We start from the raw sequence: 105,256 nt of genomic DNA, 5'->3' as shown, positions 1-105,256 counted from the left end.
GCGTGCAGTTCTCCCGCGGCTGCCCGTTCACCTGCGAGTTCTGCGACATCATCGAACTCTACGGCCGCTCGCCCCGCACCAAGACGACGCCGCAGATGCTGGCCGAACTCGACCGCCTGCTCGAACTGGGCTACCGCGGCCATATCGATTTCGTCGACGACAACCTGATCGGCAACAAGAAGGCGATCAAGCTGTTCCTGCCGCACCTGATCAGGTGGCAGGAGGAGCACGGCTACCCGTTCAAGTTCTCGACCGAGGCCTCTCTGAACCTCGCCGACGACGACGCCCTGCTCGGCATGATGCGGGACGCCAACTTCTTCGCCCTGTTCACCGGCATCGAGACGCCGGACGAGGCGACGCTGATCCAGACGCAGAAGAAGCAGAACACCAAGCGCTCGATCGCCGACAGCGTGCACAAGCTCTACGAGCACGGCATGTTCGTCACCGCCGGCTTCATCGTCGGCTTCGACACCGAGAAGGACAGCATCGCGGGCGCGATGTCGCGCTGCATCGGCGACACCGGCGTGCCGATCGCGATGGTCGGCCTGCTCTACGCGCTGCCCAACACCCAGCTCCAACGAAGGCTGCGCGCCGAAGGGCGGCTCTACGAGACCTTCGCGCAGACCACCGCGACCCAGGGCGACCAGTGCACCCAGGGCCTGAACTTCGTGACGCTGCGCCCGCAGCGCGACGTGCTCGCCGATTACCGCGACGTGCTCGCCGAGGTCTACGATCCGAAGAACTTCTTCGAGCGCGTGCGCGAGGTGTCCCGCCGGCTCAAGCGCCCGACCTTCGCGGCGCGGACGATCCGCTGGGGCGCGGTGGCCCACGACCTGTGGTCGCTGGCCCGCATCATCTGGCGCATGACCGTCCGGCGGCCGGAGATGGCCCGGCACTTCTGGGGGGTGTTCCTGGAGACCGCCCGCCGCAACCCGGCCGCGCTCGAGGCGGTGGTGACGAACATGGTGCTCTACCTGCACGTCTACCCGTTCTCGCGCTACGTCATCCGCGAGATCGAGGGCCGCATCGCCGACCTCGATGCCGGCCGCTGGGTCGAGCCGCCGCGCATGGCGGCCGACAACGATCCCGTGCGCGCGCAGAGGGTTGGCAAGGCGGAGGTGGATCACCTCGCGGCCGTCGCCTGACGAGCGCGGTCCGCCGGCTCGGGCGACCTGTCTCCAAAACGGCGCAATCGCCGGGGAAGGGTCGCGGGCGTCCGCTCGCTGCGGGCGACCGCATTGGCAATCGGCGCGGAACGGCTAGGGTCGCCGCGTCGGGCCGGCCATGCGGGGATCGGATCGATCGAAGGAGACAGCCGTGACGGATCAGGTTCGGACCGCGCCGCGCGTGCTGATGGTGTTCCCGCGTTTCGATGCCAACTCGTTCTGGTGCTTCAAGGAACCTGCCGAGTTGCACGGCGCGAAGTACTCCGCGCCGCCGCTCGGCCTGATCACCCTTGCCGCGATGCTGCCGCCCGCCTGGCAGCTCCGGCTCGTCGACTGCAACACGTCGGACCTGACCGAGGACGACGTGCGCGGCGCCGACCTCGTGCTGACCGGCGGCATGCTGCCCCAGTGGCCGAGCACGACGGCGGTGATCGCCCTGTGCAAACGCCTCGGCGTGCCGGTCTGCGTCGGCGGCCCCTCCCCGACCTCGACGCCGGAGATGTACGCGGCGGCCGACTTCCGCGTGCTCGGCGAGGCCGAGGGCATCATCCACGAATTCGTCGCCGCCTGGGAGCGCGGCGAGCGCGCCGGCGAATTCATCGCGGAGAAGTTCAAGGCCGACGTCACCAAGAGCCCGATCCCGCGCTTCGATCTGCTCGACTTCCGCGACTACATCTACATCGGCGTGCAGTTCTCCCGCGGCTGCCCGTTCACCTGCGAGTTCTGCGACATCATCGAGCTCTACGGCCGGAGCCCGCGCACCAAGACCGTGACGCAGATGCTCGCCGAACTCGACCGGCTGCACGCGCTCGGCTACCGCGGCCACGTCGATTTCGTCGACGACAACCTGATCGGCAACAAGAAGGCCGTGAAGCTGTTCCTGCCGCACCTGATCCGCTGGCAGAAGGAGCGCGGCTACCCGTTCCGCTTCTCCACCGAAGCCTCGCTCAACCTTGCCGACGACGACGCCCTGCTCGCGCTGATGCGGGACGCCAATTTCTTCGTCGTGTTCATCGGCATCGAGACGCCGGACGAGGCGACGCTGGTCCACACCTCGAAGAAGCAGAACACCCGCCGCTCGATCGCCGACAGCGTGCACAAGCTCTACGAGCACGGCATGTTCGTCACCGCCGGCTTCATCGTCGGCTTCGACACCGAGACCGATGCGATGGCCGACGCGATGATCGCCTGCGTGCGCGACACGGCGGTCCCGGCGGCGATGATCGGCCTGCTGACCGCGCTGCCGAGCACGCAGCTCCACCGCCGGCTCGCCCGCGAGGGCCGCCTGCACTCGAACGCGGACTGGGACCGCGAGCTGCCAGGCGACCAGTGCACCGCGGGCCTCAACTTCACGACCAAGCGCCCGCGGCAGCAGGTGCTGGCCGATTACCGGCGCATCCTGGAGACGGTCTACGAACCTCGGGCGTTCTTCAAGCGCGCCACTGGCGTCGGGCTAGCCCTGAAGCGGCCGCGCCTGCGCGAGGAGGCGGTGCAGTGGAAGCGCATCGCGCACGACCTGCGCACCTTCGTGCGCCTGTGCTGGCGCATGAGCGTCGGGCATCGGGAACTCGCCGGGCCGTTCTGGCGCATGGTCCTCACGCTCGCCGTGCGCAATCCCCGGTCGTTCGAGTTCGCGATGGTCAACGTGGTGATGTTCACCCACCTCTATCCGTTCTCGCGCTTCGTCATCGAGACGTTGGGCCGGCAGATCGCGGCGATCGAGAACGGCGACTACGTCGAGCCGACGATGATGCCGGCAGCCATCGGCTCGGCGGAGGTAGAGCCTGCCGTTGCCAAGGCCGCGATCCCCGTGGCGGCGTGAGCGCTACAGCCACCGTTTCCACCGGAAGAACACGTAGGGCAGCACGGCGGCGAACACCATCATCACCACCGCCATCGGGTAGCCGAAGCTCCACTCGAGCTCCGGCATCGCCTTGAAGTTCATGCCGTAGATCGAGGCGATCAGCGTCGGCGGCATGAACACCACCGCCATGACCGAGAACAGCTTGATGATGTTGTTCTGTTCGAGGTTGACCAGCCCGAGCGTCGCGTCGAGCAGGAACTGGATCTTCGAGGACAGGAACGTGGCGTGCTCCTCGAGCGATTGCAGGTCGCGCAGCGTCGAGCGCACGTCCTCGCGCAGCTCCCGCGGCGCCTTGGTGGTGCGGTAGGTCGCCGAGAGCGACAGCAGGATGCGCTCCATCGAGACGAGACTCTCGCGCTGCTTCGAGATCAGGTCGCCGTGGCGGCCGAGCGCCCGCAGCGTGTCCTGAAGTGCGGTGTTGCGGGCGGAGGGGTCGTCCTGCACCTCGAAGATCTTGCCCGAGAGCCGGTCGATGCGCTCGCCCTGGAGCTGAAGCACGTCGGCTGCGCGGTCGATCACCGCCTCGATCAGCCCGGCGAGGATGGTTTCGCCCGAGAGCGCGGCCGCCGGTCCGTTGCCCGTCGTCCGGCCGGCGCGCTGCGCGTACATCCGGAACGCCTGCGGCTCCTCGTAGCGCACGGTGACGAGCTTGCGCCCTTGCAGGATGAAGGTGATGCCGGCGAGCCCCGGGTCGTCGGACCCGCTCACCTTCGAGAGCACGCGGCCGGTCATGTAGCGGGCGCCGTCCTCGACGTAGAGCAGTTCGGACGGCTCGATGTCCTTCATCTCCTCCCGCGTCGGCACCTGGACGCCCATGAAGGCCTCGACCTTCAGGTCCTCCTCCCGGCTCGGCCGGATCAGGTCGAGCCACACCGTGTCGTCGGGGATGGCGTCCTGGAGTTCGAGGGCGCGGCGTTCCAGCAGGATCTGGCCGGTGCCGGTGACCGGCTGGTGGATGAAGATCACGAAGCACTCGGACGTGAGCGCTCAGTCGAGCGCGTGGGGCGGCGGCCGGCTTGCATCCGGCACGAAGAAGTCCGGCGCAAGGGGCACGCCGGGCGTGACCCGGTACTTCGTGAAATCGGTGACGCCGTTCTGCGACAGGAACGTGTCGTCGATCAGGAACTGCCCGGTCACCTCTCGGGCCGGCTTCAGGAACAGGGCGTGCGCGGCATCCGCGATGATCTCGGGCTTCCGGCTCGCGCGCATCAGCGCCTCGCCGCCGAGCAGGTTGTTGATTGCGGCCGTGGCGATGGTGGTGCGCGGCCAGAGCGCGTTGACCGCGATCCCCCTGCCCCGCAGCTCGCCCGCGAGCCCGAGCACGCAGAGCGACATGCCGAACTTGGCCATGGTGTAGGCCAAGTGCGGCGAGAACCACTTCTCCGCCATGTCCAGCGGCGGCGACAGCATCAGGATGTGCGGGTTCGAAGCCCGCTCGAGATGGGGGATCGCGTATTTCGAGACCATGTAGGTGCCGCGCGTGTTGACCTGATGCATCAGGTCGAAGCGCTTCATCTCGGTCTGCGGCGTCGGCGTCAGCGCGATCGCGCTGGCGTTGTTGACCACGATGTCGACGCCTCCGAATTCCCGGACGGCGCGCGCGAAGGCGTCCGCGACCGAGGCTTCGTCGCGCACGTCGACCACGAGCGGGAGCGCCCGGCCGCCGGCCGCCTCGATCGCGGCGGCGGCGGTGTGGATCGTGCCTTCCAGCTTCGGGTGCGGCGCCTCCGTCTTGGCGGCGATCACGACGTTGGCCCCGTCGCGCGCTGCCCTGAGGCCGATGGCCAGACCGATCCCGCGCGAGGCGCCGGTGATGAACAGGGTTTTCTTCGCCAGCGTGCCGCTCATTCCATCCTCCTCACGGCCCGATCCGGAACCGGGCCGGCCGCGTCCCGTCCGCATCCGTGAACCCGTACTCCTCGGCGATGTCGCCTGCGTGGATCACCTGCCCCGCCCGCGCGATCAGCGCCGGATCGGCGGCGAGCGCCGCCAACGCCCGGCCGGCGTAGAGCGGGCTCTCGGTGGCGAGTCCCGCTTGGCCCAGGTCGCACACCCGCTCGGTGCGCACGAAGCCCGGCGAGAGCGCCAGCGCGGTGACGCCGTGCGGGCGCAGCTCCTTGGCCATGGCGAAGGCGAGGCGGTTCGTCGCCGCCTTGGCGAGGTCGTAGTACAGGTCGCCCAGGTAGCCCTCCTCCGTGCCGAAGGAGACCAGCGCGATCAGGCCCGACCGCGCGGCGACCATCGCCGGCGCCACGGCGCGGGCCAGCAGCAGCCCGGGATAGGGACCGACCCGGGAAAACTCCGAGAAGGCTTCGGCCGAGCGGCGCCAGAACGGCGTGCCCCAGGCCGCGCCGTCCGGGTAGCGTTCCCCGTCGTAGCCCTCGTTGCCGCCCCAGACGCTCGACACCGCGACGTCGATGCGGCCGAACCGGCGCAGCGCCCAGTGTACCAGTTCATCGACCGCCCGCTCGCTGGTGTGGTCGCAGAGGTAGTGGTGGCCCCGACCGCCCGCGGCGTCGACCGCGCGGCTGGTGTCCTCGATCGATTCGGAGCGCATCTCGGTGCGCGGCCCGGTCTCGCTCGATCGGGCGGTAACGATCACCGTGGCCCCGGCCTCGCCGAGGGCCCGCGCGATGCCCCGTCCGACGCCGCGCGAGGCGCCGGCCACGAGGCAGACCGTCCGGCTGAGGTCGGGCCCGGTCACGCCTGCGCGCCGGGCTTCGACCGGGCGAGGAACGCCCGGAACGCGGCCTGCGCCTCCTCCGTGCGCAATTGCCGCTCGAAGGCCTCGGCTTCGGCGTCCAGCGCCGCCTCGACCAGGGCCTGATCGCCGCGGATGAGCGTGCGCGATGCGGCGAGCGCACCGCGCGGCAGGGCGGCGAGACGGGCGGCCTGCGCCAGCGCGTGCTCCAGGAGCATGTCGGCGGGCAGCACGCCGTTGACGAGGCCGAGCGCCTCGGCCGCGTCCGCCCCGAGGGCCTCCGAGAGCAGCAGGAGTTCGGTCGCCTTCAGCCGCCCGACCCGGCGCGGCAGCAGGTAGCTGGAGGCCGCTTCCGGCACGAGGCCGAGTTCCACGAACGGCATGCGGAAGCGCGCCGCCGGGCTCGCGTAGACGAGGTCGCAGTGGAGCGTCAGCGTCGTGCCGATGCCGACCGCGATCCCGTCGACCGCGGCCACCATCGGCGTCCGCGTCCGCGCGAGCTGCCGGATGAAGCGCAGCGACGGCGCCTCGGCGAATGCCTCGCCCGTCTGCGCCACGAAGTCGGCGATGTCGTTGCCGGCGCAGAACAGGCCCGGCACCCCGGCAAACACCACCGCGCCGACCGCGTCGATCCCGTCGGCGGTCTCCAACGCCCTGCGCATGGTGTCGTACATGGCGCCGGTGAGCGCGTTCTTCTTCTCCGGGCGGTTCAGCGCGATCAGGCGGACGCCGTCCTCGCCGTCGATGACCGCAACGTGCTCGCTCATGTCCCCCCTCCCCCTGCGACGGGCCCGCGTCAGCCCGCGAGCGCGAGGCCCGCGTCGTCGAGGAACCCGCCGCCGTCGAGCACCACCTGCTCAAGTCCGCCGGCTGCCGGCAGCAGGTTCTCGGCGAAGAACCGCGCTAGGGCGATGCGGGCGGCGTGGGCCGGATCGGTCTCGCCGGCCCTCAGCGCGTGCCCGGAGGCCAGGGCCTCGGCCGCGAGACAGGCCGCCCCTTGCGCCAGCCCGAACAGCCGCAGGTACGGGCCTGCGCCCGCGAGCGCCGCCTCGGGACGGTTGGATCGCAGCGCGGCGAGCTGATGGCTCGTCGCCCGGTCGAGGTGCTCGATCCCGGCGCGTAGGCGCGCGGCCACGCGGCTGAAGGCCGGGTCGGCCGCCTTGAGCAGGCCCTCGCTGACCTTGCGCATCGCGGCGATCTGGGCCCACACCGTTGCGGCGCCGTTCAGCGGCAGCTTACGGGTGGTCAGATCGATCGCCTGGATGCCGTTGGTGCCCTCGTAGATGCCGAGGATGCGGGCGTCGCGCATGAGCTGGGCTGCGCCGGTCTCCTCGACGAAGCCCATGCCGCCGTGCACCTGCACGCCGAGCGACGCGACCTCGTTGGCGATGTCGGTGGAGAAGGCCTTGGCCACCGGCGTCAGTAGCGAGGCGCGGTCCAGCGCCGCCCGGCCCTCCGGCCCGTCGGCGGCGTCGAGGGCTGCGGCGGTGAGGTAGCAGATCCCGCGGGCGGCCGCCGTGTAGGCCTTCATGGTCAGAACCATGCGCTGCACGTCGGGGTGTGCGATGATCGCGCTCGCGGCGTCCGCGGCGCCCGGCGCCCGGCCCTGCCGGCGCTCCCGCGCGTAGGCCAGCGCGCGCTGCGTCGCGGCTTCCGCGACGCCGACGCCCTGGAGGCCGACGTTGAGCCGGGCATTGTTCATCATCGTGAACATGCAGGCGAGCCCGCGGTTCTCCGCGCCGATCAGCCAGCCGGTGGCGCCGCCCCGGTCGCCGAAGGCCATCGAGCAGGTCGGCGAGGCGTGGATGCCGAGCTTGTGCTCCAGCCCCGAGCAGCGCAGATCGTTCTCCGAGCCGTCCGGCAGGATCTTCGGAACCAGGAACAGGGAGATGCCGCGGGTGCCGGCCGGCGCACCGTTGAGCCGGGCGAGGACGAGGTGGACGATGTTGTCCGCCATGTCGTGCGCGCCGTAGGTGATGTAGATCTTCGAGCCGACGATCCGGTAGCTGCCGTCGCCGGCCGGCTCCGCGCGGGTTCGGAGCGCGGCGAGGTCCGAGCCCGCCTGCGGCTCGGTCAGGTTCATCGTCGCCGTCCACTCGCCGGAGACGAGCTTGCCCAGGTAGCGCGCCTTGAGGTCGTCCGAGCCGTGCGCGGCCAGCGCCTCGATCCCGCCCGCCGTCAGCAGCGGGCACAGGCCGAAGGCGAGGTTGGCGCCGTTCCACATCTCGGTGCAGGCGGCGTCGATCACCTGCGGCAATCCCTGGCCGCCGTGGTCGGGATCGGCGGTGAGCCCGTTCCAGCCGCCCGCGACGAAGGTGCGGTAGGCCTGCGCGAAGCCCGGCGCCGTGGTGACGACACCGTCGGACAGGCTGGCGCCGTGGCGGTCGCCGATGCGGTTCAGCGGCGCGATCACGTCCGAGGCGAGCCGCCCCGCCTCGGTGAGGATCGCCTCGGCATCCGCGGGCGTCACCGCGCCTGCGCCGTCGAGCCCCGCGACGTGGCGCAGGGTGAACACCATCTCGGAGACGGGCGCGCGGTAGCTCATCGGATGTCCTCCCGCCGGACACGGTTCGGCCGCCGCGCCCCGGCGTCCGGTTTGACCCGGGATGCGCGGCCACGCTAGGCCGGCGCACCCCGAGAGGGTGGCATACGCCCGAACGCGGTCCGCCGTCACCGCCGGAAAACAGTTTCGATATGAACGATCGTCCGTCAATCCCGACCCGGCGCCTCGCCGCCGACGCGGCGGGCGTGGCGGAGGCCGCCCGCCTGCTGCGGGCGGGCGACCTCGTCGCCTTCCCGACCGAGACGGTCTACGGCCTCGGCGGGGATGCCACGGACCCCGCGGCGGTCGCGAAAATCTTCGCGGCCAAGGCGCGCCCGCGCCTCAACCCGCTGATCGCACACCTGCCCGACCGCGCGGCCGCCCTGGATCGGGGCGCCTTCGACGACCACGCGCAACGCCTCGCCGCGGCGTTCTGGCCCGGTCCGCTCACCCTCGTGGTGCCGGCGACGGTGCGCACGGACGTGTGCGCGCTGGCCCGCGCCGGCCTGTCGAGCGTCGCGCTGCGCGTTCCGGCGAGCGGGCTGGCCCGCGATCTCCTCGCGCAGGTCGGCCGGCCGGTCGCCGGCCCTTCCGCCAACGCGTCCGGCCGCCTCAGCCCCACCAGCGCCGACCACGTGCTGGCCGACCTCGCCGGCCGCATCGCGGCGGTGCTCGATGGCGGCGACGCGCCCGTCGGCGTGGAATCGACGGTCGTCGCCTGTCTCGGGGGAGCGCCGCGCCTGCTTCGGCCGGGCGGAATCACCCGCGCGGCGATCGTCGCGGTCCTGGGATGCGATCTTGCGGGGGACGAGGCGGCGGACCCGGTGCGTCCCGCCGGACCGGGGCTGCTCGCCTCGCACTACGCACCGCGCGCGCGCCTGCGTCTCGATGCGCGGCACGTCGAGCCGGGCGACGCGGTGCTGCTGTTCGGCGCGGATCAGCCCCACGGTCTCGATCGCGCCGGGGCCGTCGTCAACCTGAGTCCGCGCGGCGATCTCGCGGAGGCCGCCGCGCGCCTGTTCGCGGCCCTGCGCGCCCTCGATGCCTCCGGCGCCGCGGTGATCGCGGTCGCAACGATCCCCGCGACGGGCCTGGGTGAGGCCATCATGGACCGTCTCCGCCGCGCCGCCGCGCCGCGCTGAAATTATCTTTGCGGGATCGTGGAACCGAGTGCCCAAGGGCGAGTTTCACATGCACGAAGGCCAGTTCAGCCCCCAATGGCCTTTTTCCTTCCAAGGCTCGGAGAAATCCGAGCCTTTTTTCTTGCCTCGACAGGCGGCGCATGGCCGGCAACGCGCAGCACGCCGCCGGGAGACCTGGTCGAGCGACCCCGCCCCCGGCCGAACGCCAATCGACGCGCGGGACGTCAGCCCGCTCCGATCGCCGCGATCTCGACGTCGTGTCCGTTGACCTCGACCACGTCGCCGACACCCTTGCCGGTGATCGCGCGCGCGAGCGGCGCGACGTAGGCGATCGAGCCCTTGGCCGGGTCGGCCTCGTCCTCGCCGACGATGTGGAAGGTCTGCCGGGTGCCGTCCTCGCGCAGCACCGTGACGGTCGAGCCGAAATGCACGGTGTCGCCGGGCACGCCCGCGACGAGCTGCGCCGTCCCCAGGCGCGTCGTCCAGTAGCGCAGGTCGCGGGTCACGCGCGCCGTGTCGGCCTTGGCATCGGGGTCGAGCTTGGCGGCCTCGGCCTGCAGCCGCGCCACCTCCGACTCGATCTGCTCGAGCCCTGCTGGTGTGACGAAGTTGGTGTGCGGAGACACCGGGCGGTCGGGGAGATCTTCGAAGGCCTCCCCGCCCTCCTTCTCGCGAACGAATGCTATGCTCATGGTAGCGGAATGCCGCAGCTTGGGCCGCGGTTCCGTACCCGCCCCGACTCAGCCGATCTCGACCACGGTCCGGCCTCGGACCTTGCCCGACAGGATGTCCTCGCCGAGCCGGCCGACCTCCGCGAGTCCGACGCGGTTCGTCATCGCGGCGAGCGCGGCAAGGTCGAGTTCCTTCGCGAGCCGCGCCCAGGCCGCGCGGCGCTTGGGCCGCGGCGTCGTCACGCTGTTGATGCCGAGCAGCGAGACGCCGCGCAGGATGAAGGGCGCCACCGAGGTCGGCAGGTCCATCCCCTGCGCGAGCCCGCAGGCGGCCACCGCGCCGTCGGACTTCGTCTGCGCCAGGACGTTGGCGAGCGTCGTCGAGCCGACGGCATCGATGGCCGCCGCCCAGCGCTCCTTGCCGAGCGGCTTGCCCGGCTTGGCCAGGTCCTCGCGGTCGATGATCTCCGAAGCGCCGAGCCCGCGCAGGTAATCGGCTTCCTCCATTCGCCCTGTCGAGGCGATCACGTGCCAGCCGGCCCGCGCCAGCAGGGCGACGGCGACCGAGCCGACGCCGCCCGAAGCGCCGGTCACGAGCGCCGGGCCGTCGGCCGGCGTGAGGCCGTGGGCCTCGATGGCCATCAGGCAGAGCATCGCGGTGTAGCCGGCGGTGCCGACCGCCATCGCCTGCGCCGGCGACAGGCCGTTGGGCAGCGGCACCAGCCAGTCGCCGTTGACCCGCGCCCGCTCGGCATAGGCGCCGAGGTGGGTCTCGCCGACGCCCCAGCCCGTCAGCACTACGGCGTCACCGGGCGTGTAATCGGGATGGTCGGAGGTCTCGACCACGCCGGAGAAGTCGATGCCGGGGATCATCGGGAAGCGGCGCACCACCGGCGACCGGCCGGTCATCGCCAAGCCGTCCTTGTAGTTCAGGCCGGAATGGGTGACCCGCACGGTGACGTCGCCGTCCATCAGGTCAGCCGCGTCGAAATCCGTGAACGACAGGGTCTGGCCAGCCTCGCCCTTCTCGATCACCCACGCCTTGAACCGCACCATTCCTGCCTCCGTGTTCGGATGGGGAGCTGTGGCGAGGCGACGCGGGTTCAAGGCCGCCGAGGGACGGGGCTCGGCGGTCGTCTCGACGAAACGTCAGTATCCGTCGTAGGGGCTGCCCGAGGAGAAGCCGAGGCCGACGCCGATGTCTGCCGAGCTGGCGCCGGTCACGCCGAGGGCGTCCGGGATCGAGCCGATCCGCAGGCCGCCGCCGTAGCCCGCGCTTCGGTACCCCCCGCCGTAGCCGCCCCCGTGATATCCGCCGCCGTACCCGCCTTGATCGCCGCCGTATCCGCCGCCCACCGGCACCCAGCCGGAGCGGGCGGGGGCGACGAGGACGCGGCGGCTGACGCTGGCGTATTCCGGCGGGATCGTCTCGGGGATCGACTGGGCCGGCTGCACGAGGACGCGGCGGTGCTGCGTCGCGTAGTGCGGCGGCGTGGTGACCCAGCAGCCGATCAGCTCGCCGTAGGGACCGCGGCTGGTCGACCAGTGGCGCCCGCCCGGCGACACCAGAACCCGCTCCGACACGGTGTCGTACACCGGAGGCGTGGTGCGGTAGATCGTGCGGGGCGGGCGCACGAGCACGTTCTCGTGCACCGTGTCGAAGACCGGCGGGGTCGAGACGTGGCGGTAGCATTCCGAACCGTAGCAGCCGCCGGCCCGGGCCGGCGCGGCGAGGAGGACGGCACCGGCGAGGGCGGCGAGAAGGGCGGAGTTTCGAGCGACCGGCGCGGTCATGACGGCTTCCTCTGATACGCTGAACGAGCGGGATGGCGCGAAGGTCGCGCACATCTCGACGCCCAAGAGGCCGTCCGGTTGCTGTACAAGCAAGCGGTATTGGGAAGTAAGGTAAAATTAACCCTCGATCTGGACTACGTAGCAACCGTGTGCTTAAGTACATTCATGGTCGCGCGCCGGTAGACGACAAGGGGGCCGCCCGCTCAGGTCTGGCCCCGCTTCAACTCGTAGAAGATGTGGCGGCCGATGACGTCCATCCGGCGCAGGCGGCGCGACCAGCCGGGCTTGACGTAGTCGGCGTGGTAGTGGGTCGCCTCGCCCACCTCGGCAAGGTAGGTCCGGCCCTCGATCACGGACTGGGCGATCCGGGTGGCGGTGGCCCACGCGCCGGCGTCGGCGATGCGCAGCGCCTTGCCCTCGCAGGCGAAGGAGAACTGGCATCCCATGTAGCGTTGGCGGTTCTGGTAGACGACGCCGCAGACGTTGGCCGGGTAGAGCCCGCTCTTGACCCGGTTCAGCACCACCTGCGCCACGGCGGCCTGGCCCGCTTCCGGCTCGCTGCGGGCCTCGAAGTAGACGGCCTCCGCGAGGCAGCGCTGCTCCTTGTCCATCGCCTCGGGCCCGATGAGGTCGGCGTAGCGGTGGCGGGCATCGTCGGGCAGCGATGGAGCGGCGGGCGCCTCGGGGCGGTCGGTGCGCAGCGAGAAGCCCGGCAGCGCGAGGCTCGCGCTCGCGACCTCGACGGGGGTCGCGTCGGCCGGCGCCGGCGTGGTCGAGGACAGCGCGACCGCGCGCGGGACCGCGGGGGTCGAGCCGTCGTGGCGCTCCGGCTCGCCGTCGGTGGTGGCCGCGGGGCCGCCCGTCGATTCGGTGCTGGCCGAACCGGTGCCGAGCCCGAGGTCGGGGACGGGCACGAAGCCGAGCTCGGGTTCGAGGTCCGGGTTCCAGGTGGCCGTCCCCGGCGTCAGCAGTCCGGTGACGTTGCCGGTGAGGTTGGCGAGCAGCAGGGAGGCGCCCGCCTCGCGCAACGCGGTCGCCCTCCGCTCGAAGCTCGGGCCGGGGGCTCGCGCCGGGTCGCCCTTCCCGTCGCGCCGGACCAGCGGGAACACCCGCGCCTCGGCCTTCATGTCGGCGCGCAGCGGCGCGTCGCCGATGCGCTGGCGGCTGCGGGCAGCCTCGGCCCGCTCCGCGGCGAGCATGGCGCCGTCGCGGCGCGGGCTCGCGCCGATCAGGGCGGTGCCGCTGGGCAGGGCGGGGGCGATGCGCCCGTCGCTCTCGGCCATGCGGCTCGATCCGAGCGTCGTCTCGGTGCCGGCGCTCGCCGTGAACGAGACCAGCAGCCCGAGCCCGGCCATCCAGGGGGTGAAGGCGGTGGCGAGCCCGATCAGGCCCGATCCGCGTCGTCCTCGTCTCGCGCCCACGCCGAACCGACCCGCACTCGAAGCCACGCCCGACGATCCTCCCGGCACGTTCCGGTGCGAGGATGGCCGGCACGCGATTTATCGCGCGGTATGGTTGCGGCCGGGTTAAAGCGGCTCGGTCCCGCGGCGCCTCAGGCCGCTCGAACCGCCTCGACCTCGAGAACGGGCCCGCCCGGTCCCATCCGCTCGCGCATGACGATGCGATCGCCGGGCGCCAGGATGCCGAGCGCCACGTCGCGATCGGGCAGAACCACGGTCGTCGCCGTGTTGAGGTGGACGAGCACGTGGCGCCGCATCGGGATCGAGGCCGCCGCCCAGCGCTTGAGCTGACCGTAGTACGGCTCGCGCCTCCAGGCGTTCGCTTGGCCCGGATCGACCTGGACGTTCATGTTGCGGCTCACCGGATCGAGGCTGAGCACCATCTTGGACCGCTCGGGCTTCCACTCCGGCCCGAGCCAAGTCTCCGTCATCCAGAGGCAGTGGAACGCGCGGCAATGATCGGGCCGGGTCTGGTGAATCGCGCAGCCGCGGCCGGCCTGGGTGTGGCGGCACCACTGGCCGGCGACGCTGGCGACCGCGGGCACGTCGTAGACCTTGCAGCACAGGGTGCAGGAGCCGCAGGCGCGGCCGGGCGCAGGCGTGGCGGTGACGGTGGCGGGATCGGGCATCGCAGCGGGCATGGATTGCAGAATGCGCCGGGCGGTGGCCGGCCGCGGGCTGAACGGGGTACCTGAGCGCGCATCGGGTCGGTAATGTGGCGGCGGCCTTCGCATCACAGACCCGGGACCGCCGCATGCTCTCGAACCTCGCCGCCCGCGACGTCGAAACCCTGATCCACCCCTACACCAACCTCGACGCGCACCGCGCGAACGGACCGCTGGTGCTGGAGCGGGGCGAGGGCGTCCACGTCTACGACACGGAGGGACGGCCCTACATCGAGGGGATGTCGGGCCTGTGGTGCACGGCGCTCGGCTACTCGAACGGCGAACTCGTCGAGGCGGCGCGCGCGCAGATGGGCAAGCTCCCCTTCAGCCACCTCTTCTCCGGCCGCAGCCACGACCCGGCGATCGAGCTCGCCGAGGTGCTGAAGGAGCTGATGCCGATCCCGACCTCGAAGATTTTCTTCACGTCCTCCGGGTCCGAGGCCAACGACACGCAGGTGAAGCTGGCTTGGTATCTCAACAATGCGCTGGGCCGTCCGAAAAAGAAGAAGATCATCGGGCGCCAGCGCGGCTACCACGGGGTCACCATCGCCAGCGCCTCGATGACCGGCCTGCCGGCCAACCACAACGACTGGGACCTCCCGCTCCCGGGCTTCCTCCACGTCTCCTGCCCGCACCATTACCGCTTCGCGGAGGCGGGCGAGTCCGAGCTCGATTTCTCGCAGCGGCTCACCGACGAACTGGAGGCGACGATCCTGCGCGAGGGGCCGGAGACGGTGGCGGCCTTCGTCGCCGAGCCGGTGATGGGGGCCGGCGGCGCGATCGTCCCGCCCGACGGCTACTTCGCGAAGATCCAGGCGGTGCTTGCCCGCTACGACGTGCGCTTCATCGCCGACGAGGTGATCTGCGGCTTCGGCCGGCTCGGCACGTGGTTCGGCAGCGAGGCGCTCGGGCTTCGCCCCGACACGCTCTCCTTCGCCAAGGCCGTGACCTCCGGCTACGTGCCGCTCGGCGGCGTCAGCGTCGACGCGCCCCTCTACGAGGCGATGCTCGACCGGAGCCGCGCGCTCGGCACCTTCGGCCACGGCACCACCTATTCCGGGCACCCGGTCGCCTGCGCGGTCGCGCTCAAGACGATCGAGATCTACAAGCGCGAGCGGATCGTCGAGGGGGCGGCGGCCAAGGCGCCGCACTTCCAGGCGCGGCTCTCGGCGCTGTGTGACCATCCCATCGTCGGCGACGCCCGCGGCATCGGCCTGATCGGCGGCCTGGAGATCGTCGCCGACAAGGCGTCCCGGCGCCAGTACGATCCGAAGGCCGGGGTGGCCGCCAAGTGCGTCGCCTTCGCGCAAGGCGAGGGACTGATCGTCCGCTTCCTGATGGGCGACCGGGTCGCGGTCTGCCCGCCGCTGGTGATCAGCCCGGAGGAGATCGACGCCCTGTTCGACCGCCTGACCCGCGCCCTCGACCGCACCGCGGCCTGGATCGCGACCGAGGGCCTGGAGGCGATGCCGACCGCACGATCGTGAACGCGGTCTCCCGGTCGCGTCCGTCGTGAGGCCGCCCGGCAACGCCGCCGAGGTCTGCTTTACGGGCGCTCGGTGAGTTCGTAGCTCCCCGAACCGCTGACGAACACCTGCTCGGTGCCGTTGCCGCGCGGCTGGACGTTGCTGTTGGCGCGCAGCGACACCAGCCGGCACTCCGCCTTGAAGACCTCCTTGAGTGCCGTGCATTCGCGCGCCGCCATCCCGTAGACCGCCTTCCGGGCGGCCTCGGTCTGGCGCACCTGCTCCTCGATGGCGGAGCCTGGGGCCAGGGGGATCTGGACCGACAGCGACGCCTCGATCCGGATCGGCGTGCCGCGCACGCTCGCTCCGGATGGGATCGGGCGCATCGGATCCGGGTCCGCCAGCGCCGCGCCCGAGAGGGAGCAGGCGAGCACGCCCATCCCGAGCAACAGCTTGGATCGCAACACCTGGGATCGCATGACAACCGGTCTCCCTGTCCTCGATCGGAGACTGACACGCATCTCCTTCAGGGGTGCTCGACGGCGCCGTGAAATTGCGTGCGAACCGGCAATGCCTCGTTAACGCTGTGCCCCTCGCTCGCGCCGCATCGGACTTCGACGGCTCGATGCGGACGGATGCCCTGAACTGCTACGTTTCCTTAATCCTGCGTTCAGCCGGGTCGCGTCCTTATCGATCGTCCGCCGGCTCAAGAACTGCGGACGCGCCGTCGCGGCCGCACCCGGCGGCGAGGGCCGAAATCCCACGGCCCGGAACCCGAGAGACGATCGGACAGGAGAGGTCCCATGAACGCCCGAGACGAGACGCACGGTGCGGAGGCGCCCGGCGCGGCGCGAGACTTCGAGCGGCGGCAGATGGAGCAGGCCGAGCCGTGTCACGGCTTCCGTCCGCTGGCCCTGCCCGCCCTCGCCGCAGCGGCTCAACTCCGCAAGGCCGCGGTCAAGCCGGACCTCGCGCCTGCCGAGCGCCGGGGCATCCTCGCCATCGTCCACGAGGATGCGCCGCTGGTCTGAGCCGCCGCGCGCCTGCCTCCCACAGCTCATCCGATTCAGCTTTGCTGAACGGACTTGCGCCAGGGTCTCCCGGCGTGGGACGTGCGCCGTGCTTTGGCCGGACTGTTCCGGCAAGAGCGCGACCGCGCTCGCACCGGTGCGATCACGAGGCCAACCCATGCTGATCCTGCCGAGCCGAAGGCAAGTCCTGACCGGACTCGGCGGCTCGGCCGCCGCTCTCGTCGCGTCCACCGGCGCCTACGCCTTCGGAATCGAGCCGCTCCACCGCCTCGTGGTGACCCGCTACGCACCCTGCCTCCCGCACTGGACGCCCGGATTGTCGCTCAGGATCGCGGTGCTCGCCGACTTCCACGTCTGCGAGCCGTTCATGCCCCTGGACCGCGTCGCCGAGATCGTCGACGCCACGAACGCACTCGCCCCCGACCTCATCCTGATGCTCGGCGACTATCCGGCCGCCGGCCGGATCGCGTGGCGCAAGGTGGCGCTCTCCGACTTCGCCCGCGTCGTCTCCGGCCTGCACGCGCCGCTCGGCGTCCACTCCATCCTGGGCAACCACGACTGGTGGGACGATGCCGCGGCCCAATCCGCCCGCGGCGGGACTCCGGAGGCGCGCCGGGTGCTCGAAGCCGTCGGCATCCCGGTGATGGAGAACGACGCGGTGCGGCTGGCGAAGGATGGGCAGCCCTTCTGGATCGCCGGCCTCGGCGATCAGCAGCCGTTCCTGATACTCGATGACGGCCGCGACGACCTGCCCGGCACGATGGACCGAATCACCGACGACGCGCCCGTGATCCTGATGGCGCACGAGCCCGACATCTTCAGCGACGTGCCCGAGCGGGTCTCGCTGACGCTCGCCGGCCACACCCACGGCGGTCAGATCCGCCTGTTCGGCGTCTCGCCCGCGCTCCTGCATCGCCGCCACGCCTACGGCCACTACGTCGAGGCGGGCCGCCACATGATCGTCTCCGGCGGCTTCGGCGTCAGCCGCGTGCCGGTGCGCCTCGGGGTGCCGCCGGAGATCGTGCTCCTCGACCTCGGGACGCCGGACCGGGACGCGCCCCGCGCCTGAGTCGAGGCGCCTCGATCCGGATGCGGGGCATCTCCGGGCGCGCCGTTCATCCTCCGATAACCGGATCTCCGAAAAAGGCGTGCGTTCCGCGGGGCCTTAGCGATCTGGTCTTGCGGGGACGCTACGTGGTGGGTGAGCCACACGACGGACGCCATGCGCCAGATCACCGGGCGATCCCTGACGATCGCCTACGCCACGGCCCTGATCATCGTCGCCGCGATGTCGCTGGCGTCGCACGTGATGCTGTCCCAGGTGCTGGAGCAGTCCCAGGGCGCGGCCTCGGTCGTGAACGTCAGCGGCCGCCAGCGGATGCTCTCGCAGCGCATCGCCAGCCTGTCCGCGCAGCTCGCCCGCGGCGACCTGAGCGCCCGCGCGGACCTCGACACGGCGATCCGCCAGTTCGAAGCCGCGCACCGCGCCCTGATGGAGGGCAGCCGGGACCTGCACCTGCCCAGCGCCGCGAGCCCCGAGCTTCAGACAATCTACCGTGGCGGTGCGCATCCCCTCGACCCGGCGGTCTCGGCCTTCGTCGCCCGGGCGCGCACCGTCGCGGCCCTCGATCCCGCCGATCCGGGCATGGCGGCGGCGCTCGAACCCGTCTTCGCCGCGTCGCGGGCGCCCCTGCTGGCCGACCTCGACGCCGTCGTGCAGGTGCACGAGCGGACCAGCGAGCGGCAGATGACGATGCTGCGCCGGATGCAGACGGCCTCGCTGATCGTGGTGCTGCTTACCCTCGTCGGAGAGGCGCTGGGCATCTTCCAGCCGATGGTGCGCCGGATCGCCTCCTACAGCCGCGACCTCCTCAACATCGCGAGCGTCGACCCGCTGACGGGCGCCCTGAACCGGCGAAGCTTCACCGAGCGCGCGACGGCGGAGTTGCAGCGGGCGCGCCGCGTCGGCCGGTCTGCCGCGGTGCTGATGCTCGACGCGGACCACTTCAAGGGCGTGAACGACCGCTACGGACATGCGGGCGGGGACGCGGTGCTGTGCGCCCTCGTCCGGACGATCGGCGAGACGTTGCGGCCGACGGATCTGCTGGGCCGGCTCGGCGGAGAGGAGTTCGCCGTTCTGCTGCCCGACGCGGACCTGGAGGGTGCGCGGGCGACGGCCGAGCGCATTCGCCAGCGGGTCGCCGACCTTCGGGTCGCGGACCCGAGCGGTGCGATCGCCTTCACGGTCAGCATCGGGGCGGCGGCCTGCGAGGCGGAGGCGCCGTCCGTGCAGTCCGCCCTCGACCAAGCGGACGCGGCCCTTTACCGAGCCAAGGCGCAGGGTCGCAACCGCGTCGTCACCGCCCCCCCGAAGCCCGATCCGACCGAGGCCGCGCCCTCCGGCCGCGCGGCCGCCGCATGATCAGCGCGTGAGGCGCGACTTGCTCGCGTCGCGCCCTATGTCACCGGGCATGCGCGCGCTCCTGCCGACTCTTGTCCTCATCGCCCTCGCCGGCACCGGCCTCGCGGCAAGGGCCGACGAGTGCGACGCCCTCGTCGATCGGGTGACGGCCGAGACCGCGGCCAAGACCGACGACCGCCGCCGGGACTACGCGAGCTTCACGGCGGGACCGGATACGACGCTGACGCTGGCCTGCGGCGCCCCGGACTTCTCCTCCATCGGTGCGCAGTTCCGCGGGGGTACTCCGCCGGACGCCTATTACGACCTGTTCGGGCGGGCCGGCCACGCGGTCACCGGCATCGACGCGGCGGTGATCACCGAGGCCGCCCACACGGCCCAGGCCGCGGCCGTGCGCCTGCGCCACAGCAACGTCGACCTCGGCGGCGCTCGCGTCACCTGCGCGGCCATGACCTCGCCGGAGCAGGGGCCGCTGACGCTCTGCGCGGTGATCGAGCACAGCGACCGGAGCTGACGTCTGCCCGGCCCACGGTGTCGGGGCAATACCGAACCTGTGCCTCAGACGAAGTGGCGGAACACCGTCTCACCGTCGGGCACCGCCACGCCGTTCGCGAGCAGGTCGGCTGCGCAGCGATAGGCGAGGAGCAGACCGCCGGAGAAGGCGGCGAGCGCCAGGAGCAGCGGGTTCGCCAACGGTGTGACCGCGACGGCGAGCGCCACCACCGGCACGGCGATCCGATGAAGCTGCGTCGCGATCGTCATGTCCGTGGCCTCGCCGCTGTCTGGTCTATCGGGCGCTCACGGTAGGGACCGGAGATTGCGCGACTGTTTCCTGCGCCGGCCGCGCTGGTCTCCTTGTGCTTCAGCGCACATCGCCCGTGATCTGCCCCGAACGTCATGGCTGCGCAACAGCCGATCACCCGTTGCTCAGGCGTGATGCCGGCGGCGGACAACGGGCGGGCGGGCAGGGTCTAATCGTCGTCGTCGGGCTCCCCGCGGTAACGGCGCCGGGGCGCGTCGCCGCCGTCATAGGGCCTGCGGCTCGGCCCGTCGTAGTCCCGGTCGCGTCCGCGATAGCCGGATCTTTCGTCCTCGCCGCGGTAACCGTCACCGCCGCGGCGTCGGCTGTCGACCAAGCGGGGCGCGTACCAGCAGCTCTTCCGCTGTCCCGGCGCGGGATCGCCGAAGGTTTGCGCGTTGCATGGGATCGAGCCGCCCTGCGGGAACGGGCGGCCGTTCGTCTTGCCCGGTACGCCGTAGTAGACGTTCGTCGGATGGGGCATGCGGCAGATGCCCCCGTCCTGGGCGCAGGGGATCGTGTTGACCGTGTCGAGCTGCGCCGCGGCCGGCGAAGCGTCGACCAGGGCCGCACCGAGGCAGACGATTCCGAACACGATCGCCAACGACGCGGCCGTTCCGCAGCGCATGATCTCGATCCCCATCTCGATCCCCCCGGCGTTCCGCAAACCCATCCGTACCACGTCGGATGCCGGTTCGCCTCAGAGCGGGATGTTGTCGTGCTTCTTCCAGGGCTGCTCCATCTCCTTGGTGCGCAGCATGCCGAGTGCCCGCGCGATGCGCTTGCGGGTGGAATGCGGCATGATCACCTCGTCGATGTAGCCGCGCTCGGCGGCGACGAACGGCGACAGGAAGCGGTCCTCGTACTCGCCCGTCCTGGCCGCGATCTTCTCGCTGTCGCCGATCTCGCTCCGAAAGATGATCTCGACCGCACCCTTGGCGCCCATCACCGCGATCTGCGCGGTCGGCCACGCGTAGTTGAGGTCGGCGCCGACATGCTTGGAGGCCATCACGTCGTAGGCGCCGCCGAAGGCTTTTCGCGTGATGATCGTGACCAATGGCACGGTCGCCTGCGAGTAGGCGAACAGGAGCTTCGCCCCGTGCTTGATCAGGCCGCCGTACTCCTGCGCCGTGCCCGGCAGGAAGCCCGGCACGTCCACGAAGGTCACGATCGGGATCGAGAACGCGTCGCAGAACCGCACGAACCGCGCGGCCTTGCGCGACGCGTCGGAATCGAGCACGCCGGCCAGCACCATCGGTTGGTTCGCGACGAACCCGACCGTGCGCCCCTCGATCCGGCCGAAGCCGGTCATGATGTTGCGGGCGTAGGCGGCCTGGATCTCGAAGATGTCGTCCTCGTCGAAGACGCGTCGGATCAACTCGCCCATGTCGTAGGGCGTGTTCGGGTTGTCCGGGATCAGGGTGTCCAGCGACTTGTCCAGCCGCAGCGGGTCGTCGAAGCTCTCGATCTGCGGCACGCCGTCGATGTTGTTGGCCGGCAGGAAGTCGAGGAGCCGCCGGATCTGCAGGATCGCCTCGACGTCGTTCTCGAACGCGCCGTCGGCGATCGACGATTTCGTGGTGTGGACCTTGGCGCCGCCGAGTTCCTCGGCCGTCACCACCTCGTTCGTCACGGTCTTCACCACGTCGGGACCGGTGACGAACATGTAGCTCGTGTCGCGCACCATGAAGATGAAGTCGGTCATCGCCGGCGAGTAGACGTCGCCGCCCGCGCACGGCCCCATGATGACGGAGATCTGCGGGATGACGCCGGACGCCATCACGTTGCGGCGGAACACCTCGCCGTAGCCGCCGAGCGCCGCCACGCCCTCCTGGATGCGGGCGCCGCCGGCGTCGAAGATGCCGATGATCGGCGCGCGCATCTTCAGCGCCATGTCCTGAACTTTGACGATCTTCTGCGCGTGGGCTTCCGACAACGAGCCACCGAACACCGTGAAATCCTTCGAGAACAGGAACACGGTGCGGCCGTTGATCGTGCCCCAGCCGGTGACGACGCCGTCGCCGGGGATCTTCTGCCGCTCCATCCCGAAATCTGTGGAGCGGTGCTGCACGAACATGTCGAACTCCTCGAACGACCCGTGGTCGAGGAGCAGTTCGATGCGCTCGCGCGCCGTGAGCTTGCCGCGCTTGTGCTGGGCCTCGACGCGTGTCTGCCCGCCGCCGAGACGGGCCAGCGCCCGGCGCTCCTCGAGCTTTTCGAGAATGTCCTTCATGTCGTGAGCGGCCCTGCCTGATGCGACGCGTCATCGGTTGCGCGGACCGTCCCGTCGATCAGGCTTGGCCGCTCCGATGTTGCCTCGCCCTTAGCACGCGTCCCGGCGGCGGGAAATCGATCGTACGGCTTCACGGAGCCCGCGACCGGCAATCCTATCCCGCCAGCGCCGCGACCTGCGCCGCCGCCTCGAACTCCCTCCTGCGATGGGCGAGCCGCGCCTCGGCGTCCGCGTCCGCGCCCCAGACCGCGGCCTGATAGGTCTCGTCGACGTGGGCCGCGTCCCAGGCCTCGTCAGCCGTGAGCCGGCCCCGGAGCACGGCGAGCGCGATCAGCAGCGAGCCGGACAGCGTCGTCAGCGTATGGAGCGCGGCGAGGCGAAACGGGTCGTCAATCGCCGACACTGCCCGGCGCAGGGCCGCCACCGTGGCCTCCGGCTGCTCGACGTGGATCACGCCCTCGCTGAGGATCAGCCGGGCACCGAGCGCCTCGCGCGCCCAGTCGAGCACCGGGTCCCAGGCGGCAGCCTGCGCCGCGACGAGCCGTTCGGGCGAGGCGGCGCGGTAGGCGACGAGGTCCGTGCCGGCATAGGGCCACAGATCCTCCGCTACGGCGCCCATCCGCGGCGCCACGCCGTCGACCGCCGTGTTGATCAGTCGCGTCAGCGGCATCGCCGACGGGTCGATGTTCGCCCCCTGCGCCGCCCACTCGGCGGCGAGGCGCTCGGCCAGCACCCGGCTCGGCACCGCGAGCGGGTTGCGGGCCGGCGTGTTGGCCGGGCGCCCGTCGAGCGTCAGGCGGAAGCCGCCCTCCCCTTCGCGAAAGCCCGTCTCCCGGTAGAAGCGCTTCGGCAGCACCGGCTTGCCGTGGTCGCGCACGGCCCGCATCGGGTCCGGCCGCATTGCGTCCGAGGGCTCTCCGAGCCAGTCCTTGGTGATGTCGTCGCTCATGGCCGCTGAGATAGGGGATCGGTTCGCTTGGCGCGAGGTCAGCGCGCGCGTTCAGCCTGCGGCCGGGCCTGGGAACAGGTCGGCGAGCGCGGCGGCCGTCTCGACCACCGTCACCGCGCCCGCGCCGAACAGGGCGCCGGCCGGGTGGTAGCCCCAGGCGACGCCGATCGCGGCGGCGCCCGCGCTCACCGCCATGGCCATGTCGTAGGTGGTGTCGCCGATCATCACGGTGGCCGAGGGCGCGACGTCCGCCTCCGCCATCGCCTGGAGCAGCATGGCCGGATCGGGCTTCGAGGGTGCGTCGTCCGCGCTCTGGGTGGTGGAAAACCAGCCGGCCCATCCGTTGCCGTCGACGATGCGGTCGAGGCCGCGCCGCGACTTGCCGGTGGCGATGCCGAGCCGCACGTCGGGGCGGGCATGGAGCCGCGCCACGAGGTCGCTCATCCCGGCAAACAGCGGCTCCTCGTAGTCGGGATCGAGGCGCAGGGCGTTGAAGGCGCGCTTGTAGCTCTCCGACAGGCCCTCGACCGGCCCGTCGTCGCCGACGAGGCGGCGGAACGCCTGCGGCAGGGACAGGCCGACGACGGACAGGGACTCGGCGCGGCTCGGCACCTTCAGGCCGTGCTCGGCGAACGCCACCCCTTGCGCGGCGACGATCAGGTGCTGGCTGTCGACGAGGGTGCCGTCGACATCGAAGACGATCAGCTTCATCGCGCCCTGCGGAGCGGCCGCCTCACGGCTTGCGCTCCGCCGGTGCCTGCGCCGGCTGGAGGGCCTGCGGGGCGCGCTTGCGCTCGTAGCCGAGCTTGCACCGGATCAGGAAGCGGCGGCGCCTGCCTCCGCTCAGCGATCGCTTGTGCGACTCGCGGTTGCAGAACGCGTAGCTGCCCCGCCGCCGCTCGCCGCGCACGCCCGGCGGCCCCGCGCGGCCCGCCGCAATCCCCGGCGTGCCCGGCGCGACGGTCTGCGCCGCGGCCGTGAGGGCCGCCGGTCCGATCAGGCCGAGGGCGGCGAGGCAGGCCAGCGTCGAGAGCTTCATGGTCCTGGGATCTCAGTCTTGGAGTCTCACCGCGAGGGTCGAGGGCAGCGGGCCTGCGGAGGACGCCGCGATCATCCACCGATCGGTCCGGCGGAGAATATGAGCCTCCCGCGCCGCTTGCCAAGGCGCGCACCAAGGCGCGCACGCGGTCGATCGCGAAGGCCTCGGCCTCAGGCCTCCGGCGCGTCGACGATCGGGTCGTACCGGGCGGCGTCGAAGCCGAGCAGGTTCCAGCTCTGCGCCATGTGCGGCGGCAGCGGCGCGCTCACGTCGATGGGCTTGCCCGTGCGCGGGTGCGGGATGACGATGCGGCGCGCCAGCAGGTGAAGCCGGTTCTGGAGGCCGCCGGGCAGCGCCCAGTTCTCGACCGAGAAGTACTTCGGATCGCCGACGATCGGGTGGCCGATATGCGCCGCGTGCGCCCGCAACTGGTGGGTGCGGCCGGTCACGGGCTTGAACGAGAGCCAGGACAGCTTCTGGGCGGCCTGATCGACCACCGCGTAGTAGGTCAGCGCGTGGCTCGCGCCGTCCTCGCCGTGCTGGGCGATCCGCATGCGGGCATCGGCATCGGTCGGCTCCTCCTTGACGAGGTAGGTCGAGACCCGGCCCTGCGGCACCCGCGGCACGCCGGCCGTCAGCGCCCAGTAGATCTTGCGCGCCGCCCGCGAGCGGAAGCTCTTGGCGAGCGTCGCCGCCGCGAGCCGGGTCTTGGCGACGATGAGGCAGCCGGCGGTGTCCTTGTCGAGGCGGTGGACGAGGCGCGGCCTCTGGCCGTCCGGCCCGGCGAGCGCTTCGAGCAGTCCGTCGACGTGGCGGACGGTGCCGGAGCCGCCCTGCACCGCGAGGCCGAACGGCTTGTTCAGCACCAGCATGTCCGCGTCCTCGTAGAGGATCAGCGACCGGATGAAGTCGGCATCATTCTGGTCGCGCAAAGGGTTGCGCGGACGGTCGGCCGGCTGGTCGAGCTTGAGCGGCGGCACCCGCACCGCCATGCCCGGCTCCAGCCGGTCGTTGGGCTTGGCTCTGCTGCCGTCGACCCGCAATTCGCCCTTGCGGACGATGCTCTGGACGCGGGCGAAGGGAAGCTGGGGGAAGCGCGCGGTGAGGAACCGGTCGATCCGCATCCCGGCCTCGTCCGGCTCCACGGTCAGCGTCTGCACGCCGGAGGCGAGCGTCGCGGAGGCTGCCGCGCGAAGCTGGCGCTTGGTCGGACCCTCGGGCTCGGTCACCCTGCCTGGCTCGGCGTCGGGGCGGCGCACGGCGGGTTTTTGCGTTCCGCGTACCGATGCAGGGCCCGCGCGCGGCGGACGCGCCGCGGACCGGGCGGGGCGAGGCTGAACCGGTTCGGCCTCGCCCCAGGGGCCGCGGGCGGCCCCCTCGTCGCCGCGCATCCGCGCCGCCCGCTGCGCGGCGTCGAGCGCGCTCGTGCGCGGGCCGGTGCCGGCGCGCTCGGGCCGGCCGAAGCGCGGCTTGGCCGGGCCGCCGGCGCGGGGTCCGCGGCCCGCCCCCTTCCCGCCCGAAGGTTTGCCCGCGGGGCCGCGACCCGCGCCCCTGCCGGTCTTGCCGGAACCGCTGCCCGATCCTTTACCGGCCGAGCCGCCGCGGCGTGGTGGAGTGCCTGTCATGCCAGCGCGGTAGCACCCGCCGGCAGCGGCGACAATTCGCCCGCCTCGCGAAGCGGCCGCCCGGCACGCCGACGATCCCGTGATCTCAGGCCGCCTGCCGGGCCGCCTCGATCGTCAGGCCGATCCCGACCGAGCCGAAGGTGTCGCCCTCGACCACGCGGGCGCCGGGCAGGCAGGCGGTGAGGCCCTCGCGGACGTGCGGCAGCCGCGTCGAGCCGCCGGTGAGGAACAGGGCGTCGATCGCGTCCGCGCGCAGCCCGGCCTGGGCGAGGCAGCGCCCGACCCGCTCGGCGATGCGGGCGGCGAGCCTCCCCGTGTGGGCGACGAGGGTGGCGCGGTCGATCGCGGCCGCGAGGCCCGACTCGACCCACTCCAGGTCGACCGTGCCGGCCCCGTCGTCCGAGGCCGCGATCTTGGCGCCCTCCACGGCGAGCGCCAGCGAATGCCCGCGCTCCAGCTCGACCACGGTGGAGAGCCGCGCGATCAGGTCGGGCCGCGCCCCATCGCGAACGATCTCGGCGATCTCGCGCCGCGTCCTCGGGTTGTAGAGCCGGTTGATGCTCGACCACGTGGCGAGGTCGTGGAAGTAGGCGTTGGGCACCGTCAGTCCTTCGCGCCTCATCGGGCTTCCCAGGCCGAGCAGCGGCATCACCGTGCCGAGGCTGAGGACGCGGTCGAAGTCGGTGCCGCCGATGCGCACGCCGTCGTTGGCCAGGATGTCGCCGGCGCGATCCGCGCGGGCGTGGCGCTCCGGCGACAGGCGCACGATCGAGAAGTCCGAGGTGCCGCCGCCGATATCGGCGATCAGCGCGATCTCCTCGCGTCGCACGCTGCGCTCGTGGTCGAGGGCGGCGGCGATCGGCTCGTACTGGAACGCCACGTGGCGGAAGCCGATGCCGTGGGCGATCTCACGGAGGGTATTCTCGGCGCGGCGATCGCCCTCCGCGTCGCCGTCGACGAAGTGGACCGGGCGGCCGTGCACCACCGCGTCGAAGGATTCGCCGGCCGCGTCCTCCGCCCGCGCCTTCACTGCCGCAAGGTAGCGCCCGATCACGTCGCGGAACCGCACGCGCTCGCGCCCGACCGGCGTGGTCTCCTCGATCAGCCCGGAGCCGAGCACCGACTTGAGGCTGCGCATCATCCGGCCCGGCGTGCCCTCGACGTAGGCCTCCGTCGCCGCCCGCCCGATTACCGGCTCGCGGCCGGGCTCGAAGAAGATCGCACTCGGGATCGTGACGTGCCGCTCCTCCAGGGGAACGAGGCGCGGTCCATCGGCGCCCGCGCGCCCGAGGGTCGTGTTCGACGTGCCGAAATCGAGGCCGCAGGCCGCCATCGGGTTCTGTCCGTCGCGATGTTCGTGAGGGCGGCTCCCCTACAGGCCGACGGCTCGGCCGTCCAGCGCGCAGCGCGCGCGAGGTTCGAGGCAGACCGCCGGCACCACCAGGAGCGCGCTGGACATCGCCCGGAAGTCCAGGCCGCCGCGCCGCGCGGATGATCGCCGGCGCGAGACGATCAGTCCTGTCCGCGCCGCTCGCGGCGCAGGCGCTCCCAGTTCGCGAGGCGGTCGCGGTAGCGGCTCTCCAGCCCGCGCTCGCTCGGTTCGTAGAAGCGCTGGCGCCCGAGGCTGTCCGGCCAGTAATCCTGGCCCGAGAACGCGTCCGGCTCGTCGTGGTCGTAGCGGTAGCCCTCGCCGTAGCCGAGCCGCTTCATCAGCTTGGTCGAGCCGTTCAGGATCGTGCGCGGCGGCGGCAGGGAGCCGTGCGCCTTGGCGATCCGGGTTGCGGCCTTGTAGGCTTCGTAGGCCGCGTTCGATTTCGGCGCGCAGGCGAGGTAGATCACCGCCTGCGCGAGCGCCAGCTCGCCCTCGGGGCTGCCGAGGAAGTCGAAGGCGTCCTTGGCCGCGTTGGCGATGACGAGCGCCTGCGGGTCGGCCAGCCCGATGTCCTCCACCGCCATCCGCACGAGGCGGCGGGCGATGAACAGCCGGTCCTCGCCGCCGTCGAGCATCCGGCAGAGATAGTACAGGGCGGCGTCCGGGTCGGACCCGCGCACGGTCTTGTGCAGCGCGCTGATCAGGTTGTAGTGCCCCTCCTGCGCCTTGTCGTAGATCGGCGCGCGCCGCTGGACGATCGTCTGGAGCATCTCGGCGTCGAAGGTCTCGTCGGGCTTGGCCGAGCGCCAGATTTCCTCGACGAGCGTCAGCGCCGCGCGCCCGTCGCCGTCGGCCATGCGCACGAGGACGCCGCGGGCCTCCTCGGTCAGCGGCAGCGTCTGCCCGGTCAGGTCTTCGGCCCGCGCGATCAGCTTGACGACGGCCGGCCCGTCGAGGGACCGGAACAGCAGCACGCGAGCCCGCGACAGCAGCGCCGCGTTCAGCTCGAAGGACGGATTCTCGGTGGTGGCGCCGACGAGCGTCACCGTGCCGTCCTCCATCACGGGGAGGAAGGCGTCGAGTTGCGCCCGGTTGAAGCGGTGGATCTCGTCGACGAAGAGCAGCGTCCCCTGGCCCCCCGCGCGGCGCCTGCGGGCCGCCTCGAACACCTTCCGGAGCTCCGGCACGCCGGAGAAGATCGCCGAGATCTGCTCGAAGTGCAGGTCGGTCTCGTGGGCGAGCAGCCGCGCCACCGTGGTCTTGCCGGTGCCGGGAGGTCCCCAGAACACCAGCGAGCCGAAGCTCTTCCCGCGGAGCAGGCGCGTCAGTGCGCCGTCCGGGCCGGTGAGGTGCTCCTGGCCGACGACCTCGGCCAGCGTGCCCGGCCGCAGGCGGTCGGCCAGGGGGCGCGGCGCGGCCTCGTCGGGACGGCTCTCTGCGGCGAACAGGTCGGACATAGGCGCATCAACCCCCCGCGCCGCCTTCTGCGCAAGGGCGACGGAGCCTCGGCCCACAGCGACCGGCCCCCGGGACGGTTCGTCGGGATGCGAGGCGCGTCGGCCGCACGTCGAGACTCGGCCGGCCTCGTACGTGGGCTCCGCATCGCTCAAGGACGGCACGGAGGCGCACGACCGGTAATCTCCCGCCTCGGTCCGACGCGTGTTCCGCGATGAGGATTGCGGGCACGCCGCAGGGTGGGCGTGCAGTCCTGCGCGATGCCGATCCCTGCCGCGGCGCGTCACCTCACCAGCGGGCGGCGTCCGCTCACCGCTTCTTTCCCAGCTCGGCCGCGATATCCTTGACCATGCGGCCGGCCTTGCGATGCGCGGTGGTGAGCTGGTCCTGCGTCACCCCCCAGCGCTTCATCCAGTACTCGACGGCCTTGCGCTCGGAGAGGTCGAGCCGGTCCTTGTCGATGAAGCCACGCTTGTCCTTCAGCCCTGCCATTCCTTCAGCCCTGCCATGCCCGCTCCTTGCCGAAGCCCAGGATGTCGTCGGCCCGGGCGGACCGGTCAAGCGCCACGCGCAACGCGGCGTTGCACCAAAAGGGCATCAGGCCCCACGTCCGCCGGACGACCGGCAGAGGTCGCCATCACCGCCGTGATGCGGAAGCGCATCCTGCGCGCAAACGCACTTTCCGGAGGCGAGCGCCCATGGCAGCGAAAGCCGGCTTGGGTCAAACGGATACTCCAAGCGGCACGGATGACGGACGATGCGCGGGCCCGCCGATTTCGACGCCCTGGTCGACCTGATCTACGAGGCGGCCGTCGTGCCCGAGGTCTGGTCCGACGTGCTCGACCGTGTCGCGGCGGCCACGGGCTCGGTCGGCGGCGTGATCCTCGCCCAGGGGCGGCACGGGCTCCAGTGGCGGGCCACCGGCGCGATCCTGACGCACATGCCGGAGGCGCTCTCCGGCGGATGGATGGCGCTCAATCCGCGGCCGGCCCGCGCGCTCGCCCTCGACCGGGCCGGCTTCGTCCATGACCACGACCTGTTCACCGAGGCGGAGATGGCGGCCGACCCGGTCTACGGCTTCCTGCGCGCACGCGGCCTCGGCTGGTGCACCGGCGTCGCCATCCCGACGGTCGCCGACGACGCGATCGTGTTCAGTTGGGAGCGCGCCTACGCGGCCGGCCCCTTCTCGACCGAGGCCGTGCGGGCGCTGGACCCCCTGCGCGCCCACCTCGCCCGCGCCGGGCTGATCGCCGCCCGCCTCGGGCTGGCCCGGGCGCGCAGCATCGTCGCGACCCTCGACCTGCTCGGCCTGCCGGCCGCGGTCCTGTCCCCGCGCCACCGCGTGGTCGCGGCCAACGACCTGTTCGCCGGGCTCGTCCCGGCCGTCGCGCAGGACCGGGCCGACCGCATCCACCTCGCCGACCCGCGCGCCGACCGCCTCCTCGTGCGCGCCCTCGACGCGCTCGTCCCCGCATCGCATCCCGAGGCCGTCGCCTCGATCCCGATCGCGGCGCGGGCCGAACGCCGGGCGATGATCGTCCACCTCATGCCCGTTCGCGGCGCGGCCCGCGACGTGTTCGCGGCCGCGGCCTCCATCCTGATCGTCGTCGACGTCAGGCAGGGCCGCGCGCTGTCGGCGGACCTGATCCAGGGGCTGTTCGACCTCACCCCGGCCGAGGCTCGGGTCGCGCGCGGGCTGATGACCGGCGGCACCGTCGGCACGCTCGCGGGCGCCCAAGGCGTCGTCCCCGCGACGATCCGCACGCAGTTGAAGTCGGTCTTCGCCAAGACCGGCACCGCGCGCCAGGCCGACCTCGTCGCGATGCTGACCGGCGCGATGATCGGACCCGAGGCGCTCTGATGGAGAGGCGTGCCATGGGCGCCGCCCGATGGTCTCCGAGGCGCGACCATGCGCTCGGAAGTGCGCGGTCCTCAGGGACGATCCACCAGCCAGAGGCCCGTGAGCGCGAGAGTCGTTACGAAGACGGGACGGCGGTCCGCGTCCCGCACGACCACCGAGAAGGTGTGGCGGTCGCCGTCCGCGCTCTCGAAGCGCGCGATGTCGGGCAGGATGCGCATGGCGGCGTGGCGAACCTCGTCCAGGTCGGCGTACTCGCTTCCTGTGTCGTCGCACCGAAGCTCGCCATCCTCGATGTCGAAAAAGTAGCGCGCCATCCCCGTCGTCCCTGCACGTCGTTCCTGAAGTCCCCGCCGCTCAACCGGCCGACGCGGCGCCCGTTTCCGATCCGATCGAGGTTAGTCGGAGCCGTCCGACGGCTCGAACCGCTCGATGAAGCGCACACCGTCCCAGAGTTCGACGGCATGACCGTCCACGAGCAACCGGGCGCGCCGCATCGCGTCGGCGTCGTCGCTCGCGGGAAGATGCTCCATCCGCAGGACTTGCCCGGCCGCGCTCAGCAGCAGCGCCCGATAGCGGGCCGGCGGCTGCGGCTTGTCCAACCCCTCGAACCCGCCTGCCATCAACGCCGTCCTTCTCCGATCGGGGCGCACGACACACGCCCGCCGATCGCCGCCTCGGGTCACGGACCCCGGCGTGAGGGTAAGGTCCTGCGGCCAAGCTGGCTCTAACCTAAATTACGGCCCGCCCTCGGAAACCTGAAAAGCAGGACCGGTCGGCCCACCTCGCGGGCGGGGCTACGGAGATCGCGCCGGGTCGGCTCTCTCCGAGGCGCTGCGCCGGTCCTCGGTGTCCTTGAAACTCGGCCGCCTCGGTCCGGCGCAGCGCCTCGGATGGTGCAAAACCGCCCTGTCTGTGGCAGACCGGGATCATGAGGATCGACGGTCAACCCTACAGAACCATCTTCGCGGACCCGGACGGCGTCAGCGTCCAGGTGATCGATCAGACCCGGCTGCCCTTCGCCTTCGAGCTTCAGCGGCTGGCCTCCCTCGACGACGCGGCGCGCGCGATCCGCACCATGGTGGTGCGCGGCGCCCCGCTGATCGGCGTCACCGCGGCCTACGGACTGGCGCTCGCCATGCGCGCGGACGCCTCGAACGACGGCCTCGACCGGGCGGTGGCGGTGCTCGCGGCGACGCGCCCGACCGCGATCAACCTGCGCTGGGCGCTGGATCGCGTCGCGGGGAACCTCCGGCAGGTCCAGGCGCCCGAGCGGTTCTCCCGCGCCTTCGCCGAGGCCGGCCGGATCGCCGAGGAGGACGTCGCGAGCTGCCGCGCCATCGGCAACCACGGCAGCCGCCTGATCGCGGATCTCGCCCGCGGCGAGGGCCGGGCGGTGAACGTGCTGACCCACTGCAACGCCGGCTGGCTCGCCACCGTCGACTGGGGCACCGCGCTGGCGCCCGTCTACGTCGCGCACGAGGCCGGCGTGCCGGTCCACGTCTTCGTCGACGAGACCCGGCCGCGCAACCAGGGCGCAGCGCTCACCGCGTTCGAGCTGAACGGCCACGGGGTGCCCCACACGGTCATCAGCGACAACGCCGGCGGCCACCTGATGCAGCACGGAAGGATCGACCTCTGCATCGTCGGCTCGGACCGCACGACGGCGTCGGGCGACGTGTGCAACAAGATCGGCACCTACCTGAAGGCGCTCGCCGCCCACGACAACGGGGTGCCGTTCTACGCCGCCCTCCCCTTCTCGACGATCGACTGGACGCTCCACGACGGCGTCGCCGAGATCCCGATCGAGGAGCGCGACGCCCGCGAGGTCACGCACCTCACCGGCCGCCTGCCCGACGGGGGCTTCGCCACGGTCGAGGTGGTCTCGCCGGGAAGCCCGGTGGCGAACCCCGCCTTCGACGTGACGCCCGCCCGCCTCGTCACCGGCCTGATCACCGAGCGCGGGGTCGCCCGGGCCGATGCGGAAGGGCTGTTCAGTCTCTACCCGGAGCGGCGCAGGGCGGCCTGAGCCCGGCAGCGGCCGCGAGGCCGCGAAGGGTCGCGATCTCCGCCTCGGAGAGCACGCGCTTGGGGATGAACTGGAACAGCGCGTCCGATTGGTAGAGCAGGATCACGCGGCGATCCTCCCGCCAGCGCAGGTAGTGGGACCAGGGCGTCCGGCCTTCGACCGTTGCCGATCGAACCCCGATGCCAAACGCGTCCGCATGCACGCGGATCTCGTCGTGAAGCCCGCGCTGCTGGGCGTAGATCCGCCGCGCCACGACGGGGACGCGCCAGCGAATCATGATCGGGGGTAGCGCGAGACCTCCGAGCAGGCTCGCAAGGAGGATCACCGCCACCGCCATCGGATCGTCGCCGATCAGGATCGCGAGGGCGAGGGCGACGATCGACAGCGTGGCAACGAGCGCAACGAGCGTCTTCCGGCTCCGGAACAGCGCCCAGTGGTGCCGCTGGTAGGCCGCGACGACGTCTTCGACCGTCGCGCTGAAGGTGACGGCGACGTCGCCCGGTTCGGTCGCTGATTCCGGCGCGCGCGAACCCGGGGCATGCTGCGGATCGCTCGGCATGGCCGTACCTGATCCGATGCTCGGGCATCGATCAAGACCCGCGTCCCGGCTTCCCCTCGCATTTCCGTTCGGCTAGAGCCGCTTGCGTGCCGACGTCACCGGCGTCGATCCTGATTCGGCGATCCTGATCCGGATCGCAGCGCGTCGTTCTTCGAAGGGTCTGCGATGTTCCCCAAGCCCCTGCCTTCGCTGACGCCCAACACGTTCGCGTTCGAGGAGCTTCCGCTCGTCAAGCCGACGGGGTTCCGCGAGTACGACGCGCGCTGGCTGTTTCCCGACGAGATCAACCTGATGGGGGTGCAGGCGCTCGGTCTCGGCATCGGGACGCTCGTCCACGAACTCGGGGTGCGCCCCGACATCGTGACGGGCCACGACTTCCGCGCCTACTCGTCCTCGATCAAGCTCGCGCTGATCGCCGGCATGCAGGCGGCGGGCCTGCGGGTGAAGGATGTCGGCCTCGCGCTCTCGCCGATGGCCTATTTCGGCCAGTTCGCCCTCGACTGCCCGTGCGTGGCGATGGTCACCGCCTCGCACAACGACAACGGCTGGACCGGCGTGAAGATGGGCGCGAACCGCCCGATGACCTTCGGGCCCGAGGAGATGGGCCGCCTGAAGGAGATCGTGCTCGGCGGCACCTACCAGTACCGCGACGGCGGCGCCTACGAGTTCGTGGAAGGTTTCTCGCAGGTCTACCTCGACGACCTGAAGAGCCGGGCGAAACCCATAGCGCGGAAACTCAAGGTGGTGGCCGCCTGCGGCAACGGCACCGCCGGCGCCTTCGCCCCGAAGCTCCTGGAGGCGCTCGGCGTCGAGGTGGTGCCGCTGGACGTATCGCCGGACTACACCTTCCCGCGCTACAACCCGAACCCCGAGGACATGGCCATGCTCCACGCCATCGCGCACGCGGTGAAGGAACACGGCGCCGACGTGGGCTTGGGGTTCGACGGCGACGGCGACCGCTGCGGGGTGGTCGACGACGAGGGCGAGGAGATCTTCGCCGACAAGATCGGCGTGATGCTGGCCCGCGATCTCGGCAAGCTCCATCCGGGCGCGACCTTCGTGGTCGACGTGAAGTCGACCGGCCTCTACATGACCGATCCCGAGCTGCAGAAGGTCGCGGTCAAGACGGACTACTGGAAGACCGGCCACAGCTACATCAAGCGCCGGGTCAACGAACTGGGCGCCCTGGCCGGCTTCGAGAAGTCGGGGCACTTCTTCTTCAACGCGCCGATCGGGCGCGGCTACGACGACGGCCTGCTCACCGCCATCGCGGTGATCGAGATGCTCGACCGCAATCCCGACGCGTCGATGGCCGACCTCTACCGGGCCCTGCCCAAGACCTGGGGCTCGCCCACCATGTCGCCCCACTGCCCCGACGAGGCCAAGTACGGCGTGGTCGACACGGTCACCGCGCGCTTCCGCGCGATGAAGGAGGCGGGCGAGACCATCGCCGGCTCGAAGATCGTCGACCTCGTCACCGTCAACGGCGTGCGCATCACCACCGAGGACGGCACCTGGGGCTTGGTGCGCGCCTCCTCCAACAAGCCCGAACTGGTGGTGGTGATCGAGAGCCCGGTCTCCGACGCGCGGCTGCGCGCGATGTTCTCCGCCGTCGACGGCGTGCTGCGCGAGAACACGGCCATCGGCGCCTACAACCAGACGCTCTGAACCGCGGGACCGGCCGGGGCGCCCGCCAAGCGCAGGCCGGCACGAAGCGGGCGCGGAGAACCGCGGCGGCAGGCGCCCCGCGCCTCGTGGGGCTGCAACCCTCTTCGCGTGCGAGGCGGCGATCCCCTCGCCTGGGAAATCCTAACGGCCGGCTGGCGTCGAGCCCGCGGTCGCGAGGTTGCGCCGCGTTTCCGCCTGCCCGCTGACATCGCCGAAGTACTTGCTCGAGTCTCCGAGCTGGACCGAGGGCTGGCAGGTCGGCGTGCAGGAGTAGGAGTTCCGCTCGTCGGGGCCGCGCTGCACCGTGACCACCGACGCCTGCGACGCCTCCACCCGGATCGTGGTCTCGGCGAGCATGGCGCCGCCGGCATCGAGCGCGATGAGGTTGGTCGCGCCGAAGCTCTTGCCGGTGAGCACCAGCACGCCGTTCTTCTGGAGCGTCACGTCGGCGATCATCGGGTTTCCGACGATCACCGTCTGCGTCTTCTCCGGCAGGCGCATCACCTTGGCGTTGTCGACCATCACGGTGACGACGGATGAGCTTACCGCCTGCGCCGCGGCGGCCTGGATCGGGGCGAGCTGGCGCGGGACGACCTGGAGCGTCGCGATCCCGAGGATCAGGGCGAGACCGGCTTGCCGGAACGGGCGGGGAGGCGTGCGGCGCATCGGGCGGAGAACTCGGGGGCGCTGAGATGGATCGTCGTGGGCCCGGCGCGCGGGCCTCGTGCGGCGGCCCTGCGGAGCACGCGGCCCGGTCGCCATCAGGAGACAGCGGATTGGTGAAGGAACCGCTAAGACCAAGAACGCCTCACACGACGCTCGACGCGCCGCAGGCGCCCGAGCGAGGGCGGGCGTTGAAGGGGTGTTCTGCGAGGCGCTCCAAGTCTCACGGGTGACGCCCCGTGAGATCCGGCGAGCGACCGTCCCACGGTCGCGGGTGGCCGAGCCTCCATCCAGTCGGCCTTGTCGCGGCTTGGTCCGAGGCCGGTCCAGGCCCCGCCCGGACCCGCAGCTCATACTTCCTTCACCAAGCGCAGCGTCTGCCCGGAGGATCGTGCTTTCGAGGAGCGATTTAACTGAATGGCAAGACGCGGCAGGCATTCTCCCCCTGCCGCCGATCGAAATAACAGATCTTCGACGGTTACCTGCCAAGTCTTCTGACCAAGGATCAAAACCATGAAGACCATGTTCAAGAATTTCGCTTCTGACGAGTCCGGCGCGACCGCCATCGAGTACGGCATGATCGCTGCCCTCATCGCCGTGGTCATCATCGGCACCCTGAAGCTCCTCGGCCCGAAGCTGAACAACGCCTTCGTCAACGTTTCCAACCAGCTCGGCTGATCGTCCGGCCTCGCGCCACCGTCAACGGCGCAGTCGGCGGCACCGCCCCGGTCTTCGGCCATGCTTCCCACGGAAGCGGTCGCGGGATCGGGGCACGCCGCGCGAACGGCCCGGACATCGGCAGCGCGCCGGATCGTGACGGAACGCATTCAGTTCGGGGGCAAGACGCGGCCGATCCAGCCCCGCAAGCCTCCCTTTGGGCCAAAGCCGATCCCGTCGCCGCGGGACCGGCTTCGCTTCGTTGTCCAACCATCCCGTGCCGGCACCGCGCGGCCGGCCGGGTGCCGGTCCGGGACGGCGGCGGCTCGCGCGTCCGGCTCCTGATTCGCCCTCGGGGGCGGTTGCAGTTTCTTCACGCGAACCGCTGACACTTCGCTTCACACCGGCCCTCGGAGGCGCCCGGAATCATGGCAAGCTTCGGTCTCCTGATCGTCTTCCCGTTCTTCATGGCCTACGCGGCGGCGAGCGACCTGCTGACCATGCTGATCCCGAACCGGATCTCGCTGGCGCTCGCGGCCGGGTTCTGCGCCCTCGCCGCCACCGGCGTGTTCAGCCTGCCCGAGATCGGCCTGCACCTTGCGGCCGGCGCGCTCGTGCTGTGCATCACCTTCACCCTGTTCGCCCTCGGCAAGATCGGCGGGGGCGATGCCAAGCTCGCGGCGGTGACCGCCCTCTGGCTCGGCTTCGACCAGTTGCTCGACTACCTGCTCGTGGCCTCGATCTTCGGCGGTGCCCTGACGCTCGCGATCCTCGCCGCCCGCGCCCAACCCCTGCCCTACGCGGTGGCGCGCCTGCCCTTCGCGCTCCACCTCCACGACGCCAAGACCGGCATCCCCTACGGCATCGCGCTGGCGGCGGCCGCTCTGGTGATCCTGCCCGAGACCCTGCTCTGGACCCGCGCGCTCGGCGGCTGATGCGGGCTCCAATCGACCGGCCCCGTATCGGGACGACCGCGCATGCCCGAGCGAGGACGATGGCCGCATCGCGAGGCGATCGAGCGGCGTTGGCGTGCCTCTGCCGCCTGGAGCCTGCCTCGAATCCGGATCGGTGCGAAGACGGCGGAGTGACGGGTCCTTAACCCTAATTTGAGGAATTCCGGGCCACTCTCACGGAACGGGCGGCATCCCTGCCGTCCCCCTGCCGTGGCCCGACGATGAAACCAGCGCGTCTTGCCGTCCTCGCCATCGCGCTTGCCGCAGGCGGTGGCGCGGCCCTCCTGATGAGCGGCGGCGATCCGCCGTCCGCCCCCGTGGCCAGGGCGGATGCGCCTCCGCCTCCCCCGGTGACCGAGGTGCTCGTCGCGGCCGCCGAACTGCCGATGGGCCAGGTTCTCCAGCCGGCCGATCTCCGCTGGCAGAGATGGCCCGAGGACGCGCTGACGCCAGGCTACGTCACCCGCAAGGACAACCCGAAGGCCCTGGAGGAGAATGCCGGGGCGACGATCCGCTCGGCCTTCCTGCCCGGCGAGCCGATCCGCCCGCAGAAGCTCGTGCGCCCCGACAGCGGCTTCATGGCGGCGATCCTGCCCTCCGGCCTGCGCGCGGTGGCGATCGTCACCGACAGCCGCGGCACGAACTCGGCCGGCGGCTTCATCCTGCCCAACGACCGCGTCGACGTGATCCGCACGTTCCGCGACGAGGACAATTCCAGGGCCACCGGCAGCGACGTGCAGGTCTCCCAGACCATCCTGAACGACGTGCGGGTGCTCGCCGTCGGCCAGTTGATCCAGGAGAAGAACGGCACCAACGTCGTCACCGGCGAGACCGCGACGCTGGCCCTCACCCCGGCCCAGGCCGAGAAGATCACGCTCGCCCAGAAGGTCGGCTCGCTCTCGCTGGCGCTTCGCAGCCTCGCCGATTCCGGCCGCCCGCCCGAATCCGAGCCGCCCCCCCAGGACAAGGCCCTGACGGTGATGCGCTTCGGCGTCGCCCGCCAGCAGACGCGGTGAGCCCCATGCCTGCATATCTCCAAGAGACCAAGGCGATGACGCCCTTCCGCCCCGGCCTTGCCGGCGCACTCACCCTTCTCGCGCTGCACGGCCCGGCGACGGCGCAGGAACGGCCGGTTCTCGGCCCGGCCCCGGTGCTCTCCGTCGGCGCCGCCGAATCCACGGCCACGCGCAAGATCGAGCTGACCGCGGGCCGGTCCGTGATCGTCGACCTGCCGCGCGACGCCAAGGAGGTGTTCGTGGCCAACCCCGCGGTCGCGAACGCGGTGGTGCGCTCGACCCGCAAGGTCTTCGTCATCGGCGTGGCCGACGGCGCCACCTCGATCTTCATCCTCGATGCCGAGGGACGCCAGATCGCGGCCCTCGACGTCACCGTGGCCCGCGACCTCAAGCTCGGTGCGCTGCGCCAGTTGCTCGGCCAGAGCATTCCAAGCGGCCGGTTCGACATCCGCGTCACCGGCGACTCGATCCTGCTCTCGGGCACGGTGGGTTCGGCGCTCGAGGCTCAGCAGGCGATCGACATCGCCAACGCCTTCGTCGGCGTGGCCGGCGGCGCTGCCGGAGCGGCGCCCGGCGCCCCGACCCGCGGCGCGGTGATCAACAACCTGACGATCCGCAACAAGGATCAGGTGATGCTGCGCGTCACCGTGGTCGAGGTCGCGCGCACGGTCCTGAAGCAGTTCGGGATCAACCTGAACGGCTCTTGGTCCGGGCTCAACCTCAACAACGTGACGCCGCTCACGCTCTCGGGCGGCCAGTTCCCGAGCGGGAACCTGCTCTCGGGCACGGTCAATGGGGCGGGCGGCGCCAGCATCACGGCGACGCTGCGCGCCTTCGAGCAGGCCGGCGTCTCGCGGGTGCTGGCCGAGCCGACGCTCACCGCGATCTCGGGCGAGTCGGCAAACTTCACCGCCGGCGGCGAACTGCCGGTGCCGTCGAGCCAGAGCTGCACGCCGAGTCTCGTCGCGGGCACCCAGCCGACCTGCGTCGTCGGCATCACCTTCAAGCCGTACGGCGTCAGCCTCAACTTCACGCCGGTGGTGATGGCCGAGAACCGCATCTCCGTGCGCGTCGGCACGGCGGTCAGCGAGGTCGATCCGCAGAACTCCTACACCTTCGTCAGCGGCAACACGACCTCGGCCGTTCCGGGCCTGACGGTGCGCAAGTCCGAGACGACGGTGGAGCTGGCCTCGGGCGCCACCATGATGACTGCGGGCCTGATCCAGCAGAAGAGCAAGGCCGCGATCAACGGCCTGCCCGGCCTCGTCAACCTGCCGGTCATCGGCGCCCTGTTCCGCTCGCGCGACTACCAGCGGCAGGAGACCGAGCTGATGATCATGGTCACCCCCTACATCGCCAAGCCGATGGAGCCGCGGCAGGTGACGCGCCCCGACGACGGCTTCGTCGACGCCACCGACGGGCAGGCGGTGCTGCTCGGCCGCATCAACCGCCTCTACGGCACCGCGGGCGGCACCCTCGGCCGCGGCTATCGCGGCCGCGTCGGCTTCATCACCGACTGATCGTCGTCCCGCCGCGCCGCGAGCCGGGCGACGGGCGCGAGCCCCCGCCGAGCCTGCCCGCACCGAGCCGTCCCCGCCTTCGATGTCACCGACTTGGCGCCGCGCCTCTTCAGGATCGAACCGATGACCCTGCCTCCCCTCGCCCCCCGGGCGCTCGTCTTGGCCGCGCTCGCGGCCCTCCTCGGCGCCTGCCATTCCGACCGCGCTGCCACCGGCTCGATCTACCCGACCGACTACCGCACGCGCCACCCGATCGTGCTGGCCGACGGCAGCCGCAGCCTCGACGTGTTCGTCACCGGGACGGGCCACCTCGATCCGCGCCAAGCCGCCGACATCGACGCTTTCCTGCTGGAGTACCGCCGCTACGGCCGCGGCAGCCTCCTGGTCGAGCTGCCGCGCGGCGTCGCGCCCGGCCTCGCGGCCGGAATCGAGCGGACCGCTGCCGCGATCCGCCGGCTCGGCGCCGAGAACGCGGTTCCGGCCCGCGGGATGGCGTTTTCCGGCTACGCGGTCGCCGCGCCGGACCTCGCGAGCCCGATCCGCCTGAGCTTCCGCCGCATGGAGGCGCGGGTGGCCGACAGGTGCGGGCTGTGGCCCCAGGATCTCGGCGAGAACAGCCCCATCGCGAACTTCCGCAACGAGCCGTCGTGGAACCTCGGCTGCGCGACCCAGTCGGCGCTGGCCGCCCAGGTCGCCGACCCCGTCGACCTCGTGCGCGGCCGGCCCGAGGGCCGCATCGACACGACGCGGCGCGTCAAGGACATCGGCCAGTTGCGGGACGGCAAGGATCCGTCAACCACATGGCGGCAAGATGGGAAGAGCGACGTGAAGAGCCAGATCGGCAACTGAGCGTCGGCCGGGCTCCCGGTCCGGCACCGCGCGCATCCTCCCCGAACCCGAAAGCCCCGTCATGGCGGACTCCCCCGAGACATCTGAGCGGATGATCGCCCCGGTGCCCCGGATCACGATCCAGGCCTTCTGCGAGACCGCGGAAACCGCGGCCATGATCGAGGGCGCCGGCGGGGACCGCCGCATGCAGAAGGCGCACATCAAGGTGCAGATGGGCGGCGGCGCGGCGGCGGTCGCGGCCTACCGCCACGCGCCGACCCCCAACGTGATCGTCATCGAGGCGCAGGGGCCGCGCTCGAAGCCCCTGGAATGCCTCGATGCCCTGGCCGAGGTCTGCGACGCGGGTACCCGCGTGCTCGTCATCGGGCACGTCAACGACGTGACGCTCTACCGGCAGTTCATCCAGCGCGGCGTCAGCGACTACCTGATGGCGCCGGTGGAGCCGCTGACCCTGATCGCCTCGCTGTCCGACATGTTCGCGGCGCCGGGGGTGAAGCCGGTGGGCCGCACCATCGCGGTCTACGGCGTCAAGGGCGGCATCGGCGCCTCGACGGTCGCCCACAACCTCGCGTGGTCGATCGCCCGCGGACAGGGCGCGCAGACCGTGATCGCCGACCTCGACATCGCCTTCGGCACCGCCTCGCTCAACTTCAACCAGGACCCGCCGCAGGGCATCGCGGAGGCGGTGTTCGCCCCCGAGCGCCTCGATGCCGCCGTGGTCGAGCGCCTGCTCTCGAAGTGCAGCGACCATCTCAGCCTGCTCTCGGCGCCGGCGAGCCTCGACCGGACGATCGACCTGTCCGAGGCCGCCTTCGACGCGCTGATCGAGCACCTGCGCGCGGCGGTGCCCTGCATCGTCCTCGACGTTCCCCACCAATGGTGCGCGTGGTCGAAGCGCGTGCTGACCGCGGCCGACGAGATCCTGATCGTCGCCGGGCCCGAACTCGCGAGCCTGCGCAACGCCAAAAACCTGCTCGCCGCCCTGCAGCACGGCCGCCCCAACGATCGCGCACCCCGGGTGATCCTCAACGGCGTCGGCGTGCCCAAGCGTCCCGAGATCGGCGCCGCCGAGTTCGCCAAGGCCCTGGAGGCGCCGCTGGCCGCCAGCATCCCGTTCGAGCCGGCGATCTTCGGGGCGGCCGCCAACAACGGCCAGATGATCGCCGAGGTGCAGCCCGGCTCCAAGCCCGCCGAACTCTTCGCCGACCTCGCAGCGTCCATGCTCGGCCGCCCCGAGGCCAAGCGCTCCCGCGCCAGCCTGCTCGAGCCGCTGCTCGCCAAGCTGTCGCGCCGTAAGGCGTCCTGATGCCGGCATCACCCAAGGATCGTCGCGATGTTCGGTAGGAGGCAGGCCGCCGCCGAGATGCCCGCCGCGCCCGTGCCGTCGCAGGCGAAATCCACCGCGCCCGTCCTGATGCAGGAGAACGCGGCCCCCAGGCGCGTCGAGCCGGTCGCCGCGCCGCAGGAGAAGCCGCGCTCGGAGGATTACTACCGCACCAAGAGCATGATCTTCGGCGCCCTGATCGAGGCGATCGATCTCGCCCAGCTCGCGCGCCTCGAAGCCGAGGCGGCGCGCGAGGAGATCCGCGACATCGTCTCGGAGATCATCGGGCTCAAGAACATCGTCCTGTCGATCGCCGAGCAGGAGGAGCTGCTCGACGATATCTGCAACGACGTGCTCGGCTACGGGCCGCTGGAGCCGCTGCTCGCCCGCGACGACATCGCCGACATCATGATCAACGGCGCCAACCGGGCCTTCATCGAGGTCAACGGCAAGATCCAGCTCACCAGCGTGCGCTTCCGCGACAACCAGCAATTGATGAACATCTGCCAGCGCATCGTCAGCCAGGTCGGGCGACGGGTCGACGACGCCTCGCCGATCTGCGACGCGCGCCTGCCCGACGGCTCGCGCGTCAACGTGATCGCGCCCCCGCTGGCCATCGACGGCCCGGCGCTGACGATCCGAAAATTCAAGAAGGACAAGCTGACCCTCGACCAGCTCGTGCGCTTCGGCGCGATCTCGCCGGAGGGCGCCGAGGTCCTGAAGATCATCGGCCGCTCGCGCTGCAACGTCGTCATCTCGGGCGGCACCGGCTCGGGCAAGACCACGCTGCTCAACTGCCTCACCGCCTTCATCGAGCACGACGAGCGGATCATCACCTGCGAGGACGCGGCCGAGCTCCAGCTCCAGCAGCCGCACGTGGTGCGCCTGGAGACGCGGCCGGCCAACATGGAGGGCCAGGGTCAGGTGACCATGCGCGACCTCGTCAAGAACTGCCTGCGCATGCGGCCCGAGCGGATCATCGTCGGCGAGGTGCGCGGACCGGAGGCCTTCGACCTGCTCCAGGCGATGAACACCGGCCACGACGGCTCGATGGGCACGCTGCACGCGAACTCGCCCCGCGAGTGCCTGTCGCGCATCGAGTCGATGATCTCGATGGGCGGCTTCACCCTGCCCTCGAAGACGCTGCGCGAGATGATCTGCGGCTCGATCGACGTGGTGGTCCAGGCCACCCGCCTGCGCGACGGTTCGCGGCGCATCACCCACATCACCGAGGTGCTCGGGATGGAGGGCGACGTCATCACGACCCAGGACGTGTTCCTGTTCGACATCGTCGGCGAGGACGCCAACGGCAAGCTGATCGGCCGCCACCGCTCCACCGGCGTCGGACGGCCGAAGTTCTGGGAGCGGGCCCGGTACTACGGGCTGGAGCGCCAGCTCGGCGCGGCGCTGGACGCCGCCGCCGAGGCGGGAGTCGCGCCGTGAGCCTGCCCTCGCTCGCCGGGTTGCCCCTCGCCGCCGGGCTGTTCGCGGTGGCCGTGCTCGCGCTCGCCTACGTGTTCGTGATGCCGCTTCTCATGGGCGAGCGGCGCGCGGCCCAGCGCCTCAAGGCCATCGGCGCCACGGCCGCGGGCAACGCCGTGCGCGGCGCCACCGTGAACCGGCGCGAGCAGGTCGCCAAGACGCTCGGCGAGATCGAGGCCAAGGCCAAGGGCGCCACCAAGGTCACCCTGGAGCTGAAGATCGCCCGGGCCGGCCTGTCGTGGTCCAAGCGCACCTACTGGACGATCTCGGGCGTGCTTGGAGCGATCGTCGGCCTCCTGATGCTGGCGATCACGGGGAGCCCGTTCGGGGGCCTCGGCGGCGCCTTCGTCGGCGGCGTCGGCCTGCCGATGTTCCTGCTGCGCCACCTGCGCAAGCGCCGCATCGCCCGGTTCAACAGGGAGCTGCCCAACGCCGTCGACGTGGTGGTGCGCGGCATCCGCACCGGCATCCCGGTCGGCGACTGCTTCCGCATGGTCTCGCGCGAGGCCGAGGAGCCGGTCCGCAGCGAGTTCCGCATCATCATCGAGACGCAGGCCCTCGGCCTGTCGCTCGGCGAGTCGGTGTCCCGGCTCTACGAGCGGGTGCCGGTGCCGGAGGTGAACTTCTTCGCGATCGTGATCAACATCCAGCAGCAATCGGGCGGCAACCTCTCCGAGGCGCTGAACAACCTGTCGCGGGTGCTGCGCGAGCGCCGCAAGATGGCCGGCAAGGTCCAGGCGATGAGCATGGAGGCCAAGTCCTCGGCCGGCATCATCGCCGCCCTGCCGTTTGCCGTGGCCGGCATCACCTCGATCACCAGCCCCGACTACATCTCGCTGCTCTGGACCACCGACATCGGCAGGCTCGCGCTTCTCGGCTCTGCGATCTGGATGACCTTCGGTATCCTCACCATCAAGAAAATGATCGCCTTCGACTTCTGAGCGCCTCGATGTCCGAAGGCCCTGCGCGGATCCCCTCGCCATGATCGACCTCATCGCCGCCAAGGTGTTCGATCCGCGCTTCATGGGCGTGGTGCTCACGGCGGTCGCCGCCGCCGCGACGGCCTTCGCCGTCGTCCAGCCGTTCCTCGAAACCGACACCCTGGCCAAGCGGATGAAGCTCGTCAGCGACGAGCGCGAGATCATCCGGCGGCGCGAGCGCGAGCGGCTCGCCCCCAAGGCGACGCTGCGGGTCGCGCCCAAGGCTTACATGAAGCGGATCGTCGAGCAGTTCGACCTGCGCCGCTGGCTCGGCACCGACACCGCCAAGCGCAAGCTCCTGATGGCGGGCTATCGCGGTCCGCAATCCGAGACGACGTTCCTGTTCTTCCGCCTCGTCATGCCGGTGGTGACGACGATCGGGTCGGCGTTCTACCTGTTCGCCCTGGACGGCCTGGACCAGCCGTACTTGGTGCGCTTCGGCCTCGTGATCGCGTGCGCCTACGGCGGCATCAAGGCGCCAGAGCTCTACCTCCTCAACACGGCCAACAAGCGCAGGGCCGAGATCAGGCGCGCGTGGCCCGACGCCCTCGACCTGACCCTGATCTGCGTCGAGTCGGGCATGGCGATCGAGCATGCCTTCCGGAAGGTCAGCACCGAGATCGCCGCCTCCTCCGTGGTGCTGGCCGAGGAACTCGCGCTGATGACGGCGGAGATGTCCTTCCTGCCCGACCGCCGCCAAGCCTACGAGAACCTGACGATCCGCGTCGGACTGGAGCCGGTGAAGGCGGTCGCGACCGCCCTGATCCAGGCCGAGCGCTACGGCACCCCGATCGGTCAGGCGCTCCGGGTGCTGGCCCAGGAGAGCCGCGACCAGCGCATGAACGAGGCCGAGAAGAAGGCGGCATCCCTGCCGCCCAAGCTCACCGTACCGATGATCCTGTTCTTCCTGCCGGTGCTGTTCGTGGTCATCATCACGCCGGCGATCGTTCAGTCGGTTCGTTAGGCCCGCGCGCAGCCACTCCGTCTCGACGCAGTGGCTGCGCGGATCATCGTGCGCTTCGTGAACCCGCGTTCGAAGCCCCGCGAGCGCACCCGGCATCATTGACAAATCCTCGGGCCTTCCCCTATCGCATCCCCTGCAGCGCGGCTTCCTCGCAAGAAGTCCGCGCGCTTCGCGTTGGCGCTGCCTTCAAGCGCGGCCTCGACGAATGCATAAGAAGTCGGTCCAGGGGCCTCCCCGGAGACCGTTCGAACCACGAGAGACACGGATGTTCGCAGTCATCAAGACGGGCGGCAAGCAGTATCGCGTTGCCGAGAACGACACCATCACCATCGCCACCCTCGCGGGTGAGGCCGGCTCGGCCGTCACCTTCGGCGAGGTGCTCCTGTTCACGGACGGCGAGGCGACCCAGGTCGGCGCGCCGCTGCTGTCCGGCTTCAGCGTTGCGGGCGAGATCGTCTCCCACGGCCGCGACAAGAAGGTCATCGCCTTCAAGAAGCGCCGCCGGCAGAACTCGCGGCGCAAGCGCGGCCACCGCCAGCACCACACGGTCGTGCGCATCACCGGCCTCTCGGCCGGTTCGACGAGCGCGTAAGGGCCCGCGCGCCCCTACGCGCCGCACACCCGATCCCTCGACATCCGGAAGCGTGAACCATGGCACACAAGAAAGCAGGCGGCTCATCCCGCAACGGCCGCGATTCGGCCGGCCAGCGCCTCGGCGTCAAGAAGTTCGGCTCGGAGGCCGTGATCCCGGGCAACATCATCGTGCGCCAGCGCGGCACCAAGTGGCATCCCGGCACCAATGTCGGCATGGGTAAGGACCACACCCTGTTCGCGCTGACCGAGGGCCGGGTCGCGTTCCAGACCAAGCGCGGCCGCGCGTACGTCGCGGTAGTACCGCTCGCGCAGGCGGCAGAGTAGACGGCGGGCGCCTTCGGGCGAAGCAGGCCCCGCCGGTGTTCCACACCGAACCGGCGGACTTGTTTCCCTGAACCTCGGCGCCGAGCCGCGGGGACCGGATGGAAACAGCGGGGGAGGATGGGGCGCCATCCTCCCTTTCGTCGTCTCAGCGCGAGGGTCTCCCATCCGGAGCCGTCGCGGAGGAGCTGACCCGATGTTCCCCGACCTGACCCGCGACGACGTCTTCCGCATCGAGACGCGCCGGCTGTGGCTGCGCTGGCCGCGGGCCAGGGACGTGGACACGATCGTGCGGCTCGCGGGCGAGCGCGCGGTGGCCGAGATGACGGCGCGCATCCCGCACCCGATCGAGCGGGCCGGGATCGACGCCTTCGTGCTCGACGCGCGGCGCGGGAACGCCGCGGGCGAGGGCCTCGTCATGGCGCTCTCGCTCCGCTCCGACCCGGCCGGCCTCGTCGGCGTGATCGGGATCGAGGCGGAGGCGGCGGCCGACGGCCCGCATCTCGGCTACTGGCTCGGGCATCCGTTCTGGGGCCGGGGCCTCGCCACCGAGGCCGCGACCGCGATCGTCGACGCCTACTTCGCCTATGCCGGCGGCGCGGTGCTGACCTCGAACGCGCGGGTGGAGAACGCCGCCTCGGGCCGGGTGCTGGAGAAGGCCGGATTCGGTCGGACCGGCTCGGGCACGGGGATCTTCCCGGCGCGCGGCGGCGCGGTCGCCTTCGACCGCTTCCGCCTCGACCGGGCGGCGTGGTCGGCACGGCGGGCCGATGCCGTCACCGGGGGTCGCGACCGCGCGGCGTAGATGTGAGACGTGCCTTCGGCACGAACGGGTTCGAGGCGGCCTTGCGGCCGCCTTTCGAAGAGACGAGCGATACCGTGAAATTCCTCGACGAAGCCAAGGTCTATGTCCGCTCCGGCGACGGGGGCGCCGGCTGCGTCGCGTTCCGCCGTGAGAAGTTCATCGAGTTCGGTGGCCCGAACGGCGGCGACGGCGGGCGCGGCGGCGATGTCTGGGTCGAGTGCGTCGAGGGGCTGAACACCCTGATCGACTACCGCTACCAGCAGCACTTCAAGGCGCGCAAGGGCGAGCACGGCATGGGCTCGAACCGCCATGGGGCCAACGGCGCCGACGTGGTGCTGAAGGTGCCCGCCGGCACGCAAGTTCTGGCGGTCGACGGTGAGCATCTGATCGCGGACATGACACAGGTCGGCCAGCGGGTGCGGCTCGCCAAGGGCGGCAACGGCGGCTTCGGCAACGCCTACTTCACCACCTCGACCAACCGCGCCCCGAAGCACGCCAATCCGGGCCTGGAGGGCACGGAGCACTGGATCTGGCTGCGCCTCAAGCTCATCGCGGACGCCGGCCTCGTCGGCCTGCCGAACGCCGGCAAGTCGACGTTCCTGGCCACCGTCACGGCCGCCAAGCCGAAGATCGCCGACTACCCCTTCACCACCCTGCATCCGGGCCTGGGCGTCGTGCGCTCGGATGCCCGCGAGTTCGTGCTCGCCGACATCCCCGGCCTGATCGAGGGCGCGCACGAGGGCGTCGGGCTCGGTGACAGGTTCCTGGCCCATGTCGAGCGCTGCCGGGTGCTGCTCCACCTCGTCGACGCCACCTGCGAGCATGCGGGCCGGGCCTACAAGACGGTCCGGCACGAGCTGGAGGCCTACGGGCAGGCACTGGCCGGCAAGCCGGAGATCGTGGCGCTCTCGAAGGCCGACGCGCTGGACGCGGACGCCCTGAAGGAGCAGGTCGCCCGCCTGAAGCGCGCGGCCAAGCGCAAACCCCTGGTGCTGTCCTCGGCGTCCGGCCAGGGCGTGCCGGAGGCGTTGCGCGCAATCCAGGGGGAGATGGATGCCGCCGCCGCGGCGGGGCGCATGCCGGAGCCGGCCTGGCAGCCGTGATGACGGTTGGACGGGGCTCGGCTATGATCCTCCACCGACGAGGTCATCGTGGAGCACACGGTGATGGAAGCTCTGATCGTGGATAGGGACGAGGCGTTGGGTCTCGCCAGGGAATTGGCGGAGCGCCGGGGAGCATCGTTCGGCGAGGCGGTGGTGGCCTCCTTGCGTGCCGCGCTGCACGAGACCCTGCCGACCGATCGCCCATCGCCGCGGTCCCTGCGCGTGCCGTCGTTGGAGGAACTGACCCGGACCAGGGCGCCGATTACGAGGCGACGAGGGCCGTGGTACGGGAAGCCGTAGCGCATCGGGTTCCGGGGGCTACCTCGGATCACAGCGATCTCTACGACGAGAATGGCCTGCCGATCTGATTTCCTGCCGTGATCGCCCTCGATACCTCGGCCATTCTCACGATCCTGCTTCGGGAGCCGGAGGAAGATCCGTTTCAGCGGTTGATCGCAGGCACGCGAACGTTGGTGGGAGCGCCGACGCGCGTCGAATCTCGATTGGTACTGGAAAGCCGTTTTCCCGAAGCTGCCGAGGGCGTACGACGCGGCTTCCTCGCCAAGCGCGGCCTCACCGTCGTGGCCTTCGACGCGGCCATGTTCGAGGCCGCCCTCGACGCCTTCGTTTAGGCCGGGGATGCGGCCATCCCGCAAAACCGAACTTCGGTGACTGCCTCTCCTACGCGGTTGCAAGGACACATGCGGTGCCCCTTCTGCTCAAGGGCAACGACTTCGTTCACACCGACCTCGTCCCAGCATACAAACCCATCCCATGACCCCGAGCCTCGAACACTTCCGCCGCGTCGTCATCAAGGTCGGCTCGGCGCTGCTGGTGGACCGCGTCCGCGGACGGCTGCGGCACGCGTGGCTCGCCGCGCTCGCCGAGGATATCGCCGACCTGCACGCCCGCGGCGTCGACGTGCTGGTGGTGTCCTCAGGCAGCATCGCGCTGGGCCGCACGGTGCTCGGCTTCCCGCCGGGTGGGCTCCGGCTGGAGGAGAGCCAGGGCGCGGCCTCCGTCGGGCAGATTGCGCTGGCGCGCCACTGGGCGGAGGCGCTCGGCCACCACGGCATCGTCGCGGGGCAGATCCTGGTGACGCCGCGGGACACCGAGGAGCGCCGCCGCTACCTCAACGCGCGGGCCACCGTGCTGAAGCTCCTGGAGATGCGCGCGGTCCCCGTCATCAACGAGAACGACACGGTGGCAACCTCCGAGATCCGCTACGGCGACAACGACCGGCTGGCCGCCCGCGTCGCCACGATGATCGGCGCCGACGTGCTGGTGCTGTTCTCCGACATCGACGGCCTCTACACCGCGCCGCCCACGTCCGATCCGGATGCGCGCCACCTTGCGGTCGTCGCGCGCATCACGCCCGAGATCGAGGCGATGGCCGGCGGGCCGGCCTCGGACCTGTCGCGGGGGGGCATGCGCACCAAGGTCGAAGCCGCCAAGATCGCCGTCTCCGGCGGCACCCACATGATCATCGCCGACGGTCGCGCGAAGAACCCCCTGCGCAGCGTGGTCGCGGGCGGGCGCTGCACGTGGTTCCTGTCCGGCTCCACGCCGACCGCCGCGCGAAAAACCTGGATCGCGGGCTCCCTGGAGCCGCGCGGAACGCTCGTGATCGACGACGGCGCGGCGCGGGCCCTCCAGGGCGGCGCGAGCCTGCTGCCGGTGGGCGTCTCCGGCATCGAGGGCGGCTTCGGCCGCGGCGACGCGGTGCTGATCCGCGACCGCGCCGGGCGGACGCTGGGGCGCGGGCTCGTCGGCTACGACAGCACGGAGGCGGCGCTGATCATCGGCCGGCCGAGCGCGCAGATCGCCGAGATCCTGGCCTATCCGGGCCGGGCCGAGATGGTCCACCGCGACGACCTCGCGATGTTCTCGGATTAGGCGGCCGGCCGGTCGCGGCGCTTGTTCGGCCCGGCGCGAACGTGCGATGACGCCGGGGATAGTGGCGCGGCGGGAACGCCGCGGCCGGCCGCCAGGATCATCGCCGTGCCCGTTCCGAACCTCAGGTCCGACGTCGCGTCCGCCGACGACCTCGCGCAGGACGACGGCTTGGCGGCGCAGATGGCGGCGATCGGTCGTCGCGCCCGCGCGGCCGGCCGGACGTTGGCGCTCGCCCCGGCCGAGACCAAGGACATCGCGCTCCGTGCCGTCGCCGAGCGCCTGCGGGCCGATCGCGCGACGATCCTGCGGGAGAACGCCCGCGACGTGGCGGCGGCCCGCGCCGCCGGACAGGGCCACGCGCTGATCGACCGGCTCACCCTCGACGCGGGCCGGCTCTCGGCGATCGCCGACGCGGTGGAGAAGGTCGGCGCCCTGGCCGATCCCGTGGGACGCCAGCTTGCGGCCTTCGAGCGGCCGAACGGCCTGCTGATCGAGCGCGTCGCCGTGCCCCTCGGCGTCGTCGGCGTCATCTTCGAGAGCCGGCCCAACGTCACGGCGGACGCCGGCGCGCTCTGCCTCAAGGCCGGCAACGCCGCGATCCTGCGGGCAGGCTCCGACGGCCACCGCAGCGCCGTGGCCATCGCCGCGGCGATGCGCGCGGGCCTCGAAGCCGCCGGCCTGCCCGCGGACGCGATCCAGATCGTGCCGACGCGGGACCGGGCCGCCGTCGGGGCCATGCTCGCCGGCCTCGACGGCTGCATCGACGTGATCGTGCCCCGCGGCGGGCGCGGGCTGGTCGAGCGCGTGCACGCGGAGGCGCGGGTGCCGGTCTTCGCCCACCTCGACGGCCTCTGCCACCTCTACGTGGCGGCCGGCGCCGACCTCAACATGGCGCGAACCATCCTCCTGAACAGCAAGATGCGGCGCACCGGCATCTGCGGCGCCGCCGAGACCCTGCTCGTCGACCGCGCCTGCGCCGGCACCCACCTCGCGCCCCTCGTCTCGGCCCTGCTGGAGGCCGGCTGCGCCGTGCGCGGCGACGCCACGGTGCAGGGCGTCGATCCCCGCGTCACGGCGGCGACCGAGGCCGACTGGCGCACCGAGTACCTCGACGCGATCATCTCGGCCCGCGTCGTCGACGGGCTGGACGCGGCGATCGCGCACATCGAGGCTTACGGCTCGCACCACACCGACGCGATCGTGACGGAGGATGGGACCCAAGCCGCGCGCTTCCTCAGTGAGGTCGATTCGGCGATCGTGGCGCACAACGCCTCGACGCAGTTCGCCGACGGCGGCGAGTTCGGCTTCGGCGCGGAGATCGGCATCGCCACCGGCCGGATGCACGCGCGCGGCCCCGTCGGCGTCGAGCAACTGACCACCTTCAAGTACCGGGTGCACGGCAGCGGCCAGATCCGCTTGTGATGCCGTTCGGTGCGTGAGCGCGTCCCGCCGCCCTCGGCGCCGGGGATGCGGATCGGGCTCTACGGCGGATCGTTCCATCCGGCCCATGCCGGGCACCTCCACGTGACGACGACCGCCCTGCGGCGGCTCGGTCTCGACCGGGTGTGGTGGCTGGTGACCCCGGGCAATCCGCTCAAGCGCGGGCGCCCGCTCGCGCCGCTCAGCCAGCGCTGCGCCCAGGCGGCCGAGGTCGCGCGCGCCGATCCGCGGATCGCCGTCACCGGGTTCGAGGCGGCGATCGGCGCCCGCTTCACCCGCGACGCCCTGCACTGGCTCGTGCGGCGCAGGCCGGCCCGGCGCTTCGTCTGGATCATGGGCGCGGATTCGCTGGGCACCTTCCATCGCTGGAAGGGATCGGCCGAGATCATGGGCCTGATGCCGATCGCGGTGATCGACCGGCCCGGCCACACCCTGAGCGCCCTGAGCGCCCGCGCCGCGTTGCGGTTTGCCGGCGCGCGCATCCCTGAGCCGGCGGCGCTGGCGCTGGCCGACATGAGGCCGCCGGCCTGGATCTACCTGCACGGACCGCGCTCGGGCCTGTCCTCGACGCAGATCCGTGACGCGGGACCGCGAGCGACGGCAACTTGAAAATACGGCCCGAACCCTCCACTGTCGGTTGTTGAGTATCCGTGCTGCCACGGCAGACATTCGAGGAATCAGGACGCTGTCCGACACGCTCCACACGGGAACCGCAGGTTCCGAAACCGCAGCCCTGGCCAGGATCGACGACTTGAGGACGCTCGTGCTCGGGTGCCTCGACGAGATGAAGGCCGAGGAGACCATCGCCATCGATCTGGCCGGCAAGACCTCGATCGCCGACACGATGATCATCGCGTCCGGCCGCTCGCAGCGCCACGTCGGCTCGATCGCCGACCGCATCACCCAGGAGATGAAGGCCAAGGCCTTCGGCGCCGCCCGGGTCGAGGGTCTGCCCGCCTGCGACTGGGTGCTGATCGATGCCGGCGACGTGCTGGTGCACATCTTCCGGCCCGAGGTGCGCGGCTTCTACAACCTCGAGAAGATGTGGGGCGTCGACCGCCCCATGGGCCTCCTCGCCGGCTGAGTCCCTCCGCGGCGTGCGCATCCTCCTGGCCGCGGTCGGGCGCCTGAAGAGCGGTCCCGAGCGAGATCTGGCCGCGCGCTACCGCGAGCGCGCCGCTCAGGTCGGGCGCGGACTCGGATTTCCCGCCTGCGACGTCGTCGAACTGATCGAGAGCCGGGCGCGGCGCGCGCCCGACCGCTGTGCCGAGGAGGGCGCGGGTCTCCTGGCCCACCTGCCGCCCGGCGGGATGCTCTGCGTCTACGACCAGCGCGGCCGGGCCGATCTGCCGAGCGAGGCCATCGCCGGACGCGTCCGCGACTGGCGCGACGCGGGGCGCCCGGCCCTCGTCGTGGCGGTCGGCGGAGCCGACGGGCTTGATCCGTCGGTGCGGGCGCGGGCCGACCTCACCCTGTCCTTCGGAGCGGCGACGCTGCCGCACGGCCTCGTGCGCGTGCTGGCGTTGGAGCAGCTCTACCGCGTGCTGACGATCCTGGCCGGCCATCCCTACCATCGCGGCGATCCGGACGCGGCGTGATGCGCCCGCCTCCGCCGCGCCGCAATGGCCCGCGAGGATGGCCGCATCAGCACGGAGCCGGCTCACCGACGTCATGCGGCCTCTCGCCAGAACACGTCTCGGCACGCGGGGGCTGGTTCTCGCCTCGGGCCTCGCCGCGCTGTCGTTCGGTCCTCCGGCGGCATGGGCGCAGGAGATCGCGCCGACCGTCGGCGAATCCGAGCGGGTTCAGCGCGCCCTCGACGAGCGCGACCGCCGGGCCGAGACCCTGAAGCGCATCCAGGCCGCCCTGGCGGCGAGCGCCGGAGCCCGCGCGCAGTTCGAGGCCGAGATCGCCGGGCTCGGGGGCGACCGTCAAAAGCTCGACGCGGCGCTGCTGGATGCCGGCCGCCAGTCGCAGGCGACCGAGGATCGGATGACCCGCCTGGAGGAGCGCTTGAGCACCCTGGCCGGCAGCGAGGCCGCGATCCGGCGCTCGCTCGATGCCCGGCGCGGGGTCATCGCCGAGATCCTGGCGGCCCTCCAGCGCATGGGGCGCCGCCCGCCGCCCGCCGTGCTCGTCAACCCCGAGGACGTGCTGGCGGTGATCCGCACCTCGATGCTCCTCGGCGCGATCGTCCCCGAGATGCGCGGCGAGGTCGACACGCTGGCCGCCGACCTCGGCGAGCTGGTGCGCCTGCGCGGGCTGATCGCGGCGGACCGGCAGGGCCTCCAGAACGATCTCGCCGGGTGGGCGCGCGAGCAGCAGCGCCTCGCGGCCCTGGTCGCTGCGCGCCGTGCCCGTCAGGCCGAGGCCGAGGGGGGGCTTGCCGCCGAGCGCGTCCGCGCCGCCGAACTCGGGCAGCAGGCCAGGAGCCTGAAGGACCTCGTCGAGCGGATGGAGGGCGAGGTCGCCTCCGCCAAGCGCTCCGCCGACGCGGCCCGGGCGGCCGAGGAGCGGGAGGCTAAGGCGACGCAGGAGCGCTTCGCCGCCGCCGGCATCCGCGATCCGGCCAAGCTCGCGCCGAAGGTGCGGTTCGCCGACGCCCGGGGCGACGTGCCGCGGCCGGTCAGCGGCCGGCTCGTGCACGGCTTCAACCAGCCCGACGGCAACGGCGGCATGACGCGCGGCCTCTCGTTCGTCACCCGCGCGAAGGCGGTGGTCGCGGCGCCCGCGGACGGATGGGTCTCGTTTGCCGGTCCGTTCCGGTCCTACGGACGACTCTTGATCATCAACGCCGGCGATGGCTACTATCTCGTGTTGGCGGGGATGGATCAGACCTCGGTCGAGGTCGGTCAGTTCGTGCTCGCGGGCGAACCGGTGGGCAACATGGGAGAGGGACGAGCGGCCGGGCCGGCGACGAACGGCGACGGCGGCGATCCGATCCTGTACGTCGAGTTCAAGAAGGACGGCGGCTCCATCGATCCGGAGCCTTGGTGGGCCAAGGGCCCCAGCGAGAAGGTTCGCGGATAATGCGCAAGACGTCCCTCATCATGCTCGGCGCGTTCCTGGGGGCAGGCACGTCGATGGTGGCCACCCAGACCGACTTCCTGTCGGGGCCCCGCGCGGTCGCGGCCTCGGCCGAGACCTACCGCCAGCTCAGCCTGTTCGGCGACGTGTTCGAGAAGGTCCGCACCGACTACGTCGAGAAGCCCGACGAGGCCAAGATGATCGAGGCGGCCGTCAACGGCATGCTGACCTCGCTCGACCCGCATTCGAGCTACATGGACGCCAAGGCGTTCCGCGACATGCAGACGACGACGCGCGGCGAGTTCGGCGGCCTCGGTATCGAAGTCACGATGGAGGACGGCCTGATCAAGGTCGTGACGCCCATCGACGACACCCCCGCCTCGAAGGCAGGCCTGCTCTCGAACGACGTCATCACCCAGATCGACGACGATCAGGTCCAGGGCCTGACGCTCAACCAGGCGGTCGACAAGATGCGCGGCCCGGTCAACTCGCCGGTCAAGCTCAAGATCAGCCGCAAGGAGGCCAAGGACCCGATCGACGTCACGCTCACCCGCGACGTGATCAAGATCAAGCCGGTGCGCTCCCGGACCGAGGGCGCCGACATCGGCTACATCCGCCTGACGCAGTTCAACGAGCAGACCTTCGACGGCCTCAAGGCCGCCGTCGACAAGCTCTCGGGCGAGATCGGCCAGGACAAGCTCAAGGGCTACGTGCTCGACCTGCGCAACAACCCCGGCGGCCTGCTCGACCAGGCGGTGATGGTCTCCGACGCGTTCCTCGACCGCGGCGAGATCGTCTCGACCCGGGGCCGCAACCCGGACGAGACGCAGCGCTTCTCGGCGAAATCCGGAGACATCACCAAGGGCAAGCCGGTGGTGGTGCTCGTCAACGGCGGCGCGGCCTCGGCCTCCGAGATCGTCGCCGGCGCCCTGCAGGACCACAAGCGCGCGACGATCCTCGGCACGCGCTCCTTCGGCAAGGGCTCCGTGCAGTCGATCATCCCCCTCGGCGGCAGCGGCGCGCTGCGGCTGACCACGGCGCGCTACTACACCCCGTCCGGCCGCTCGATCCAGGCCAAGGGCATCGAGCCCGACGTCGAGGTGGTGCAGGACGTGCCGGACGAGCTCAAGGGCAAGGACGAGACCAAGGGCGAGGCCGGCCTCAAGGGCCACCTCAAGCAGAAGGACGTGGAGGAGCGCGGCGGCTCCTCGGCCTACGTCCCCCCGGACCCGGCCAAGGACAAGCAGCTCACCGCGGCGGTCGACTTTCTCCACGGCATCCAGAAGGGCGCCGCCAACACCCAGAAGCCGACCGTGCCGAACTGACTTCTCCCGATGTCCGCTCCGTTCCACGAAGAACCCCGTCCGGCGGAAGCCGGGCGGGGTTCTTCGTTTTGGGAATCATACCATTTCCGGTTGATCGGTTCGGGAGCTTCGCTTCCCGTCATCCGCACGTCCTTCCCTCTCCCCCTGCGGGAGAGGGTGGCCCGCGAGCTAAGTCGGGTGAGGGGAGCGCCGGTGCCGGAGACGCCGCTCCCCTCACCTGATCCTCGCATGAGCCGAGGACTACCCTCCCCCGCAGAGGGGGGAGGGAGCGCACGCAGCCGAACCGATTAACCGGAAACCGTATCAGTCTTCCAGTACGATCACGGAGTGGTCGGCGTAGCTCTCTTTATAGCCTTGAGGACGAGCTCCCAGCTCCACGACCACCTGCCTCCGCTCGTGGCGCAGTTACGAGAACATTAACCCTGAGCGCCGGCAATGGCGTTGGGGTTCCGCGTCGCCGACACCGGCGATTCTCCGGCAGCCCCGTGCCGAGTGACCGGTGAGCGAGTCGTCCGACGATATTCTGACGCGGCCCCTCGGGGTCGAGGTGCCGGAACCCGGGCCGCGGGCGGCGCTCGCCCGCCTGCGGGCGCTCGGCCGCGCGCCGCGGATCGTGGCCGGCGGCCTCGCGGGACTCGTCGGCGCCGGGCTCGGCCTCGTCCTGCTCTTCGGCGATCCGCAGGCCGGCGAGCCGCGGATCACCGTCGCCATCACCGTTCGCGAAGCTCCGCCCGCCGCCGCGCGCCCGCAGGCGAGCGTCGTCGCGGTCGAGCCGGACGCGCCGCCGAAGCTTCAGAGCAGCGCCGCCGAGGTCGAGACCGCCTCCGGCGTCACGGTCGTCCGCCCCGGCGGGACGGGCGCGCCCGCCGAGGCCGTGGTGATCCGCGTACCGTCGCCGGCCGCCGCCAAGCTCGCGCCCGCACCCGACCCGCGCCTGACCGAGCGCGGCCGCCACGGCCTGCTGCCGAGGCTCGGCGAGGGCCGCGTCCGCCCCCTCGACGTCTACGCCCGGCCCGAGGAGCCCGGCACCGGCCCGCGCATCGCGATCCTGCTCACCGGCCTCGGCGTCGGGCAGGCGGCGACCGCCAGCGCCATCGTCAAGCTGCCGCCCGCGGTCAGCCTCGCCTTCGCCCCCTACGGCGCTGAGGCCGAGCGCGGCGCCGCCCACGCGCGCGCCTTCGGCCACGAGATCCTGCTCCAGGCGCCGATGGAGCCGTTCGACTTCCCCGACAGCGATCCCGGTCCCCAGGCCCTGCTGACCTCGACCCGGGGGGCCGAGAACGCCGACCGCCTCGCCTGGGTGCTGAGCCGGTTCTCCGGCTACGTCGGTGTCGTCAACCTCATGGGCGCCAAGCTGATGGGCGACGCCGCCGCCTTCGAGCCGGTCCTGCGCGAGATCGCCGGCCGCGGCCTCGGCTTCGTCGACGACGGCACCGCGGTGCGGGGCGCCCCCGCCGACCTGATCGCGCGGACGAAGGTGCCGGCGGCGCGCGCCGAGATCGTCCTCGACGCCGTGCCGCGGCCCGAGGCGATCGACCGCGAACTCGCACGCCTCGAAGCGCAGGCGCGGGCCAACGGCTTCGCGCTGGCCTCGGCCGGCGCCGTGCCGATGAGCATCGAGCGCATCATGCGCTGGAGCCGCGACCTGGACGCCCGCGGAATCCGCCTCGTGCCGGTGAGCGTGGCGCTCCGCGGTGCGCGGGCCGCCACCCGCGTGACGCGGGCGGATTAGCGCCATCGCCGGCCAAGGCTGTGCCGCGTGCGTTGCCGCGGCAGGCGGCCCTGCCCTATGGTCCCGACCGATGACGACCGATGAATCGCGCAGCCGGGCCGACGGCCCGCCCTACCGCCCCTGCGTCGGGATCACCCTGATCAACCGGGCCGGCCTCGTCCTCGTCGGTCGCCGCCGGCAGGACGCCGGCCCCGAGCACGTCGCCGGGAGCCTCGCGTGGCAGATGCCGCAGGGCGGCATTGACGCGGGCGAGGCGCCGCACGCGGCGGCCCTGCGCGAGCTCTACGAGGAAACCAACGTCGCGGCGGCCTCCGTCCGGCTGCTCGCCGAGGCGCCGGACTGGCTGTCCTACGACCTGCCGCCCGACGTGATGACGCGGGCCTGGAACGGCCGCTACCGCGGGCAGACCCAGCGGTGGTTCGCGTTCGGCTTCCTCGGTTCGGACGACGAGATCGATGTGGCGCGGCCCGGCGGCGGGGCGCACGCGGCGGAGTTCGAGGCGTGGCGCTGGGCGCCGTTCGCGGAGCTGCCCGGGCTGATCGTGCCGTTCAAGCGCCCGGTCTACGAGGGCGTGGTCGCGGCGTTCGCGCCGCTCGGCGCATGGTCGGCCGGGGCGTGAGCGCCTCGGCTCCCCGTTAGGTGCGCCATGCGCTGGTGGGCGCTCCCCCTCGTTGCGGTGCTCGGCTGGTTCGCGTTCACGCTGACGCCGCTCTGGTCGCTCTACGATCTCGCCCGCGCGGTGAAGGCGCGCGACGCGGGCTACATCGAGCGCCACGTCAACTTCCGCACGCTGCGCCTGTCGCTGGTCCGGCAGACCACCGCCGCCCTGCGCGCCGCGACCGAGGCCGATCCGGAGATCGATCCGAAGGACCGCCAGCGCCTGAACGAGGCCGCGGTCGGCATCGCCCTGGCGTTGGCCGAGTCGATGGTGACGCCGGAGACGGTGATCGACCTCCTCGACGACGGCTGGCCCCAGAGCCTCGACCTTCCGCGGCCGGCCGACGTTCGTCCGGCGGGCCTCGGCCTCGACCGGATCGGGCGCCTGTTCCCCTACTGGCTGACCTCCGAGATGCGGGGATTTCGCACGGCGGTGATCGCCGCGCCGCCGGACGCCCCGCGGGGCGAACAGCTCCGGGTGCGGCTGCGCCTGCGCGGCTGGAGCTGGCGCCTCGTCGATATCGAGGTGGCCGAGGCCCTTCGCGAGCAGATGGCCCAGCGCCTCGCCCGCACCCTGGCGCGGGTCCGTTCCGGCGGGGGGACGCCCGCCGGCCAGCCGTGAGGAGGGCGTCGGTCGCCCGGCGGCACGATCCCGACGCGGACCGCCCCGGCGACTCTCCCGGATGGTCTCCGCAGGCACGGGAAACCAGTCTCGAGCGAAACGATGCCATGCAGAAGCTGATGGAATGACCGCCCGAAAAAGCTAGAGGGCTTCCTGACGAAGGACCGGGGCGCCAACTTCAAGCGTTCCCCCCCGAACGGCTCGATCAGGTCACGGAACGCGCTCTTCGCGCCGCGACCCTCACGATACGCTTCCGGCTTTAGGACGGAAGCCTTGAGTTGAGCGCAGACCCTTCGGAACACTTGTGGCGTTTGCGCCAGAACACCGCGGTCGAGTTCGAGCTGCCACGTCAGGAGGCCGCGATCGCCGATCCCGTCGATGATGTGGCCCGTCATGCCCGCGAGGAACGCGCCCGGCGCCTTGACCACGGAACGGCTCCAGCCCGGCCGAGCGCGGCGCTCCGGCCTCCGGGTCGCGGGTGCGCGCCAGGACCTCGATGACGTCCGCGGCCAGTGCGACGCCGACCCAGTGCTTGGTGCCGGTGAGCAACCCAGCGGCCGCCGTCGCGCACGGCCCGCGTCCGCACGCCGGCGAGGTCCGAGCCCGCGGTCGGCTCCGAGAGCGCGATGCCGCCGATCGTGTTCGTCGGCCAGCGGCATCACCACGTCGCGGGCGAAGGCACGGGCCGCCTCCTGCAGGGCGGCGCGGGCGTCGGTGCCCCGGGGCGACGTCAGCTTCGGCGGCTTCGCGGCGTGGTGCTCCGGCTCGGGCATCCTCCGTCCGCGCCTGATGGTCGCCTGGGTGTGCGAAGCGGTTCGCGCCGTGCCGGAGGCAACGATCCGGGTCCGACGGCCGGCGCCTATCCCGCCCGGCGCGCCGCGCGCCACCGCGAGACCCGCTCGCGGGCGCGCTCCAGGGCAGCGGCCAGCGGGAACAGCGGATCGGGCGAGCCCTCGATCAGCAGGTGGGCGATCCGCCGCCGTCCGGTCCAGAACGTCTCGGCGAGGCGGTAGTCGGGGGCTGCGCAGGAATCGATCGTCGTCGGGCTGCCCGCACCGAGCACGGACTGCGTCAGGCGGTGGACGAGCTGCACCCCCGGCGCACCGGGGGCGTCCGCCTCGTCGTAGGAGATCTTGAGCACGAAGGCCGCCTCCCCCGTGAGCGGCAGGATCGCGGCGGCCAGCGTCCGTCCGCCGCGGCGCAGGCGGTCGATGCGCAGGCGCCCCCGCGCACCCAGCGCGGCGACCATCCCGCGCATGAAGGCGGCCTCCAGCGGGCGGTTTCCCAGCGCGGTGCCGGCGCGGCCCTTCCAGCCCATGGTCTCCAGGGCGACGTAGTCGTCGAGCGCGTCCATCAATGCGGTGCCCTCGGTGACGGTCTCCAGCACGACCGGACCGCCGGCCTCCAGGCGCTCGCGTCCGAGCCGCAGCTTGCGCCGTCGCTTCGCGCTCACGGCCCCGAGATACGCCGTTCGCGCGTCCGCCGTCAGGCCGGCGAGGTCGAGGACGGCGCGGGCGTGCGGCCAGACGGCGATCCGGCGCAGGCTTCCCCGTCCGTCGACGTGCGCGGCGAAGGGACCGTCCGCGGGCGCGTTCAGCATCAGCAGCCGCGGGGGAAGGCCGAGGGCGCGGGGCGCGGCGCGGAGGGCGGCCCACGCGCGCTCCGTCTCGGCCGCGTCGAGCAGCGGCACGCCGAGCGGGCAGAAGCCGTGCGTCCAGCCCATCAGCACCGGCAGGGGCAAGCCCCAGCGGGTGCGCGAGGCGCGATGGGGCCATAGGGCGAGGAGGCGCGCGCCGGGCGCCTCGGGCGGGCGGTCGGCGACGATCAGGAGCCGCACGCCCGCGCCGAAGGCCTGCGCCGCGTGGAGCGCGTAATCCGCCTCGTAGAACGGGTTGGCGACCAGCGCCTGCGCGCCGAGCCTCCTCCAGGCCTCGATGAAGGGCGCGGACGGATCGAGGCTCCGGACCGCTGCGAACAGGCCGCCCGGCAGCGCGGCGGTCGGACTGGGCGTCATCGCGGCGCGGGCCCGAGCCGGCCACGCACCACGCCAGCGATGCCGACGATGTCGTAGCGCCAGAGTGCGGCGAGGAAACCCGCCACCAGCAAGCCGAACCGGAGCGCCCGCGCCGCCCCCCCTTCCCCGCCCGGCAGCAGGCCGATCGCGGCGGCCGCATCTCCGGCGAGGAGGGCGAGGCCGGCGATGCCGGCGAAGTCGGCGAGCGGCAGCGGCATCGCCGGCAACCCGGACGCTCGGCCGTTCGCGCCGAGGATGAACACGAGGCAGGCTGCTGCCTGCCCCGCCGCGAAGGCGATCGCCGCGCCGGCGACGCCGAGGTGCGGGATCAGCGCCAGCGCCAGCACGCCGACGGTGGCCAGCGTCGCCGCCGACGCCACCGCGTCGAGCCGGCTGGAATTCGTGAAGTAGATGATCTGACCGAAGTAGTACGCGCGGAACATCATCAGGATGCTGGCCGCGATCAGCACCGGGGCCAGCGCCATCGCCCCCGCGCGGTAATCCGGCCCGAGCAGGATCGAGACCACGAGGCCGTCGAAGTTGAGGAAGAACGCCGCGCCGAAGGCCGCGACCAGCGCCATGGCGCGGGCGGCGTCGGCCAGCACCGCGGAGGCCGCCGCCATCCCGCCCGCGCGCGCCTCCCGCTTGGCGATCGAGATCAGCGACAGGGCGAGCGCCTCGCCGAACACGACGAAGCTCTGCTTCAGGAAATCGGCGATCGCCCCGTAGGCGCCGAGTTCCTCCGCCCCGACCGTCTTCACGACGATCAATCGGTCGACGACCTGGGCCAGCGCGGCGATGCCGAAGGACAGGACCAGCGGCCAGCCGTAGGCGATCAGGCGCAGCGCCTCGGCGCGGTTGCCGCGCCCCGGCATCAGCGGCACGACGGTGACCATGGCGGGCACCGAGGCGAGCCCGTAGGCGGCCGCCACCGCGAGCGCGAGGTGCACGGCGTCGCCCGAGACCGCCAGCACGGCGCTGCCGAGGCTGAGGATCAGCACGCCGCGGGCGACGACCGAGACCGCGACGGCCTCGGCCCTGAGCCGGGTCCGCGCGATCTCGGTCGCGCCCTCGAACAGGGTGGTGCCGAGCGCCAGCGCGACGATGGCGCCGGCGATCCTAGCCGGGACGAGGTGGAGCGTGACCGCGAGCAGGCTTCCCAGGCCCGCCAGCGCCAGGGAGCACAGGAGGATGCGCACCACGGTGCCGACCTGCGCCGACTCGCTCGCCTCCTCGTAGAGGGCGAAGAACGCGAATTTCGGCCACTGGCAGGTGGCGCCGTAGAGCACCAGCGCCCAGGACAGGATGTAGAGGTAGGTGCCGTAGCTCTCCGGCGGCGCGAGCCGGGTGAACACCGCCACCGACCCGAGGTTGAGGGCGGCGGCCACGCCCCGCGATCCGAGGTAGGTTGCGGTGTGCCGCGCGATCATCGGCGGCTCACGTCGGATCGGACGGAGGCGAAATCCCCCATCGGGACGGATCGGTTCCGCCGCGGGACATCGTGAGGGTACAGGCGGCGCGGCATGCCTCGGGTCTGCACCGGTCGTGCCGGACGGCGGGGATCGCGGCGGGTCGAGGCCGATGGCTTCGCCTTGACTTCGCAGTTGCGAACGTGCATGTCGCACCTGCAGCGTCAGCGGCCGACAGACGGGTCCGCTTGAGAGGGTTGCGTGACGGATACGAGGGACGGCGTTCAAGCGCCCTCCGAATGTCCGGCCCCTCTCTTCATAACGTGCATGCACCCGGGCCGCCCCATCACGCGGGCAGCCTCCTGCTCTACGGATCGCACCCCCACATATTCAGCGGCATCGCTCGACCGAGCCGGGCTGCTACGCGATTCGGCTGCCTTTGGAAGTCTCCCCTTGACCCAGTTCACCGATTTCGGCCTCGCCCAGCCCGTGCTGCGGGCGCTCGAAGAGGCCGGCTACCACACGCCCACCCCGATCCAGGCGCAGGCGATCCGCCCGGCGATGGAGGGCCGCGACCTCTGCGGCATCGCCCAGACTGGCACCGGCAAGACCGCGGCCTTCGCCCTGCCGATCCTGCACCGCCTCAGCCTCGAGAAGCGCCATGCCCCGCGCCGCGGCTGCCGCGTGCTGGTGCTCTCGCCGACCCGCGAGCTTGCCAACCAGATCGCCGACAGCTTCTCGGATTACGGCAAGTACCTGCCGCTGACGAACACCGTCGTGTTCGGCGGGGTCACCATCGGCCGCCAGGAGCGGGCGCTGGCCCCGGGCGTCGACATCCTCGTCGCGACGCCGGGCCGCCTGATCGACCTGATCGAGCGCCGCTCGCTGACGCTGGAGGGCGTCGAAATCCTCGTCCTCGACGAGGCCGACCAGATGCTCGACCTCGGCTTCATCCATGCCCTCAAGCGCATCGTGCGGTTGCTGCCGGCCAAGCGCCAGAGCCTGTTCTTCTCGGCCACCATGCCGAAGAACATCGCCGGCCTCGCCGACCAGTACCTGCGCGATCCGGTGCAGGTCGCCGTGACGCCCATCGCGACGACCGCCGAGCGCGTCGAGCAGCAGGTGATCTTCGCCCACACGGGCGCCAAGCAGGCCCTGCTCGCCCACATCCTGCGCGACCCGAAGATCGAGCGCGTGCTGGTCTTCACCCGCACCAAGCACGGGGCCGACAGGGTCGTGCGCGGGCTGGAGAAGGTCGGCACGGCGGCCTCGGCCATCCACGGCAACAAGTCCCAGCCGCAGCGCGAGCGGGCGCTTGCCGCCTTCAAGGACGGCGCCTGCCGGGTGCTGGTCGCCACCGACATCGCCGCCCGCGGCATCGACGTCGAGGCGGTGAGCCACGTCGTCAACTTCGACCTGCCGAACGTACCGGAGAGCTACGTCCACCGCATCGGCCGCACCGCGCGGGCCGGCGCCGACGGGCTCGCGATCTCGTTCTGCAACGACGAGGAGCGGGCGTATCTGCGCGACATCGAGCGCCTGACCCGCCAGAAGATCGCGGTCGCCCCCTTCCCCGCGGATTTCGTCGCCCCCTCCCGCCAGGAAGCGGCCGAGATTGCCCAGGCCGAGGAGCGCCGGCCCGAGACCCGCGGCCAGCGTCCCAGCGGGCGCCCGGGCCAAGCCCGTCCCGGTCAGGGCTTCGGTGGGCGGCCCGCGCAGGGCCGTCCCAGCGGCAATCGTTCCGCGGAGCCGGGCCGCGGTTTCGGTCGCCCGCAGGACTCCCGGGTCCAGGAGGCCCGCGGCGCTCGTCCTCAGGGCGAGCGGCCCCGGCCCGAGCACGCGCCCGGCGAGCGCCCGCGCCAGACCGGCAACAACCGCCCGCTCGGCGGCGGCGAAGGCCGTGCGATCGGCTGGCTCGATCGCAGCCCGCGCTCCTGACCCCCTCGCCGCAGCGATGACAACGGCCGCCCCGGATGCCCGGGGCGGCCGTTCGCGCATCCGACCGCCGGAGCCGTCGCGCATATTGCCGGCGGCTTCCCGGCCACCCATCTCGGGATGGCCGAGGTCAACGGGAGCGCCTGTCCATGCGATTCGAACTCTACCGCGACGCGCCGGGGCACTGGCGCTGGCGCCTGCGGGCGCAGAACGGAGCCATCGTCGCCGAGTCCGGAGAGGGCTACCATCGCCGCGAGGATTGCGAGCACGGCATCGCCCTGGTGCGCCAGAGCGGCACCGCGGCCATCATTGACATGACGACGCAGATGGCCTGAGCGCGGCAGAAAACGCAGCGCGCGCCACGAAACGCTTTGCAGACTTCGTGCGTTTCAGCGGCTCGGGCACCGTCCCCGCTCGAACCCTCCCGTCCATGAAGAAGCTGAGACCTGCGATGAGGAAATTCCTGCTCGCCGCCCTGCTGGTACTGGGCTTGGCCGCCGTTGCGCCGCACGGCGCTTCCGCCGCACCGGTCGGCCCCGGCCTCGCTCTGCAGACCGAGGCGGCGCCGGCCGTCGCCGAGAAGGCGCAGTACTACGGTCGCCGCTTCTACGGCCCGCGTCCCTACTACCGCCGGCCCTTCTACGGTCCGCGTCCGTTCTATCGGCGCCCCTATTACGGCCGTCGCTTCTACGGGCCACGCCGGTTCTACTACTGAGCCGAAGCGCGTTCCGAACCCGGGATCTGCACCCGGCGGCCCATTGGGCCGCCGGGTTTTTCATGTCCCGTCCCGAAATAACGAAGCGGGCTGCGTTCCGGCCGGTTCTGCTGTAGGCTGACCGCTTCGGGACGGCCGGCATCAGATCGGTTCGCTCGGGAGGAATGCATCCATGGACGACATCGCGACGCGCGAGATGATCGCGCGCGACCTCTGGCGATCGATTCCGCTCGACTGTCTCCTGTGTGCTGCCGCCGTGTTCCTGGCGGCCGCGCTGAAGCTTGCCGGTCTGATGCCGTGACAACCCTCTTCCACCGGTGGGCGCACAGGGCATAGTCTCGACCGCGCACGAGAGGGCAGCGGCATGGACGGGAGAAGCGCCGACGAACCGCAGGGCGACCTCACGGTCCGCACCATCGCGATGCCGGCCGACACCAACGCCAACGGCGACATCTTCGGCGGCTGGGTGCTGTCGCAGATGGATCAGGCCGGCGGCATCGCCGGCGTCGACCGGGCCGAGGGTCGGGTCGTCACCGTGGCCCTCGATGCGATGACCTTCATCCGCCCGGTGCGGATCGGCGACGTGCTCTGCGTCTACACCCGGATCGAGCATGTCGGCCGCACCTCGATGAAGATCGCGGTCGAGGCCTGGGCCCGGCGCTTCCGCACGCAGACCCGCGAGAAGGTGACGGCGGCGACCTTCACCTTCGTGGCCATCGACGACGAGGGCCGCCCGCGTCCGATCCCGCGCGCGCCGGAGGCCCCGATCCCGCGGGCGTGAGGACGGGTTCCGTTCGGGGCATGATCCGGCTAAGCAGGCTCGCGTTGGCCTGCCAACACGAGCCTGCTCAGGTTCTTGGCCTGTCGCAGGTTTCGCAAAACCGCGGGGCACTTCTGCGAAACCTGCTTAGAAGCCGTTCGGCGGCTTCCGGGAGGGGGTGGCGTCGCCCGCAGATGTCCTCAGGAGGTCCCTCCCGTTGCCGGAAAGCCGTTCGGACCCGAAGAATCTGACGTGGCAGGTGCTCCAGCCCCGCGAGGCGCGCTGGCGCGGCCTGAACCAGCGGCCGGTGATCGCGTGGTTCACCGGGTTGTCCGGGGCGGGCAAGTCGAGCATCGCCAACGCCGTCGATCGGGCGCTGACGGAGGCGGGCCGCCACGCGATGGTCCTCGACGGCGACAACCTGCGCCACGGCCTCAACCGCGACCTCGGCTTCTCGGAGGCCGATCGGGCCGAGAACATCCGGCGCGCGGCCGAGACGGCGCGGCTGATGGCCGAGGCCGGGCTGATCGTCGTCGTCTCGCTGATCTCGCCGTTCCGCGACGAGCGGGCAGAGGCGCGGCGGATCGCGGGCGACATCCCGTTCCGCGAGGTGTTCATCGACACGCCGCTCTCCGTCTGCGAGGCCCGCGATCCGAAGGGGCTCTACGACCGGGCCCGCACCGGCGCGATCCCCGACTTCACCGGCATCTCCGCCCCGTACGAGGCGCCGCTGGCCCCCGACCTGAGGCTCGTCACCGACGGGCTCAGCGTGGCCGATTCGGCCGAGACGCTGATCGCGGATCTCCTGCGGCTCAGCGCGCCGGACTGAGCGCTCCTCACGAAACGCCCGACGCGCCGTCATGCCCGACCCACGGCGGTTGAACCGGCGTCGCGTGAGGCGCGCTGAGGCCGGGCAGCGCCCTGTCAGCCCGCCCCTGCCGTGGAGGGCTGAGACGGGCGCCGCCGCATGAGAACACCCTCGATGTCACTCGGCGGCGAAGAGGCCCAGGCCTGCGCCGGCCTCGGCCGCCTCGGGCATCGCCGAGTCGGCGGCCTCCGCCTTCGCGTCGCCGGGGGCGGTCTCGCAGCCGAGGGCCGGCAGGGCGACGATGCGGTTCTTGGAGAAGTCCGTCCGGCAGACGATGGCGCCGCGGCTCTCCATGTAGCCCAACAGCCGCCGGGCGCGGCCGGGCGAGCGGCTGCCGATGGCGCGCGCGAGCACCGCATCGCCCGGGCACGGCGCCCCGGAGAGCGCCGCGCGCGCGAGGAGCAGGAACAGGCCCTGCACGTCCTCGGGCATCCCCGCAGCCACTTCTTGCGCCTCCGCCCAGCGCGCGTCGCCGTCCGGGCTCGCGGACGCCTCGTCGATCCCGGCCCGCGCCACGCTCAGGCTCCTGCGGAAGGCCGGCAGGCCGAGGCGCTCGCCGTCGAGGCCGCGCATCCGGCAGCGCACCAGGAAGTCCTGATAGATGACCGCCGCCGACTGACGCCCGGCCTCGGGCTCGGCGACGAGGCCGCGCACGATCGCCTCGCAGCCGGCCCGGTTCCCGGCCTCGTCGAGGGCGGGGCGCGCGGGTGCCGGCTCCGACCGGTGGGCGGCGAGGTCCCGCATCAGGTCCGCCGGGCTGACCCGCGGCATCTGTACCGGGCGGGCGGCGCGGGGCGCGTAGGCGAACCCGTCCTCGGCCGGTGCCAGGATTTTCGCGCGCAGGTCGGCGTCCGCGGCGTCGGGCAGCGGGATCAGGGTCGGTGCCGCCGCGCGCGCCCCGGTCGTGACGGGTCCGATCCGCAGGGCCAGCGGCCGGCGGCTGAGGGCCGGCCCGAGCGCGACGAACTCGCCGCGCGCGAGATCGCGGAACCGCTCCGCCCCGCGCCGGTCGAGGCCCAGCAGGTCGGCGGCCCGCGCCATGTCGATGTCGAGGAAGGTGCGGCCCATCAGGAAGTTGGTGGCCTCGGCCGCGACGTTCTTGGCGAGCTTGGCCAGCCGCTGCGTGGCGATGATGCCGGCCAGTCCCCGCTTGCGCCCGCGGCACATCAGGTTGGTCATCGCCCCCAGCGCGATCTTGCGCGCCTCGTCCGAGACGTCGCCGGCCGCCGTGGGCGCGAAGATCTGCGCCTCGTCGACCACCACGAGGCAGGGATACCAGTGCGCCCGCTCGGCCTCGAACAGGCCGCCGAGGAAGGCCGCCGCCGCGCGCATCTGCGCCTCCATGTCGAGGCTCTCGAGGTCGAGCACCACCGAGACCCGGTGGGCCCGCACGCGCGCCGCGATCGCCTGGAGGTCGGCCTCTCCGTGCCCGCCATCGACGACGAGGTGGCCGTGCGCCTCGGCGAGCGTCACGAAGTCGCCCTCGGGGTCGACGACGACCTGCTGCACGTGGCCGGCGCTCTGCTCCAGCAGGCGGCGCAGCAGGTGCGACTTGCCGGAACCGGAATTGCCCTGGACGAGCAGGCGGGTGGCGAGCAGCTCCTCCAGGTCGAGCCGCGCCGGCTGCCCCTGCCCGGCTCCGTCGAGGCCGAGCCCCATTTCGATGCCGAACGCCATCCCCGCTCCGGTTCGCACGCCGCCGGGACAGGCCCGGCACGATGCCTTAGCACGGACCGGCTCCCGGCGGGGCGGGGCGGCGCGCGCGTCCACAAGGTCGAGGTTGCGGAGCGCGGCACGCGTCCGCCTTCCTGCGCTTGTGCCCCGCCGTGGACGGCCGCTCGACGCAAGCCGCGCCCGATCATGCCGCATCGGGTCGCAGCGCCAAGTTCCTGATGGGATGCGCTCTTCGGACGCCTCCGCTTCCCCGTCGTCGGAGCGTCCGCGGATCAGAGCGCCTTGCGGTAGACGACGAAGCCGGACTTGTCCCCGACCGCGTCGTAGAGGCGCATCGCCGTCGCGTTCGTCTCGTGCGTCTGCCAGTAGACCCGGGGCGAGCCCGCGCGCCGAGCCTCCGCGTAGACCCCCTCGATCAGCGCCCGGCCCACCCCCTGCCCGCGCGCGTCCCGCGACGTGAACAGGTCCTGCAGGTAGCAGAACGGCGCGTAGGCCGACGTCGTGCGGTGATAGAGGTAGTGCGTCAGCCCGATCAGCCGGCCGTTACGCTCGGCCACCAGCGCGTGCATCGGCTCGTAGGCGTCGAAGAAACGGTCCCAGGTCGCCTGGGTGACCTCGGACGGGATCGCGGCCGGCCCGACGCGTTCGTAGAACAGGTTGTAGCCCTCCCAGAGGGGAAGCCACTGCGCGTGGTCGCCGCGGGCCACGGGACGGATGGTTGGGGTATCGGCCATGGGCGCGAATTTGAACCCGTTCCGCCCAACGCTCAAGCTGTGCGGCCGCCCTTCCGCCGTGCCATGCTGCCGGCCATGAACCGCATCACCGACATCGCCGGCATCCGCGTCGGCCACGCTTCGGCCGAACGGATCGCGAGCGGCGTCACCGCGCTCGTGTTCGACCGGCCGTTCGTTGCAAGCGTCGACGTGCGCGGCGGCGGCCCCGGCACCCGCGAGACCGACCTGCTCGACCCCGAGCGCACGGTGGAGGGCATCGATGCCCTGGTGCTGTCGGGCGGCTCGGCCTTCGGCCTCGATGCCGCCGCGGGCGTGGTCGCGTGGCTCGCGGAAGCCGGGCGCGGCTTCCCGGTCGGCGGGATGCGGGTGCCGATCGTGCCGGGCGCGATCCTGTTCGACCTCCTCAACGGCGGCGACAAGGCTTGGGGGCGCTATCCGCCCTATCGCGAGCTCGGGTTCGCCGCGGCCGCGGCAGCCCGCGCGGATTTCGCCCTCGGCTCGGTCGGGGCCGGCACCGGCGCACGGACGGGAAACCTCAAGGGCGGGATCGGCTCCGCCTCGGCGCTCGTTCCCGGCACGGGCTTCCGCGTCGGCGCGCTCGCGGCCGTCAACGCCTTCGGCCGCGTCACCGTCGGCGACGGCCCGCACTTCTGGGCGGCCCCGTTCGAGCGCGGCGCCGAGTTCGGCGGCCTCGGCCTGCCCGCGGCAGTGCCGGACGGCGCCCTCGACTTCCCCGCCCGCACGCTCTCCGGCGCCGCCACGACGCTGGCCGTGGTCGCCACCGATGCGCGGCTCACCAAGGCGCAGTGCCGCCGCCTCGCGGTGGCGGCCCAGGTAGGCCTCGCCCGTGCGATCCAGCCGGTCCACACGCCGCTCGACGGGGACGCGGTGTTCTCCGTCGCCACGGGCGTGGTGCCGGCGGCCGACCCGGTCGGCGACCTCGCGCGGCTGGGCGACATGGCGGCCCAGGTGCTGGCGCGCGCGGTCGCGATCGGGGTGTTCTCCGCAACGCGCCTTGCCGGCATCGCGCAGGCACAGTCCGCCGCGGATCTGCTCGGCTCGCCGCCGGCGTGGCGCGACCGGTTCCCCGGAGCCGCCGCGCGGGCTTGACCCCACCGGGAACGCTGATCGCACGGAACCCGGATCGTGCGCAGGTCCCCGTCCGGCCGTCGCGCCCGGCCCGGTGCGCCGAACCGCCGCTCACCTGCGGTTCCGATGCCGGGAACCGGCATGCGGTCCGGCGGATTCCGCCCGCATGACCATCGCCCCCGGATACGACCTCGCCGGTCCCGACCCCCGCGGCTCCCGCACGGTCGCCTCGGCGCAGGCCGGCGAGATCGAACGCAAGGCGCTCGAAGTCCACCGGCGGCTCTGCCCGGTCTACGGCTGCCCGATCCCGTACTTCCGCGGCCTCGATCCGCTCTCCGAGCTGGTCTCCTCCCTGCTGTCGCACCGCACCCGCAATGCCGATTCGGGCCGGGCCTTCAAGGCGCTGCGCGCACGCTTCCCCGATTGGGCCGACCTCATCGAGGCCCCCGTCGCCGAGGTCGAGGCGGACATCCGCGGCGTCACGTGGCCGGAGCTTAAGGCGCCGCGCATCCAGGCGGCCCTGCGCGCGGTGCGGGACCGGCGCAGCGCCCTGTCGCTCGACTTCCTGGGCGACCTGTCGGTGGACGCGGCCCGGGCGTGGCTCGAGGCAATCCCCGGCATCGGGCCGAAGACGAGCGCCGCGGTGCTGGCGTTCTCGGTGCTGCGGATGCCGGCGCTTCCGGTCGACAGCCACCACCACCGCGTGGCGCAGCGCCTCGGCCTGATCGGCCCCCGGGTCGATGTCGGCCCCTCGCACCCGATCCTGCGGGGGCAGCTTCCGGCGGACTGGTCGGCGCAGGACCTCTACGACAACCACGAGATCCTGATGCTGCACGGCCAGCAGGTGTGCCACTACCGCAAGCCCGCCTGCGGGCGCTGCGTGCTGCTCGACCTCTGCCCGAGCGCGCAAACCGCGTACCGCGAGCCTTGAGCCTCACCTTGACCCTCCCCGGCCGCCGGTTCAGAAACCGCCTCGCGCGCGGCACGGTCTGGTCCGGTACGGCGGCGGGGGGTGGCGCGCGATGGCCGCATTCAAGGAACTGGTGTTCTCCGGCGTCCAGCCGACCGGGAACCTGCACCTCGGCAACTATCTCGGCGCCATCAAGCGCTTCGTGGAGATGCAGGCGCGCGACGCGCAGTGCCTGTACTGCGTCGTCGACCTGCACGCGATCACCCTGTGGCAGGACCCGGAGGCCCTCAAGGGCCAGATCCGCGAGGTGACGGCCGCCTTCCTCGCCGCCGGCATCGACCCGACGCGCGCAATCGTCTTCAACCAGTCCCAGGTGCCGCAGCACGCCGAACTCGCCTGGGTGTTCAACTGCGTCGCGCGGCTCGGCTGGCTCAACCGCATGACCCAGTTCAAGGACAAGGCCGGCAAGGACCGCGAGGCCGCGTCCATCGGGTTGTACGACTACCCCGTGCTGATGGCGGCCGACATCCTCGCCTACCGGGCGACGCACGTGCCGGTGGGCGAGGACCAGAAGCAGCACCTCGAACTGACCCGCGACATCGCGCAGAAGTTCAACACCGATTTTGCGGCCTCCATCGCCGCGCACGGGCACGGGAACGGCGAAAACGAGGGGTTCTTCCCCCTGACCGAGCCGCTGATCGGCGGCCCGGCCGCCCGCATCATGTCCCTGCGCGACGGCACCAAGAAAATGTCGAAGTCCGACGCCTCGGACAACTCGCGCATCAACCTCACGGACGATGCCGACGCCATCGCCTCGAAGGTGCGCAAGGCCAAGACCGATCCGGACGCCCTGCCCTCCGAGGCGGCGGGACTCGCCGGCCGGCCGGAGGCCGACAACCTCGTGGGCATCTTCGCCGGCCTGAAGGGCACGACCCGCGAGGCGGTGCTGGCCGAGTACGGCGGCGCGCAGTTCTCCGCCTTCAAGGGCGCACTGGTGGAACTCGCCGTCGAGACGCTCAGCCCCATCGCCGCCGAGATGAAGCGGCTCACGGCCGACGCGAGCCACATCGACGCGGTGCTCGCCGACGGCTCGGAGCGCGCCGAGGCCATCGCCGCGCCGACGCTGGAGGCGGTCAAGGACATCGTCGGCTTCGTCCGGCGGACGCGGCTCACGGCGGTGTGACGATCATCCGCGCGCCGGTCTTCGAAGCCGCTCCGAGCATCTCCCTCACCGCGGCAGCCGCCGATCTGGCCGGTCTGCTCGGCGCGTGAGCTGGAGTCGGCTCTCGCCGCGCGCGACCCCGCGCCTCGTAGTCCGGCAGGTCGATCCGGCCCTCCCGCGCGACGCGGGCCTTGTCCGCTTCCGGGATCACGTCGCCGACCATGCCGCGGCGTTTCCACAGGGCGAGCGGCGTCTCCGTGTCGGGCGTCGGCACGTAGCGGTTCTGCGCGACCTTCCGGTGCGTGTGGATGTAGCGCGGGCCGTTGACCCGGGCCTTCCTCCTGAACGCCCTCATCGTTTCGCGTGCGGGGCTGTTCTGGTCGCGGTCATGAGTGTCCGCCCGATCGGCGCAGGCGATTGCCGAGGTTGCCCGAGGCGCGATCCAGGCCGGTCCCGCTCGCGCGAGGCCGGCCTGGATCGCGCCCTGCCGGGTGAAGTCCGGCCGCCCGCCAACGGCGTCAGTTCTTGGTCTTGTCCACGAGCGCCTTCTCGGAGATCCACGGCATCATCCCGCGCAGGCGCGCGCCGACCTCCTCGATCGGGTGGGCGGCGAGCTTGGCGCGCGTCGCCTTGAACGAGGTCTGGTTGACCTTGTTCTCCAGCATCCAGTTGCGGGTGAAGGTGCCCGACTGGATGTCGGTGAGCACGCGCTTCATCTCGGCCTTGGTCTCGGGCGTGACGATGCGCGGACCCGTCACGTACTCGCCGTACTCGGCGGTGTTGGAGATCGAGTAGTTCATGTTGGCGATGCCGCCCTCGTAGATGAGGTCGACGATGAGCTTCACCTCGTGCAGGCACTCGAAGTAGGCCATCTCGGGGGCGTAGCCCGCCTCGACGAGCGTCTCGAAGCCCGCCTTGATCAGCTCGACGAGGCCGCCGCAGAGCACGGCCTGCTCGCCGAAGAGGTCGGTCTCGCACTCCTCCTTGAAGGTGGTCTCGATGATGCCGGCACGTCCCCCGCCGTTGGCCGAGGCGTAGGACAGGCCGAGGTCGTGCGCGTTGCCGGACGCGTCCTGGGCGATGGCGATCAGCGTCGGCACGCCGCCGCCGCGCAGGTACTCGGAGCGGACCGTGTGGCCGGGGCCCTTCGGCGCGACCATCAGCACGTCGAGATCCGCCCTCGGCTCGATCAGGTTGAAGTGGACGTTGAGGCCGTGGGCGAACAGCAGCGCCGCGCCCTGCTTCATGTTGGTGTGAAGCGACTCCCGGTAGATGTCGCCCTGCAGCTCGTCGGGGGTGAGCATCATCACCACGTCGGCCCACTTCGCCGCATCAGTGACGTTCATCACCGTGAAGCCCTGGCCTTCCGCCTTCTTCGCGGTGGCCGAACCCTCGCGGAGCGCGATGACGAGGTCCTTGCACCCGGAATCGCGCAGGTTCAGCGCGTGGGCGTGGCCCTGGCTGCCGTAGCCGACGATGACGACCTTGCGCCCCTTGATCAGGTTCAGGTCTGCGTCGCGATCGTAGTACACCCGCATGGCGGTCTCTTCCTCGGTGGGTCGGTGGACGTGGCGCGCTCGGGCGCCCGCGGCCTTGGGTCCCCACGGAAATAAGTGCTTCGACCCACCAGAGTTTACAGGAGGATTCGCCTCGCGGGGCGAAGCACTTATTTCCGTGGGAGCCCTTAGCTGTGCTCGGCTTCTAGCGAGGTGGCCCCCTCGACGAAAGGGCGAATCACCGCGTTGCCGCCCTGCGCCGGGCTCAGGCCGGCAGGTCGAGGCCTTCGCGCGCGAACACGGTGCGGACCGCGGGGCGCTCGGCCATGGCCCGCGCGTGGGCAGTCCAGGCGGGAAAGCGCTCGCCCATGTCGAAGCGGCAGGCGGGACCGTGGGCCCAGGTCCAGAACGTCAGCAGGTAGGGATCGACCACGCTGTAGCGGCCGTCCACGGCCCAGCCGCCGTTCGAGAGCCGCACCTCGGTCATGGTGCAGAGGTCGCCGTAGGTATCCAGAGCCTTGGCCTGGATGCCCGGAAACGCGTCCTCGTCCGTCGCGTAGCGCCCCGGCCGGCGGATGTGGGCGTAGGTCGGATGGTGGTTGGTCGAGAGCCAGCACAGCCACTCGTCGGCGATGGCCTGACCGCGCAGGTTCTCCGGCCAGAGGCCGGCGTCGGGGTGCGCGCGGGCGACGTGGCGCAGGATCGCCGAGTTCTCGGTGAGCACCCACGCGCCCTCGACCAGGGCCGGCACGCGGCCGCGCTCGTTGATCGCGAGGTATGCCGCCCCGCGCTGGTCGCCGGCCTGGAGGTTCAGGCGCACGGTCTCGTAGGGGGCGCCCGCCTCCTCCAGCGCGATGTGGGAGGCGAGCGAGCAGGCGCCCGGGGCGTAGTAGAGAGTAGGTCCGGTCATGACTCGCGTCTCGTGTCTAGAAATCGAGAGATAGGCCGATCACAGTCGCGATCTTGCGGTGAATCACGTCGAGAATCTTGTCGGGCACGCCGCCGATTTGGCGGAAGCCGCGCCTCGTGCGATCCGCGCTGGGGATCTGGTCGGTCAGGATCGCGCCCTACACCACGAGGCTCGGCGGCAGAAAGACTTTCATCGGCCACGGCCGGATGTTCTGTGTGATCGGACAGACGATGGATGCGGTACCACGCTGGTGGAAGTCGCGGTCGGTCAGGACGAGAGCGGGCCTTGCGCCGGCCTGTTCGTGACCGAGCGTCGGACGCAGATCAACTCAGACCGGATCGCCGGCATCCGGTGGATCAAGTCGCTGCGCGTCCGTCGTCACGGATGATCTCGGCGCCGACGTCCGGTCCCCAATCGACCAGTTCCGGCCGATACGACGGTCCGAGCCGATCCATTTCGGCGATCATGTCTGCGAGCGTTTCGCGCTTTGAGGCCTGAGGCTTGACCTCGACGGTCTGGCCTTCGCGCAACCCGCGTTCCCGCACGTCGGCCGCCGAAATCCTGACCAGGAACTCGTCCCCCGATCGCTCCAATGCCCCTTCCATCGCGACGCTCCTCCCGCAAGCCGGCGCCCTCACCATACGCCGGTACCGCCGAAATCCCTCACATCGGCTCGGGCCCGCGCCCCATCGCGGCGATGCCGGTGCGGGAGATCTCGACGAGGCCGAGCACCGTCATCAGGCGGATGAAGCGGTCGATCTCCTCGGTCGCGCCGGTCAGCTCGAACACGAACGAGGTCAGCGTCGCATCGAGCGTCTTCGCGCCGAAGGCGGCGGCGAGCCTGAGCGCCTCGCTGCGGTGCTCGCCCTGGCCCGCCACCTTCACGAGGCAGAGCTCCCGCTCCAGGGCGCTGCCCTGGAGGGTGAGGTCGACGATCCGGTGCACCGGCACCAGCCGGTCGAGCTGCGCCTTGATCTGCTCGATCACCGCGTTGGTGCCGGTGGTGACGATGGTCAGCCGCGAGAGGTGGCGCGCCTCCTCCGTCTCCGAGACCGTCAGGCTCTCGATGTTGTACCCGCGCCCCGAGAACATCCCGGAGATGCGCGCCAGCACGCCCGGCTCGTTGTCGACGATCACGGCGAGCGTGTGCCGGTTGGTCGGCTCGATCCGGCCGGCATCGGGGTAGTGGGTGTTCATGGCGTTCATCGCGCGTCTCCTCGGATGCGGCCGGTCAGACCAGCATCTTGCCTTCCTCGGAGATCACGTCGCTCAGCTCCACGCCGGTCTCGCCGAGATAGTCGGAGAGCAGCATCTCGTTGTGCGCTTTTCCTGAGGGGATCATCGGGAAGCAGTTTTCGGTCTTGTCGACGATGCAGTCGAAGATCACCGGGCCGTCATGGGCCAGCATCTCCGCGATCGCCCCGTCGAGCTCGCCCGGCTTGTCGCAGCGGATGCCCTTGGCGCCGTAGGCTTCCGCCAGCTTCACGAAGTCCGGCAGGCTCTCCGAGTAGCTCTGCGAGTAGCGCGAGCCGTGCAGCAGTTCCTGCCACTGGCGCACCATGCCCATGTACTCGTTGTTGAGGATGAACACCTTGACCGGCAGGCGGTACTGCACGGCGGTGGACATCTCCTGCATGTTCATCAGGATCGAGGCCTCGCCGGCGATGTCGATGACCAGCCCGTTCGGGTGCGCCAACTGCGTGCCGATGGCGGCGGGCAGGCCGTAGCCCATCGTGCCGAGGCCCCCCGAGGTCATCCAGCGGTTCGGCTCCTCGAACTTGAAGTACTGCGCCGCCCACATCTGGTGCTGGCCGACCTCCGTCGTGATGTAGGTCTCGCGGCCCTTGCAGGCCTCGTAGAGCCGCTGCACCGCGTGCTGCGGCTTGATGATCGTGCCGGACGGCCAATAGGCGAGGCACTCGCGCGCCTTCCAGGTGCGGATCTTGGCGAACCACCCGTCGAGGTTGGACGGCTCGGGCCGTGCGGGGAGCGCCCGCCACGCCTCCAGCATGTCGGCGAGCACCGAGGCGCAGTCGCCGACGATGCCGACATCGACCTTGACCACCTTGTTGATCGAGGAGGCGTCGACGTCGACGTGGATCTTCTTCGAGAACGGCGAGAACGCGTCGAGGCGGCCCGTGATGCGGTCGTCGAAGCGGGCGCCGACGCAGATCATCACGTCGCATTCGTGCATCGCGAGGTTGGCCTCGTAGGTGCCGTGCATGCCCAGCATCCCGAGGAATTTCTCGTCCGAGGCCGGGAAGGCGCCCAGGCCCATCAACGTGGACGTGACCGGGTAGCCGGTCTCGGCGACCAGTTCGCGCAGCAGGCGCGAGGCCTCGGGACCGGAATTGATGACGCCGCCGCCGGTGTAGAACACGGGGCGGCGGGCCTGCGCCATCAGCGCGACGGCCGCGCGGATCTTCTCGGCGTCGCCCTTCACCGCCGGGCGGTAGGTCTTGTGGCCGTCGACGGAGGGGCGCTCGTAGAGGCCGCTCGCGAACTGGATGTCCTTGGGCAGGTCGACGACGACGGGGCCGGGCCGCCCGTGGCGCGCGACGTAGAACGCCTCGTGCAGGATGCGCGGCAGGTCGTCGATCGATTTGACGAGGTAGTTGTGCTTCGTGCAGTGGCGCGTGATGCCGACCGTGTCGCATTCCTGGAACGCGTCGGTGCCGATCAGGTGCGTCGGCACCTGCCCCGTGATGCAGACGAGCGGGATCGAGTCGAGCAGCGCGTCGGTGAGCCCCGTGACGACGTTGGTGGCGCCGGGGCCCGAGGTGACGAGCACGCAGCCGACCTTGCCGGACGAGCGGGCGTAGCCCTCCGCGGCGTGCACCGCGCCCTGCTCGTGGCGCACGAGCACGTGCTTGAGGGCGTTCTGGTGGTAGAGCGCATCGTAGATCGGCAGCACCGCCCCGCCCGGATACCCGAACAGCGTGTCGACACCCTGATCCCGGAACGCCCGGATGACCATCTCGGCCCCGGTCATGACCTCGCCGCCCATCGTCTTCCTCCTTCGCCTCGTGTCCTGGTCGTCTTGCATATCGCGGGTGCGGCGCGGGCAACAAAAAAGGGCCCCGTGAGGGACCCTGCATGCGCCACCGCCCGGATCGCGGCCCTAGCTCAGGGCCGCCCCGTCAGTGGCGCTTTCGCTACGATAAGGATCGCGCGCATCGAACCCGCTTCGCAAAACCGCGCCCGCCCGAACGGCAGACCGCGTGAAGAGTGTCGGGCTTCATAACGAAGGCCGCAGGGGTGGTCAACGGGGCTCCGACGCCGCGACCGACCGGGGCCGCGCCGGGGAGACCGGCACGCGGGTGAGCGTCGCGATTGCTCGCGTGGTCCGCCCGGCCTATCAGTTTTGGGAATACCTCCCGAACGCGCGAGCCCTGATCGCCGGTGGCCCACCCCGAGACGGCCTCGCCCGACACCTACCTGCTCCTCGACGTGGCGGGCACGCCCTGCGCCCTGCCCCGCGCGGCGGCCGGAGAAATCCTGCCGTTGCCCGAGCTGTTCCGGCCGCCCGCCGCCGGGGCGTGGCTTGCCGGGTTCCTCAACCTCGGCGGCACCCCCGTGCCAGTGATCGACCTTGCCCGCCTGCTCGGCCTGCGCGCGGGAGACCACGAGCCCGACGCCTACGCCCACCTCGTCCTCAGTCCCGACGCGGCGAGCGCGCTCCTCGTCGACCGGGTGACCGACCTCGTCGCGGTCGAGGCCGACGCGGTCCGGTCCGTGGCGGACGACCGCAGCCTCAACGGCTGCGTCGCGGCCGAGATCCGGCGCGGGGACCGGCTGGTGCACGCCCTCGATCCGGCCCGCATCCTCACCGCGGAGGAGCGCGCGCGGGTCGCCGAGCTGACGCGCGCGGCCGCGGCGCGGCTCGCCGCGCTGCCGGCGGCCTGACCGGCGAGCGCGTCCCGCCATGCGCCGGCCGGCCGGCCCGAGCCCCCACGCCGATCCGGGCTACGCCCCGCTCAAGGCGCGGATCATCGCGCGCACCGGCCACCAGTACTACGCCGACAAGGACGACCTGCTGTTCGACCGCCTGCGCCGCCGCTTCAAGGCCTGCAACGTGGCCGACGCGGCGGCCTACGGCGCCCGCCTCGACGACGGGGAGGGCGAGTGGGCGGCGCTCGAGGCCGAGATCACCATCGGCGAGACCTTCTTCTTCCGCTACGCCGAGCAGTTCGCCGCGCTCCGCGAGACCATCCTGCCGGGCCTGATCGCCGGGCGCGCACCCGAGCGCAGCCTTCGAGTGTGGAGCGCGGGCTGCTCCACCGGCGCCGAGCCGTACTCGGTGGCGATCCTGCTGCACCAGCTCCTCGGGCCGGCGCTCCCCGAGTGGCGCATCGGCATCGTCGGCACCGACATCAGCATCGCGGCGCTGGCCACGGCGCGCGACGCCGCTTACGGCCGCTGGGCGCTGCGCACCCTGCCGACGGAGGAGCGCCTGCGCTACTTCCTGCGCACGCCTGCGAGCCCCGGCGCGGCCCGCGAGGGCGGGTACGCGCTCCGCCCCGAGTTCCGGCGCATGGTGCGCTTCGAGCGCCAGAACCTGATGAGCCTGCTCGACGGCACGGCGCCCGACGGCTTCCGGGACTTCGACCTGATCCTCTGCCGCAACGTGCTGATCTACTTCGGCACGGACACGGTCGCCGCGATCGTGCATGCCCTGGGGCGGCGCCTGCGGCCCGGCGGCTGGCTGCTGATCGGGCATGCGGAGCCCAGTCCCGTCTTCTCCGGCTGGCTCGACGCGGTGAACCTGCCCGGCACCGTGGCCTATCGCCGGCTGCCCGATGCGCTCGCGATGCCCCCCCTCGCCATCCGCCTGCCGGTTCGCGCCGCGCTGCCGATCGCTGCCGTCGAACCCGTTCCCCCGGCAGGGCCACCGGCGTACGGGCCGGCCCCGGTCGGCCGGTCGGCCGCGACCGTGCAGCGGCCCGATCCCCTCCCCGCGCCCGCGGATGCACCGCCGGCCGCAGCCCGGGATGTCCGGCACAGCATCCGCGCGCTGGCGGATGCGGGCGACACCGGCGCGGCGTGGCGGATGCTGCGCGAGGCCCTCGCCGCGTGGCCGACCGATGCGCCGTTACGGCTCTACGAGGGGCTGCTCGCGCAAGGATTCGGGCGCGAGGCGGAGGCCGAGCGGGCGTTCCGCGCCGCGCTCTACCTCGACCGCGGATTCGTGATGGCCCACTACCACCTCGGCCTGCTGCTCGGCGGGATCGGCCGCCCCGCCGAGGCCCGCCGGGCCCTCGACAACGCGGTCGCCCTGAGCGAAGCCCTGTCGCCGGACGCGCGCCTGCCGGAGGGCGACGGCGCCGGCGCCGGCGAGATCGCGCGCAGCGCGGCGGCCGCGCGGGACGGCATCGGACCGGGGGCGGCGTGAGCGCGGCGGACCACGTGCAGGATCAGGACGGACGAGCCCGTGCCCAGCGCGCGGCGCGCACCGCGATGCTCGCCCGCAGGGGCTCCGCGAGCCGGGAGGCGGGACCAGCCCGCGCCTACCTCGTCTGCGCCTGCGGCTCCGAGCGCTACGGGATCGTGCTGTCGGCCGTCGCGCAGGTGCTGCCGATGCGGCCCTGCACCCCGGTTCCGGGCGCGGCCTTCCCGATCCTCGGCCTCGTCGCCCTGTCCGGCCGGATCGTCAGCGTCGTCGGTCTCGCCCGCGCGCTTGCCCGCCCCGGCGCTGGCCGGGCCGAGGCGGGGCACCTCGCGGTCCTGCGCGCCGTCCCCGTCCCGGTCGCGCTCGCCGTCGACCGCGCCCTCGGCATCGCGCACCTGTCGGAGGCGGACGCGCCGTCCGCCGGATTCGGCAGCGCGGCGGTTTCACGCTATGCCGCCCCCGATTCCGGCGCCGCTGGCGTGGGCGACTTCGTCGTCATCGACCTGCCGCGCCTGCTGCGGCGCATCCTGCCTTAGAGCATTTTCTAGCGAGGTGGTTGCCGGCTCGCGTGAAGAAAATGCGACCCCACAAGAGGATAGAGCACTTTCCATGATCCTTGGATCATGGAAAGTGCTCTAGACCCTGGGCGGCTCGGCGGCTCCCCCGCCGGCCGCCGGTTTCGGAGCATCACCCGCCTTGTCGCTCTCCATCGGGAAACGGATCCTCCTCGGCTTTTCCGCCGTCACCGTGGTGATCGTGGCGCTGGGGCTCTACGCCATCGGTCAGATCGGGGCGGTCCGCGACGCCACCGACAAGATCGTCACCCGCGACCTCGTGGTGCTGAGCCAGCTCGACGTGCTCGGCAATCAGGTGCGCGACCTCGGCATCCTGCGCCGCAACGCCGTGATCGCCACCCTGATGCGGGCGCAGGGGCGCACGGTGCGCGACGAGGACATCCTCACCCCGTGGCGCCGCATCGCGACGGCGATCGACACCCTGTTCGCCGACTTGCTCCGGGAGACGGGCGAGTATCGCACCCGGGCGATCTCGGCCGATCGGATGGCGGCCTGGGACCGGCTCTTCTCCATCCTGAACCAGGCCGCCGAGACGTATCGCCCCTACCGGGACGGCAGCGAAGCGCAGCTCACGGCCGCGGTCGCCGGCGACATCCCGGCCGTCGAGGGCCGCAACGACGACGTCGGCCGCCTCTACGAGGCGACGGTGGCGGGCGTCGAGCGCGCCCGCCTCGCCCTCGACGACAGCATCGGCACCGGCCAGCGCGGCGTCGCCGACCTGTACGAGCGCTCGCGCCTCTCGATCCTGCTGACGCTCGCCGCCAGCCTCCTCCTCACCGTCCTCGTCACGGCCCTGATCAGCCGCGCCGTGGTGCGCCCGATCGAGGCGGTGATGCAGTTCGCCGAGCGCGTCGGCGCGGGCGACCTGTCCGGCACGCTCCCGGCCAGGGGTGGGGACGAGGTCGCGCGGCTGGCCCGCACCCTCAACGGCATGGTGGCGGGCCTCTCCGACCTCGCCCGCACCAACCGCGCCGCGACCGCCGACCTCAACGCCGCGGCGGCCGAGATCCGCGCCTCGGCCCAGCAGCAGGCGGCGTCGGTCGAGGAGCAGTTCGCCGCCGTGCAGGAAACGGCGGCGACGGTCGATCAGATCACGCATTCGGGCGCGCAGATCTCGAAGCGCGCGGGCGAGGTGATCGCCACCGCCCAGGCCACCGCGCAGACCTCGCGCCAGGGCCTGCGCGCGGTCGCCGACACCGCCAAGGCCATGGACGCGATCCGCGAGCAGGCCGAGGCGGTGGCCGGCAACATCGTGACGCTCTCGGAGAAGACGCAGACGATCGGCGACATCATCGAGACGGTCAACGACATCTCCGAGCGCACCCACCTGCTGGCGCTCAACGCCGCGATCGAGGCGGCGGCGGCCGGCGAGAGCGGGCGGAGCTTTGCCGTCGTCGCCTCCGAGATGAAGCTGCTCGCCGATCAGGCCAAGGGCGCGACGACGCAGGTGCGCGCCATCCTCTCGGAGATCCAGCGCGGCATCAACACCTCGGTGATGCTGACCGAGGAGGCGGTCAAGCGCGCCGTCGCGGGCAAGTCGCGCTCCGACACCACGCAGCGGACGATCGAGGAGATCACCGCCCGGGTCGAGGAGAACGTCCAGACCTTCCAGCAGATCGTCGCGTCCACGAACCAGCAGCAGCTCGGCATCGAGCAGGTGATGGGCGCGCTCCAGAACATCCGGCAGGCGAGCCAGCAGACGGCGGCCGGCACCCGCGAGGTCGAGGCGGCCTCGGCCAACCTCACCGAGTTGGCGCAGGCGCTGATGGCGCTCGCCGAGCGCTACCGGCACTGAGCCGGGTGGAGCGATGGGAAGCCCGGTTCGCGTGAGGACGAGACGGCGGCGCGAAATGATCGCCGGGGGCTGGACGCGTGGGCGCTCGGGTGCCCCCCGCCTGCCCGGCGCGCCCGCGTGACCGACATCCGCCAGCTCCTGCTCGCGGCCTTCGAGGTCGAGCATCGCGAGCACATCGACGCGATCCGGGCGGCGCTCGGGGCCGCGGGGACCGGCCGCGTCCCGGACTGGAACGACATCTTCCGGCGCGCGCACAGCCTGAAGGGCGCTGCGCGTGCCGTCGACCTGCCGCCGGTCGAGGCGGTGGCGCACCGGCTGGAGAGCCTGTTCGAGCGGGTCGGCGCCGGCGCGGCGCTGGATCGGGACGCGGCTGCCGCGACGCACCTGGCCCTCGACCGGATCGAGGCCTTCGTCGCCGGGATGAAGGCCGATCCGAACATCGCGATGCCGTCCGACGCTCTTGAAGCGCTCGACCGATGCCTCGCGCCGCCCGCGGACGCGGGGACCGCCCCCGATGCCGGGACGCCCTCCATCCCGCGAGCGGATCACCGGCTGACCCCGAAGCCGGAACCTGCCGCAACGCCGCTCCCGCCGATCGAGCCCGCGCCCGAGACCGGCCCGTCGCTCCTGCGCGTGCCGGCCGAGACGGTCGAGGCGCTGGCTCGGGCGAGTCACGCGCTGACGAGCACCCTCGGGGGCGAGGCGGTTATCGCCGACGGGCTCGCCCGCCTCGCGCGGGCGTCGGACGATCTGCGGCGCAGGGCCGAGGCCCTGCACGGTCGCGGTGCCGTCGCGACCCTCGTCCGCGTCCTGCGGTCGAGGACGCGGGCCGAGGCGACCGATGAGGTCGCCGCGGCGCTGGAGGCGATGCGCCTGGAATTGCGCGGCTTCGAGGCGGGCCTCGCCCGCCTCGCCCGCGATGCGGCCGATCTCGCCCGGCGACAGGCCGCCGCCGCGGCCGCGGTCGAGGGCTCCGCCGCCCGCGTCAGGATGCAGGCCGAGCGCCTCGCCCTGGTGCCGGCCGAGACCGCATTCGGGGGCTTTGCCCGGTCGCTGCGGGACACCGCACGGGACGAGGGCCGGGAGATCGATCTGACGGCGCACGGCCTCGACCTACCCGTCGACCGCGGCATGCTGCAGGCGTTGAAGGACCCGGTGCTGCACGCCCTGCGCAACGCCCTGAGCCACGGTGCGGAAAACCCCGGGGTGAGGGTCCGCGCCGGCAAGCCTGAGGCCCTGTCGATCCGGCTCGCTGTGGCGATCCACGGCGGTCGCCTCGTCGTCTCGGTCGAGGATGACGGCCCCGGGCCGGACCTCGCCGCCATCGCGGCGACCGCGCGCCGCCGCGGCTTGCTGGCGCCCGACGACGCCGCGGACGCAGCGACCCTGCTCGGGCTGGTGTTCGAGCCGGGCTTCTCCACCGCCGCCGCCGTCGACGCCCTGTCCGGCCGCGGCTTCGGGCTCTCGGTTGTGGCGGATGCCGCCCATGCGCTTCAGGGCAGCGCGTGGCTTGAAGCCCGCGCGCCCTGGGGAACCGCGCTCACGATCAGCGTTCCGGTCTCGGCCGTCCTTCGCCCGATGCTGCTGGTCGAGGCGGGCGGCGCGACCTACGCGCTGCCCGCCGCCGCGGTCGAGCGGCTGCTGCGCCTCGACCGGGCCGGCCTGTCCCGCGCCATGGGCCGGCCGGTGCTGCGTCTCCCCGGTCCGGAGGGTGCCCACGAGAGCGTCTCCGTCATCGCCCTGAGCGAGCTCCTCGGCGGCGACGTGCCGTCGGGTGCGAGCCTGACGGCGATCCTGGTGCGGGCCGGCGCACACCGGGTCGCGCTGGCCGTCGACAGCTTGCAGGACGTGCGCACCTTCCTCGTGCTGCCGGCCCCCGCGTTCGGTGCCGGTCCCGGCCTGGTCTCGGGCACCGTGATCCTGCCCGGCGACGTTCCTGCCCTCGTCCTCGACCCCGAAAGCCTCGCGGCGCGGGCGGCGCAGGTGGGTGCGGCGACGCTCCTCGAACCGGGGGAGAGTCCGGGCGGAACGATGCCCGAAGCGCCACGTTCGACACGGCGCGCGACGATCCTCGTCGTCGACGACTCCATCACCACCCGCACCCTGGAGAAGGGCATCTTGGAAGCCGCCGGCTACCGCGTCGTCGTCTGCGTCGACGGGCAGGACGCCCTCGATCGTCTGCGCGCCGACATCGAGGCGGTGGACCTCGTGCTCGCCGACGTCGAGATGCCGCGGCTGGACGGCTTCGGCCTGCTCCGGGCGATCCGGGCCGAGGCGCGGTTCGCCCGCCTGCCGGTGGTGCTGATGACCTCGCGAGGCGATGCCGACGACGTGGCGCGCGGCCTCGACCTCGGCGCCGACGCCTACCTGACCAAGCAGAAGTTCGACCAGCGCCAGCTCCTCGACACGATCGGCCAGTTGCTGTGAGCGCGCCGGTGCGCGTGATGCTCGTCGAGGACAGCCTCGTGGTGCGCGAACTCCTGCGCCACATCGTCTCCCGCGATTCCCGCCTCGACCTCGTGGCGGCCGTCGTCTCGGGCGAGGAGGCGCTCGCCGCGATCGAGACGGTGCGGCCCGACGTGATCTCGATGGACATCCGCCTGCCCGGCATCGACGGCCTGGAGACCACCCGGCGGATCATGGCCGAGCGCCCGACGCCGATCGTGGTGGTGGCGGATTCCGTCGAGGATTCCTCGCTGCGGATCTCGATGAACGCGCTCCGGGCCGGGGCGCTCGCCGTGGTCGAGAAGCCGGTGGCGACCACGCATGCGGGCTACGACGCGGTCGCCGGCGAGATCTGCACGCAGCTCCGCATCATGGCGCAGGTGCCGGTGATCCGCCGCCGGCCGATCGGAGCCGGGTGGCTCGGCCGCGCGGCCGACCCCGTGCCGTCGCCCGTGCGATCCGAGCATCCGACCGTCCTGGCGCTCGCCGCCTCGACCGGCGGCCCACCCGCCCTCGCCCGCGTGATCGGCGCCCTGCCGGAGACGTTTCCGCTGCCGGTGCTGGTGGTGCAGCACATGGGCGCGGCCTTCATGGACGGGTTCGCGCACTGGCTCGACGGTGTCGTCCCGATGCCGGTCGCGATCGCCCGCGACGGCGAGCGGGCGCAGGCCGGGCGCGTCTACGTCGCGCCGGGCGACCGCCACCTCGAACTCGGCGCAAGCCGTGCGCTGCGCATCCTCGACACCCTGCCGGTCTCCGGCCAGCGCCCAGCAGCGACGGTGCTGTTCCGCTCGCTCGCCCGCCAAGCGGGCGCGTCCGGTATGGGCGTGCTGCTCACCGGCATGGGCGAGGACGGGGCGGCGGGCCTCCTCGACATGCACGCCGCCGGCGCCCAGACGGTGGCCGAGCACGAGAGCACCGCGGTGGTCTACGGCATGCCGGCCGCCGCGGTGCGCCTCGGAGCCGCCCGCAGGGTCCTGCCGCTCGACCGCGTCGCCGCCCATCTCCTGCGGCTGGCCCAGCCGGACGCCGGCCCATGAGCGGTGCCGCGCCCGGAGCCCCCCGCATCCTCCTCGTGGAGGATTCGGAGACGCAGGCCCTCGAACTGCGCCTGCTTCTGGAGGGCCACGGCTTCCACGTCGAGCGCTGCCCGACGGCGGAAGCGGCGCTCGACCACCTCAACCTCGGCCTGCCCGACCTCGTGGTGGCGGACTATCATCTCCCGGGCATGAACGGCGACGAGCTGACCCGCCAGCTCCGCCTGTCGCTTCGCACCCGGGCCCTGCCGCTCTTGATGCTCACGAGCGCCCGCGACGGCGAGCGCCAGGGGCTGGAGAGCGGCGCCGACGCCTACGTCGCCAAGTCGGGCGACCGCGATCTGCTGATCCTGCGCATCCGCGCGCTGCTGCGCGAGCGCATGGGCGGGCCTGGGCCGGGCGGCGCTCAGACGCCGTCGGCCGCCGCCTTCCGGCGCGGGCGCGTGCTGGTCGTCGACGGCAGCGCCACCTACCGCACCTTCCTCGCCGGCCTGCTCGCCCAGGACGGCCACGCCGTCACCGGCGCCGCCGGGCCGGCCGAGGCGCTCGCCGCCCTCGACGCGGAGGGTGACGCAGGCGGCGGCGCAGCGTTCGACTGCGTCACCGTCGACCTGCATGGCCCCGCCTACGACGGCCTGTCGCTCTGTCGTGCCATCGACCAGCGGCGGGGTGCGCAGGTGGCGGGGGCGGGTTTCCACCTCGTCGGGGTGTCCGGCAGCAGCCCCGCTAAGGACTTCCTGGTGCAGGCCTTCGCGGCCGGCGCCGACGACGTGGTCTCGAAGGCCGACGGCGAGGTTCTCGCCCTGCGGGTGCGCGGACTCGTGCGCCGCCGCTTCCTGGAGGAGGACGACCGCCGCATCGCCGGTGAGTTCGGCGCGCGTCAGCAGGCGGTGGAGCATGCGCGCGCCGAGGCCGAGGCGGCCGAGGCCCGCGCCCGCCTCGCCGACGCCCTGGAGCGGGCCAACGACGACCTGGCGCTCGCCAACCGCAGGCTCACCGACGCCCAGGCCAAGCTCGTCCAGGCCGCCAAGATGGCCTCGCTCGGCGAACTGGTCGCCGGCATCGCGCACGAGATCAACAACCCGCTGGCCTTCATCCTGGCGCATCAGGGCACCGTCGAACGACTGCTCGGAGACCTCCCGGTCCAGGAGTCCGACGCGGCGGCGCAGCGGGCGTTGACCAAGGCCCGCGACCGTGTCGGCTCGATGCGCATGGGCCTCACCCGAATCCAGAACCTCGTCCTCAATCTCCGGAAATTCTCGCGGCTCGACGAGGGCGAGCGCTCCCTCGTCAACGTGCCCGAGGCGATCGAGACGGTGCTGGCGCTGATCCAGCACAAGCTCGGCACCGGGATCGGCGTCGAGCGCGACTTCTCCGGGCGGCCAGAGATCCACTGCACGCCGGCGCTCCTCAACCAGGTGGTGATGAACATCCTCGGCAACGCCGCCGACGCCATGCCCGCGGGCGGCACCATCCGCGTCGCCACCGAGACCCTGCCCGACACCGACCTGATCCGGATCAGCGACACCGGCCCCGGCATCCCCGAGGACCTGCGGGAGAAGATCTTCGAGCCGTTCTTCACGACCAAGCCCGTCGGCGCCGGCACGGGGCTGGGCCTCGCGATTGCCTACAGCGTGGTTCAGGCGCATAGCGGCTCGCTCACCGTGGAGACGGCGCCGGGAGGAGGAGCCTGCTTCGTGATCGGAATTCCGCGGCAGGCGGCGCGCGCATGACCAGAGGCACGATCCTGGCCGTCGATGACGAGCCGGATATCCTGATCGCCCTCGAGGACCTGTTCGAGGACACCTACCGCGTCGTCACGACGACGAAGCCGGCCGAAGCGCTGTCGATCCTGCGGTCAGACCCCGACATCGCGGTCGTGCTCTCGGACCAGCGCATGCCCGGCATGACCGGCGACGCGCTGCTCGCCGAGGTCCGGACCTTCCACGACGCCCAGGCGATCCTGCTCACGGGATACGCCGACATCACCGCCGTGATCGGCGCGCTCAACCGCGGCGGCATCATCGGCTACGTCACCAAGCCGTGGGATGCGGCCCTGCTGCTCGGCACCGTGCGCAACGCCTTCGAGCGCCATCGCCTCGGACGCGATCTCGCCACGGAGCGCGCGTTGCTGCTCGGACTTCTCGACCATTCCGAGGACGCGATCTCGTTCAAGGACGCGGACGGGCGGTTCCTGCGCCTCAACGCCCGCAAGGCGGCACTCCTCGGGCAGGACGTCGCCGCCTGCCTCGGGCGGCGGGAGGGGGACCTGTCGGGCGCGCGCGCCGCCGAGAGCGCGCAGGCGGATGCCGCCGCGATCCGCTCCGGCGAGGTCGGCGATATCGTCTCGGCCGAAGGGCCGACCGGCGCCGAGCGCTGGAGCCACGTGGTCCGCGTGCCGATCCGCGGGGTCTCCGGCGCGGTCGCGCACTTGGCCACGATCGAGCGCGATGTCACCGAGCAGAAGAGCCTGGAGGCGCGCCTGCGCCAGTCCGACAAGATGCAGGCGCTCGGCACGCTCGCCGGCGGCATCGCGCACGACTTCAACAACCTGCTCACCGCGATCCTCGGCAGCCTCGAACTGGCTGCCCCGAAGGTCCAGGACCAGCCCCGCGTGCAGCGGCTGATCGAGAACGCCCGCGGCGCGGCCGAGCGCGGCGCGTCGCTGACCAAGCGCCTCCTCAGCTTCAGCCGCGCCACCGACCTGCAGGCGCGCCCGACCGACGTGAACGCCCTCGTCGAGGGTATGAACACCCTGTTCGGGCGCAGCCTCGGCGGCCTCGTCACGGTGGAGACCCGGCTCGATCCCGCACTGCCCCCGGCCCAGGTCGACCCGGACCAGCTCGAACTCGCGATCCTCAACCTCTGCATCAACGCCCGCGACGCGATGCCGGACGGCGGGGCGATCACGATCGCGACCGCCGCCCTGCGCATCGAGGACGACCCGGACATCGAAGCCGGCGATTACGCCGTCGTCTCGGTGGCCGATGCCGGCGCGGGCATCCCGCCGGAACTCCTCGCGCGGGTCTGCGAGCCGTTCTTCACCACCAAGGCCGTCGGCCAGGGCACCGGCCTCGGCCTCGCCATGGTGTTCGGCCTCGCGCAGCAATCCCGCGGGCGCCTGCGCATCGAAAGCGAGGTCGGCCGCGGCACCCGCGTCGAGCTTGCCCTGCCCCGGGCCGTCGCTGCGGTGGGAGCCGTCGCTGCCGAGCCGGCCCCTCCCGTGGCGATGCGCAGCGCCAGCATCCTCGTCGTCGACGACGACGCGGAGGTCCGCCACGTCACGGCCTCGTTCCTCAACGGCTTCGGCTACACCGAGACCGAGGCGGCGGACGGCGCCGCGGCGCTGGCATTGCTGGAGCGGCGGCGCTTCGACCTCGTCGTCGCCGACCTCGCGATGCCGGGCATGACCGGCGTCGAGCTCGCCGCCGAGGTCCGCAGCCGCTGGTCGGAGGTGCCCGTCCTGATCGTCACCGGGCATGCGGAGGCGGTGCAGATCCCGCGGGACCTGCCGGTGCTGACGAAGCCCTTCCAGTCGGCCGAGCTGGCTCGGCGTGTTTCCTCGCTCCTCGGGCCTGCGGGCGCTGCCTGATACCCTGTCCGGTTGATCGGTTCGGGAGCGTCGCCGCCCGTCATCCGCGCGTCCTTCCCTCTTTCCCAAACACATCTCGGGCTTGCCCGAGATGCGCATTGTGGATGCCCCAATCGGGTAAGCCCGACTTGGGTGGTGAGAGGATGGCCCGCGCGCGAAGCCGGTTGAGGAGAACGACCTCTCCGGCCCCGTCGCGCCCCTCACCCGACCTTCGCTGACGCGACGCCCGCCCCACAGAGGCTTGCGGATGCACGCATCGCTCCACGCGATCCGGACATGGCGCGGGTTCCCACACCCTTCGCGGGAGAAGGACAGGGTGAGGGATGAGAACGCACCGGAGAGGTCACGCCCCTCACCCCAGCCCTCTCCCATCCAAGTCGGGCCTGCCCGACTTGGACATCCGCATTGCCCATCTCGGGCAAGCCCGAGATGTGTGGGGAGAGGGGGCCGCCCGGCGCTTCGCCCGATCCACGCAGCACCGGTCTCAAGATGTGTGAGTCCGCAAGCTCGCAGAGTGTGGAGCGAGCGCACGCAACCGAACCGATCAACCGGAAACCGTATGCGACAGCTTGGAGCGTTCCGGCTCCCGCTCGATCGCAGCGCGGCTCCAGGGTCTTGCGGCATCAGGTACAAGGGCAGCGACGGTCGTTTCTCAGCCTCCGAACACCGAGGTCAGCACCTCGCCGCCGCGGTTGATCGCGACTTCCCAGGCGTTGAGGGCGTTGCGGGTGGCCCGATCGATGTCCTTGGTGGACGTGACCGGCAGGCCGTTGATCGCGACCACCATGTCGCCCGTCCGGAGGCCGGCGCGGGCCGCGATCGAGTTCTCGTCCACCGCCTGCACGGCGACGCCGTCGGTGGGGAAGTCCATCATCATCTCCTCGGCGACGGCCGGCGAGGTGTTGATCAGCGTGGCACCCAGGAAGGGCGAGCGGGTGCGCACCTTCAGCACGTCGCGCGGCCGCGTCTCGGGTGCCGGCGTCAGCTTGACCGGCACGGTGGTGCGCCCGGTGCCGCGCAGGATGCCGAATTTGGTCTGGCCCTGGATGCCCTTCAGGGCGAAGCGGTAGCCGAATGCCTCCGGGTCGTCGACGCCCTGCCCGTCGACGGTGAGGATGAGGTCGCCGCGCTTCAGGCCCGCCTCCTCGGCCGGGCTCCTGGCCTGGAGGCTCGCCACCAGCACGCCGGTCGGATGGTCGAGGCCCATGCTCTCGGCGATGTCCGGGGTCACGTTCTGCACGCGAGCCCCGAGCCAGGGGCGGCGCACGGTGGTGGCGCCGTTCCGGGCCGTCTCGACCACCGCCCTGACCATGCTCGCGGGGATGGCGAAGCCGATGCCGTGGCTGCCGCCGGATTGCGAGTAGATCGCGGTGTTGATGCCCATCAGCCGGCCCTGGAGGTCGACCAGCGCGCCGCCCGAGTTGCCCGGATTGATCGCGGCGTCGGTCTGGATGAAGAACTGGTAATCCGAGGAGCCGACCTGCGTGCGGGCGAGCGCCGAGACGATCCCCTGCGTCACCGTCTGGCCGACGCCGAACGGGTTGCCGATCGCCATCACGAAGTCGCCGACCTCGAGGCTCTCGGAGTCGCCGAACGGCATCGGGGTCAGGCCGCCGGCCGGGTTCTTGATCTTGACCACGGCCAAGTCCGTCCGCGGATCGCGCAGCACGATCGTCGCCTCGAACTCCCGCCGGTCGGCCAGGGCGACGCGAACCTCGTTCATGTTGTCGATGACGTGGTTGTTGGTGATGACGAGGCCTGATTCGTCGACGATGACGCCGGAGCCGAGGGACTTCTGCGCCCGTTCGCCCGGCGCGTTGCCCGGGCCCCGCCCGCTGCCCTCCTCGCCGAAGAACCGGCGCATGAACTCGTCCATGGCGCTGGCGCGCGCGTTCGGGCGCTTGTCGATGTGCGAGGCGTAGACGTTGACGACGGAGGGCGCCGCCCGCTTCACCGCCGGCGCGAAGGAGAGCTGCACCTCGGCCTTCGCGGCCGGCACCGTCTTGGCGGGCGGGGCGTCCGGCGTCCGCGCCATCTGGGCCGGCGCCGGCGCGGCCGTGAGGAGAAGCAGGGCGGTTGCGAGGATAGACGGACGAGGCATCGAGGGCTCCGGCAGCGGGGCCACCGTGCCGGCGTCGTCCCGCCGGCACGATGACCGATGATTTAGCTCGAACCTGTCTATCGCGGGCGACCCCGGCAGGCGAGGGCCGCCCGTCGGTGATCGGGCCGCGGGAAGATCAGCCGCCCAGGAACGCGAGCAGGTCGGCGTTCAGGCGTTCGGCGTGGGTGAACGGCACGGCGTGGGGGGCGCCCTCGTAGACGACGAACGTCGCGCCCGGGATCGCCGCAGCCGCCGCCCTGCCGGAGACGTCGATCGGCACGGTCCGGTCGTCGTCGCCGTGGATCACCAGGGTCGGCACCTTGAACTGCCCCATGTCGCCCCGGAAGTCGGTCGTGCCGAAGGCCGTGACGCAGTCGACCGTCGCCTTCGGCGAGGCCAGCATCGCGAGGTTGCCGGTCCAGGTCATCAGCTCGGTCGAGGCCGGCGAATGGAACACGCCCGCGCCGAAGAAGGTCTTCGAGAAGTTGGCGAGGAAGGCCGGCCGGTCCCGCTTCAGCCCGTCGATCATGCCCTCGAAGACGCTACGATCGACGCCTCCGGGATGGTCCTCGGCCTTGAGCAGGTACGGCGTCACCGCCGACACGAGGACGGCTTTGGCCACGCGGGCGCCCGCGTGGCGGGACATGTAGCGGGCGATCTCGCCGCCGCCCATCGAGAAGCCGACCAGCGCCGCATCCCGCAGGTCGAGCCCGTCGAGCACGGCCTTCAGGTCGTCGGCGAGGGTGTCGTAATCGTATCCCGTCCAGGGCTGCCCGGAGCGTCCGAAGCCGCGCCGATCGTAGGCGATGACGCGATAACCCGCCGCGGCGAGGACCGGCATCTGGTACTCCCACATGTCGGCATCGAGGGGCCAGCCGTGGATCAGGACCACCGGGCGTCCGCTGCCCCAATCCTTGTAATAGAGCTGCGTGCCGTCGCGGGTCTCGATGAAGCTCATCGCGGGTTCCTCTGCTCGGATGGTGTCGGCCCAGGCTGGGCCCGCGGCGCAGTCGCGCTGCACGGGGGCGGGGGCGACATCCCAACCTTGCGGAAATCGCCGTCCTGTTCGAACGTTCCGACGCTCGGGCGCGCCGGTCCGATGGCTTCGCGGCCTCGGGATTGTTCGGACGGTGCGGCGGAAGCGCGAGGCGCTCGACTCGGCACCCGGACATGACCGGGCACGCCGGGCGAAGATCAATCCGAGATCTTCGAACGTCCGGCCTCGGGACCGCTCCGGGCTGCGCCTCGTCAGGTCCGATCCGGAAAACGGGCGCCGGCCCGCCGATGATCAAGGTCGGGGTCCCCAGGCATCCTCACGGTCCCAGGCGCCCGTAGGCTGCTTTCGCGCAGGAGATCCGCTGCAGATCCTCCAGGCGATGCGGCAGCGCGTCGGGGCCGCGCGCGACGGGCAGACCCCGCTGACCGAGTCCGACGGGCGCTCGATGGCCACGAGCGGCAAGGGCACGGGCCTCGCCGGCGACACCGTTCAGGCGGCGGTGGATGCCCAGCATCACCTGATCGTGGCGTATGCGGTGACCAACGTCGGCAGCGGCCGGGCCCAGCGCGCACCGATGGGCCTCAGGGCGCAGACGGCGGCCGGGTGCGGCACGCTCACGGTGCCAACTGACCGGGGCTACCTCAACGGCGATCAGGTGCTGGCCTGCGAAGGCACCGGGGTGCTGCCCGGCGTGCCCGAGACCCCGACCGCCGGTAACGCCGAGCGCGGCCTCTTCACGAGCCAAGACTTCGTCGACGATGCCGGGGAGGACCACTATAACGTGTCCCGCCGGTCAGCACCTGACCAAGGGACCCGCCCGGTCCGATCGTCGGGACGAGATCGACCGCAACCTGACGGCCTGCCCAGCCTGCGTGCTCAAGCTCCGATGCACCTCTGACACGGCGAAGCGGCTCAAGCGCTGGGTGCACGAGGGCGGCCGCGACGCGATGCAGGACCGCCTCGACCGGATGCCGGATGCAACGACGATCCGCCGCCAGACCGTGGAGCACCCGTGCGAAACCCTGAAGGCGTGGATGGGGGCCACCCACGTCCTGACCCGGACGCTGGCGAAGGTCAGAACCGAGATGAGCCTCGTTCCGGCCGACAACGTGAAGCGGATGATCCGGATCTTCGGCGTCGGACCGCCGACCGCAGCGATCCGGACCTGATCCCGCTTGTCGCGATCCGTCGCGCCACCTCCAGCCTGCGACCCGCGTCCGCAAAAACGCGTTCTCGCACAGCCTCGGTCGTGAGCCGCCCCTGGACGGACGGAGCCGAGCGTCGGATTCTACCTATGACCCGCGCGCCTTGGCAAACATCCGCGTGCCGGACCACGCCATCCACGCCGCCAGGGCGCCCACGCCGACGAAGGTGGGAAGGCTGCCCGCGAACAGCCCGCCCGCCAGCGCGGCGAAGCCCCAGAGCAGCGCGAAGCTCCAGAGGAACAGGCCGCGGGCGTAGTACTGCCCGGCCCGCGCCGCGGCCGCGCCGCCGAGCGCGGCCCTGCGCACGGTGGTAACGACGGGGCTCTCGCGCCCCCACGCCTCCGAGGGTTTGCGGATCATCTCAGGCGGCCTTGCGCGCCTTGAGCGCGGCGAGCCGCTCCGCCACGGCGGCGCTCTTCTGGAGGCCGTCGATCTCGGCGACGCGGTTGACCGTCCCCGTGTCGGCGCGGGTGAAGCCGACCCCGCCCGCACCCGTCATCGCGCGCTCGAAGGCCTGCTCGGCGGCGTCCACCGCCTTCTCGGCCGAGGGGCCGCGCCGCGCCGGGCCGTCGCCGCCCCGCGCCGCCTCGCGCCGGGAGATCAGGAAGGCCGCCAGCGCGTCCTCCATCTGGGCCTTGCGGGCCTTGAGCGCGGCGAGGCCCTGCTCCAGCCGCGCCTCCTCCTCGCGGGCCTGCGCCTGCACGTCGGCGAGGTCGCGCGCCTGCGCCTCGAAGTCGATCTGGCGGGAGAGCGCCGCTTCCGCGAGGTCCTCGCGGCCGCCCTCGATCGCGAACGTCGCCTTGCCGGTCAACTCCTCGATCCGCTTGGCCAGCATCTGCTCCTGGCGCACCGCCTGCAGCCGGCGCGTCATGACGGCCTCGAGCTCCGCCTTGACCTGATCGACGGCGCGGTCGGCCTCGCGGATCGCCTCGCGCATCACGGCCTCGCCGCCCGCCCGCTCCAGGCGGTCGACCGAGTCCTCGACGGTGGCCGACAACAGACGGGAAACGCGGGCGAAGATCGATTCAGCCATGGACTCCTCCTTGGGGCTAACGTGGCGATCATAGACGCGCGTTTGCTTTAAATCGTTATGAAGCGCCTGCCATTTTTGGTCATCGGATCAACAGATCCTCAACCGGCCCGCGCCTATCCTGGCATCGGACACCGCGTGGAGGCTTGAGGCCGATGATCGTCGAACTGATCGCGCTGGCGGCGCTCGCCCTCGCGCCGCTCTACCTTGCGCTCGCGACGCGCAACCGCCTCGTCGCCCTCGACGCGCGCTGCGGCACCGCGTTCGCCGACATCGACGTCCACCTCAAGCACCGCCAGAACCTGATCCCCGGCCTCGTGGAGACGGTACGGGGATTCGCCGGCCACGAGCACGACATCCTCCTCGGGATCACCCGGGCGCGCACCGAGGCGCTCGCGGCCACCGCGCCCGACATGCGGCTGAGGGCGGAGAAGAACCTGACCCAGAACATCAACGCGCTGATCGGCATGGCCGAGCGCTACCCGGAGCTCAAGGCCTCGGCCCACTTCACGGCGCTCCGCGAGGAACTGGTCGCCGCCGAGAACCGCATCACCGCCGCGCGCCGCTTCTACAACCTCGCGGTCGGCGAGTACGGCGCGACGCTGCGCCAGTTCCCCGGAAGCCTCGTCGCGCGGTTCTGGAAGATGGGCGCGCGGATGCCCTTCGACCTCGGCATCGAGCGGGTGCTGATCGACGAGCCCGTCGCCATCAAGTTCTGAGTGCCGCCGACGAGTGGGGACGGACCATGCTGCGCGTCAACGGCCTGTTCGGCTGGATCGAGGCGAACGACCGGCGCTCGGTCGCGCTGTTTGCCGGGTTCGTGGCCGCCTTCCAGGTCGCCGCCGCGCTGGCGCTCTACTTTCCGCTGGCCGCCTTCGACCCGGAGCACGCGCCGGTGTTCGGCTGGGGCGGCTACGCGACGCGCTACGTCCCGCTGGCGACGCTCGCGGCGGCCATCGTCTTTGCCGCGCAGATGCTCTGGCACGTCCACGCGGTCAGGAAGCTCGTCGCGTTCGACTTCGTCGACGACCGCGACGAGCCGCGCCTGTGCCGCATCGTCGAGACGCTCGCGATCGGGATGGGCCTGCCGGCCCCGTACGTCGGCGTGTCCCCATCGCCCGCGCTCAACGCGTTCGCCTGCGGCATCCGCCGCCGGGACGCGGTCGTGGTCGTGACCCGCGGCCTGATCGACGGTCTCGACGACGACGAACTCGCCGCGGTGATCGCGCACGAGCTCGCCCACGTCGCCAACGGCGACATCCGGCTGATCGCGGCGGCCAACGTCTGCCTGACCATGCTCGGATGGCTGGTGAAGCCGCGGATGCGGCGCACGAACCGGCTCACCGAGTTCCTGAGCCTACCGATCCTGATCGTCGTCCTGCCGTCGGCGGTGGTCTTCGTGCTGATCATCGCCGCAATCGCGCAGGGCGCGCTGCGGGCCGGGCGGCTCGTTCGCTTGCTGATCGCGTCCGCGCGCGAGTTCGTGGCCGACGCCGCCGCCGTCGAGGCGACGCACAACCCCGCGGCCCTCGTCTCGGCGCTCGGCAAGATCGCGGGCCGCAGCCGGATCGCCGACCTGCCGCCGGGCCGGGACGCGATGATGATCGACGGAGACGTCGGGGGGGCGCTGGCGACCCACCCGAGCATCGACGCCCGGATCAGGGCGATCGTCGCCGTCACCGGATCGATGGCGCTGATCGCGCCGACCGGGCGCGACACGCGTCCGGCGGCGCAGCGCGCCGCGGCCGTCCCCGCCACGGCCTCACCCGGCGGGACGCGCCGGCGTGCCTCGACCGCGTCCGCCCTCGCGGCTTCGGACGATCCGCGCAACTGGCTCGGACTGACGCCCACCATGAGCCTCGGCGGGATCCTGGCGGTCGCGGCGTTCGTCGGCCTGCACGCCCGGGATCTCGGGCACCCGGCCGCCCTGCTCGCCCCCCTCGATCCACGCCCCTTCACCGCCGTCATCGCCGTGGCCGCCAGGGGCGTCGTCTGCGACGCGCAGGTGATCGGGATCGTCGCGCGCGGAGCGTCGTTCCGGGACACGTGCGGGCCCGACGCGATGCGCGCGCTCATCGCCGAACACCGCGGCGCGGCCGGTCCGCTCGGCCCGATGCTGAGCGCGATGGAGGAATCCGGCGGCACCTTCAAACGGCTCGGCAGCGACCGGCCGCGTTAGGCCGAACCGCGCGGGCCGGCGCCGGTCGCCGGGGACCTTACCCTCGGCCCGCCACGCTCCAGGCCGTCGTCCCGTCCTTGTTGTCCTTCACCGCCACGCCCATCGCGGCGAGCGCGGCACGCGCCCGGTCGGAGGCCGGCCAGTCCTTGGCGGCGCGGGCCGCGGCCCGCTCGGCGATCAGCGCCTCGACCGCCGCCACGTCGAGGCCCGAGGCCGCCACCGTCGCGCGCGCGCGCTCCGAGAGGGTCCGCGCGAGGAGCCCGAGCAGGTTCGCCCCGGCCCGCAAGGTCGCCGGATCTTCGAGCCGGTGGATCTCGGCAAGCGCTGCCGCCGTGTTGAGGTCGTCGAGCAGCGGTTCGAGCACCGCGGCCGGCGCCTCGGGGGCGGGCGCGGCGTCGCCCGCCTGGGCGTACCAGCGCTCCAGCATCCGCGACGCCTCCTCCAGCCCGCGCAGGGTCCAGTCGATCGGCTGGCGGTAATGCGACTTCAGCATGGCCAGCCGCACGACCTCGCCCGGCCAGTCGTCCAGCACGGCGCGGATCGTGACGAAGTTGCCGGCCGACTTCGACATCTTCGCGCCCTCCACCTGCAGGAAGCCGTTGTGCAGCCAGACGTTGGCCATCACCGGCGTCCCGAAGCAGCAGCGGGACTGCGCCACCTCGTTCTCGTGGTGGGGGAAGATCAGGTCGAGGCCGCCCGCGTGGATGTCGAAGGTCTCGCCGAGGTGACGCGCCGACATCGCCGAGCACTCGATGTGCCAGCCTGGGCGGCCGGGCACAGCGATGCCGGCGGGCGAGGGCCAGGACGGCTCGCCGGGCTTGGAGGGCTTCCACAATACAAAGTCGAGGGGCGAGCGCTTGTAGGGCGCGACCTCGATTCGGGCACCGGCCTCCATCTCGTCGAGAGGCCGCTTCGAGAGCGCGCCGTACTCGGGCATCGAGGGCACGTCGAACAGCACGTGGCCATCCGCGACGTAGGCGTGGCCGGAAGCCACCAGCCCCTCGATCATCGTGCGCATCTCGCCGATGTGGTCGGTGGCGCGGGGCTCGATGAGGCGGGGGCGTTCGCCCGCGACGTTCACGTCCTCCGGCATCAGCACGCCGAGGTCGCGGATATCGGCGTGGAAAGCACTGAGCGTCTCATCCGTCAATGCGCGGATGGTGATGCCGCGCTCCAGGGCGCGGGCGTTGATCTTGTCGTCCACGTCCGTGACGTTGCGAGCGTAGGTGACGTGAGCCGCGCCGTAGAGCCGGCGCAGCAGCCGGAACAGCAGGTCGAAGACGATGATCGGGCGCGCGTTGCCGATGTGGGCCGCGTCGTAGACCGTCGGGCCGCAGGCGTACATCCGCACGTGGGTCGGATCGATCGGCGCGAAGGCTTCCTTGGCGCCGGTGAGCGTGTTGTAGAGCCGCAACATCGCCGCCATGAAACCACCCTCCCTTCCCGCGATCCCGATCCGGGCCGGGGCACCTGCGCCGTCCTCCACCGTGGCGGAACTGTCGTTTGCCGTCAGTGACCTGCGACCCGCCACATCCGTCCACGCGCATGCACCGCCGCCGCATTGCCGCCGGGATCGACGGGCGCCGTGTTGCGGATCGGCGACGGTCCCCCGCGCCGGATCGGGCTACCGCAAAACCGTGAGGACTTCGAGAACGACGCGGTGAGGAAGGCATCGGATTTTCCGGAATGCGCGAGCCCGCCCGGAAAGCCTTTGTTTACCGCGCCGTCGGACCTTGCCCGTCGATCCGGCATCCCCGTGCCAGCCCTGAACCCGCCTCTCCCATGAACAAGGACGTTTCGATGCGACGCTCGGCCGCCGGACCTGCCGCTCTCCTTGCCGCCCTCCTCGCCGCTGCCGTCCCGTGCGCCCACGGTGCGACCGCCGCCGACGGCGAGGCCCTGGCCAGGGCGCCGTCCCACATCGAGAAGACCTTCCTGATCCCGTCGAGCGACGGGTACGGCGTCGGCGAGTGCCTCACGAGCCCCGGCAGCGCGTGCGGCCAAGTGGTCGCCAACGCGTGGTGCGAGGCGCAGGGCTACGCGACCGCGAACGCCTACGGCACGGCGACCGCCGAGGAGTACACCGGCGCCATCGACCTGCCGGTCGCCAAGCCCGCCGAGCAGCCGATCCGCATCACCTGCCAGGATTGACCATCCGCCGGAACGGGACCTCAGCCCTTCAGGAACTCGCCGCACTTGGGCGGCGGCTCGGTGCCCCAGGGCATCAGCGGCACGCTGGAGGTCGAGTTCTTGGGCGAGCCCTGGATCACCCGGTCGGAGTAAACCATGTAGATCAGCGTGTTGCGTTTGACGTCGCAGCCGCGCACGATCTGCATCGACTTGAAGATCAGCGAGCGGCGCTCGCTGAACACCACCTCGCCCTGGCCGAACTTGCCCTTGAACTGCACCGGCCCGACCTGCCGGCAGGGGAGCGAGATGTCGGACACGTCCTCGGCCAAGCCCAGCGTGCCCTTGATGCCGCCCTTCTCGGGCTGCGTGTACCAGCAGGCGACGCCGCCGGCGACCGGATCGTCGACGCCGTAGACCACGAGCTTGTCGTTGGGCGTCAGCGGACGCCAGACCGTCGACTTGTCGAAGATCCGGTCCGGCTCCTGCGCGGCGGCCGCGCCCGTCAGCGCGGCGAGGAGCGAGAGGCCGGGAATCGAGAGGCATGCGGCGGCCCGCGCGCCGCGTGTGAGACCCCGAAGCAACATCGTCCGCCATTCCCCAACCGAACCCGTGCGGCGCATGTAGGAGGGCTGTCGCCGATGCGCGAGGGTGCTTAAACAAAGTTAAGCGGCCACGCACCGCCCGCGAAGCGGCGGAGCGCGCCCGGCCTGCGCATCGAACCTCCGATCGTTCAGCCCACCTGCTTCAGCCATCCCGTCATCTCAGCCATGCCGTCGATCCGCACCCGCCTGCCCTGCCGCTGGCTCGCCACGCTCGTCCTCTGCCTCGCCGCCGCGGGCGCGCAGGCGCAGAACGCGGCCTGCCAGCGCTACCGCGCCGAACTGTCGAGCCTCGGCGACGGCGCCAGCGTCGCCCGGGCATTGCAGAGCGAGATCGGCCGGCTCCAGGCCTATCACCGTGCCCTGAACTGCGAGGGCGGCACCTTCCTGTTCTTCGACACGCGCCCGCCTCAATGCGGCGCGGTGGAGCAGCGCATCCGGGCGCTGAACGCGACCTACGGCGGGGCCGCGAGCGAGGACGGCACCGCCCGCCGCCGCCAGCTTCAGACGATGATCGCGAGCACCTGCATCGATCATGCCCGCGTCGATGTCACTATGGGCGAGGCCACCGCGCGAGGCGGCCCGCAGGTCATCTGCGTGCGGACCTGCGACGGCGCCTTCTTCCCGATGCGCAACCTCCCCGACGGCCGCGAAGGGGCCGACGAGATGTGCCAGGCGCTCTGCCCCGGCACCGAGGCCGCGGCCTACGCGATGCCCTACGGCGACGACGCCCTGCAGCACGCGGCCGCGATCAAGGGCAGGCGCGCCTACGCGTCGCTCGCCAACGCCTTCAAGTTCCGGAAGGCCTTCGTGCAGAACTGCGCCTGCAAGCCGGCCGACAGGACCTGGGCGCAGTCGCTCGCCAAGGCCGAGAGCATGCTGGTGCGGCACAAGGGCGACATCTTCGTCACCCCGATGCAGGCCGAGGCGCTGTCGCGGCCGAAGGTCCGCCTCACGCTTGTCGGCCACGCCGACAAGACCGCGGCGAGCCTCGCCGCGGACGCGGCCGAGCGCGCGGGGCTCGTCCCGGAGACCAGGGAGCCGCGGGCGGGCAAGGCCGCGGGTGATCCGGGGGCTGAGACCGCGGCAACCGGGGGCGCCGAGCGCGGCGTCCGCGTCATCACCCTCGATCGGCCAGCGGCGCAGCCCGCGATGCCCTGAAGGTAAGACCTCGGCGGCCTGCGGGCCATCCGGGGCCGTCCCGGACCGGGGACGATCGGGAACCATCCCGGGCCGAAGCGGTTCGGTACGGCCGTTCCACGACCGCCGAGGCCGACGATGTGGAAGACCCGCCTGCTCCTCCTGACCGGCACGATGCTGCCCGGTTTCCTCGCCGGACCGGCCCTTTCCGACGCGCGCGGGGGCCTCTCGGAGACGATCCTCCTGGCGCAGGGCGGCCCCGACGAGCGCGGACCGCGCGGCGGACGCGAAGGCCTGGGTGGGCGCGAGGCCCCGGGCGGAGCCCCGCCGCGGGCGGCCCCCGAGCGCCCGTCCGCACCGGCCGCCCGCGAGCGACCCGAACCCCGCCCCGAGCGCGCACCGCCCGAACGCGCCGCGCCGCCCACCCCCCGCGAGCGGCCGGAGCCGCGCGAGGAGCGCCCCCCCGTACCCCGTCCTCAGGAGAAGCCGCAGCCGGCGCGGCGCGAGCCCGACGACCGACCCGCACCCCCGGCCGCCCGCGAGCGGGCGCCGGAGCGCCGCGAAGCACCGGAGCGCTCCACCGCACCCGAGCGCCGCGAAGCACCGGAGCGGCGTGAGGCACCCGAGCCGGCCCGCAAGCAGCCCGCCGCCGAGGCGCCGCCGCGCCCATCTGCGCCGGCCCGGCCTGCCTCCGAGGGCAAGCCTACGCCGCCGCCGCCCGCCGCGGCCCCCGAGCAGCCCGGAACCCGGCAGCGAACGGCCCCGAACGCCGCTCCCGGCGTGCCCGGGCGCCCCGTCGAGCGGCCTGAGGCGCGGCCGAGCCCGGACGGGGTCGAGGGCGCGGCCCCGTCCGTGGCACCCGCACAACCCGGCGCGGTCGCCCCGAACGCGCGGCCGGGGGTGCCGGGCCGCCCGGTCCAGCGCCCGGATGCGGCCGAGCCTCCGGGCGCGGCCTCGAACGGCCGACCCGGCAATCCGCGTGCGGCGCCGGTCGCGCCCGGTCAGCCCGGCGTCCCGCCGGCCGATCCGAGCCAGGCCGCGCCGGTCGCCCCAGGCCGAGCCGGCGCGCCGCCCGACGGAACCCGGCTCCCATCCGCTCCCGGTGCGGCTCCGAACGTCGCCCCCGGCGTGCCGGGACGCCCGTTCCAGGCACCCGGCGCCGTACCCCCCGGCGCGGGCGGACCCGGACAAGTCCAGCCCGGCTTGGCCAAGCCCGGCATCGCGCAACCGGGACTTGGTCAGCCGGGCGGACTCCAACCTGGCTACGACCCGCGCGGCGTACCCACCGGCCGCGTCGACGACCGCCGCGGCGGCTTCAACGTCCCGGGGCGCCCGGGCTACGTGCCCGGCGGCTTCAACCCCGACGACGCGGACGTGCGCGACTACGACCGCGTCCGCCGTGAGCGTCGCGAGTTCAACGAGGACGGGCGCACCTACATCCGCGAGCCCGGCCGGCTCATCGTGCGCGACCGCGACACCTACTACATCCGCCACGACGAGAACGAGCGGTTCCGCGACCTCGACCGCGGCGGCTACCGCAGCGAGCGCCGGGGCGCGGACACCGTCACCACCCTCGACCGTCCCGGCGGCGAGCAGATCGTGACGGTGGTCGACGACGACGGCCGCATGCTGCGCCGCTCGCGGCGCTTCCGCGACGGCCGCGAAGTCGTGCTCATTGACAACGGCTACGGCGGCGCCCCGCGCCCGGTCTACGACGACGTGGTCGACTTACCTCCCCCCGACATCCGCATCCCGCGCGAGCGCTACGTGGTCGATTACGGCGCGGCCGACGAGCGCGGGGTCTACGAGGCGCTGTCGGCTCCGCCTGTCGTGGCGGTCGACCGGCGCTACACGCTGGATCAGGTGCGCTACAGCCCGCGACTGCGCGCGCGGATGCGCAGCGTCGACATCGACACGATCACCTTCGACACCGGCGCCTTCACGGTGACGCCGGACCAAGCGGCGCGCCTCGCGACCATCGCCGCCGCGATCAACCAGACGGTGCGCGCCAACCCGCAGGAAGTCTTCCTGATCGAGGGCTACACCGACGCGGTCGGCGCCGACGTCGACAACCTGTCGCTGTCCGACCGCCGCGCGCAGTCGGTGGCCACCGTCTTGACGCAGCGGTTCCAGGTGCCGCCGGAGAACCTGACGACGCAGGGCTACGGCGAGCAGTACCTCAAGGTGAACACGCAAGGGCCGTCGCGCGAGAACCGGCGGGTGACGGTGCGCCGGATCACGCCGCTGATCCAGCAGGGACAGGCGCAGGCTGCACCGCGATAGGCGATGCAGCACCGCGCCCCTCCAAGGTGCAGGCCGACACTCGAACCGGCCCGTTCCCTTCCTCTCTGCCGCGAAGGGGAGAGGAACCTGCGCAGGCCGTGGTTCACCCACTTCACGATATGCGTCCTGTTGCCCGTCCCAGCCCCGTCATTTCGGGGTCTCCTGCGCAGACACAGGAATGACGGGGCTGGGGCAGATTTCCCAACGTCTTGGCGGGCTTGCAATTCCCGCAGTTGACGACCTCGCACCACTCAGCCCACCACCGTCGCCATGACCGCGGGCGAGCGCAAACACCATGGATGATGGCGGATCGCTGATCGAGGCCGGGACGCCGGCCTTCCGCCGCACCGCGCTGGCGCTCGCGGCGGCCGGGTTCTCGACCTTCGCGGTGCTCTACGGCGTGCAGCCGCTGCTGCCGGTTTTCGCCGCCGAGTTCGGCGTCTCGCCGGCCGAGAGCAGCCTCGCCCTGTCGCTGCCCTGCGCGATGCTCGCCGTGGCGCTGCTGATCGTCAGCCCGCTCTCCGAGGTGTGGGGGCGCAAGCCCGTGATGCTCGTCTCGCTGTTCGCCTCGGCAATCCTGACGATCGTCGCGGCCCTGGTGCCGAGCTGGCACGGCTTCCTGGCGCTGCGCGCGCTCACCGGGCTCGCGGCGAGCGGCCTGCCCGCGGTGGCGATGGCCTATCTCGGCGAGGAGATGCACGGGCGCTCCATCGGCCTGTCGATGGGCCTGCTCGTCGGCGGCAACGCCGTCGGCGGCATGTGCGGCCGGCTGATCGCCGGCATCATCGCCGACCACGCCTCGTGGCGGCTCGGGCTCGGCACCATCGGCGCGCTGGCGCTCGTCGCGGCGATCGCGTTCTGGCAGGCGTTGCCGGCCTCGCGCAGCTTCACCGCGCACCGGATGCGCTGGCGCGAGGTGCCGGGCACCTTCGGCCAGCATTTTCGCGACGCCGGCCTGCCGTGGCTGTTCGCGGAGGCCTTCCTGCTGATGGGCGGCTTCGTCTGCATCTACAACTACATCGGCTTCCGGCTCCTCGACCCGCCGTTCTCCTTGAGCCAGACCGCGATCGGCGCGATCTTCGTCGTCTACCTCTTCGGCACGGCGAGTTCCGCGCTCACCGGCGAGGTCGCGAGCCGGCTCGGACGGCGCAAGGTCCTGTGGCTCGCCATCACCGCGGGGCTCGCCGGCATCCTGATGACGCTGGCCCAGAACCTCTGGATCGTGGTCCTCGGCATCGTCGTGACCACGGTCGGCTTCTTCGGGGCGCACTCCGTGGCGAGCAGTTGGATCGGGCGGCGGGCGCTGCGCGACCGGGCGCAGGCCTCCTCGATCTACCTGTGCCTGTACTATCTCGGCTCGTCGGTGCTGGGCACGGCCGGCGGCTGGTTCTTCGCCCATGCCGGCTGGACCGGGGTCGTCGCCTTCGTCGGCTGCCTGTACGGGCTGGCGCTCGCCATCGCGCTGCGGCTCGCGCGCCTCGCACCGCTGGTCCCCGTACCCTGAAGGAGGATGGCATGAGCGCGCCCCGCAGCCACGAGGCCCACGTCGCCGGCCAGTTCGGGCCGCAGGCCGCGGCCTACGTCGCCAGCACGGTCCACGCGGCGGGCGCCGACCTCGACCGGATGGCCGCGCGGATGCGGGCGGTGCCGGGCGCCCGCGCGCTCGACCTCGGCTGCGGCGGCGGCCACGTCGCCTTCGCCGTCGCGCCCGCTGTCGCGACGGTCACGGCCTGCGACCTCTCTCCCGAGATGCTCGCGGCGGTGGCGAGCGAGGCCGCCCGGCGCGGCCTTTCCAACATCGAGACGCAGGCGGGCGCGGCCGAGGCGCTGCCGTTCCCGGACGCCGCCTTCGACGCGGTGCTCACCCGGTTCAGCGCCCATCACTGGCGCGACGTGCGCGCGGGTCTCGCCGAGGCGCGCCGCGTGGTCAGGCCCGGCGCGCCGGCGCTGTTTGCCGACATCGTCGCGCCGGAGGAATCGCTCCTCGACACGCACCTCCAGGCGGTGGAGCTGCTGCGCGACCCCTCCCACGTGCGCGACTATTCCGTGCCCGCGTGGTGCGCGATGCTGGCGGGGGCGGGCTTCGCCGTCGAGCGCGTCGACCGCTTCCGGCTGCGCATGGAGTTCTCGACGTGGATCGCGCGGATGCGCACCCCGGAGGCCCACGTCGCCGCGATCCGCTCGCTCCAACTGGGCGCGCCCGACGCGGTCATAGGCCATTTCGGCATCGAGCCGGACGGAAGCTTCTGGCTCGATTCGGTGCTGATCGAGGCGCGCGCGTCGAGCGTTTCGGAGCAGGTTTGATCGACGCGCGTTCGCGGCCGACACCATGCGCCACGCCTCATACGATCTCCGGTCGATCGCCTCGGGGGTTTCGCTGCCACGCGCTTCCCTCTCCCCCCTGCGGGAGAGGGTGGCCTGCGAAGCGGGTGGGGTGAGGGGAGGAGCGACCTCTCCAGATGCGGCACTCCCCTCACCCGACCCTCGCTGACGCGAGGGCCACCCTCCCCCGCAGAGGGGGGAGGGAAGGCGCTGGACCGGACCGATCGATCGGAAAACCGTATCAGCCCCAGAGCGCGGGCTCGGGCGGATGGATCGTGCTGCCCTCGAAGCGCAGGCCCGGGCTCCGATCACGCGCCAGCAGCA

The 105,256-nt window shown here is 71.9% G+C and carries 101 protein-coding genes and 2 pseudogenes; 60 read left to right on the top strand and 43 right to left on the bottom strand.

Translation table 11 applies throughout. The features are described 5' to 3' along the window. Together ACFE8Y_RS02760 and ACFE8Y_RS02755 are read left to right on the top strand one after the other, a co-directional pair. Positions 1-1,145: B12-binding domain-containing radical SAM protein (locus ACFE8Y_RS02760; RefSeq protein ID WP_375462849.1), on the top strand; the 1,145-nt coding region annotated here is incomplete at its 5' end. A gap of 208 nt (positions 1,146-1,353) precedes the next feature. After that, entirely contained in the window at positions 1,354-2,988 is a 1,635-nt protein-coding gene (locus tag ACFE8Y_RS02755; RefSeq protein WP_375462860.1) for a B12-binding domain-containing radical SAM protein, read from the top strand. Between the two features lie 3 nt (positions 2,989-2,991). Here ACFE8Y_RS02755 and ACFE8Y_RS02750 read toward each other — a convergent pair whose 3' ends face one another. From ACFE8Y_RS02750 to ACFE8Y_RS02730, 5 genes are read right to left on the bottom strand one after another with little or no spacing between them, the layout of a single operon-like run. Then, a complete protein-coding gene (locus tag ACFE8Y_RS02750; RefSeq protein WP_375462848.1) occupies positions 2,992-3,996 on the bottom strand; it encodes a magnesium transporter CorA family protein in 1,005 nt (334 codons plus the stop codon). 21 nt (positions 3,997-4,017) lie between these two features. Then, positions 4,018-4,878, bottom strand: a complete 861-nt coding sequence (locus ACFE8Y_RS02745; RefSeq protein ID WP_375462847.1) for an SDR family oxidoreductase — start codon at positions 4,876-4,878, stop codon at positions 4,018-4,020. 10 nt (positions 4,879-4,888) lie between these two features. Then, on the bottom strand, positions 4,889-5,698 hold the full coding sequence (locus ACFE8Y_RS02740; RefSeq protein ID WP_375462859.1) for an SDR family NAD(P)-dependent oxidoreductase: 810 nt from the start codon (positions 5,696-5,698) through the stop codon (positions 4,889-4,891). Between the two features lie 32 nt (positions 5,699-5,730). Then, the gene (locus ACFE8Y_RS02735; RefSeq protein WP_375462846.1) at positions 5,731-6,498 is read right to left on the bottom strand and encodes an enoyl-CoA hydratase-related protein; all 768 of its coding nucleotides are present in this window, start codon (positions 6,496-6,498) and stop codon (positions 5,731-5,733) included. A gap of 29 nt (positions 6,499-6,527) precedes the next feature. Further along, complete coding sequence (locus ACFE8Y_RS02730; RefSeq protein ID WP_375462845.1) at positions 6,528-8,276, bottom strand: acyl-CoA dehydrogenase; 1,749 nt, start codon at positions 8,274-8,276, stop codon at positions 6,528-6,530. Between the two features lie 149 nt (positions 8,277-8,425). Between ACFE8Y_RS02730 and ACFE8Y_RS02725 the strand changes: the two genes are divergently transcribed. Then, positions 8,426-9,415 carry an L-threonylcarbamoyladenylate synthase gene (locus ACFE8Y_RS02725; protein WP_375462844.1) on the top strand — a complete coding sequence of 330 codons (990 nt, stop codon included), beginning with the start codon at positions 8,426-8,428 and terminating at the stop codon, positions 9,413-9,415. Positions 9,416-9,639: 224 nt separating this feature from the next. On the opposite strand, the gene greA is transcribed toward ACFE8Y_RS02725, so the two are convergent. The 5 genes from greA to ACFE8Y_RS02700 all read right to left on the bottom strand — a co-directional run bounded on the left by greA (position 9,640) and on the right by ACFE8Y_RS02700 (position 13,969). Continuing rightward, entirely contained in the window at positions 9,640-10,107 is a 468-nt protein-coding gene (greA, locus tag ACFE8Y_RS02720; RefSeq protein WP_375462843.1) for a transcription elongation factor GreA, read from the bottom strand. 48 nt (positions 10,108-10,155) lie between these two features. After that, positions 10,156-11,142 (bottom strand): MDR family oxidoreductase, encoded by a 987-nt coding sequence (locus ACFE8Y_RS02715; protein WP_375462842.1) that lies wholly within the window; start codon positions 11,140-11,142, stop codon positions 10,156-10,158. Between the two features lie 93 nt (positions 11,143-11,235). Then, a complete protein-coding gene (locus ACFE8Y_RS02710) occupies positions 11,236-11,880 on the bottom strand; it encodes a hypothetical protein (RefSeq protein WP_375462841.1) in 645 nt (214 codons plus the stop codon). A 203-nt stretch (positions 11,881-12,083) separates the two neighbouring features. Then, the gene (locus tag ACFE8Y_RS02705; RefSeq protein WP_375462858.1) at positions 12,084-13,235 is read right to left on the bottom strand and encodes a cell wall hydrolase; all 1,152 of its coding nucleotides are present in this window, start codon (positions 13,233-13,235) and stop codon (positions 12,084-12,086) included. A 197-nt stretch (positions 13,236-13,432) separates the two neighbouring features. After that, complete coding sequence (locus ACFE8Y_RS02700) at positions 13,433-13,969, bottom strand: hypothetical protein (RefSeq protein ID WP_375462840.1); 537 nt, start codon at positions 13,967-13,969, stop codon at positions 13,433-13,435. Between the two features lie 125 nt (positions 13,970-14,094). On the opposite strand from ACFE8Y_RS02700, the gene ACFE8Y_RS02695 reads away from it, so the two are divergent. Then, a complete protein-coding gene (locus ACFE8Y_RS02695) occupies positions 14,095-15,492 on the top strand; it encodes an aminotransferase (protein WP_375462839.1) in 1,398 nt (465 codons plus the stop codon). Between the two features lie 59 nt (positions 15,493-15,551). Here the strand turns inward: ACFE8Y_RS02695 and ACFE8Y_RS02690 are convergent, their stop codons facing one another. Next, entirely contained in the window at positions 15,552-15,950 is a 399-nt protein-coding gene (locus tag ACFE8Y_RS02690; protein WP_375462838.1) for a hypothetical protein, read from the bottom strand. A 324-nt stretch (positions 15,951-16,274) separates the two neighbouring features. Between ACFE8Y_RS02690 and ACFE8Y_RS02685 the strand changes: the two genes are divergently transcribed. From ACFE8Y_RS02685 to ACFE8Y_RS02670, 4 genes are all read left to right on the top strand, one after another. Continuing rightward, the gene (locus ACFE8Y_RS02685) at positions 16,275-16,502 is read left to right on the top strand and encodes a hypothetical protein (RefSeq protein ID WP_375462837.1); all 228 of its coding nucleotides are present in this window, start codon (positions 16,275-16,277) and stop codon (positions 16,500-16,502) included. A 157-nt stretch (positions 16,503-16,659) separates the two neighbouring features. Continuing rightward, positions 16,660-17,571 carry a metallophosphoesterase gene (locus ACFE8Y_RS02680; protein ID WP_375462836.1) on the top strand — a complete coding sequence of 304 codons (912 nt, stop codon included), beginning with the start codon at positions 16,660-16,662 and terminating at the stop codon, positions 17,569-17,571. Positions 17,572-17,703: 132 nt separating this feature from the next. Then, complete coding sequence (locus ACFE8Y_RS02675) at positions 17,704-18,924, top strand: diguanylate cyclase (protein ID WP_375462835.1); 1,221 nt, start codon at positions 17,704-17,706, stop codon at positions 18,922-18,924. 49 nt (positions 18,925-18,973) lie between these two features. Beyond that, positions 18,974-19,435 (top strand): ABC transporter ATPase, encoded by a 462-nt coding sequence (locus ACFE8Y_RS02670; protein WP_375462834.1) that lies wholly within the window; start codon positions 18,974-18,976, stop codon positions 19,433-19,435. Between the two features lie 44 nt (positions 19,436-19,479). On the opposite strand, the gene ACFE8Y_RS02665 is transcribed toward ACFE8Y_RS02670, so the two are convergent. The 10 genes from ACFE8Y_RS02665 to ACFE8Y_RS02620 form a co-directional block, all read right to left on the bottom strand. Next, positions 19,480-19,683: a hypothetical protein gene (locus ACFE8Y_RS02665; protein WP_375462833.1), complete on the bottom strand. Its 204-nt coding sequence runs from the start codon at positions 19,681-19,683 to the stop codon at positions 19,480-19,482. Positions 19,684-19,892: 209 nt separating this feature from the next. Continuing rightward, positions 19,893-20,315 (bottom strand): hypothetical protein, encoded by a 423-nt coding sequence (locus ACFE8Y_RS02660; RefSeq protein WP_375462857.1) that lies wholly within the window; start codon positions 20,313-20,315, stop codon positions 19,893-19,895. A gap of 105 nt (positions 20,316-20,420) precedes the next feature. Next, positions 20,421-21,953 (bottom strand): acyl-CoA carboxylase subunit beta, encoded by a 1,533-nt coding sequence (locus tag ACFE8Y_RS02655; protein WP_375462832.1) that lies wholly within the window; start codon positions 21,951-21,953, stop codon positions 20,421-20,423. A 154-nt stretch (positions 21,954-22,107) separates the two neighbouring features. Then, a complete protein-coding gene (locus ACFE8Y_RS02650; protein ID WP_375462831.1) occupies positions 22,108-22,902 on the bottom strand; it encodes an ATP12 family chaperone protein in 795 nt (264 codons plus the stop codon). A gap of 51 nt (positions 22,903-22,953) precedes the next feature. Next, positions 22,954-23,613, bottom strand: a complete 660-nt coding sequence (locus ACFE8Y_RS02645) for an HAD-IA family hydrolase (RefSeq protein ID WP_375462830.1) — start codon at positions 23,611-23,613, stop codon at positions 22,954-22,956. 22 nt (positions 23,614-23,635) lie between these two features. Beyond that, on the bottom strand, positions 23,636-23,941 hold the full coding sequence (locus ACFE8Y_RS02640) for a hypothetical protein (RefSeq protein WP_375462829.1): 306 nt from the start codon (positions 23,939-23,941) through the stop codon (positions 23,636-23,638). 170 nt (positions 23,942-24,111) lie between these two features. Continuing rightward, positions 24,112-25,566, bottom strand: a complete 1,455-nt coding sequence (locus ACFE8Y_RS02635; RefSeq protein ID WP_375462828.1) for an RluA family pseudouridine synthase — start codon at positions 25,564-25,566, stop codon at positions 24,112-24,114. Between the two features lie 85 nt (positions 25,567-25,651). Beyond that, a complete protein-coding gene (locus ACFE8Y_RS02630; RefSeq protein WP_375462827.1) occupies positions 25,652-26,899 on the bottom strand; it encodes an Hsp70 family protein in 1,248 nt (415 codons plus the stop codon). A 179-nt stretch (positions 26,900-27,078) separates the two neighbouring features. Continuing rightward, complete coding sequence (locus ACFE8Y_RS02625) at positions 27,079-28,395, bottom strand: replication-associated recombination protein A (RefSeq protein WP_375462826.1); 1,317 nt, start codon at positions 28,393-28,395, stop codon at positions 27,079-27,081. Positions 28,396-28,702: 307 nt separating this feature from the next. Continuing rightward, complete coding sequence (locus tag ACFE8Y_RS02620) at positions 28,703-28,885, bottom strand: DUF3606 domain-containing protein (protein WP_238184197.1); 183 nt, start codon at positions 28,883-28,885, stop codon at positions 28,703-28,705. A gap of 265 nt (positions 28,886-29,150) precedes the next feature. Between ACFE8Y_RS02620 and ACFE8Y_RS02615 the strand changes: the two genes are divergently transcribed. Then, positions 29,151-30,254, top strand: coding sequence for a helix-turn-helix transcriptional regulator (locus ACFE8Y_RS02615; protein WP_375462825.1), 1,104 nt, complete (start codon positions 29,151-29,153; stop codon positions 30,252-30,254). 71 nt (positions 30,255-30,325) lie between these two features. Here ACFE8Y_RS02615 and ACFE8Y_RS02610 read toward each other — a convergent pair whose 3' ends face one another. Both ACFE8Y_RS02610 and ACFE8Y_RS02605 read right to left on the bottom strand, forming a co-directional pair. Further along, a complete protein-coding gene (locus ACFE8Y_RS02610; protein ID WP_375462824.1) occupies positions 30,326-30,568 on the bottom strand; it encodes a DUF6894 family protein in 243 nt (80 codons plus the stop codon). Between the two features lie 81 nt (positions 30,569-30,649). Further along, positions 30,650-30,874, bottom strand: a complete 225-nt coding sequence (locus tag ACFE8Y_RS02605) for a hypothetical protein (RefSeq protein ID WP_375462823.1) — start codon at positions 30,872-30,874, stop codon at positions 30,650-30,652. 308 nt (positions 30,875-31,182) lie between these two features. On the opposite strand from ACFE8Y_RS02605, the gene mtnA reads away from it, so the two are divergent. Next, positions 31,183-32,280, top strand: a complete 1,098-nt coding sequence (gene mtnA, locus ACFE8Y_RS02600) for an S-methyl-5-thioribose-1-phosphate isomerase (RefSeq protein WP_375462822.1) — start codon at positions 31,183-31,185, stop codon at positions 32,278-32,280. Here the strand turns inward: mtnA and ACFE8Y_RS02595 are convergent. Further along, on the bottom strand, positions 32,246-32,839 hold the full coding sequence (locus ACFE8Y_RS02595; RefSeq protein WP_375462821.1) for a YcxB family protein: 594 nt from the start codon (positions 32,837-32,839) through the stop codon (positions 32,246-32,248). The two genes, mtnA and ACFE8Y_RS02595, sit on opposite strands and share 35 nt — an antisense overlap. 165 nt (positions 32,840-33,004) lie before the next feature. On the opposite strand from ACFE8Y_RS02595, the gene ACFE8Y_RS02590 reads away from it, so the two are divergent. Then, positions 33,005-34,507 carry a phosphomannomutase/phosphoglucomutase gene (locus ACFE8Y_RS02590; RefSeq protein ID WP_375462820.1) on the top strand — a complete coding sequence of 501 codons (1,503 nt, stop codon included), beginning with the start codon at positions 33,005-33,007 and terminating at the stop codon, positions 34,505-34,507. Positions 34,508-34,648: 141 nt separating this feature from the next. Here the strand turns inward: ACFE8Y_RS02590 and ACFE8Y_RS02585 are convergent, their stop codons facing one another. Next, on the bottom strand, positions 34,649-35,173 hold the full coding sequence (locus ACFE8Y_RS02585; RefSeq protein ID WP_375462819.1) for a pilus assembly protein N-terminal domain-containing protein: 525 nt from the start codon (positions 35,171-35,173) through the stop codon (positions 34,649-34,651). Positions 35,174-35,683: 510 nt separating this feature from the next. On the opposite strand from ACFE8Y_RS02585, the gene ACFE8Y_RS02580 reads away from it, so the two are divergent. The 24 genes from ACFE8Y_RS02580 (at position 35,684) to ACFE8Y_RS02465 (ending at position 58,437) form a co-directional block, all read left to right on the top strand. Then, positions 35,684-35,848 (top strand): Flp family type IVb pilin, encoded by a 165-nt coding sequence (locus tag ACFE8Y_RS02580; RefSeq protein WP_375462818.1) that lies wholly within the window; start codon positions 35,684-35,686, stop codon positions 35,846-35,848. 407 nt (positions 35,849-36,255) lie between these two features. Continuing rightward, positions 36,256-36,762 (top strand): prepilin peptidase, encoded by a 507-nt coding sequence (locus ACFE8Y_RS02575; protein ID WP_375462817.1) that lies wholly within the window; start codon positions 36,256-36,258, stop codon positions 36,760-36,762. A 239-nt stretch (positions 36,763-37,001) separates the two neighbouring features. Continuing rightward, positions 37,002-37,796 (top strand): Flp pilus assembly protein CpaB, encoded by a 795-nt coding sequence (gene cpaB, locus ACFE8Y_RS02570; protein ID WP_375462816.1) that lies wholly within the window; start codon positions 37,002-37,004, stop codon positions 37,794-37,796. Between the two features lie 35 nt (positions 37,797-37,831). Further along, complete coding sequence (locus ACFE8Y_RS02565; protein WP_375462815.1) at positions 37,832-39,316, top strand: type II and III secretion system protein family protein; 1,485 nt, start codon at positions 37,832-37,834, stop codon at positions 39,314-39,316. A gap of 123 nt (positions 39,317-39,439) precedes the next feature. Continuing rightward, complete coding sequence (locus ACFE8Y_RS02560) at positions 39,440-40,165, top strand: CpaD family pilus assembly protein (protein WP_375462814.1); 726 nt, start codon at positions 39,440-39,442, stop codon at positions 40,163-40,165. A gap of 61 nt (positions 40,166-40,226) precedes the next feature. Then, a complete protein-coding gene (locus tag ACFE8Y_RS02555) occupies positions 40,227-41,471 on the top strand; it encodes a CpaE family protein (RefSeq protein WP_375462813.1) in 1,245 nt (414 codons plus the stop codon). 27 nt (positions 41,472-41,498) lie between these two features. Next, complete coding sequence (locus ACFE8Y_RS02550; protein WP_375462812.1) at positions 41,499-42,932, top strand: CpaF family protein; 1,434 nt, start codon at positions 41,499-41,501, stop codon at positions 42,930-42,932. Positions 42,933-42,934: 2 nt separating this feature from the next. Beyond that, entirely contained in the window at positions 42,935-43,912 is a 978-nt protein-coding gene (locus ACFE8Y_RS02545; protein ID WP_375462856.1) for a type II secretion system F family protein, read from the top strand. Between the two features lie 40 nt (positions 43,913-43,952). Next, positions 43,953-44,915 carry a type II secretion system F family protein gene (locus tag ACFE8Y_RS02540; protein WP_375462811.1) on the top strand — a complete coding sequence of 321 codons (963 nt, stop codon included), beginning with the start codon at positions 43,953-43,955 and terminating at the stop codon, positions 44,913-44,915. A gap of 265 nt (positions 44,916-45,180) precedes the next feature. After that, a complete protein-coding gene (rplU, locus tag ACFE8Y_RS02535; protein WP_375462810.1) occupies positions 45,181-45,507 on the top strand; it encodes a 50S ribosomal protein L21 in 327 nt (108 codons plus the stop codon). Between the two features lie 59 nt (positions 45,508-45,566). After that, positions 45,567-45,833, top strand: coding sequence for a 50S ribosomal protein L27 (rpmA, locus tag ACFE8Y_RS02530; RefSeq protein WP_375462809.1), 267 nt, complete (start codon positions 45,567-45,569; stop codon positions 45,831-45,833). Between the two features lie 193 nt (positions 45,834-46,026). Next, the gene (locus tag ACFE8Y_RS02525) at positions 46,027-46,635 is read left to right on the top strand and encodes a GNAT family N-acetyltransferase (protein WP_375462808.1); all 609 of its coding nucleotides are present in this window, start codon (positions 46,027-46,029) and stop codon (positions 46,633-46,635) included. Between the two features lie 74 nt (positions 46,636-46,709). Continuing rightward, complete coding sequence (gene obgE, locus ACFE8Y_RS02520; RefSeq protein ID WP_375462807.1) at positions 46,710-47,738, top strand: GTPase ObgE; 1,029 nt, start codon at positions 46,710-46,712, stop codon at positions 47,736-47,738. 377 nt (positions 47,739-48,115) lie between these two features. Beyond that, positions 48,116-48,370: a type II toxin-antitoxin system VapC family toxin gene (locus ACFE8Y_RS02515; protein WP_375462806.1), complete on the top strand. Its 255-nt coding sequence runs from the start codon at positions 48,116-48,118 to the stop codon at positions 48,368-48,370. A gap of 142 nt (positions 48,371-48,512) precedes the next feature. Then, positions 48,513-49,634, top strand: a complete 1,122-nt coding sequence (proB, locus tag ACFE8Y_RS02510) for a glutamate 5-kinase (protein WP_375462805.1) — start codon at positions 48,513-48,515, stop codon at positions 49,632-49,634. Positions 49,635-49,739: 105 nt separating this feature from the next. After that, positions 49,740-51,056 (top strand): glutamate-5-semialdehyde dehydrogenase, encoded by a 1,317-nt coding sequence (locus ACFE8Y_RS02505; protein WP_375462804.1) that lies wholly within the window; start codon positions 49,740-49,742, stop codon positions 51,054-51,056. A gap of 45 nt (positions 51,057-51,101) precedes the next feature. Then, positions 51,102-51,683, top strand: coding sequence for a nicotinate-nucleotide adenylyltransferase (locus tag ACFE8Y_RS02500; RefSeq protein WP_375462855.1), 582 nt, complete (start codon positions 51,102-51,104; stop codon positions 51,681-51,683). 175 nt (positions 51,684-51,858) lie between these two features. Next, positions 51,859-52,158 carry a ribosome silencing factor gene (rsfS, locus tag ACFE8Y_RS02495; RefSeq protein ID WP_375462854.1) on the top strand — a complete coding sequence of 100 codons (300 nt, stop codon included), beginning with the start codon at positions 51,859-51,861 and terminating at the stop codon, positions 52,156-52,158. A 13-nt stretch (positions 52,159-52,171) separates the two neighbouring features. Beyond that, a complete protein-coding gene (gene rlmH, locus ACFE8Y_RS02490; RefSeq protein ID WP_375462803.1) occupies positions 52,172-52,672 on the top strand; it encodes a 23S rRNA (pseudouridine(1915)-N(3))-methyltransferase RlmH in 501 nt (166 codons plus the stop codon). Positions 52,673-52,745: 73 nt separating this feature from the next. Then, positions 52,746-54,104, top strand: a complete 1,359-nt coding sequence (locus ACFE8Y_RS02485; protein ID WP_375462853.1) for a murein hydrolase activator EnvC family protein — start codon at positions 52,746-52,748, stop codon at positions 54,102-54,104. Continuing rightward, complete coding sequence (locus ACFE8Y_RS02480) at positions 54,104-55,426, top strand: S41 family peptidase (RefSeq protein WP_375462802.1); 1,323 nt, start codon at positions 54,104-54,106, stop codon at positions 55,424-55,426. The genes ACFE8Y_RS02485 and ACFE8Y_RS02480 overlap by 1 nt, the downstream gene beginning before the upstream one ends. A 499-nt stretch (positions 55,427-55,925) precedes the next feature. Beyond that, positions 55,926-57,158 (top strand): divergent polysaccharide deacetylase family protein, encoded by a 1,233-nt coding sequence (locus tag ACFE8Y_RS02475; RefSeq protein WP_375462801.1) that lies wholly within the window; start codon positions 55,926-55,928, stop codon positions 57,156-57,158. Between the two features lie 70 nt (positions 57,159-57,228). Next, on the top strand, positions 57,229-57,777 hold the full coding sequence (locus ACFE8Y_RS02470; protein WP_375462800.1) for an RNA pyrophosphohydrolase: 549 nt from the start codon (positions 57,229-57,231) through the stop codon (positions 57,775-57,777). 27 nt (positions 57,778-57,804) lie between these two features. Continuing rightward, positions 57,805-58,437: a DUF2939 domain-containing protein gene (locus ACFE8Y_RS02465; protein WP_375462799.1), complete on the top strand. Its 633-nt coding sequence runs from the start codon at positions 57,805-57,807 to the stop codon at positions 58,435-58,437. A 329-nt stretch (positions 58,438-58,766) separates the two neighbouring features. On the opposite strand, the pseudogene ACFE8Y_RS02460 reads toward ACFE8Y_RS02465, so the two are convergent. The 3 genes and pseudogenes from ACFE8Y_RS02460 to ACFE8Y_RS02450 form a co-directional block, all read right to left on the bottom strand. Continuing rightward, positions 58,767-59,210: pseudogene (locus ACFE8Y_RS02460) on the bottom strand (acyl-CoA dehydrogenase family protein); the annotation flags it as partial. A gap of 86 nt (positions 59,211-59,296) precedes the next feature. Continuing rightward, entirely contained in the window at positions 59,297-60,451 is a 1,155-nt protein-coding gene (locus tag ACFE8Y_RS02455) for a GNAT family N-acetyltransferase (protein ID WP_375462798.1), read from the bottom strand. Further along, positions 60,448-61,881, bottom strand: coding sequence for a lipopolysaccharide biosynthesis protein (locus ACFE8Y_RS02450; protein ID WP_375462797.1), 1,434 nt, complete (start codon positions 61,879-61,881; stop codon positions 60,448-60,450). The genes ACFE8Y_RS02455 and ACFE8Y_RS02450 overlap by 4 nt, the downstream gene beginning before the upstream one ends. A 432-nt stretch (positions 61,882-62,313) precedes the next feature. On the opposite strand from ACFE8Y_RS02450, the gene ACFE8Y_RS02445 reads away from it, so the two are divergent. The 6 genes from ACFE8Y_RS02445 (at position 62,314) to cysC (ending at position 66,099) form a co-directional block, all read left to right on the top strand. Next, positions 62,314-63,798 (top strand): DEAD/DEAH box helicase, encoded by a 1,485-nt coding sequence (locus tag ACFE8Y_RS02445; protein WP_375462796.1) that lies wholly within the window; start codon positions 62,314-62,316, stop codon positions 63,796-63,798. 146 nt (positions 63,799-63,944) lie between these two features. After that, on the top strand, positions 63,945-64,130 hold the full coding sequence (locus ACFE8Y_RS02440) for a YegP family protein (protein WP_375462795.1): 186 nt from the start codon (positions 63,945-63,947) through the stop codon (positions 64,128-64,130). A gap of 116 nt (positions 64,131-64,246) precedes the next feature. Continuing rightward, on the top strand, positions 64,247-64,510 hold the full coding sequence (locus tag ACFE8Y_RS02435) for a hypothetical protein (RefSeq protein ID WP_375462794.1): 264 nt from the start codon (positions 64,247-64,249) through the stop codon (positions 64,508-64,510). 172 nt (positions 64,511-64,682) lie between these two features. Further along, positions 64,683-64,811 carry a hypothetical protein gene (locus ACFE8Y_RS02430; RefSeq protein ID WP_375462793.1) on the top strand — a complete coding sequence of 43 codons (129 nt, stop codon included), beginning with the start codon at positions 64,683-64,685 and terminating at the stop codon, positions 64,809-64,811. A 63-nt stretch (positions 64,812-64,874) separates the two neighbouring features. Next, a complete protein-coding gene (locus tag ACFE8Y_RS02425; RefSeq protein ID WP_375462792.1) occupies positions 64,875-65,291 on the top strand; it encodes an acyl-CoA thioesterase in 417 nt (138 codons plus the stop codon). A 196-nt stretch (positions 65,292-65,487) separates the two neighbouring features. After that, complete coding sequence (gene cysC, locus ACFE8Y_RS02420) at positions 65,488-66,099, top strand: adenylyl-sulfate kinase (RefSeq protein ID WP_375462791.1); 612 nt, start codon at positions 65,488-65,490, stop codon at positions 66,097-66,099. 156 nt (positions 66,100-66,255) lie between these two features. Here cysC and ACFE8Y_RS02415 read toward each other — a convergent pair whose 3' ends face one another. Continuing rightward, entirely contained in the window at positions 66,256-67,815 is a 1,560-nt protein-coding gene (locus tag ACFE8Y_RS02415) for a helicase HerA domain-containing protein (RefSeq protein WP_375462790.1), read from the bottom strand. Positions 67,816-68,084: 269 nt separating this feature from the next. Next, the gene (locus ACFE8Y_RS02410) at positions 68,085-68,546 is read right to left on the bottom strand and encodes a GNAT family N-acetyltransferase (protein ID WP_375462789.1); all 462 of its coding nucleotides are present in this window, start codon (positions 68,544-68,546) and stop codon (positions 68,085-68,087) included. A 75-nt stretch (positions 68,547-68,621) separates the two neighbouring features. Here ACFE8Y_RS02410 and ACFE8Y_RS02405 point away from each other — a divergent pair, with 75 nt between their 5' ends. The 3 genes from ACFE8Y_RS02405 to trpS all read left to right on the top strand — a co-directional run bounded on the left by ACFE8Y_RS02405 (position 68,622) and on the right by trpS (position 71,728). Next, a complete protein-coding gene (locus ACFE8Y_RS02405) occupies positions 68,622-69,656 on the top strand; it encodes a P1 family peptidase (protein WP_375462788.1) in 1,035 nt (344 codons plus the stop codon). 145 nt (positions 69,657-69,801) lie between these two features. After that, positions 69,802-70,566, top strand: a complete 765-nt coding sequence (gene nth / locus ACFE8Y_RS02400) for an endonuclease III domain-containing protein (protein WP_375462787.1) — start codon at positions 69,802-69,804, stop codon at positions 70,564-70,566. A 91-nt stretch (positions 70,567-70,657) separates the two neighbouring features. Continuing rightward, a complete protein-coding gene (gene trpS, locus ACFE8Y_RS02395) occupies positions 70,658-71,728 on the top strand; it encodes a tryptophan--tRNA ligase (RefSeq protein WP_375462786.1) in 1,071 nt (356 codons plus the stop codon). Here the strand turns inward: trpS and ACFE8Y_RS02390 are convergent. From ACFE8Y_RS02390 to ACFE8Y_RS02360, 7 genes are all read right to left on the bottom strand, one after another. Next, the gene (locus ACFE8Y_RS02390) at positions 71,715-72,062 is read right to left on the bottom strand and encodes a hypothetical protein (RefSeq protein WP_375462785.1); all 348 of its coding nucleotides are present in this window, start codon (positions 72,060-72,062) and stop codon (positions 71,715-71,717) included. The genes trpS and ACFE8Y_RS02390 overlap by 14 nt on opposite strands. A 163-nt stretch (positions 72,063-72,225) precedes the next feature. Further along, positions 72,226-73,377, bottom strand: a complete 1,152-nt coding sequence (gene ilvC, locus ACFE8Y_RS02385) for a ketol-acid reductoisomerase (protein WP_375462852.1) — start codon at positions 73,375-73,377, stop codon at positions 72,226-72,228. A 91-nt stretch (positions 73,378-73,468) separates the two neighbouring features. Next, a complete protein-coding gene (locus ACFE8Y_RS02380) occupies positions 73,469-74,113 on the bottom strand; it encodes a glutathione S-transferase family protein (protein ID WP_375462784.1) in 645 nt (214 codons plus the stop codon). A gap of 157 nt (positions 74,114-74,270) precedes the next feature. Continuing rightward, a complete protein-coding gene (locus tag ACFE8Y_RS02375; RefSeq protein ID WP_375462851.1) occupies positions 74,271-74,435 on the bottom strand; it encodes a type II toxin-antitoxin system PemK/MazF family toxin in 165 nt (54 codons plus the stop codon). Positions 74,436-74,469: 34 nt separating this feature from the next. Beyond that, positions 74,470-74,718, bottom strand: coding sequence for a MazF family transcriptional regulator (locus ACFE8Y_RS02370; protein ID WP_375462783.1), 249 nt, complete (start codon positions 74,716-74,718; stop codon positions 74,470-74,472). A gap of 58 nt (positions 74,719-74,776) precedes the next feature. After that, a complete protein-coding gene (ilvN, locus tag ACFE8Y_RS02365; protein ID WP_375462782.1) occupies positions 74,777-75,319 on the bottom strand; it encodes an acetolactate synthase small subunit in 543 nt (180 codons plus the stop codon). 25 nt (positions 75,320-75,344) lie between these two features. Then, a complete protein-coding gene (locus ACFE8Y_RS02360; protein WP_375462781.1) occupies positions 75,345-77,120 on the bottom strand; it encodes an acetolactate synthase 3 large subunit in 1,776 nt (591 codons plus the stop codon). A 395-nt stretch (positions 77,121-77,515) separates the two neighbouring features. Here ACFE8Y_RS02360 and ACFE8Y_RS02355 point away from each other — a divergent pair, with 395 nt between their 5' ends. The 8 genes from ACFE8Y_RS02355 (at position 77,516) to ACFE8Y_RS02320 (ending at position 88,946) form a co-directional block, all read left to right on the top strand. After that, positions 77,516-78,019 carry a chemotaxis protein CheW gene (locus ACFE8Y_RS02355; protein WP_375462780.1) on the top strand — a complete coding sequence of 168 codons (504 nt, stop codon included), beginning with the start codon at positions 77,516-77,518 and terminating at the stop codon, positions 78,017-78,019. 19 nt (positions 78,020-78,038) lie between these two features. After that, positions 78,039-79,505, top strand: a complete 1,467-nt coding sequence (locus ACFE8Y_RS02350; protein ID WP_375462779.1) for a CheR family methyltransferase — start codon at positions 78,039-78,041, stop codon at positions 79,503-79,505. After that, entirely contained in the window at positions 79,502-80,038 is a 537-nt protein-coding gene (locus ACFE8Y_RS02345; protein WP_375462778.1) for a chemotaxis protein CheW, read from the top strand. The genes ACFE8Y_RS02350 and ACFE8Y_RS02345 overlap by 4 nt, the downstream gene beginning before the upstream one ends. 160 nt (positions 80,039-80,198) lie before the next feature. Then, entirely contained in the window at positions 80,199-81,872 is a 1,674-nt protein-coding gene (locus tag ACFE8Y_RS02340; RefSeq protein ID WP_375462777.1) for a methyl-accepting chemotaxis protein, read from the top strand. Positions 81,873-81,989: 117 nt separating this feature from the next. Next, positions 81,990-84,299, top strand: a complete 2,310-nt coding sequence (locus ACFE8Y_RS02335; RefSeq protein WP_375462776.1) for a response regulator — start codon at positions 81,990-81,992, stop codon at positions 84,297-84,299. A gap of 17 nt (positions 84,300-84,316) precedes the next feature. Beyond that, positions 84,317-85,357 (top strand): chemotaxis-specific protein-glutamate methyltransferase CheB, encoded by a 1,041-nt coding sequence (cheB, locus tag ACFE8Y_RS02330; protein ID WP_375462850.1) that lies wholly within the window; start codon positions 84,317-84,319, stop codon positions 85,355-85,357. Next, positions 85,354-87,087, top strand: coding sequence for a response regulator (locus ACFE8Y_RS02325; protein WP_375462775.1), 1,734 nt, complete (start codon positions 85,354-85,356; stop codon positions 87,085-87,087). Before cheB ends, ACFE8Y_RS02325 begins: the two co-directional genes overlap by 4 nt. Further along, entirely contained in the window at positions 87,084-88,946 is a 1,863-nt protein-coding gene (locus ACFE8Y_RS02320; RefSeq protein WP_375462774.1) for a response regulator, read from the top strand. Before ACFE8Y_RS02325 ends, ACFE8Y_RS02320 begins: the two co-directional genes overlap by 4 nt. Before the next feature lie 652 nt (positions 88,947-89,598). Here the strand turns inward: ACFE8Y_RS02320 and ACFE8Y_RS02315 are convergent. After that, a complete protein-coding gene (locus tag ACFE8Y_RS02315; protein ID WP_375462773.1) occupies positions 89,599-91,047 on the bottom strand; it encodes a Do family serine endopeptidase in 1,449 nt (482 codons plus the stop codon). Positions 91,048-91,183: 136 nt separating this feature from the next. Further along, a complete protein-coding gene (locus tag ACFE8Y_RS02310; protein ID WP_375462772.1) occupies positions 91,184-92,005 on the bottom strand; it encodes an alpha/beta fold hydrolase in 822 nt (273 codons plus the stop codon). A 394-nt stretch (positions 92,006-92,399) separates the two neighbouring features. Here ACFE8Y_RS02310 and ACFE8Y_RS02305 point away from each other — a divergent pair. Continuing rightward, positions 92,400-93,213, top strand: a pseudogene (locus tag ACFE8Y_RS02305) (transposase); the annotation flags it as partial. A 123-nt stretch (positions 93,214-93,336) separates the two neighbouring features. Here the strand turns inward: ACFE8Y_RS02305 and ACFE8Y_RS02300 are convergent. Continuing rightward, complete coding sequence (locus ACFE8Y_RS02300; protein WP_375462771.1) at positions 93,337-93,609, bottom strand: hypothetical protein; 273 nt, start codon at positions 93,607-93,609, stop codon at positions 93,337-93,339. Position 93,610: 1 nt separating this feature from the next. Further along, a complete protein-coding gene (locus ACFE8Y_RS02295; RefSeq protein WP_375462770.1) occupies positions 93,611-94,282 on the bottom strand; it encodes a PspA/IM30 family protein in 672 nt (223 codons plus the stop codon). Between the two features lie 152 nt (positions 94,283-94,434). Between ACFE8Y_RS02295 and ACFE8Y_RS02290 the strand changes: the two genes are divergently transcribed. Together ACFE8Y_RS02290 and ACFE8Y_RS02285 are read left to right on the top strand one after the other, a co-directional pair. Continuing rightward, positions 94,435-94,998, top strand: a complete 564-nt coding sequence (locus tag ACFE8Y_RS02290; protein WP_375462769.1) for a LemA family protein — start codon at positions 94,435-94,437, stop codon at positions 94,996-94,998. A 26-nt stretch (positions 94,999-95,024) separates the two neighbouring features. Beyond that, positions 95,025-96,458, top strand: a complete 1,434-nt coding sequence (locus tag ACFE8Y_RS02285; protein WP_375462768.1) for a M48 family metalloprotease — start codon at positions 95,025-95,027, stop codon at positions 96,456-96,458. A gap of 37 nt (positions 96,459-96,495) precedes the next feature. Here ACFE8Y_RS02285 and cysS read toward each other — a convergent pair whose 3' ends face one another. Beyond that, positions 96,496-97,884, bottom strand: coding sequence for a cysteine--tRNA ligase (gene cysS, locus ACFE8Y_RS02280; RefSeq protein ID WP_375462767.1), 1,389 nt, complete (start codon positions 97,882-97,884; stop codon positions 96,496-96,498). Positions 97,885-98,258: 374 nt separating this feature from the next. On the opposite strand from cysS, the gene ACFE8Y_RS02275 reads away from it, so the two are divergent. Beyond that, positions 98,259-98,609 carry a hypothetical protein gene (locus ACFE8Y_RS02275; RefSeq protein ID WP_375462766.1) on the top strand — a complete coding sequence of 117 codons (351 nt, stop codon included), beginning with the start codon at positions 98,259-98,261 and terminating at the stop codon, positions 98,607-98,609. A gap of 20 nt (positions 98,610-98,629) precedes the next feature. Here ACFE8Y_RS02275 and ACFE8Y_RS02270 read toward each other — a convergent pair whose 3' ends face one another. Next, positions 98,630-99,172: a CreA family protein gene (locus ACFE8Y_RS02270; protein WP_375462765.1), complete on the bottom strand. Its 543-nt coding sequence runs from the start codon at positions 99,170-99,172 to the stop codon at positions 98,630-98,632. 183 nt (positions 99,173-99,355) lie between these two features. Here ACFE8Y_RS02270 and ACFE8Y_RS02265 point away from each other — a divergent pair, with 183 nt between their 5' ends. From ACFE8Y_RS02265 to ACFE8Y_RS02250, 4 genes are all read left to right on the top strand, one after another. After that, positions 99,356-100,348 carry a DUF2865 domain-containing protein gene (locus tag ACFE8Y_RS02265; RefSeq protein ID WP_375462764.1) on the top strand — a complete coding sequence of 331 codons (993 nt, stop codon included), beginning with the start codon at positions 99,356-99,358 and terminating at the stop codon, positions 100,346-100,348. Between the two features lie 117 nt (positions 100,349-100,465). Beyond that, the gene (locus ACFE8Y_RS02260) at positions 100,466-102,610 is read left to right on the top strand and encodes an OmpA family protein (protein WP_375462763.1); all 2,145 of its coding nucleotides are present in this window, start codon (positions 100,466-100,468) and stop codon (positions 102,608-102,610) included. Between the two features lie 295 nt (positions 102,611-102,905). After that, a complete protein-coding gene (locus tag ACFE8Y_RS02255) occupies positions 102,906-104,114 on the top strand; it encodes an MFS transporter (protein WP_375462762.1) in 1,209 nt (402 codons plus the stop codon). A gap of 11 nt (positions 104,115-104,125) precedes the next feature. Further along, complete coding sequence (locus ACFE8Y_RS02250; RefSeq protein WP_375462761.1) at positions 104,126-104,914, top strand: class I SAM-dependent methyltransferase; 789 nt, start codon at positions 104,126-104,128, stop codon at positions 104,912-104,914. The last annotated feature ends 342 nt before the right edge of the window (positions 104,915-105,256 follow it).

The sequence above is a fragment of the uncultured Methylobacterium sp. genome (genome assembly GCF_964242245.1).
In the GTDB taxonomy this organism is placed as follows: domain Bacteria; phylum Pseudomonadota; class Alphaproteobacteria; order Rhizobiales; family Beijerinckiaceae; genus Methylobacterium.
The sequence above is the reverse complement of the archived record's forward strand: the minus strand, read 5'-3'. Positions and strand labels throughout refer to the sequence as shown.

Excerpts from the sequence above, each read along its gene's own strand:
- ACFE8Y_RS02755 (WP_375462860.1), top strand. The coding sequence starts at position 1,354 with ATGGTGTTCCCGCGTTTCGATGCCAACTCGTTCTGGTGCTTCAAGGAA.
- ACFE8Y_RS02745 (WP_375462847.1), bottom strand. The coding sequence starts at position 4,878 with ATGAGCGGCACGCTGGCGAAGAAAACCCTGTTCATCACCGGCGCCTCG.
- ACFE8Y_RS02735 (WP_375462846.1), bottom strand. The coding sequence starts at position 6,498 with ATGAGCGAGCACGTTGCGGTCATCGACGGCGAGGACGGCGTCCGCCTG.
- ACFE8Y_RS02730 (WP_375462845.1), bottom strand. The coding sequence starts at position 8,276 with ATGAGCTACCGCGCGCCCGTCTCCGAGATGGTGTTCACCCTGCGCCAC.
- ACFE8Y_RS02725 (WP_375462844.1), top strand. The coding sequence starts at position 8,426 with ATGAACGATCGTCCGTCAATCCCGACCCGGCGCCTCGCCGCCGACGCG.
- greA (WP_375462843.1), bottom strand. The coding sequence starts at position 10,107 with ATGAGCATAGCATTCGTTCGCGAGAAGGAGGGCGGGGAGGCCTTCGAA.
- ACFE8Y_RS02715 (WP_375462842.1), bottom strand. The coding sequence starts at position 11,142 with ATGGTGCGGTTCAAGGCGTGGGTGATCGAGAAGGGCGAGGCTGGCCAG.
- ACFE8Y_RS02710 (WP_375462841.1), bottom strand. The coding sequence starts at position 11,880 with ATGACCGCGCCGGTCGCTCGAAACTCCGCCCTTCTCGCCGCCCTCGCC.
- ACFE8Y_RS02705 (WP_375462858.1), bottom strand. The coding sequence starts at position 13,235 with ATGGCCGGGCTCGGGCTGCTGGTCTCGTTCACGGCGAGCGCCGGCACC.
- ACFE8Y_RS02700 (WP_375462840.1), bottom strand. The coding sequence starts at position 13,969 with ATGCCCGATCCCGCCACCGTCACCGCCACGCCTGCGCCCGGCCGCGCC.
- ACFE8Y_RS02695 (WP_375462839.1), top strand. The coding sequence starts at position 14,095 with ATGCTCTCGAACCTCGCCGCCCGCGACGTCGAAACCCTGATCCACCCC.
- ACFE8Y_RS02690 (WP_375462838.1), bottom strand. The coding sequence starts at position 15,950 with ATGCGATCCCAGGTGTTGCGATCCAAGCTGTTGCTCGGGATGGGCGTG.
- ACFE8Y_RS02685 (WP_375462837.1), top strand. The coding sequence starts at position 16,275 with ATGAACGCCCGAGACGAGACGCACGGTGCGGAGGCGCCCGGCGCGGCG.
- ACFE8Y_RS02680 (WP_375462836.1), top strand. The coding sequence starts at position 16,660 with ATGCTGATCCTGCCGAGCCGAAGGCAAGTCCTGACCGGACTCGGCGGC.
- ACFE8Y_RS02670 (WP_375462834.1), top strand. The coding sequence starts at position 18,974 with ATGCGCGCGCTCCTGCCGACTCTTGTCCTCATCGCCCTCGCCGGCACC.
- ACFE8Y_RS02665 (WP_375462833.1), bottom strand. The coding sequence starts at position 19,683 with ATGACGATCGCGACGCAGCTTCATCGGATCGCCGTGCCGGTGGTGGCG.
- ACFE8Y_RS02655 (WP_375462832.1), bottom strand. The coding sequence starts at position 21,953 with ATGAAGGACATTCTCGAAAAGCTCGAGGAGCGCCGGGCGCTGGCCCGT.
- ACFE8Y_RS02650 (WP_375462831.1), bottom strand. The coding sequence starts at position 22,902 with ATGAGCGACGACATCACCAAGGACTGGCTCGGAGAGCCCTCGGACGCA.
- ACFE8Y_RS02645 (WP_375462830.1), bottom strand. The coding sequence starts at position 23,613 with ATGAAGCTGATCGTCTTCGATGTCGACGGCACCCTCGTCGACAGCCAG.
- ACFE8Y_RS02640 (WP_375462829.1), bottom strand. The coding sequence starts at position 23,941 with ATGAAGCTCTCGACGCTGGCCTGCCTCGCCGCCCTCGGCCTGATCGGA.
- ACFE8Y_RS02635 (WP_375462828.1), bottom strand. The coding sequence starts at position 25,566 with ATGACAGGCACTCCACCACGCCGCGGCGGCTCGGCCGGTAAAGGATCG.
- ACFE8Y_RS02630 (WP_375462827.1), bottom strand. The coding sequence starts at position 26,899 with ATGGCGGCCTGCGGCCTCGATTTCGGCACGTCGAACACGACCCTCGGG.
- ACFE8Y_RS02625 (WP_375462826.1), bottom strand. The coding sequence starts at position 28,395 with ATGTCCGACCTGTTCGCCGCAGAGAGCCGTCCCGACGAGGCCGCGCCG.
- ACFE8Y_RS02620 (WP_238184197.1), bottom strand. The coding sequence starts at position 28,885 with ATGGCAGGGCTGAAGGACAAGCGTGGCTTCATCGACAAGGACCGGCTC.
- ACFE8Y_RS02615 (WP_375462825.1), top strand. The coding sequence starts at position 29,151 with ATGCGCGGGCCCGCCGATTTCGACGCCCTGGTCGACCTGATCTACGAG.
- ACFE8Y_RS02610 (WP_375462824.1), bottom strand. The coding sequence starts at position 30,568 with ATGGCGCGCTACTTTTTCGACATCGAGGATGGCGAGCTTCGGTGCGAC.
- ACFE8Y_RS02605 (WP_375462823.1), bottom strand. The coding sequence starts at position 30,874 with ATGGCAGGCGGGTTCGAGGGGTTGGACAAGCCGCAGCCGCCGGCCCGC.
- mtnA (WP_375462822.1), top strand. The coding sequence starts at position 31,183 with ATGAGGATCGACGGTCAACCCTACAGAACCATCTTCGCGGACCCGGAC.
- ACFE8Y_RS02595 (WP_375462821.1), bottom strand. The coding sequence starts at position 32,839 with ATGCCGAGCGATCCGCAGCATGCCCCGGGTTCGCGCGCGCCGGAATCA.
- ACFE8Y_RS02590 (WP_375462820.1), top strand. The coding sequence starts at position 33,005 with ATGTTCCCCAAGCCCCTGCCTTCGCTGACGCCCAACACGTTCGCGTTC.
- ACFE8Y_RS02585 (WP_375462819.1), bottom strand. The coding sequence starts at position 35,173 with ATGCGCCGCACGCCTCCCCGCCCGTTCCGGCAAGCCGGTCTCGCCCTG.
- ACFE8Y_RS02580 (WP_375462818.1), top strand. The coding sequence starts at position 35,684 with ATGAAGACCATGTTCAAGAATTTCGCTTCTGACGAGTCCGGCGCGACC.
- ACFE8Y_RS02575 (WP_375462817.1), top strand. The coding sequence starts at position 36,256 with ATGGCAAGCTTCGGTCTCCTGATCGTCTTCCCGTTCTTCATGGCCTAC.
- cpaB (WP_375462816.1), top strand. The coding sequence starts at position 37,002 with ATGAAACCAGCGCGTCTTGCCGTCCTCGCCATCGCGCTTGCCGCAGGC.
- ACFE8Y_RS02565 (WP_375462815.1), top strand. The coding sequence starts at position 37,832 with ATGACGCCCTTCCGCCCCGGCCTTGCCGGCGCACTCACCCTTCTCGCG.
- ACFE8Y_RS02560 (WP_375462814.1), top strand. The coding sequence starts at position 39,440 with ATGACCCTGCCTCCCCTCGCCCCCCGGGCGCTCGTCTTGGCCGCGCTC.
- ACFE8Y_RS02555 (WP_375462813.1), top strand. The coding sequence starts at position 40,227 with ATGGCGGACTCCCCCGAGACATCTGAGCGGATGATCGCCCCGGTGCCC.
- ACFE8Y_RS02550 (WP_375462812.1), top strand. The coding sequence starts at position 41,499 with ATGTTCGGTAGGAGGCAGGCCGCCGCCGAGATGCCCGCCGCGCCCGTG.
- ACFE8Y_RS02540 (WP_375462811.1), top strand. The coding sequence starts at position 43,953 with ATGATCGACCTCATCGCCGCCAAGGTGTTCGATCCGCGCTTCATGGGC.
- rplU (WP_375462810.1), top strand. The coding sequence starts at position 45,181 with ATGTTCGCAGTCATCAAGACGGGCGGCAAGCAGTATCGCGTTGCCGAG.
- rpmA (WP_375462809.1), top strand. The coding sequence starts at position 45,567 with ATGGCACACAAGAAAGCAGGCGGCTCATCCCGCAACGGCCGCGATTCG.
- ACFE8Y_RS02525 (WP_375462808.1), top strand. The coding sequence starts at position 46,027 with ATGTTCCCCGACCTGACCCGCGACGACGTCTTCCGCATCGAGACGCGC.
- proB (WP_375462805.1), top strand. The coding sequence starts at position 48,513 with ATGACCCCGAGCCTCGAACACTTCCGCCGCGTCGTCATCAAGGTCGGC.
- ACFE8Y_RS02500 (WP_375462855.1), top strand. The coding sequence starts at position 51,102 with ATGCGGATCGGGCTCTACGGCGGATCGTTCCATCCGGCCCATGCCGGG.
- rsfS (WP_375462854.1), top strand. The coding sequence starts at position 51,859 with ATGAAGGCCGAGGAGACCATCGCCATCGATCTGGCCGGCAAGACCTCG.
- ACFE8Y_RS02485 (WP_375462853.1), top strand. The coding sequence starts at position 52,746 with ATGCGGCCTCTCGCCAGAACACGTCTCGGCACGCGGGGGCTGGTTCTC.
- ACFE8Y_RS02480 (WP_375462802.1), top strand. The coding sequence starts at position 54,104 with ATGCGCAAGACGTCCCTCATCATGCTCGGCGCGTTCCTGGGGGCAGGC.
- ACFE8Y_RS02470 (WP_375462800.1), top strand. The coding sequence starts at position 57,229 with ATGACGACCGATGAATCGCGCAGCCGGGCCGACGGCCCGCCCTACCGC.
- ACFE8Y_RS02465 (WP_375462799.1), top strand. The coding sequence starts at position 57,805 with ATGCGCTGGTGGGCGCTCCCCCTCGTTGCGGTGCTCGGCTGGTTCGCG.
- ACFE8Y_RS02455 (WP_375462798.1), bottom strand. The coding sequence starts at position 60,451 with ATGACGCCCAGTCCGACCGCCGCGCTGCCGGGCGGCCTGTTCGCAGCG.
- ACFE8Y_RS02450 (WP_375462797.1), bottom strand. The coding sequence starts at position 61,881 with ATGATCGCGCGGCACACCGCAACCTACCTCGGATCGCGGGGCGTGGCC.
- ACFE8Y_RS02440 (WP_375462795.1), top strand. The coding sequence starts at position 63,945 with ATGCGATTCGAACTCTACCGCGACGCGCCGGGGCACTGGCGCTGGCGC.
- ACFE8Y_RS02435 (WP_375462794.1), top strand. The coding sequence starts at position 64,247 with ATGAGGAAATTCCTGCTCGCCGCCCTGCTGGTACTGGGCTTGGCCGCC.
- ACFE8Y_RS02430 (WP_375462793.1), top strand. The coding sequence starts at position 64,683 with ATGGACGACATCGCGACGCGCGAGATGATCGCGCGCGACCTCTGGCGA.
- ACFE8Y_RS02425 (WP_375462792.1), top strand. The coding sequence starts at position 64,875 with ATGGACGGGAGAAGCGCCGACGAACCGCAGGGCGACCTCACGGTCCGC.
- ACFE8Y_RS02415 (WP_375462790.1), bottom strand. The coding sequence starts at position 67,815 with ATGGCGTTCGGCATCGAAATGGGGCTCGGCCTCGACGGAGCCGGGCAG.
- ACFE8Y_RS02410 (WP_375462789.1), bottom strand. The coding sequence starts at position 68,546 with ATGGCCGATACCCCAACCATCCGTCCCGTGGCCCGCGGCGACCACGCG.
- ACFE8Y_RS02405 (WP_375462788.1), top strand. The coding sequence starts at position 68,622 with ATGAACCGCATCACCGACATCGCCGGCATCCGCGTCGGCCACGCTTCG.
- nth (WP_375462787.1), top strand. The coding sequence starts at position 69,802 with ATGACCATCGCCCCCGGATACGACCTCGCCGGTCCCGACCCCCGCGGC.
- trpS (WP_375462786.1), top strand. The coding sequence starts at position 70,658 with ATGGCCGCATTCAAGGAACTGGTGTTCTCCGGCGTCCAGCCGACCGGG.
- ACFE8Y_RS02390 (WP_375462785.1), bottom strand. The coding sequence starts at position 72,062 with ATGAGGGCGTTCAGGAGGAAGGCCCGGGTCAACGGCCCGCGCTACATC.
- ACFE8Y_RS02380 (WP_375462784.1), bottom strand. The coding sequence starts at position 74,113 with ATGACCGGACCTACTCTCTACTACGCCCCGGGCGCCTGCTCGCTCGCC.
- ACFE8Y_RS02370 (WP_375462783.1), bottom strand. The coding sequence starts at position 74,718 with ATGGAAGGGGCATTGGAGCGATCGGGGGACGAGTTCCTGGTCAGGATT.
- ilvN (WP_375462782.1), bottom strand. The coding sequence starts at position 75,319 with ATGAACGCCATGAACACCCACTACCCCGATGCCGGCCGGATCGAGCCG.
- ACFE8Y_RS02360 (WP_375462781.1), bottom strand. The coding sequence starts at position 77,120 with ATGGGCGGCGAGGTCATGACCGGGGCCGAGATGGTCATCCGGGCGTTC.
- ACFE8Y_RS02350 (WP_375462779.1), top strand. The coding sequence starts at position 78,039 with ATGCGCCGGCCGGCCGGCCCGAGCCCCCACGCCGATCCGGGCTACGCC.
- cheB (WP_375462850.1), top strand. The coding sequence starts at position 84,317 with ATGCTCGTCGAGGACAGCCTCGTGGTGCGCGAACTCCTGCGCCACATC.
- ACFE8Y_RS02325 (WP_375462775.1), top strand. The coding sequence starts at position 85,354 with ATGAGCGGTGCCGCGCCCGGAGCCCCCCGCATCCTCCTCGTGGAGGAT.
- ACFE8Y_RS02320 (WP_375462774.1), top strand. The coding sequence starts at position 87,084 with ATGACCAGAGGCACGATCCTGGCCGTCGATGACGAGCCGGATATCCTG.
- ACFE8Y_RS02315 (WP_375462773.1), bottom strand. The coding sequence starts at position 91,047 with ATGCCTCGTCCGTCTATCCTCGCAACCGCCCTGCTTCTCCTCACGGCC.
- ACFE8Y_RS02310 (WP_375462772.1), bottom strand. The coding sequence starts at position 92,005 with ATGAGCTTCATCGAGACCCGCGACGGCACGCAGCTCTATTACAAGGAT.
- ACFE8Y_RS02300 (WP_375462771.1), bottom strand. The coding sequence starts at position 93,609 with ATGATCCGCAAACCCTCGGAGGCGTGGGGGCGCGAGAGCCCCGTCGTT.
- ACFE8Y_RS02295 (WP_375462770.1), bottom strand. The coding sequence starts at position 94,282 with ATGGCTGAATCGATCTTCGCCCGCGTTTCCCGTCTGTTGTCGGCCACC.
- ACFE8Y_RS02290 (WP_375462769.1), top strand. The coding sequence starts at position 94,435 with ATGATCGTCGAACTGATCGCGCTGGCGGCGCTCGCCCTCGCGCCGCTC.
- ACFE8Y_RS02285 (WP_375462768.1), top strand. The coding sequence starts at position 95,025 with ATGCTGCGCGTCAACGGCCTGTTCGGCTGGATCGAGGCGAACGACCGG.
- cysS (WP_375462767.1), bottom strand. The coding sequence starts at position 97,884 with ATGGCGGCGATGTTGCGGCTCTACAACACGCTCACCGGCGCCAAGGAA.
- ACFE8Y_RS02275 (WP_375462766.1), top strand. The coding sequence starts at position 98,259 with ATGCGACGCTCGGCCGCCGGACCTGCCGCTCTCCTTGCCGCCCTCCTC.
- ACFE8Y_RS02270 (WP_375462765.1), bottom strand. The coding sequence starts at position 99,172 with ATGTTGCTTCGGGGTCTCACACGCGGCGCGCGGGCCGCCGCATGCCTC.
- ACFE8Y_RS02265 (WP_375462764.1), top strand. The coding sequence starts at position 99,356 with ATGCCGTCGATCCGCACCCGCCTGCCCTGCCGCTGGCTCGCCACGCTC.
- ACFE8Y_RS02260 (WP_375462763.1), top strand. The coding sequence starts at position 100,466 with ATGTGGAAGACCCGCCTGCTCCTCCTGACCGGCACGATGCTGCCCGGT.
- ACFE8Y_RS02255 (WP_375462762.1), top strand. The coding sequence starts at position 102,906 with ATGGATGATGGCGGATCGCTGATCGAGGCCGGGACGCCGGCCTTCCGC.
- ACFE8Y_RS02250 (WP_375462761.1), top strand. The coding sequence starts at position 104,126 with ATGAGCGCGCCCCGCAGCCACGAGGCCCACGTCGCCGGCCAGTTCGGG.